The 115,343-nt window shown below is 34.4% G+C and carries 104 protein-coding genes (2 of these 104 running past the window's edge); 60 read left to right on the forward strand and 44 right to left on the reverse strand.

Annotated elements, in window-relative coordinates:
- From ACEN2F_RS08065 to ACEN2F_RS08110, 10 genes are all read left to right on the forward strand, one after another.
- Positions 1–1,021 carry the 3' portion of a homogentisate 1,2-dioxygenase gene (locus ACEN2F_RS08065; protein ID WP_441737742.1) on the forward strand. The gene continues 137 nt to the left of window position 1, outside the view, so the window shows 1,021 of its 1,158 coding nt (coding positions 138–1,158); its start codon lies beyond the left edge, outside the window; the stop codon is at positions 1,019–1,021.
- Positions 1,022–1,237: 216 nt separating this feature from the next.
- Positions 1,238–2,398: a 4-hydroxyphenylpyruvate dioxygenase gene (gene hppD, locus ACEN2F_RS08070; RefSeq protein WP_441737744.1), complete on the forward strand. Its 1,161-nt coding sequence runs from the start codon at positions 1,238–1,240 to the stop codon at positions 2,396–2,398.
- A 292-nt stretch (positions 2,399–2,690) separates the two neighbouring features.
- Entirely contained in the window at positions 2,691–3,461 is a 771-nt protein-coding gene (locus tag ACEN2F_RS08075; RefSeq protein WP_441737746.1) for a DUF3108 domain-containing protein, read from the forward strand.
- The gene (locus tag ACEN2F_RS08080; protein ID WP_441737748.1) at positions 3,461–4,396 is read left to right on the forward strand and encodes a tryptophan 2,3-dioxygenase family protein; all 936 of its coding nucleotides are present in this window, start codon (positions 3,461–3,463) and stop codon (positions 4,394–4,396) included. Before ACEN2F_RS08075 ends, ACEN2F_RS08080 begins: the two co-directional genes overlap by 1 nt.
- Before the next feature lie 19 nt (positions 4,397–4,415).
- Positions 4,416–5,636, forward strand: a complete 1,221-nt coding sequence (locus ACEN2F_RS08085; protein ID WP_441737749.1) for a peptidoglycan DD-metalloendopeptidase family protein — start codon at positions 4,416–4,418, stop codon at positions 5,634–5,636.
- 173 nt (positions 5,637–5,809) lie between these two features.
- Positions 5,810–7,453 carry a glucose-6-phosphate isomerase gene (gene pgi / locus ACEN2F_RS08090; protein WP_441737751.1) on the forward strand — a complete coding sequence of 548 codons (1,644 nt, stop codon included), beginning with the start codon at positions 5,810–5,812 and terminating at the stop codon, positions 7,451–7,453.
- A 362-nt stretch (positions 7,454–7,815) separates the two neighbouring features.
- Entirely contained in the window at positions 7,816–10,587 is a 2,772-nt protein-coding gene (locus ACEN2F_RS08095; RefSeq protein ID WP_441737753.1) for a TonB-dependent receptor, read from the forward strand.
- 266 nt (positions 10,588–10,853) lie between these two features.
- Positions 10,854–14,174 (forward strand): carboxypeptidase regulatory-like domain-containing protein, encoded by a 3,321-nt coding sequence (locus tag ACEN2F_RS08100; protein ID WP_441737755.1) that lies wholly within the window; start codon positions 10,854–10,856, stop codon positions 14,172–14,174.
- Positions 14,175–14,270: 96 nt separating this feature from the next.
- Complete coding sequence (locus ACEN2F_RS08105) at positions 14,271–14,705, forward strand: hypothetical protein (protein ID WP_441737757.1); 435 nt, start codon at positions 14,271–14,273, stop codon at positions 14,703–14,705.
- An 81-nt stretch (positions 14,706–14,786) separates the two neighbouring features.
- Positions 14,787–15,269, forward strand: coding sequence for a septal ring lytic transglycosylase RlpA family protein (locus ACEN2F_RS08110; protein ID WP_441737759.1), 483 nt, complete (start codon positions 14,787–14,789; stop codon positions 15,267–15,269).
- Between the two features lies 1 nt (position 15,270).
- Here ACEN2F_RS08110 and ACEN2F_RS08115 read toward each other — a convergent pair whose 3' ends face one another.
- Complete coding sequence (locus ACEN2F_RS08115; protein ID WP_441737761.1) at positions 15,271–15,738, reverse strand: CYTH domain-containing protein; 468 nt, start codon at positions 15,736–15,738, stop codon at positions 15,271–15,273.
- Between the two features lie 334 nt (positions 15,739–16,072).
- On the opposite strand from ACEN2F_RS08115, the gene ACEN2F_RS08120 reads away from it, so the two are divergent.
- From ACEN2F_RS08120 to ACEN2F_RS08130, 3 genes are all read left to right on the forward strand, one after another.
- On the forward strand, positions 16,073–18,214 hold the full coding sequence (locus tag ACEN2F_RS08120) for a recombinase (RefSeq protein WP_441737762.1): 2,142 nt from the start codon (positions 16,073–16,075) through the stop codon (positions 18,212–18,214).
- A 407-nt stretch (positions 18,215–18,621) separates the two neighbouring features.
- Positions 18,622–19,695, forward strand: coding sequence for a DNA polymerase IV (gene dinB, locus ACEN2F_RS08125; RefSeq protein WP_441737764.1), 1,074 nt, complete (start codon positions 18,622–18,624; stop codon positions 19,693–19,695).
- Between the two features lie 94 nt (positions 19,696–19,789).
- Entirely contained in the window at positions 19,790–20,305 is a 516-nt protein-coding gene (locus ACEN2F_RS08130) for a PAS domain-containing protein (RefSeq protein ID WP_441737766.1), read from the forward strand.
- 55 nt (positions 20,306–20,360) lie between these two features.
- Here ACEN2F_RS08130 and ACEN2F_RS08135 read toward each other — a convergent pair whose 3' ends face one another.
- The 6 genes from ACEN2F_RS08135 to ACEN2F_RS08160 form a co-directional block, all read right to left on the reverse strand.
- Positions 20,361–21,134, reverse strand: a complete 774-nt coding sequence (locus ACEN2F_RS08135; RefSeq protein WP_441737768.1) for a Bax inhibitor-1/YccA family protein — start codon at positions 21,132–21,134, stop codon at positions 20,361–20,363.
- Between the two features lie 158 nt (positions 21,135–21,292).
- Entirely contained in the window at positions 21,293–22,723 is a 1,431-nt protein-coding gene (pyk, locus tag ACEN2F_RS08140) for a pyruvate kinase (protein WP_441737769.1), read from the reverse strand.
- Positions 22,724–22,727: 4 nt separating this feature from the next.
- Positions 22,728–23,216 (reverse strand): IPExxxVDY family protein, encoded by a 489-nt coding sequence (locus tag ACEN2F_RS08145; protein ID WP_441737771.1) that lies wholly within the window; start codon positions 23,214–23,216, stop codon positions 22,728–22,730.
- A 113-nt stretch (positions 23,217–23,329) separates the two neighbouring features.
- Positions 23,330–24,070 (reverse strand): ribonuclease III family protein, encoded by a 741-nt coding sequence (locus ACEN2F_RS08150; RefSeq protein ID WP_441737773.1) that lies wholly within the window; start codon positions 24,068–24,070, stop codon positions 23,330–23,332.
- A 6-nt stretch (positions 24,071–24,076) separates the two neighbouring features.
- The gene (fabF, locus tag ACEN2F_RS08155; RefSeq protein WP_441737775.1) at positions 24,077–25,330 is read right to left on the reverse strand and encodes a beta-ketoacyl-ACP synthase II; all 1,254 of its coding nucleotides are present in this window, start codon (positions 25,328–25,330) and stop codon (positions 24,077–24,079) included.
- 179 nt (positions 25,331–25,509) lie between these two features.
- The gene (locus tag ACEN2F_RS08160) at positions 25,510–25,746 is read right to left on the reverse strand and encodes an acyl carrier protein (RefSeq protein WP_007137004.1); all 237 of its coding nucleotides are present in this window, start codon (positions 25,744–25,746) and stop codon (positions 25,510–25,512) included.
- 176 nt (positions 25,747–25,922) lie between these two features.
- Here ACEN2F_RS08160 and purN point away from each other — a divergent pair, with 176 nt between their 5' ends.
- From purN to ACEN2F_RS08180, 4 genes are all read left to right on the forward strand, one after another.
- A complete protein-coding gene (gene purN, locus ACEN2F_RS08165) occupies positions 25,923–26,492 on the forward strand; it encodes a phosphoribosylglycinamide formyltransferase (RefSeq protein WP_441737777.1) in 570 nt (189 codons plus the stop codon).
- 9 nt (positions 26,493–26,501) lie between these two features.
- Positions 26,502–26,981, forward strand: coding sequence for a ribonuclease HI (rnhA, locus tag ACEN2F_RS08170; protein WP_441737779.1), 480 nt, complete (start codon positions 26,502–26,504; stop codon positions 26,979–26,981).
- A gap of 95 nt (positions 26,982–27,076) precedes the next feature.
- The gene (locus tag ACEN2F_RS08175) at positions 27,077–28,000 is read left to right on the forward strand and encodes a PfkB family carbohydrate kinase (protein WP_441737781.1); all 924 of its coding nucleotides are present in this window, start codon (positions 27,077–27,079) and stop codon (positions 27,998–28,000) included.
- Between the two features lie 132 nt (positions 28,001–28,132).
- On the forward strand, positions 28,133–30,031 hold the full coding sequence (locus ACEN2F_RS08180; RefSeq protein ID WP_441737783.1) for an amidophosphoribosyltransferase: 1,899 nt from the start codon (positions 28,133–28,135) through the stop codon (positions 30,029–30,031).
- Positions 30,032–30,379: 348 nt separating this feature from the next.
- On the opposite strand, the gene ACEN2F_RS08185 is transcribed toward ACEN2F_RS08180, so the two are convergent.
- Together ACEN2F_RS08185 and ACEN2F_RS08190 are read right to left on the reverse strand one after the other, a co-directional pair.
- Complete coding sequence (locus tag ACEN2F_RS08185; RefSeq protein ID WP_441737784.1) at positions 30,380–30,988, reverse strand: superoxide dismutase; 609 nt, start codon at positions 30,986–30,988, stop codon at positions 30,380–30,382.
- Positions 30,989–31,317: 329 nt separating this feature from the next.
- Positions 31,318–32,001, reverse strand: a complete 684-nt coding sequence (locus ACEN2F_RS08190) for a ComF family protein (protein WP_441737786.1) — start codon at positions 31,999–32,001, stop codon at positions 31,318–31,320.
- Positions 32,002–32,098: 97 nt separating this feature from the next.
- On the opposite strand from ACEN2F_RS08190, the gene ACEN2F_RS08195 reads away from it, so the two are divergent.
- Positions 32,099–33,643, forward strand: a complete 1,545-nt coding sequence (locus tag ACEN2F_RS08195; RefSeq protein ID WP_441737788.1) for a glycine--tRNA ligase — start codon at positions 32,099–32,101, stop codon at positions 33,641–33,643.
- A gap of 68 nt (positions 33,644–33,711) precedes the next feature.
- On the opposite strand, the gene ACEN2F_RS08200 is transcribed toward ACEN2F_RS08195, so the two are convergent.
- Positions 33,712–34,248, reverse strand: coding sequence for a DUF3575 domain-containing protein (locus ACEN2F_RS08200; RefSeq protein WP_441737790.1), 537 nt, complete (start codon positions 34,246–34,248; stop codon positions 33,712–33,714).
- Between the two features lie 485 nt (positions 34,249–34,733).
- Between ACEN2F_RS08200 and ACEN2F_RS08205 the strand changes: the two genes are divergently transcribed.
- The 4 genes from ACEN2F_RS08205 (at position 34,734) to ACEN2F_RS08220 (ending at position 38,760) form a co-directional block, all read left to right on the forward strand.
- Entirely contained in the window at positions 34,734–35,546 is an 813-nt protein-coding gene (locus ACEN2F_RS08205) for a LytR/AlgR family response regulator transcription factor (protein ID WP_441737792.1), read from the forward strand.
- Between the two features lie 172 nt (positions 35,547–35,718).
- On the forward strand, positions 35,719–35,904 hold the full coding sequence (locus ACEN2F_RS08210) for a hypothetical protein (protein WP_441737793.1): 186 nt from the start codon (positions 35,719–35,721) through the stop codon (positions 35,902–35,904).
- 109 nt (positions 35,905–36,013) lie between these two features.
- On the forward strand, positions 36,014–38,038 hold the full coding sequence (locus ACEN2F_RS08215; RefSeq protein WP_441737795.1) for a tetratricopeptide repeat-containing sensor histidine kinase: 2,025 nt from the start codon (positions 36,014–36,016) through the stop codon (positions 38,036–38,038).
- 26 nt (positions 38,039–38,064) lie between these two features.
- Entirely contained in the window at positions 38,065–38,760 is a 696-nt protein-coding gene (locus ACEN2F_RS08220) for a response regulator (RefSeq protein ID WP_441737797.1), read from the forward strand.
- 55 nt (positions 38,761–38,815) lie between these two features.
- Here the strand turns inward: ACEN2F_RS08220 and thiL are convergent, their stop codons facing one another.
- Positions 38,816–39,862 (reverse strand): thiamine-phosphate kinase, encoded by a 1,047-nt coding sequence (gene thiL / locus ACEN2F_RS08225; RefSeq protein ID WP_441737799.1) that lies wholly within the window; start codon positions 39,860–39,862, stop codon positions 38,816–38,818.
- 106 nt (positions 39,863–39,968) lie between these two features.
- Here thiL and ACEN2F_RS08230 point away from each other — a divergent pair, with 106 nt between their 5' ends.
- On the forward strand, positions 39,969–40,901 hold the full coding sequence (locus ACEN2F_RS08230; RefSeq protein WP_441737801.1) for a 1-phosphofructokinase family hexose kinase: 933 nt from the start codon (positions 39,969–39,971) through the stop codon (positions 40,899–40,901).
- Between the two features lie 19 nt (positions 40,902–40,920).
- On the opposite strand, the gene ACEN2F_RS08235 is transcribed toward ACEN2F_RS08230, so the two are convergent.
- The 3 genes from ACEN2F_RS08235 to lepA all read right to left on the reverse strand — a co-directional run bounded on the left by ACEN2F_RS08235 (position 40,921) and on the right by lepA (position 43,358).
- Complete coding sequence (locus ACEN2F_RS08235) at positions 40,921–41,157, reverse strand: type II toxin-antitoxin system RelE/ParE family toxin (RefSeq protein WP_441737802.1); 237 nt, start codon at positions 41,155–41,157, stop codon at positions 40,921–40,923.
- A 73-nt stretch (positions 41,158–41,230) separates the two neighbouring features.
- Positions 41,231–41,452: a hypothetical protein gene (locus tag ACEN2F_RS08240; RefSeq protein WP_441737804.1), complete on the reverse strand. Its 222-nt coding sequence runs from the start codon at positions 41,450–41,452 to the stop codon at positions 41,231–41,233.
- Between the two features lie 109 nt (positions 41,453–41,561).
- Complete coding sequence (gene lepA, locus ACEN2F_RS08245; RefSeq protein WP_441737806.1) at positions 41,562–43,358, reverse strand: translation elongation factor 4; 1,797 nt, start codon at positions 43,356–43,358, stop codon at positions 41,562–41,564.
- A gap of 280 nt (positions 43,359–43,638) precedes the next feature.
- Here lepA and dusB point away from each other — a divergent pair, with 280 nt between their 5' ends.
- Positions 43,639–44,631 (forward strand): tRNA dihydrouridine synthase DusB, encoded by a 993-nt coding sequence (gene dusB, locus ACEN2F_RS08250; RefSeq protein WP_441737808.1) that lies wholly within the window; start codon positions 43,639–43,641, stop codon positions 44,629–44,631.
- A gap of 89 nt (positions 44,632–44,720) precedes the next feature.
- On the opposite strand, the gene ACEN2F_RS08255 is transcribed toward dusB, so the two are convergent.
- Entirely contained in the window at positions 44,721–45,920 is a 1,200-nt protein-coding gene (locus ACEN2F_RS08255; RefSeq protein WP_441737810.1) for an ABC transporter permease, read from the reverse strand.
- Between the two features lie 3 nt (positions 45,921–45,923).
- Entirely contained in the window at positions 45,924–46,316 is a 393-nt protein-coding gene (gene rbfA / locus ACEN2F_RS08260) for a 30S ribosome-binding factor RbfA (RefSeq protein WP_126452046.1), read from the reverse strand.
- Between the two features lie 607 nt (positions 46,317–46,923).
- On the opposite strand from rbfA, the gene ACEN2F_RS08265 reads away from it, so the two are divergent.
- The 3 genes from ACEN2F_RS08265 (at position 46,924) to ACEN2F_RS08275 (ending at position 51,646) form a co-directional block, all read left to right on the forward strand.
- A complete protein-coding gene (locus tag ACEN2F_RS08265) occupies positions 46,924–49,761 on the forward strand; it encodes a carboxypeptidase-like regulatory domain-containing protein (protein ID WP_441737812.1) in 2,838 nt (945 codons plus the stop codon).
- 10 nt (positions 49,762–49,771) lie between these two features.
- Positions 49,772–51,124: a DUF5689 domain-containing protein gene (locus ACEN2F_RS08270; RefSeq protein WP_441737814.1), complete on the forward strand. Its 1,353-nt coding sequence runs from the start codon at positions 49,772–49,774 to the stop codon at positions 51,122–51,124.
- Between the two features lie 63 nt (positions 51,125–51,187).
- Entirely contained in the window at positions 51,188–51,646 is a 459-nt protein-coding gene (locus tag ACEN2F_RS08275) for an FKBP-type peptidyl-prolyl cis-trans isomerase (RefSeq protein ID WP_441737815.1), read from the forward strand.
- Between the two features lie 58 nt (positions 51,647–51,704).
- Here the strand turns inward: ACEN2F_RS08275 and ACEN2F_RS08280 are convergent, their stop codons facing one another.
- Both ACEN2F_RS08280 and ACEN2F_RS08285 read right to left on the reverse strand, forming a co-directional pair.
- Positions 51,705–53,822 carry a glycoside hydrolase family 97 protein gene (locus ACEN2F_RS08280; RefSeq protein WP_441737817.1) on the reverse strand — a complete coding sequence of 706 codons (2,118 nt, stop codon included), beginning with the start codon at positions 53,820–53,822 and terminating at the stop codon, positions 51,705–51,707.
- 314 nt (positions 53,823–54,136) lie between these two features.
- The gene (locus ACEN2F_RS08285; protein WP_441737819.1) at positions 54,137–55,783 is read right to left on the reverse strand and encodes a DUF6377 domain-containing protein; all 1,647 of its coding nucleotides are present in this window, start codon (positions 55,781–55,783) and stop codon (positions 54,137–54,139) included.
- Between the two features lie 240 nt (positions 55,784–56,023).
- Between ACEN2F_RS08285 and hflX the strand changes: the two genes are divergently transcribed.
- The 7 genes from hflX to ACEN2F_RS08320 all read left to right on the forward strand — a co-directional run bounded on the left by hflX (position 56,024) and on the right by ACEN2F_RS08320 (position 61,864).
- A complete protein-coding gene (gene hflX / locus ACEN2F_RS08290) occupies positions 56,024–57,274 on the forward strand; it encodes a GTPase HflX (RefSeq protein ID WP_441737821.1) in 1,251 nt (416 codons plus the stop codon).
- 327 nt (positions 57,275–57,601) lie between these two features.
- Positions 57,602–58,321: an SLATT domain-containing protein gene (locus tag ACEN2F_RS08295; protein ID WP_441737823.1), complete on the forward strand. Its 720-nt coding sequence runs from the start codon at positions 57,602–57,604 to the stop codon at positions 58,319–58,321.
- A 170-nt stretch (positions 58,322–58,491) separates the two neighbouring features.
- Positions 58,492–59,535, forward strand: a complete 1,044-nt coding sequence (locus ACEN2F_RS08300) for a hypothetical protein (RefSeq protein WP_441737825.1) — start codon at positions 58,492–58,494, stop codon at positions 59,533–59,535.
- Between the two features lie 178 nt (positions 59,536–59,713).
- A complete protein-coding gene (locus tag ACEN2F_RS08305; protein WP_441737827.1) occupies positions 59,714–60,052 on the forward strand; it encodes a hypothetical protein in 339 nt (112 codons plus the stop codon).
- Positions 60,053–60,060: 8 nt separating this feature from the next.
- Entirely contained in the window at positions 60,061–61,080 is a 1,020-nt protein-coding gene (locus ACEN2F_RS08310; protein ID WP_441737829.1) for a hypothetical protein, read from the forward strand.
- A 144-nt stretch (positions 61,081–61,224) separates the two neighbouring features.
- Positions 61,225–61,560 carry a type II toxin-antitoxin system RelE/ParE family toxin gene (locus ACEN2F_RS08315; RefSeq protein ID WP_441737830.1) on the forward strand — a complete coding sequence of 112 codons (336 nt, stop codon included), beginning with the start codon at positions 61,225–61,227 and terminating at the stop codon, positions 61,558–61,560.
- Between the two features lie 4 nt (positions 61,561–61,564).
- Entirely contained in the window at positions 61,565–61,864 is a 300-nt protein-coding gene (locus ACEN2F_RS08320; protein WP_441737832.1) for a helix-turn-helix domain-containing protein, read from the forward strand.
- Positions 61,865–62,032: 168 nt separating this feature from the next.
- Here the strand turns inward: ACEN2F_RS08320 and ACEN2F_RS08325 are convergent, their stop codons facing one another.
- From ACEN2F_RS08325 to ACEN2F_RS08355, 7 genes are all read right to left on the reverse strand, one after another.
- Positions 62,033–62,881, reverse strand: a complete 849-nt coding sequence (locus ACEN2F_RS08325) for a DUF3078 domain-containing protein (protein ID WP_441737833.1) — start codon at positions 62,879–62,881, stop codon at positions 62,033–62,035.
- A gap of 48 nt (positions 62,882–62,929) precedes the next feature.
- Positions 62,930–63,445, reverse strand: coding sequence for a DUF2480 family protein (locus ACEN2F_RS08330; RefSeq protein WP_441737835.1), 516 nt, complete (start codon positions 63,443–63,445; stop codon positions 62,930–62,932).
- A gap of 9 nt (positions 63,446–63,454) precedes the next feature.
- Positions 63,455–65,287, reverse strand: coding sequence for an ABC transporter ATP-binding protein (locus ACEN2F_RS08335; protein ID WP_441737837.1), 1,833 nt, complete (start codon positions 65,285–65,287; stop codon positions 63,455–63,457).
- A 1-nt stretch (position 65,288) separates the two neighbouring features.
- Positions 65,289–65,612, reverse strand: a complete 324-nt coding sequence (locus tag ACEN2F_RS08340) for an SUF system Fe-S cluster assembly protein (protein ID WP_126455787.1) — start codon at positions 65,610–65,612, stop codon at positions 65,289–65,291.
- Between the two features lie 134 nt (positions 65,613–65,746).
- Positions 65,747–66,166 carry a SufE family protein gene (locus tag ACEN2F_RS08345; RefSeq protein WP_441737840.1) on the reverse strand — a complete coding sequence of 140 codons (420 nt, stop codon included), beginning with the start codon at positions 66,164–66,166 and terminating at the stop codon, positions 65,747–65,749.
- 23 nt (positions 66,167–66,189) lie between these two features.
- Positions 66,190–66,621: a hypothetical protein gene (locus ACEN2F_RS08350; protein ID WP_441737842.1), complete on the reverse strand. Its 432-nt coding sequence runs from the start codon at positions 66,619–66,621 to the stop codon at positions 66,190–66,192.
- Between the two features lie 20 nt (positions 66,622–66,641).
- Positions 66,642–67,856, reverse strand: a complete 1,215-nt coding sequence (locus ACEN2F_RS08355; RefSeq protein WP_441737843.1) for an aminotransferase class V-fold PLP-dependent enzyme — start codon at positions 67,854–67,856, stop codon at positions 66,642–66,644.
- A gap of 237 nt (positions 67,857–68,093) precedes the next feature.
- Here ACEN2F_RS08355 and ACEN2F_RS08360 point away from each other — a divergent pair, with 237 nt between their 5' ends.
- Positions 68,094–69,440: a serine hydrolase domain-containing protein gene (locus tag ACEN2F_RS08360; RefSeq protein WP_441737845.1), complete on the forward strand. Its 1,347-nt coding sequence runs from the start codon at positions 68,094–68,096 to the stop codon at positions 69,438–69,440.
- Between the two features lie 263 nt (positions 69,441–69,703).
- Here ACEN2F_RS08360 and sufD read toward each other — a convergent pair whose 3' ends face one another.
- From sufD to ACEN2F_RS08390, 6 genes are all read right to left on the reverse strand, one after another.
- Entirely contained in the window at positions 69,704–71,020 is a 1,317-nt protein-coding gene (gene sufD, locus ACEN2F_RS08365; protein WP_441737847.1) for a Fe-S cluster assembly protein SufD, read from the reverse strand.
- Positions 71,021–71,101: 81 nt separating this feature from the next.
- Positions 71,102–71,854, reverse strand: coding sequence for a Fe-S cluster assembly ATPase SufC (gene sufC, locus ACEN2F_RS08370; protein ID WP_441737849.1), 753 nt, complete (start codon positions 71,852–71,854; stop codon positions 71,102–71,104).
- 11 nt (positions 71,855–71,865) lie between these two features.
- Entirely contained in the window at positions 71,866–72,138 is a 273-nt protein-coding gene (locus ACEN2F_RS08375) for a Txe/YoeB family addiction module toxin (RefSeq protein WP_441737851.1), read from the reverse strand.
- A complete protein-coding gene (locus ACEN2F_RS08380) occupies positions 72,129–72,332 on the reverse strand; it encodes a DUF2683 family protein (RefSeq protein ID WP_441737853.1) in 204 nt (67 codons plus the stop codon). The genes ACEN2F_RS08375 and ACEN2F_RS08380 overlap by 10 nt, the downstream gene beginning before the upstream one ends.
- A gap of 19 nt (positions 72,333–72,351) precedes the next feature.
- Entirely contained in the window at positions 72,352–73,800 is a 1,449-nt protein-coding gene (gene sufB / locus ACEN2F_RS08385; RefSeq protein ID WP_441737855.1) for a Fe-S cluster assembly protein SufB, read from the reverse strand.
- Positions 73,801–73,863: 63 nt separating this feature from the next.
- On the reverse strand, positions 73,864–74,193 hold the full coding sequence (locus tag ACEN2F_RS08390; RefSeq protein WP_441737857.1) for a HesB/IscA family protein: 330 nt from the start codon (positions 74,191–74,193) through the stop codon (positions 73,864–73,866).
- Between the two features lie 167 nt (positions 74,194–74,360).
- On the opposite strand from ACEN2F_RS08390, the gene ACEN2F_RS08395 reads away from it, so the two are divergent.
- The 3 genes from ACEN2F_RS08395 to ACEN2F_RS08405 all read left to right on the forward strand — a co-directional run bounded on the left by ACEN2F_RS08395 (position 74,361) and on the right by ACEN2F_RS08405 (position 78,861).
- A complete protein-coding gene (locus ACEN2F_RS08395) occupies positions 74,361–75,221 on the forward strand; it encodes an MBL fold metallo-hydrolase (RefSeq protein WP_441738023.1) in 861 nt (286 codons plus the stop codon).
- Positions 75,222–75,295: 74 nt separating this feature from the next.
- Positions 75,296–76,924: a S8 family peptidase gene (locus ACEN2F_RS08400; protein WP_441737859.1), complete on the forward strand. Its 1,629-nt coding sequence runs from the start codon at positions 75,296–75,298 to the stop codon at positions 76,922–76,924.
- A 62-nt stretch (positions 76,925–76,986) separates the two neighbouring features.
- Positions 76,987–78,861 (forward strand): M1 family metallopeptidase, encoded by a 1,875-nt coding sequence (locus ACEN2F_RS08405; protein ID WP_441737861.1) that lies wholly within the window; start codon positions 76,987–76,989, stop codon positions 78,859–78,861.
- A gap of 73 nt (positions 78,862–78,934) precedes the next feature.
- Here ACEN2F_RS08405 and ACEN2F_RS08410 read toward each other — a convergent pair whose 3' ends face one another.
- Positions 78,935–79,873, reverse strand: coding sequence for an L-threonine 3-dehydrogenase (locus tag ACEN2F_RS08410; protein ID WP_441737863.1), 939 nt, complete (start codon positions 79,871–79,873; stop codon positions 78,935–78,937).
- Between the two features lie 224 nt (positions 79,874–80,097).
- Here ACEN2F_RS08410 and ACEN2F_RS08415 point away from each other — a divergent pair, with 224 nt between their 5' ends.
- The 4 genes from ACEN2F_RS08415 to ACEN2F_RS08430 all read left to right on the forward strand — a co-directional run bounded on the left by ACEN2F_RS08415 (position 80,098) and on the right by ACEN2F_RS08430 (position 84,749).
- On the forward strand, positions 80,098–80,703 hold the full coding sequence (locus ACEN2F_RS08415; protein WP_441737865.1) for a hypothetical protein: 606 nt from the start codon (positions 80,098–80,100) through the stop codon (positions 80,701–80,703).
- Positions 80,696–84,064 (forward strand): transcription-repair coupling factor, encoded by a 3,369-nt coding sequence (mfd, locus tag ACEN2F_RS08420; RefSeq protein WP_441737867.1) that lies wholly within the window; start codon positions 80,696–80,698, stop codon positions 84,062–84,064. Before ACEN2F_RS08415 ends, mfd begins: the two co-directional genes overlap by 8 nt.
- A gap of 176 nt (positions 84,065–84,240) precedes the next feature.
- Positions 84,241–84,465, forward strand: coding sequence for a hypothetical protein (locus ACEN2F_RS08425; RefSeq protein WP_441737869.1), 225 nt, complete (start codon positions 84,241–84,243; stop codon positions 84,463–84,465).
- Positions 84,456–84,749, forward strand: coding sequence for a type II toxin-antitoxin system RelE/ParE family toxin (locus tag ACEN2F_RS08430; protein WP_441737871.1), 294 nt, complete (start codon positions 84,456–84,458; stop codon positions 84,747–84,749). The genes ACEN2F_RS08425 and ACEN2F_RS08430 overlap by 10 nt, the downstream gene beginning before the upstream one ends.
- Positions 84,750–84,758: 9 nt before the next feature.
- Here the strand turns inward: ACEN2F_RS08430 and ACEN2F_RS08435 are convergent, their stop codons facing one another.
- The 3 genes from ACEN2F_RS08435 to ACEN2F_RS08445 form a co-directional block, all read right to left on the reverse strand.
- Positions 84,759–85,415 carry an aspartate kinase gene (locus tag ACEN2F_RS08435; RefSeq protein WP_441737873.1) on the reverse strand — a complete coding sequence of 219 codons (657 nt, stop codon included), beginning with the start codon at positions 85,413–85,415 and terminating at the stop codon, positions 84,759–84,761.
- A gap of 106 nt (positions 85,416–85,521) precedes the next feature.
- Positions 85,522–85,881, reverse strand: a complete 360-nt coding sequence (locus ACEN2F_RS08440; protein ID WP_441737875.1) for a YraN family protein — start codon at positions 85,879–85,881, stop codon at positions 85,522–85,524.
- A 145-nt stretch (positions 85,882–86,026) separates the two neighbouring features.
- Positions 86,027–87,028 carry a S66 peptidase family protein gene (locus ACEN2F_RS08445; protein WP_441737876.1) on the reverse strand — a complete coding sequence of 334 codons (1,002 nt, stop codon included), beginning with the start codon at positions 87,026–87,028 and terminating at the stop codon, positions 86,027–86,029.
- A 162-nt stretch (positions 87,029–87,190) separates the two neighbouring features.
- On the opposite strand from ACEN2F_RS08445, the gene ACEN2F_RS08450 reads away from it, so the two are divergent.
- From ACEN2F_RS08450 to amaB, 3 genes are all read left to right on the forward strand, one after another.
- On the forward strand, positions 87,191–88,300 hold the full coding sequence (locus tag ACEN2F_RS08450; protein WP_441737878.1) for an endonuclease/exonuclease/phosphatase family protein: 1,110 nt from the start codon (positions 87,191–87,193) through the stop codon (positions 88,298–88,300).
- Positions 88,301–88,340: 40 nt separating this feature from the next.
- Complete coding sequence (locus ACEN2F_RS08455; protein WP_441737880.1) at positions 88,341–88,880, forward strand: 3-hydroxyanthranilate 3,4-dioxygenase; 540 nt, start codon at positions 88,341–88,343, stop codon at positions 88,878–88,880.
- Positions 88,881–89,082: 202 nt separating this feature from the next.
- A complete protein-coding gene (gene amaB, locus ACEN2F_RS08460; RefSeq protein ID WP_441737882.1) occupies positions 89,083–90,630 on the forward strand; it encodes an L-piperidine-6-carboxylate dehydrogenase in 1,548 nt (515 codons plus the stop codon).
- A gap of 93 nt (positions 90,631–90,723) precedes the next feature.
- Here the strand turns inward: amaB and ACEN2F_RS08465 are convergent, their stop codons facing one another.
- Both ACEN2F_RS08465 and ACEN2F_RS08470 read right to left on the reverse strand, forming a co-directional pair.
- The gene (locus ACEN2F_RS08465) at positions 90,724–91,221 is read right to left on the reverse strand and encodes a DUF6646 family protein (protein ID WP_441737884.1); all 498 of its coding nucleotides are present in this window, start codon (positions 91,219–91,221) and stop codon (positions 90,724–90,726) included.
- A gap of 43 nt (positions 91,222–91,264) precedes the next feature.
- Positions 91,265–91,990: a metallophosphoesterase family protein gene (locus ACEN2F_RS08470; protein WP_441737886.1), complete on the reverse strand. Its 726-nt coding sequence runs from the start codon at positions 91,988–91,990 to the stop codon at positions 91,265–91,267.
- 410 nt (positions 91,991–92,400) lie between these two features.
- On the opposite strand from ACEN2F_RS08470, the gene ACEN2F_RS08475 reads away from it, so the two are divergent.
- The 4 genes from ACEN2F_RS08475 to ACEN2F_RS08490 all read left to right on the forward strand — a co-directional run bounded on the left by ACEN2F_RS08475 (position 92,401) and on the right by ACEN2F_RS08490 (position 97,052).
- Positions 92,401–93,054, forward strand: coding sequence for a response regulator (locus tag ACEN2F_RS08475; protein ID WP_441737888.1), 654 nt, complete (start codon positions 92,401–92,403; stop codon positions 93,052–93,054).
- A 327-nt stretch (positions 93,055–93,381) separates the two neighbouring features.
- Positions 93,382–93,585, forward strand: coding sequence for a hypothetical protein (locus tag ACEN2F_RS08480; RefSeq protein WP_441737890.1), 204 nt, complete (start codon positions 93,382–93,384; stop codon positions 93,583–93,585).
- Between the two features lie 58 nt (positions 93,586–93,643).
- Positions 93,644–94,420 carry a GLPGLI family protein gene (locus ACEN2F_RS08485; RefSeq protein ID WP_441737892.1) on the forward strand — a complete coding sequence of 259 codons (777 nt, stop codon included), beginning with the start codon at positions 93,644–93,646 and terminating at the stop codon, positions 94,418–94,420.
- Entirely contained in the window at positions 94,413–97,052 is a 2,640-nt protein-coding gene (locus tag ACEN2F_RS08490; RefSeq protein WP_441737894.1) for a hypothetical protein, read from the forward strand. Before ACEN2F_RS08485 ends, ACEN2F_RS08490 begins: the two co-directional genes overlap by 8 nt.
- A 143-nt stretch (positions 97,053–97,195) precedes the next feature.
- Here ACEN2F_RS08490 and ACEN2F_RS08495 read toward each other — a convergent pair whose 3' ends face one another.
- From ACEN2F_RS08495 to ACEN2F_RS08505, 3 genes are all read right to left on the reverse strand, one after another.
- Complete coding sequence (locus ACEN2F_RS08495) at positions 97,196–98,335, reverse strand: ATP-binding protein (RefSeq protein WP_441737896.1); 1,140 nt, start codon at positions 98,333–98,335, stop codon at positions 97,196–97,198.
- 249 nt (positions 98,336–98,584) lie between these two features.
- Entirely contained in the window at positions 98,585–99,337 is a 753-nt protein-coding gene (locus ACEN2F_RS08500) for an SDR family NAD(P)-dependent oxidoreductase (protein WP_441737898.1), read from the reverse strand.
- 47 nt (positions 99,338–99,384) lie between these two features.
- Positions 99,385–100,257 carry an aldo/keto reductase gene (locus ACEN2F_RS08505; RefSeq protein WP_441737900.1) on the reverse strand — a complete coding sequence of 291 codons (873 nt, stop codon included), beginning with the start codon at positions 100,255–100,257 and terminating at the stop codon, positions 99,385–99,387.
- Between the two features lie 212 nt (positions 100,258–100,469).
- On the opposite strand from ACEN2F_RS08505, the gene ACEN2F_RS08510 reads away from it, so the two are divergent.
- The 8 genes from ACEN2F_RS08510 (at position 100,470) to ACEN2F_RS08545 (ending at position 109,742) form a co-directional block, all read left to right on the forward strand.
- Positions 100,470–101,474, forward strand: a complete 1,005-nt coding sequence (locus tag ACEN2F_RS08510) for an AAA family ATPase (protein WP_441737902.1) — start codon at positions 100,470–100,472, stop codon at positions 101,472–101,474.
- Positions 101,475–101,547: 73 nt separating this feature from the next.
- Positions 101,548–102,411, forward strand: a complete 864-nt coding sequence (locus tag ACEN2F_RS08515) for a DUF58 domain-containing protein (RefSeq protein ID WP_441737904.1) — start codon at positions 101,548–101,550, stop codon at positions 102,409–102,411.
- 56 nt (positions 102,412–102,467) lie between these two features.
- Entirely contained in the window at positions 102,468–104,099 is a 1,632-nt protein-coding gene (locus ACEN2F_RS08520) for a hypothetical protein (RefSeq protein WP_441737906.1), read from the forward strand.
- Entirely contained in the window at positions 104,099–105,100 is a 1,002-nt protein-coding gene (locus ACEN2F_RS08525; protein ID WP_441737908.1) for a vWA domain-containing protein, read from the forward strand. The genes ACEN2F_RS08520 and ACEN2F_RS08525 overlap by 1 nt, the downstream gene beginning before the upstream one ends.
- 126 nt (positions 105,101–105,226) lie before the next feature.
- Positions 105,227–106,261, forward strand: coding sequence for a VWA domain-containing protein (locus ACEN2F_RS08530; protein WP_441737910.1), 1,035 nt, complete (start codon positions 105,227–105,229; stop codon positions 106,259–106,261).
- A gap of 83 nt (positions 106,262–106,344) precedes the next feature.
- Entirely contained in the window at positions 106,345–107,055 is a 711-nt protein-coding gene (locus tag ACEN2F_RS08535; protein WP_441737911.1) for a tetratricopeptide repeat protein, read from the forward strand.
- A 20-nt stretch (positions 107,056–107,075) separates the two neighbouring features.
- Positions 107,076–108,818, forward strand: coding sequence for a BatD family protein (locus ACEN2F_RS08540; RefSeq protein ID WP_441737913.1), 1,743 nt, complete (start codon positions 107,076–107,078; stop codon positions 108,816–108,818).
- 180 nt (positions 108,819–108,998) lie between these two features.
- The gene (locus tag ACEN2F_RS08545) at positions 108,999–109,742 is read left to right on the forward strand and encodes a tetratricopeptide repeat protein (protein WP_441737915.1); all 744 of its coding nucleotides are present in this window, start codon (positions 108,999–109,001) and stop codon (positions 109,740–109,742) included.
- Between the two features lie 54 nt (positions 109,743–109,796).
- Here the strand turns inward: ACEN2F_RS08545 and ACEN2F_RS08550 are convergent, their stop codons facing one another.
- On the reverse strand, positions 109,797–110,300 hold the full coding sequence (locus tag ACEN2F_RS08550) for a CvpA family protein (protein ID WP_441737917.1): 504 nt from the start codon (positions 110,298–110,300) through the stop codon (positions 109,797–109,799).
- Between the two features lie 143 nt (positions 110,301–110,443).
- Between ACEN2F_RS08550 and ACEN2F_RS08555 the strand changes: the two genes are divergently transcribed.
- From ACEN2F_RS08555 to ACEN2F_RS08565, 3 genes are all read left to right on the forward strand, one after another.
- Positions 110,444–110,800, forward strand: coding sequence for a hypothetical protein (locus ACEN2F_RS08555; protein WP_441737919.1), 357 nt, complete (start codon positions 110,444–110,446; stop codon positions 110,798–110,800).
- A 110-nt stretch (positions 110,801–110,910) separates the two neighbouring features.
- Positions 110,911–111,930 (forward strand): phenylalanine--tRNA ligase subunit alpha, encoded by a 1,020-nt coding sequence (gene pheS, locus ACEN2F_RS08560; RefSeq protein ID WP_441737921.1) that lies wholly within the window; start codon positions 110,911–110,913, stop codon positions 111,928–111,930.
- 213 nt (positions 111,931–112,143) lie between these two features.
- A complete protein-coding gene (locus tag ACEN2F_RS08565; protein ID WP_441737923.1) occupies positions 112,144–112,551 on the forward strand; it encodes a hypothetical protein in 408 nt (135 codons plus the stop codon).
- Between the two features lie 228 nt (positions 112,552–112,779).
- Here ACEN2F_RS08565 and ACEN2F_RS08570 read toward each other — a convergent pair whose 3' ends face one another.
- The 3 genes from ACEN2F_RS08570 to ACEN2F_RS08580 all read right to left on the reverse strand — a co-directional run.
- The gene (locus tag ACEN2F_RS08570; protein WP_441737925.1) at positions 112,780–112,995 is read right to left on the reverse strand and encodes a hypothetical protein; all 216 of its coding nucleotides are present in this window, start codon (positions 112,993–112,995) and stop codon (positions 112,780–112,782) included.
- Between the two features lie 37 nt (positions 112,996–113,032).
- Positions 113,033–114,028, reverse strand: a complete 996-nt coding sequence (locus ACEN2F_RS08575) for an NAD(P)H-dependent glycerol-3-phosphate dehydrogenase (RefSeq protein ID WP_441737927.1) — start codon at positions 114,026–114,028, stop codon at positions 113,033–113,035.
- Between the two features lie 311 nt (positions 114,029–114,339).
- Positions 114,340–115,343: the 3' portion of an iron-containing alcohol dehydrogenase gene (locus tag ACEN2F_RS08580; protein WP_441737929.1), read on the reverse strand. The gene runs 160 nt beyond the window's last position; 1,004 of the gene's 1,164 nt are visible here — the last part of the coding sequence; its start codon lies off the right edge, out of view; its stop codon occupies positions 114,340–114,342.

Below are 115,343 nucleotides of genomic sequence, written 5' to 3' on the forward strand. Positions count from 1 at the left end.
TCACAGACCAACACAAGTCAAAGAAATTCTAAAATCTTATTCGGTTGAACCAAAAATTGCCATTGGAAAAAACATCAAATCATTACTGTTAAAAGGTTTTGAGTTAAAACCCGAAGACGATTTTCTGGACAGCCGCAAAGCCATGTTGGTCAATAAAGATTGTACAATAGGATTAGCCGCGCCAAGACAATCATTACGCAACTATTTTTATAAAAATGCCGATGCGGATGAAATGATTTTCATTCACAAAGGGAAAGGAAAATTGCGCACCATGATGGGAAATATTCCTTTCGAATATGGCGATTACTTGATTATTCCCCGCGGAATGATTTACCAAATTGATTTTGAAACATCAGAAAACAGACTTTTCTACGTCGAATCATTTGCGCCTTTTTACACGCCAAAACGCTATAAAAACGAATCAGGTCAGCATTTAGAACACTCGCCTTTTTGCGAACGCGACTTTATTTTGCCAAACGAGTTAGAAACGCACGATGAAAAAGGTGATTTCCTAATTAAAATCAAGAAAGAAGGAATGATGCATGAAGTTGTTTATGCCACGCATCCCTTTGATGTTGTGGGTTGGGACGGTTATAATTTTCCGTACGGATTCAGCATTCACAATTTTGAACCCATAACGGGTCGCGTACATCAGCCGCCACCAGTTCATCAAACTTTTGAAACTTCAACTTTTGTCGTTTGTTCGTTCGTTCCAAGGTTGTACGATTACCACCCAAAAGCAATTCCAGCGCCCTATAATCATAGCAATATTGATAGTGATGAGGTTTTGTATTATGTAGATGGCGATTTCATGAGCCGCAATAATATCGAGCAAGGTCATATTACATTGCACCCAAAAGGTATTCCACACGGACCTGCGCCGGGAGCTATGGAACGCAGTATAGGTCATACAGAAACCCACGAATTAGCGGTTATGGTAGATACCTTTCGCCCGCTAATGGTAACCGAAGAAGCAATGGGATTAGATGACGGTCAGTATTATAAATCGTGGGTTGATTAACGTTTATTGTATTTAGATAATAATAAGGAGCTATTTCCTGCTGTACACTTTATCTTTTCCTGGCTAAAGAAGCCAGAAAAAGGATGTCGTTTCCATCAGGGCTAGGGCTTTATAATAAACAACAACATAATTTTAAATTAATAAATCTGTGTATGTCAGTTTTATCCGCGTCATCCGCGTTCCAAAATTAGATTTACCGAATAAAAAATAAATACCATGTCAAAAGAAGTAAAATCAGTAGAATACGGTCTAGAAAAAATATTTGAAGGAGCACAAGATTTCCTTCCTTTATTGGGGACTGATTATGTAGAATTCTACGTAGGAAACGCAAAACAATCCGCACATTATTATAAAACTGCTTTTGGTTATCAGTCATTAGCGTATGCCGGACTAGAAACTGGCGTGAGAGACAGAACATCGTATGTGCTGAAACAAGATAAGATTCGCATCGTATTGACTACGCCGTTAACACAAGATTCTCCTATACACGACCATTTAAAAAAACACGGAGATGGTGTGAAAGTTGCGGCACTGTGGGTAGAAGATGCCACAAGCGCTTACGAAGAAACCATGAAACGTGGTGCGCGTTCATTTATGGAGCCTACAGTAGAAAAAGACGAATTTGGAGAAGTGATTCGGTCTGGAATATACACCTACGGGGAAACGGTTCATATTTTTGTAGAACGTAAAAATTACACTGGTGTTTTCCTTCCAGGCTATAAAGAATGGAAATCTGATTATAATCCGGAGCCAACGGGATTAAAATACATAGACCACATGGTGGGAAATGTGGGTTGGAACGAAATGAATACTTGGGTTAAGTTCTATGAAGAAGTAATGGGATTTGTAAATTTCCTTTCTTTTGATGACAAACAAATCAATACAGAATATTCAGCGTTGATGAGTAAAGTGATGTCAAATGGAAACGGAAGAATCAAATTTCCGATTAACGAACCTGCTAAAGGAAAGAAAAAATCACAAATTGAAGAATATTTAGATTTTTATGGCGGACCCGGAATTCAGCACATCGCAATTGCAACAGATGATATTATCAAAACGGTTTCGCAATTGAAAGCACGGGGAATCGAATTTTTGTCTGCTCCACCGCATACGTATTATGAGGCTATTCCAGAGCGATTAGGCGATCACATGAAAATGATGAAAGAAGATCTAAACGAAATTGAGAAATTAGCCATCATGGTCGATGCTGACGAAGAAGGATATTTATTGCAAATTTTTACAAAACCAGTACAAGACAGACCAACCTTATTTTTTGAGATTATACAAAGAATGGGTGCCAAAGGTTTTGGTGCAGGTAACTTTAAAGCCCTATTTGAGTCAATTGAGCGAGAACAGCAATTGCGAGGAACGTTATAAAAATATATTATTTTTATACATAATTAAAAAATAAGCCGTAAGTTGCCCCTTATTTTGCAGATGTTGTGTTAAACTTTTTTTTTAACAAAAACAACTGGATTTGTTAACTACCTTTGCACACGCAAAAAGGGTAGGGGTGGTTTCCTACCTGATTTCATATAAATTTCATAGTTTATAGTTTTTTGGTTAGTTAATAGCATAAAAACTCAGTCATTATTTGACTGAGTTTTTTTGTTTTGATATATTTGGAACAAAATTTGCTCCAGCAGTCAATAAATTGACAAATAAAGTAATGAAAAAACTAATCTTATTCTTTGTATTGATAGTAACAGTTGGCTTTGATTCTCCTCAGGAAGATGCTTACGGCGCAGGCGAATGGTTTAAATTCAGAATTCATTACGGAATTGTGAATGCAGGTTATGCAACGCTGGAGGTTAAAGAAGCTACAGTTAACAGTAAAAAAGCTTTTCATGTTGTTGGGAAAGGATATACAACTGGAATGTCTCGTTTTTTCTTCAAAGTAGATGACTTATATGAAAGTTACATCGATAAAGAAACTGGAAATCCATACCAATTTGTTCGCAAAATCGATGAAGGTGGCTACACTAAAAATCAAGAAGGGTTTTTTAACCAGGCGACAAATAGAGTTGTAGTAAAAGATTACAAACATAAAACTGAAAAAATACTTTATATTCCAAAAAATACGCAAGATATTTTATCTGCATTTTATTATTTAAGAAACTATCCTAGTATTGATGAACTAAAAATTGGGGAATCAGTGGCAATTGACATGTTTTTTGATGATGAAACTACTAAATTCAAGCTAAAGTTTATTGGGAGAGAAAATATAACCACTAAATTTGGCGTTGTTCCTGCAATGATTTTTAGACCTTTGGTACAATCAGGACGTGTTTTTAAAGAGCAAGAAAGTCTTACGGTCTGGATTTCTGATGATGACAATAAAGTACCGCTCAGAATAAAAGCAAGTCTGGCAGTAGGATCAATTAAGGCAGATATAGAAGGATATAGAGGATTGAAAAATCCTTTTAAAACTAAAAAATAATGAGCACAAAAGATAATTCAGAAGCTATTTTAAAAGAAATTGCGCTTAAATATGAAGCGATAAATCAAAAAACGGAAACGCAGCTGGAAGGATTATTGTGGTCAAAACCAATTACCTATTGGGATTATATACAAACGGATGCTTTATTGAATCTTCAAATTCAAAGAACGACGCTTCCGGATGAAATGGTTTTTATCATGTACCATCAGGTTAATGAATTGATATTTAAAATGATACTTTGGGAGATAAAGCAAATTTCCTATTGTGAGAAGATCAACACGGTTTTTTTTACCGAAAGATTAATGCGAATCAGCCGTTATTTTGATATGTTAACCACGTCTTTTGATATTATGGGAAACGGAATGGAAGTGGAACAGTATATGAAATTCAGAAATACGCTTACACCAGCCAGCGGTTTTCAAAGTGCGCAGTACCGCTTTATAGAATTTTCATCAACAGACCTAATAAATCTGATTGATCATCGTTATAGAAATACGATAGACCGGAACACCACCTACGAGTTTGCATTAGAGCATTTGTATTGGCAGGCCGCTGGAAAAGAATATCAAACCGGTAAAAAATCATTTTTGCTAGAAGAGTTTGAAAAAAAATACAAGAAAGAATTTTTAGTATTCATGGAGGAATACAACACCATTAATATTTGGCAGAAATTTAAGCAATTACCGCCAATAGATCAAAAAAATCCAGAATTGATTCAGGCGATGCGTCATTATGATCATACGGTGAATATTACTTGGGTAATGCAACATCTGAATACAGCCAAAAAATATATAGATCAAAGTGGTAAAGGAGATGGCGAAGCTACAGGTGGAAGTGATTGGAAAAAATACATGCACCCAAAATACCAAAGAAGGATTTTCTTTCCGGAATTATGGAGTAGCCATGAATTAGAAAATTGGGGAGTAGAAATATAGATTGAAAAAAAAACAAGGTTTGAAACAAATATTTATTATCATTATTGCGCTGTTTACTTTAGGATCATGTAAAAAAAAGGAGGAAATAGCACCAGAAAAAGTAGTGAAACTTATTACCAAAAAGAGTGAATTTGGGTTCGTTCTTGCTGATTTTAATATCGTCAATGATACTATCGAGAGAGGAGATACTTTTGGAACTATCATTCAAAACCAGAATCTTGCTGGGCGAAAAGTGTATGAAATTGTTGCTCAAGTACGAGATTCTTTTGATGTAAGGGGCATTAGAACAAACAAGCCCTTTACGTTGTTAAGATCAAAAGATAAAAAACATAAATTAGAGTATTTTATCTATCAACCGGATAATTTGAGTTATTACGTAATTGATATGCGGGATACAATCGTTTCGGTTTATAAAAAGACCAAACCCCTAACGATCAAACGGCGAAGTATTGGAGGTGTTTTGAAAGAATCCCTGTCTGCAACTCTAGGGAATGCCAAAATAGAAGGTGCATTGGCAAGCAAAATAGCAAAAATTTATGCATATTCCATTGATTTTATGAAGCTCAAAAAAGGAGATCGTTTTGCGATAACTTTTACGGAGCGTTTTATAAATGATTCTGTTTATGACGGAGTCGAAGAGCTGGAAGCCTCCTTTTTTGAATACGGAGGCAAAATTATTTACGCTTTTCCTTTTGCTCAAAACCCTGATTCAGATAGAGTGGAATATTATGATGAAAATGGAAAAACGCTTAAAAATTTCTTCCTTAAATCCCCAATAAAATTCAGTAGAATATCCTCTCGATTTTCATCCAGTCGTTTTCATCCCGTGCAACACCGCTGGAAAGCACACAAAGGAACGGATTATGCTGCACCACGCGGAACTCCCATCACCGTCACCGCAGCAGGTGTCGTAGTGCAAAGTGGTTTTACTGCCGGAAATGGAAATTATGTAAAAGTAAAACATAACGGAACCTACTCTACGCAATACCTGCACATGTCAAAAATTTTGGTTAGACGAGGACAGCGGGTCAGTCAAGGGCAAGTCATTGGCTTGGTGGGAAGCACTGGGTTGGCAACAGGGCCACATGTGTGTTATCGATTTTGGAAAAACGGCAGACAAGTAGATGCATTGAGGCTTAAATTACCAAGCGGCGAACCTATGAATGGCAGCAATAAAAGTCGTTTTTTGACACAAATAACACCTTTGAAATTTGAACTAGATAGTGTGGCTAATTTGTAAATCACAGTTGTAAAATCAGCACAATTTTTTTTTTTAGAAACGAGTTGCTTACTATTAATCCCAATAAAGACCCGTGTCTTGTTATATCACTATAGGATAATATAATGCAAAACCATTTTTCATTAAAACTAATTTAAGTATTTTTGTCTAAAATTTATTAAAAATACTTATACATGTCTTTAAATACTATAAACCCTACTGAAACGATTGCTTGGAAAAAACTGGAAGCACATTATATCCAAATGCAAAAATCATCTTTGCAAGAATTATTTCAATTAGATGGGGACAGAACAGATAAATTTAATCTAAAATGGAATGATTTTTTAATAGATTATTCTAAAAATAATATCAATCAGGAAACGATGCAACTGCTGTTAGAGCTGGCCGATGAGGTTGGACTAAAAACAGCGATTTCAAATTATTTTGATGGATCAATAATTAATCAAACTGAAAATAGAGCCGTACTTCATACTGCGTTGCGCGCCAAAGAATCGGCAGTCGTTACCGTTGACGGTGTTAATGTAATTCCGGAGGTTTATGAAGTAAAACATAAAATCAAAATATTTACAGATGAAGTCACTTCAGGAGAAAGAACTGGTTTTACTGGCAAACCGTTCACTGATGTTGTCAATATAGGCATTGGAGGATCGGATCTTGGGCCTGCAATGGCTGTAGAGGCTTTACAATTTTATAAAAATCATTTAAATGTTCATTTTGTTTCTAATGTTGATGGCGATCATGTAACTGAAATCATTAAAAAACTGAATCCGGAAACTACTCTTTTTGTGATTGTTTCAAAAACATTTACGACACAGGAAACACTTACCAATTCTGAAACCATCAGAAAATGGTTCTTACAAACCGCAACTCAAGAGGATGTAGCGAAACATTTTGTGGCGGTTTCCAGTAATGTTCAAAAAGTTACAGAGTTTGGGATCAATCCAGACAATATTTTTCCAATGTGGGATTGGGTTGGCGGAAGATTCTCTTTGTGGAGCGCCGTTGGACTTACTATAAGTTTAGCCGTAGGATATGATAATTTTGAAGGCTTTTTGAAAGGTGCCAATGAAATGGATGAGCATTTCAAAACTGCTGATTTTGACAAAAACATGCCTGTGACGTTAGCGTTATTAAGCATTTGGTACAATAATTTTTTTGGTGCCGAAAGTGAAGCGTTGATTCCGTACACGCAATATTTACATAAATTAGCGCCCTACCTGCAGCAAGGAACAATGGAAAGCAATGGTAAAAGTGTAGGTCGAGATGGTAATCCAGTCGATTATCAAACCGGTACGATCATTTGGGGAGAGCCGGGAACCAATGCACAACATGCTTTTTTCCAGTTAATACACCAAGGAACAAAATTGATTCCTGTCGATTTTATTGGATTTGTAAAGCCTTTGCATGGAAACAACGATCATCATGATAAATTGATGTCTAACTTTTTTGCACAAACCGAAGCATTAATGCACGGTAAATCTAAAGAACAAGTACAAGCAGAATTTGATAAACAAGGAATTCCTGCTGATAAAGCTAAATTTTTGTTGCCTTTTAAAGTTTTTACTGGCAACAAGCCAACAAATACTATTTTAATTCAAAAGCTGAGTCCCGAAACGCTGGGATCTTTGATTGCTTTGTACGAGCATAAGATTTTTGTGCAAGGAGTTATATGGAATATCTTTAGTTTTGATCAATGGGGAGTTGAGCTGGGAAAACAATTAGCGAGCACTATTCTAGAAGAAATAGACACAAAAACGGTTAAATCTCACGACAGTTCTACGACATTTTTATTGGATCATTTTTTGAAAAATAAATAGCGAGCAATAGACCACTAATTTTGATGTTTTTGACCTAACATCAATTTTTAGTGCATTATTCTTAAACATAAAAAGCCCTGATTTTTTTAAAATCAGGGCTTTTTATGTTTAAGTAGCTTTACGATAGTGTTTTTATTGAAAATATTGCTATTCCTAAATAGTATTTATAACTGGTAATTATCTAAGAATTATGTAACAAAAAGTAGGTTTAAGTAAAGTGTTGTTTTTTATTGTATTAATAAAAAAGGGATAAATTTTTTGGACTAAAATGACTGCAAAGTAGAAGTTTCATCCTTAACGTTGTGTTAACTTATTAGAGTTAAAATGTTATATTTTTGCCAAAATTAATAAACTAAATAACAATGAAGGCAATGAAAAATTGGTTACTCACTGGGTTAATGTTTTTTGTAGTTTCAGCAGTTTTTTCTCAAGGAAAAATAAATGGAACTATAACTGATGGTAAAAGTTCTCTGCCGGGAGCGAATGTTGCTATCAAAGGCATTAAAATGGGATCGTCAACAGATTTGAACGGTAAATTTTCTTTAGAAAGTACAGTAAGCACTGGTGAATTGATTATTTCTTTTGTGGGATTCGATGAAAAAATAGTTAAATTTTCAGTTTCACAAGGAGGAACAACTAATTTAGGAACGATAGTTTTAAACGAAAATTCAAATGAATTAAGCGAAATTATTGTTAGAAGCAGTGTTATTGATATTGCTAAAGACAGAAAGACTCCGGTTGCTGTTTCAACAATCAAAGCGTCTGAGATTCAGGAAAAATTAGGGTCTCAGGAATTTCCTGAAATTTTAGTAAATACTCCTTCGGTTTATGTTACAAAACAAGGGGGTGGTTTTGGAGATTCAAGAATTAATATTCGTGGTTTTGATCAAAGAAACATTGCGGTTATGATCAACGGAATGCCAGTGAATGATATGGAAAATAGTGGTGTTTATTGGAGTAACTGGGCTGGTTTATCTGATGTGACATCTGCAATGCAGGTTCAAAGAGGTTTAGGATCGTCTAAGTTGGCAATTTCATCCGTAGGAGGAACTATCAATATTGTTACAAGAACTTCTGATTTGAAAGAAGGTGGTGCCGTTGCTACAACTTTTGGTAATGCAAATTATTTAAAAACACAAGCATCTTATTCTACAGGTAAAATGGCAAATGGATTATCTGCTTCATTTTTATTGAGTCAAACTCGTGGAGATGGTTATGCAGATGGAACTGAGTTTCAAGGGTACAATTACTTCATAGCTTTAGGTTATGAGTTTAATAAGAAACATGATATTCAATTCACTTTTACAGGGGCTCCTCAATGGCATAATCAAAGAAGTTTTGCAAACCCATTGTCAGAATACATTAAATATGGTAATCCAACAGCAAACGAGCCTAATATAAAATATAACTCTAATTGGGGATATTTAAATGGTCAGGAATTTTCTTGGACAAGAAACTTTTACAGTAAGCCGGTAGCATCATTTAATTATGATTTTAAAATCAGCGAAAAAACAAAACTATCTTCTGTATTTTACGGATCATGGGGTCGAGGTGGAGGTACTGGTAACATTGGTAAAAATCCTTTTTCATATAAAACCAAAGACGGTTTAGTGCCTTTTGATGATTTTTATGCTTACAACACAGGAACATATTCTTTTGCAAATGGAAGTAGTGTAACTAATTTAGGAACACCTCTTGCACCTAGTACAGCTGCGGGACACGTTGGAGAGTATGTTACAAACAGATCTGCAGGTTTTACAAGAAGAGCATCAATTAATTCTCATGACTGGTATGGTGCTGTTATTAACTTGAACCAAAAACTAACAAATGAATTAACACTTGATTTTGGTGTTGATGCAAGAACTTATACAGGGTATCACTTTAGAAATATAAATAATAGATTGGGTGCCGATGTGTATTATGATAATACAAATATAAACAACAAACCAGACGGTAGATATTTGTATGAAACGTACGCTGCTTCACCAAGTGCAAATCCATTTACGGACATAAAAGATCAAGAGAAAATCGAGTACAATAACAATGGATTAGTTAGATGGTATGGTGCTTTTACTCAATTAGAGTATTCTACTGAGAAAGTATCTGCATTTTTTCAAGGAGCAGTTTCTCAACAAGGCTTTAAAAGAGAAGATACTTTTGTATACCTAGAATCAGATCCATTATACAGTACAGATTATGAAAATATTTTAGGTGGAAACGTAAAAGGGGGAGTGAATTACAATATTGATGAAAATCATAATGTATTTGTAAACTCAGGATATTACTCAAAACAACCATTTTTTAATGCTGTTTATCCAAATAATAAATCTACTGTTAATGAAAATTTGATCAATGAGAAAGTGTTGGGCTTAGAGGCAGGATACGGTTTCCGTTCCTCTGTTTTCAATGCTAGTTTAAATGTGTATTATACTTCGTGGAAAGATAGATATCAAAGATCTACTGATGCAAGTATAGATAATTTTGGTGGTTATTTTGATTTTTCTGGAATTACTCAAATACACTCAGGTATTGAATTAGAAATGAGCGCTAAGCCATTACCTAAATTAAGTTTAAACGGTATGGTTTCTTTAGGAGATTGGAATTACGAAGGCGATGTAACTAGTAATAGATTTGATGCTAACAATCAGCAAATTGGTACTGGTAGCACATTGTATTTAGATAATGTAAAAGTAGGAGATGCTGCTCAGTTTACGGCTAGTTTAGGTGCTAAATATGAAGTAGTAGAAAGAGTTACGGTTGATGCAAATTATAGAGTTGCTGACAAATTATATGCGTCAATCGACCCTGCAAGATTTTCGGCACAAGATAACAAAGGATCTTTAGAATTACCTTCTTACGGATTGATGGATGCTGGTTTCTCATACAAAATGCTTGTTGGTAGAAATAAAAGTAATTCAGTAATTTTCAGATTGAATGTAAATAATGTGCTAGACGAAGTTTACATTTCTGAATCAAGTACTAATATTTTTGCAGATGATAACGTAAGCTCAACTAATCCAGCATTGGGGACTTATGCGTCAAACAATAGAACCTATAATGGTGTTGCAACTGCAAATCAAGTTTACTTCGGATTTGGAAGAACTTGGAATTTTAGTTTGCGTTACAACTTCTAATAAACTTTAGAAGATTATACAGCCCTCATTTCAATTTGAAATGAGGGTTTTTTTATGCTTAAAAAGCAAAGATTTAGCTTCAGGAAAATATCGAAATTTGAGTTTAAAAAAATGAACACTATCATTTGCAGTCAAAAAGCAAAAAAAAATGTTTAAGAAAAAAAATATTTAGGCCAACCGCAATATTCTTAACGATTCGTTAACTTATTAGAGTTAAAATGTTATATTTTTGCCAAAATTTTTTAACTAAACAAAAAAAAACAAAAATGAAAAGAATTATTTTTATTTTGATTATTTTTTTATCAGTTGTAGGTCATTCGCAGGTCACTAGTTCTGCTATGTCTGGTACTGTTAAATCAAATGCTGGAGAGACTCTTCCGGGAGCTTCAGTTGAGGTGGTTCACACACCTACAGGAACAAAATATTTCTCAACTACAAGTGCCAACGGAGGCTATGCAGTTCAGGGTATTAGACCAGGTGGTCCTTACACTGTAAGAGTGACTTATGTGGGTTACAAAACAACCGAAATTACGGAAATTAATGCTCCTTTAGGGAATAATTTAACTGTAAATATTGTTGTAGAAGAAGAATCAAATGCATTGAATGAAGTAATTGTTACTACAAAATCGAAAGGTAATTTTAATAAAGGAAGAACCGGAGCATCGCAACAATTTTCTAATAGAGAAATTACAGCAGTACCAGTAACAGGAGCACGTTCTATAAATGCAATTACAAAATACAATGCTAACGCAGGTAGTAATGGTACTTTTGGAGGTCAGGACTCAAGATTGAACAACTTTACTATTGATGGATCTGTATTTAACAATGGTTTTGGTTTAGGTAGCGACTCACAAGCGGGAGGAAGAACTGGTTCTACAGCGATTTCTTTAGATGCTATCGAGCAATTACAAGTAAATATTGCTCCTTACGACGTTCGTCAATCTGGATTTTTAGGATCAGGAATAAACGCAGTTACTAAAAGTGGAACAAACGAAATTGAAGGATCAGTTTACAATTCGTTTAGAAGCAACAAAAAAGACTTCATAGGGAGTAAAGCAGGAGATAGAACTGTAGTTCCAGGAAAATTTGAAGAAAAAATTTGGGGCGCTAGAATTGGAGCACCAATCATTAAAGATAAATTATTCTTTTTTGGTAATTTTGAAACCATAGAAAATATAAGCCCGGCTACTACTTGGACATCTACAGATTCACCACAAGCAAGCGCTCAGGTTTCAGCACCTACTTTTACTGAGATGCAAACACTTTCTAATTTTTTACAAGACAAGTTTAATTACACAACTGGACCTTGGGAAAATTATGATTCAGAAAGAATTTCTAAAAAATTCCTAGCAAGACTAGATTGGAATATCAATGACAATCATCAATTGACAGCTCGTTATGTATTTCATGATTCAAGTTCTGATGAGTTAACTTCAAACTCAAATTCATTAGGTTTTGGAAACAGAAGAACAAGTCCTCTTGCAATGTCTTTCAAAAACAGTGGATACGTTATTCAAGATAATACTAGATCAGTAGTTTTAGAATTGAACAGTAAATTAAGTAATTCTTGGTACAATAATTTCATAGCTGGTTATGATAAGCAAATCGAAGACAGAGCTTTGCAAGGTGGAGGTTTGTTTCCAACAATCGATATAAAGAACGGTTCAAACACTTATATTTCAGCTGGTTTAGATCCATTTACACAGGGTAATAAACTTTCTTATTCTACTTTACACTTTACTAATAATTTGACAAAAACTACAGGAATACATTCCTTATTATTTGGTGCTAATTTCGAGTATTTTAAATCAAGCAACTTGTTTTTCTCTGGGTCAAACGGTGTTTATATTTTTGATTCACTAACTGATTTTTACGCAGCGGCTAATCAATCTGCAAACACTGGTGGAATTCCATCAACAACTGCACTTCCTGCACGTTTCCAATTCAGATATTCTGCATTGCCGGGTGCACAAGAGCCATTGCAAATATTTAAATCAAATAAATTAGATTTGTATACGCAAGATGAAATGAAATTGAGTGACCGATTCAAATTAACAGTTGGATTACGTGCATCAGCTGTTTGGTTTGCTGATACAGCGCTTGAAAACCCTGCTGTTACTGCTTTAACTTTTGGACAAGGACAAAAATTCAATACTGGCGAAATGCCGGAAACTCAGTATTTATTTGAGCCAAGAGTTGGTTTTAACTTAGACTTAAATGGCGATGCAAGTACATTACTTCGTGGAGGTAGTGGTATTTTTACAGGTAGAGCACCTTCAGTTTATTTATCTAATGCTATTGGAAATAATGGTGTACTTACAGGTTTTGTAGATGTAAGTGGAGCAACATTAGCTGCAGGTGGATATGGTTTTACACCAAATCCTAATGATTATTTCATCCCTGAAACGCCAACACTTCCTACTACATTTGAATTGGCTTTCACAGATAAAAAATTCAAATTTCCACAAGTTTGGAAAACTAACATAGCGGTTGATCAAAAACTTCCTTTTGGTTTTGTAGCTACTGTAGAAGGTATTTTTCAAAGAAATATTAATGCAATCCATTATTACAATGCTAATTTTGAAGCGCCAGTTGGAACTTTCAGTGGCCCTGATAACAGACCAAGATACGCTCGTTCAAATGCAGGTGTTCGTGTAAATGATAATGTTTCAAGTGCAGTTGTTTTAACAAATACTGACAAAGGAACTTTCTACTCTACAACTTTTAAATTAGAGTATCCTTACAAAAAAGGTCTTTGGGGATCTTTTGCCTACACGCATTCAACTGCAAATGATTTATTATCTCCTGGTTCGATTGCTTCTGGTTCATGGACAGGCGCTAGATCTGTAAATGGTAATAATGATTTGCCATTAGCATTGTCTAATAACAATACACCACACAGATTGGTGGGTATTCTAGGATATAAAATTGAATATGGTAAAAATGTAGGAGCAGCGACTTCTATTAACTTAGGATACATTGGAGAACAATCTGGGCCATTTTCTTATGCTTACGGTGGTGATATGAATGGTGATTTAGTTAATGGAAATGATTTAATTTATGTCCCAATGAAAGCATCGGATATTCAATTTTCGAATATAATAGCTTCGGACTTTAATTCTTCTATAAGAGGAACTGCAGCAGGGGACGTAATAGTTTATACACCAGCACAGCAAGTTAGTGCTTATGACCAGTACATTGAGCAAGATAAATATCTTTCTTCAAGAAGAGGGCAATATGCTGAAAGAAATGGTGGAGTTTTACCTATGTTGCATAGATTGGATTTATCTGCAACCCAAGATTTTTATATCACAATAGCTGGTAAAAAGAACAACTTCCAATTTAGAGCTGATATCTTAAACTTTACTAATTTCATTAATAAAGATTGGGGTGTTACACAAAGAGTTACAAATGCGAACGTTTTAAATTATAATATAACGACTGCAAATGTTCCTTTTTATAAATTAGCAACTCAAGTAGAAGCTAATGGAACAAGAGTTTTAATTAAAGATACTTTCCAGAAAAATGCGTCAACATTTGATGTTTGGCAAGCGCAATTTACACTTAGATATATTTTTGGTAAATAAGAGTTATTTAAGTATTTGAATTTTTAGAACCACGTTGAAAAACGTGGTTTTTTTATGCCTTTTTTTCTTATATTTGTTAAAACAAAAATATTTTTTATGTACGATTTTATTCAAAAATTCCATTCAGGCTGGGCTTATCTGGCGCTTTTAGTATTAGTGGTTGCCGTTGTTAATTCCTTGATTGGGATGTTTTCTAAAAAAGAATTTACTGCCAAAGACAGAAAAATTGCTCTCTTTGCATTAATCGGAATTCACACACAATTATTAGTGGGTATCATTTTATACTTTGTGTCTCCTAATGGATTAAATATGATAAAAGCCGTTGGAATGGGCGGGTTAACGACAGAAAGCAGATTATTAGCTTTAGAGCATCCTTTGATCAATATAATAGCAATAGTTTTGATTACAATAGGTTGGTCAAAACATAAAAAATTAATCACAAGTGAATCTAAATTTAAGACATTTTCTATTTATTATGGTTTAGGTTTAGTGCTTATTTTGAGCCGAATCCCATGGAAATTATGGTTTTAAAAAACCTTTTAAGCTCTAGAAATAGAGCTTTTTTTATCTAGGTATGGTTTTTGTAAAATAGATTTAACTAAAAAAACATAAATGAAAAAATCAATAACATTCTTTTTTTTGTTGGCAATAATCACCTTTGCCAGCAGCCAAAGTTCTACCACCGAAAGACAAAAAGCAAGTACACAAAAAGATACCATCAAAAAAAGTCGAGCAGCAATCGAGCTGGAAGATAAAAAACTAGATTCTTTGATCTCTTCTTTAGATAAATTTAAAATTTACAAGAAAGCCGCTCACGCATCCTATTACGCAGATAAATTTAATGGCAGACGTACTACTAGCGGAACCAAATTTGACAACAATAAATATACCGCGGCACACAAAAAATTGCCCTTTGGAACCAAAGTAAAAGTGACCAATGAAAAAAATGGCAAGTCCGTAATTGTAGAAATTACTGATAGAGGTCCATTTGTCAAATCAAGAGAAATTGACCTTTCTAAACGGGCATTTATGGATATTGCAGCTAATAAAAATAGCGGCGGGTTGCAGGTAACAATAGCGGTATTGAGTAATTAGATTACCAATTTCTAAAAGGATTATTGCTCAAGTAGGAATTGTAATAACGAGTATCACCCGTAACTTCTTTGTCCAACCAATTTGGTTTTTCAAAAGATTCGTTTTCTGACTGCAGCTCAACCTCAGCCACAATAAGTCCTTGGTTTTCACCATGAAATTCGTCTACTTCAAAGATGTGATTCGCTATTTTTATTTCAAAACGCGTTTTGTCAATTACTCCTTTTTCACACAAAAGTAATAATTGTTGCGCATCAGCTACGGGAATTTCTTTTTCCCATTCAAAACGGGACGTCCCACTGTCATTAGAAATTCCCTTTACAGTCAAAAAGCCCTTGTCTCCTTTGATCCGCACCCGCACTGCACGCTCTGGGGCTGAGTTCAAGTATCCTTGCGCAATGTGATTTTGTGTAAAGGCAAATGCCTTAAACGAGTCATCTTTGACTAAAAACTTTCTTTCTATTTCTATCATTTCAATCGGAATTTAATTAGTTTTTGGAGCCATTTCCAGCTATGCATTACAATTTCTCAATCATAAAACTTTTTTTCAATGTAAAAAAAGGAGCTTCTTAGGTCGCTCTTTTTTTACAAGAAAAAATAGTTTTTTTCATTCGAAGATTTCCATTTCTATCTGGGCTATTCCCAGCAAACAAAGGTATTGATTAATTTACTTTTTTTGGTTTCAATGACTTGGTCAAAATTGGATCTTCTTTAATTGTAAATACGCTTTAGTATTTTCAGATTGTTGGAATAATAGATAAAAATCTTGGATTAATGTCGTAAGCTAAAACGACAATTTTAACTTTATGGTAACGAAAATTCATCGGTCTGTTCGTATTTTTACAGCAAAACAGACAAAGTTGATTAAACCATTTTTTAAAAATAAATACAAGCCAACCCCAATTGGAGTACTTACGGAATTCTTTGGTGAAGCAGAATCTTGGCGGGACGTGGAAGACAAATTAGAGCCGTTGATTGAATTGATTCGGTTGATTCGTCCTGCACAAACAAAAAAAGCAACAACAGTCGATTTACAGCGCATTATTACTTTCTTGAAGGAAAATTATGCGTGTAAGAAACAATTCTCCATTTATCTGAAAGAAATTTTAAAAGACGTCAAATTTAATAAAATCCTATCAGATGCGGCAATTTTGCAAGATGTGGATTTTTTGTTTGAGGTCAAAAAAAGAATTTTCGCTAAGTTTTTACCTTATCAACCCCAAAAAGACACTTTAGAATACATTCTTAATCAGGTTTTTTATCTAGCAAATGACGGAATTTGGGTTAGAAAGATTCCACAAGAGCAATTGGAGGAATTATACAAACTCTTAAAGTTCAAGTCTATTTATGACAGTGTGGCTCCTTACTCGGTTTTATCTGAAGTTTTAGTATCCATGCACTTAATTACACAACGCATCAGCGGACGCGCGATGGAAACAGATGTGATCAAAATGGTACCTGAATTTGATGATTTTGAAAGTCCTTTTTCAGCTTTTGAAAAGGAACTATTTCAAATGGAAGATTATGTCAGGAGTTCCGAAAAGCATTTTATCACTCCCGATAATTTGTCCTATTCACAGCTGATGGTATTGCACAAGCAATGTGAGGAATTTGTAGATAGAGCTTTTCACAACAGTTCTAAGTACGGGATTTCACTGCGGGTAAATCAGAACTTACTTAAAATCAGACAGCAATTAGAGCGACTTAAATTTTTAATCCCGTTGCTTATCGTTGGAAAGGAAAGCGATAAAAAAAACAATGGAATTATTTTAGCGCTTCGTTTGATAAAGTTCAATTGCTACAAGAACAATGTTAGGAAATTCATTGCCGAAAGTACACAGTTGATTTCGTATGAAATAACACAGCACACGGCTAAAACGGGAGAGCAATACATCACAGAAAGCCGTAAAGAATATTTTAAAATGTTCCGTACTGCATTAGGAGGTGGCCTAATTGTGGGCATATTGTGTATTATTAAGGTTTTGCTTTCTAAGGCAGACACCAGTTTTTTTGGGCATGCTTTTTTGTATAGTATGAATTATGCCTTTGGATTTATCGCTATTTATCTTTTGGGATTTACTTTGGCTACAAAGCAACCGGCAATGACTGCTGCGGCTTTGATAAAAGCTTTACAAAAAGGGGTTGTCAAACAAGGAAAAGAAGCAGAGAAATATGAAGCTTTTGCTATTCTTTTTGCTCGAGTGTTCCGGTCCCAGTTTATTGCTTTTGTGGGGAATGTGATTATGGCTTTTCCGGTATCATTACTTGGAATTTGGCTAATTGATTACGCATTTCAGTATAATATTGCGGCAACTAAATGGGAGACGTTGCTTATTGATATTAGTCCAATTCATTCACCAGCTATTTTTCATGCGGCAATTGCTGGAGTTTTTCTGTTTTTATCTGGGATTATTTCAGGAAGCGTTGCCAACAGAGATAAGCACAATCAGGTTTTTTTCCGGATAACGGAACATCCTATTCTAAAAAGAAGTTTAGGAAAAACGCGTACTTTAAAGTTAGCGCAACTGTATGAAAAAAAAGGAGCTGGAATTATTTCTAATTTTTGGTTTGGTGTTTTTATGGGTAGTACCGCTTCAGTAGGTTTGTTTTTGGGCTTGAATCTTGATATTAGGCATATTACTTTTGCTAGTGGGAATCTTGCCTTAGGCTTATATGGAGCAAATTATCAAGTGAGTGAATCAATGCTTTTTTGGGGTATTTTTGGGATTGGAGTGATTGGTGTAGTGAATTTTATAGTTAGTTTTAGTCTTTCGTTGGGATTGGCGCTCCGCTCTCGGGCCATTTCACTATTTGAATTGCGATTCATAGCTGCTTCAATCTGGAATCATTTTAAACATAGACCCATTAGTTTCTTTTTTCCAACAGAAAATAAAAAGAAGTCAGATGTTATTGTCAATTATTTGACATCAGAAGGCAAAGGCGAATGAAAATAGATGATTTTTAGAAAGAAATTAAGCGTGGTGTTTGACTTGTACTAAACGATTAGTTGTGCAGTACTTAATAGAAAATGGTAATGCAATCAGGATTTGTTCCTAGAGACTCGTGTAGGTTTGTTGGATTTTAGTGCTGCAATATATAATCTACAACTAGTTGTATGATTTGTTTTATCTGCAAGATTTACTCTTGTTGTTAGTATAAATAGAAATATGGTACTTGTAAATCAAAATTATAAATTTGATTATAGCGTGCTAGTCGTAGCAAATACCTCTAAACAATTTATGTTGTAAATTTGCCAATCGCAAGGTAAATTGCGTTTGAAGATTTTTTTCTAAATTCTTTCGATGTTCAAGAAAAATAGATATTAATTCTGATTTAAATAATTTCGCTGGACAAAATGATTCCAAACAGAAAAATTATACATGTGGATATGGATGCATTCTACGCTTCGGTTGAGCAAATGGATAATCCATTATTGCGCGGGAAACCCATTGCGGTAGGAGGTTCAGAAAACCGTGGTGTGGTAGCAGCAGCTAGTTATGAGGCCAGAAAATTTGGAGTGAAGAGCGCAAGCAGCGGTGTTATGGCTAAAAAAAATTGTCCCGAACTTATTTTTGTTAAACCACGATTCGAACGGTACAAAGAAATCTCGAGTAAAATCCAAAAAATTTTTTATGAATACACAGATTTGGTTGAGCCATTGTCCTTAGATGAAGCCTATTTAGATGTGACAATTAACAAGAAAGGGAATCCCAGCGCTACTTTATTAGCACAAGAAATAAGACAACGTATTTACAATGAAGTGGGCTTGACGGCCTCAGCAGGCATTTCCGTCAATAAGTTTGTCGCTAAAATTGCCAGTGATTATAACAAACCCAACGGTCAAAAAACAGTTAATCCAGAAGATGTTACTTCGTTTATGGAAGAATTAGCCATTCGGAAATTTCATGGAGTAGGCAAAGTTACTACCGAGAAAATGTACCAACTAGGTATTTTTACAGGAAAGGATTTAAAAAGTAAATCGGTAGATTTTCTAGAGCGACATTTTGGAAAGTCAGGGATTTTTTATTTTAATGTGGTCCGCGGAGTTCATAATAGTGAAGTAAAATCGAATCGAATATCTAAATCAGTAGCTGCAGAACATACTTTTGATACTAACCTTTCCTCAGAAATTTTTATGATGGAACAACTGGATCTCATTGCTGATATTTTAGAAAGAAGATTAAAGAAAAAGAACGTGGCTGGAAAAACAATCACCTTAAAAATTAAGTATAGCGATTTCACACAACAAACCAGAAGCAAAACATTGCCTTATTTTATTTCTGGTAAAGGAATGATTCTAGAGGTTGTAAAAGAGTTGTTGTATCAGGAGCGTATGAAAAATTCTGTTCGTTTGCTCGGTATTTCCTTAAATAATTTAAATACAGAGGAGAGAAAATTTGTCGTTGTACAATTAAAATTTGATTTTTAAAAAAGGGAATCAAGTTCAACAATGGTTAAAGTTAGATAATTTTTATTATTTCGGTGTAAATAAAATTACATTTGATCCTTTAAATTAATTTAGTATGAAGGATCTTAGAGAATATGAAGAGGCTATTGCAATGTATAACAAGAGATTAACGATCAAGACTGTTCCTGTGTACTCATGGGATTTTCATGATGAATTTTTGATTTCAGTCAAGAATTTTTTCTTGGATTTGAACAGACTGAATACAATTGCTCTACAAAATAAGTGGATTCATAATAATTGGGATTTAAAAAGTAGCCTTAAAGAAGAAGTGATAATCGTTACTGATAGCAATTTGAAAATTGTTTTTGCCTCCCATAATATCAAAAAGATGAATGGGTATGAAGAAGCAGAGGTGTTGGGAAAAAGTCCAAAGATGTTTCAGGGTAAGGTTACTAATCTGAGTACGTCAAGTGAAATTCGTAATGCGATAATTGGTCAGGAGGCTTTTGAAAAAACAGTATTGAATTATAAAAAAAATGGCGATGTTTACGTTTGTCTGATCAAAGGATTTCCTGTTTTTAACAGCAAAGGTCAGTTAAGTCATTATATCGCTTTCGAGAAAGCAGCCTAAAAAAAGAAAACCTTTCCAATTTGGAAAGGTTTTCTCTTATAAAAAACGATTGAATTTAGTTTTTACTATTTAATTTTGAAAGTAACCTTAAAAATTCGATATACAACCACACTAAAGTAATCATTAGTCCCATGGCGCCATACCATTCCATGAATTTTGGCATTTTTTGTGCTACGCCTTTTTCGATTCGATCAAAATCTAAAAATAAATTTAAAGCAGCAATTACAATCACAAAAATACTAATTCCGATACTCATTAGTGAGTTCCCATAATGTACGGGAACAAAACTGGTAAACATCGAAAACACCCATGAGAGAACATAATAGGTGGCGATTGCTAATGTTGCTGCCACAACAACGGATTTGAATTGTTCTGTTACTTTTACAATTTTATATTTATACAATCCCAAGCAAACTATAAAAGTTACAAAAGTTGCTCCAACTGCTTGTATAACAATTCCAGGATACTTAGCTTCGAAAATTGCTGAGATACCACCAATAAACAGTCCTTCAAACAAGGCGTAACCAGGTGCTAGAAAGGGAGCGTATTGTGGTTTGAAAGCTGCTATCACAACTAGAATAAGTCCAATTACTGCACCTCCAATTGTCAAAGCAATTGGATTCATCCCATTAAAAGCCAACCACCAAACTACGATAGCTGAAGCCAAAAGAAGTAAAAATAAAATTAAACTTTTATTAATGGTTCCTGACAAAGTCATGTCTTGGTTGTAATCTATTATGGTAGCTTGATGTACTTCGTCCTTTTTAGAAACTGCCGTTGTCGAAAATGTTTTATTGTTTAGAAATGGATTTTTAGAATTTAAACTCATAATTCATCGGGTGATTTGTTTTCCAAATATAAATTTTATTTGGCAAAAATTGTTCAAGTAGACTGTTATTTTTTAATTTGATCCGTTGTAATATTAAAAAATCCGTCTTATTTCGTTTAGTAACGAAACAAGACGGATCACTAGAAAAGTAGTTTTAACTATTCTATTTCAGAAACTCTCAAGGTATTTACCATTCCTTTTTCCTTTATTGGCATTGCTGCTAAGTTGATAACAAAATCACCTTTTTGTACAAAACCTTTTTGTTTTACAATTTCGTTTATGTCTGTCACGGTATCATCTGTACTTACGTCCTTAGTGTACATAAAAGATTTTACTCCCCACAATAGGTTAAGTTGCGTTAGGATTCTTTTGTTTGAGGTAAATACTAGAATATGTGCATTTGGTCTCCAAGCAGAAATCTGGAAAGCAGTATATCCACTATTTGTTAATGTACAGATTGCTTTTGCTTTAATTACATTAGCCATCGTTGCTGCGTGGTGACAAATTGTTTTAGTTATAAAACGTTTTGTTTTTATCTGTGGTGTGTTTTGTGGTACATGAATGAGCGGTGAATCTTCAACCGCTTCGATGATTTGAGTCATTTTTTGAATTACCTGAACCGGGTAATTTCCAGTTGCTGTTTCTCCAGAAAGCATTACAGCATCTGCGCCATCCATAACAGAGTTCGCAACATCATTAACTTCAGCACGAGTTGGTGTAAGTGAAGTGATCATTGTTTCCATCATTTGTGTAGCAACGATAACAGGTATACGAGCTGTTTTAGCACGTCTAATCAATTCTTTTTGAACTAGTGGTACTTCATGAGCTGGAAGTTCTACGCCTAAATCCCCACGAGCAACCATCAATCCGTCACAATAAGCAACAATTTTGTCAATATTTTCTAATGCTTCAGGCATTTCAATTTTAGCAATAATTGGTATTTTATGATCAGAGTGTTTGGCAATTAATTCTTGTAATTCTTGTAAATCTTGAGGTGTTTTTACAAAAGATAATGCCATCCAATCCACGTTTTGACCAATAGCAAATATGGCATCAGCAATATCTTTTTCAGTCATTGCTGGTAAAGATATTTTTGTATTTGGTAAGTTTACCCCTTTCTTAGATTTCAATTCGCCACCTTGAATGACTCTTGCAATTACTTCTGATTTTTTATCGGTTTCAACGATTTCGAAGATCAGTTTACCGTCATCAAGTAAAATTCTCTCTCCAGGATTTACATCATTTGGAAAGTTTTGATATTTCATAAAAACTTTCTTCGCAGTTCCAAGAATATCTTCGGCAGTAGTAAATGTTATTAAATCTCCATCGTGAACTACTACACCCTCTTCCATAACTCCTACTCGAAGTTTTGGACCTTGTAAATCACCAAGGATTGCTGTTGTATAACCAAACTCTTCGTTTAATCCTCGGATAAGGCTTATTTTTTCTTTTACATCATTGTAGTCAGCATGTGAGAAGTTTACTCGGAACACATTTACACCAGCTTCAATCATGTCTTTTATGATCTCTCTTGTACTGCATGCAGGCCCAAGTGTGGCTACAATTTTAGTTTTTTTGTTTGTAAGCATTGTATTAAAAAATTAAATTGTTTTTAGATTTTATTTTGTTTGTATCTACTATATAAACAGCCGATATACTGTTTATGGTATTTAATAGTAGTTGTATTTTAGATCCGTTTACGGTATCGTTATTGTTTTCTATTTTTAAAAAGTAATCTACTTTTTTGAATTCGGGAAGTAAAAAAACTTTTACTGAAACCTCCATGTGTATGTTTGAAAATAGATTTTGGTTATTTATTTTGTTATATTGAATAACCTCATTTTTATTTTGAATCAAATTCCAAGACAAGCCACTTTCGATATCGTCATAATAAAATCGAGAAAAACTTGTTTCTCCTTCTTTGATATTAATTTGAATTTCATTTTTACTTTTACTCAAATTTATGGGCAAGATTTGATTAATAAAAAACGCCAATCGATAGTCTTCCAAGGAAGTATGAATCGCAAAAAGGTAGTAATCTATTTCGTCAAATTCGCCAAGATCAAGCTTGTGATTCGCCATTTTGTGAAAAAATATCCTGTAAATATAGTATTTCTATTGAAGTATCTACCGTTCGAGATGCGATGTTTTTGTTAATTTATAAACGAAAACGATATAGTTTTGTGCATTTTAATTTATTTTCTATTCATTTTTTCTTGAAATACAAAATAAGCGCGTTGGGATGCTTTTTCTTCTGCTTTCTTTTTTGAGGTTGCTCTGGCTTTAGCAATCACTTTATCGTCGATGCTCAATTTCACACCAAAAAGACGTTGGCCATCAATAGCATTGTCTTCAAAAATATCATAATGAAATATTTTTTTCTCTTTTTGACACCATTCTATAATCAGACTTTTGTAGCTGATTACTTTACCTTCGAGTCTTGCAATATCTACATAAGGAACGACAACTCTTTTTTGAATAAATTTTTCGCAGTATACGTAGCCTCGGTCTAAGTAAATTGCTCCTACTAATGATTCGAATATATTTCCATGAATATTTTCGCCAAAATGCTGTAATGGCACTTTGCTTTTGATGTGTTGTACTAAATTTAAATCTTTGCCTAATTCGTTCAAATGTTCTCTGCTGACAATTTTTGAACGCATTTTTGTTAGATAACCTTCATCTCCTGCGGGTGCCTTATCAAATAAATGAGCTGCAATAACTGAGCTTAGCATAGCATCACCTAAAAATTCTAACCGTTCGTAATTGATGGGGTTTCCTAAAGCGTCTAACCGATTGGAAGAACGGTGGGTAAATGCTTTTTTGTAGAGATCAAGATTTAAAGGGGCAAATCCTAAAATTTTCTCGATAGAATCAAAAAAAATCCCGTCTTCTGGAGAACGGGATCTTGAAAATATTTTTCTAATTATACGCATTTATAATTAGATTTCTAATTTTTTTACTAATACACAGGCATTGTGACCTCCAAAACCAAATGTATTGCTCATCACCACATTCATTTCTCTTTTTTGAGCTTTATTGAACGTAAAGTTGAGTTTAGCATCTATGTTCTCATCATCTGTAAAATGATTGATGGTTGGGGGAACCAGTCCGTGTTTTAAAGAAAGTATCGATGAAATTGTTTCCACTGCTCCAGCTGCACCAAGTAAATGGCCAGTCATGGATTTAGTTGAATTTAAATTCATCGTGTAAGCGTGTTCACCAAAAACATGTAAAATTGCTTTTGATTCGGCCATGTCCCCAAGCGGCGTTGATGTACCGTGCATATTTACACCGTCAACATCGCTAGCTTGTAATCCAGCGTCTCTTAAACAGTTTAGCATCACGTTTTTAGCGCCTAGTCCTTCAGGATGCGGAGCTGTGATATGATAGGCATCAGCTGACATACCGCCACCACCTATTTCGCAATAAATTTTTGCTCCACGGGCAACTGCATGTTCGTATTCTTCAAGTACTAATGCTCCAGCTCCTTCACCTAAGATGAAACCATCTCGGTCTTTGTCCATTGGTCTTGAAGCAGTTTTTGGATCATCATTTCTTGTCGATAATGCATGCATGGCGTTAAAACCTCCCATGCCTGCTATAGTAACGGCAGCTTCTGAGCCTCCGGTTACCATTGCATCTGCGTGACCTAATCGAATATAGTTGAAAGCGTCAATAATAGCGTTTGTTGAGGAAGCGCAAGCAGATACCGTCGTGAAGTTTGGTCCTCTGAACCCATATTTTATAGAAATATGACCACCAGCAATATCGGAGATCATTTTTGGAATAAAGAAAGGATTAAATTTTGGTGTACCATCTCCAGCTGAAAAGTTTATCATTTCAATTTGAAATGTTTCTAATCCGCCAATTCCTGAACCCCAAATAACACCTACTCTGTCTTTATCTAATTTTTCATAATTGAAACCAGCATCAACAACGGCTTCATCAGAGGCAACCATTGCATATTGCGCGTAGCGATCCATTTTTCTGGCCTCTTTCCTGTCTAAGAAATCTTCCGCTTTAAAATTTTTCAATTCGCAAGCAAATTGAGTCTTAAATTTTGAGGCATCAAAATAAGTTATTGGCGCCGCTCCACTAACGCCGGTAATGAGCCCATTCCAATACTCTTCAATGTTATTTCCAATAGGTGTAAGAGCGCCTAAACCTGTAACAACAACTCGTCTTAATACCATAGATTCTTTATTTTTTGTTATCTTTAAACAAATAAAACCCATGCTATCTTCAGCGTATTATTCGTACAAAAGAGCCATGGGTATTACAGTAAATATATTTTTGATTGAAATTCAATCCCGAATTTAATTTAAAAAAATAATAACACCCGTTTACAATTCTGCAAACGGGTGTGTCTTTATTATTTTTTAGCTTCCTCGATGTAAGAGATTGCTTGACCTACAGTAGCGATGTTTTCTGCTTGATCGTCTGGAATTTGAATATCAAATTCTTTTTCGAATTCCATAATAAGCTCAACAGTGTCTAATGAGTCAGCTCCTAAATCATTAGTGAAGCTTGCTTCTGTTACAACTTCGTTTTCGTCAACACCTAATTTGTCTACGATAATCGCTTTTACTCTTGATGCAATGTCTGACATAATCTTTAATTTTAGAATTTAATTTGTTGGCAAAAATAAAAAACTTTATTTGAAAACAACTATTTAGTTAATAAATGTGTCATCTAAATTATGAAATTTATTTTAACAAAGGGATCACAATGTTATTTATTTTCATTTTTTATTCCTTTTTTTGCACAATTAAAAGAATTGAATTTATGAAAAAAATAGTAGTTTTTGCTTCTGGATCGGGTACTAATGCTGAAAATATCATAAAGTATTTTGCAAAATCCGAAGTTGCGACTGTTCAAGCAGTCTTTGCAAATAGTTCAATTGCCAAGGTGCTAGACAAGGCGAAAAATCATGGCGTATCAACAAATATTTTTAATAAAGAACAACTTATTGTAGGTGAAGTATTGCAAAAATTAAATTCAATTCAGCCTGATCTGATTGTTTTAGCAGGGTTTTTATTAAAATTACCCAAAAACATCATTGCCGCATATTCAAATAAGATCATAAACATTCATCCTGCATTGTTACCCAAGTACGGTGGTAAAGGAATGTATGGAATGAATATTCATAAAGCAATAGTTGAAAATAAAGAGAAAGAAACCGGAATTACCATTCATTTTGTAAATGAAAATTATGATGAAGGAACTATTATTTTTCAACAAAATATTGTTTTATCCGGTGATGAAAGTGCGGAAGAAGTGGCTCGTAAAATTCATGAATTAGAACAAAAACACTTTCCAGAAGTCATTGAAAAATTGTTAAATGCTAATCTCTAACTTTATATTTTGGAACACGACGTACACATATACACCGATGGTGCTGCCAAAGGGAATCCCGGAAATGGCGGTTACGGAGTAGTCATGGAATGGGTAGGAAAGCTCTATAAAAAGGAATTCTATGAAGGTTTTCGTCGAACGACCAATAATAGAATGGAATTGTTGGCCGTTATTGTGGGACTTGAAAAGTTAAAAAATCCAAATACAAGAGTGCTTGTCGTTTCAGATTCCAAGTACGTGGTCGATTCAGTGCAGAAAAAATGGGTTTTAGGCTGGGAAAAAAAGGGATTTGTTGATCGGAAAAATTCCGATTTATGGAAACGATTTTTAGTGGTGTATAGAAAACATAAAGTGGATTTCAAATGGATCAAGGGGCATAACAATCATGTCCAAAATGAAAGATGCGATGAATTAGCTGTTATGGCATCAATGCAAAAGCAACTTTCAATCGATGCTTTTTATGAAAAAGAAGAGGCAAAACTGTTGTAGTTCACAGATATAAATTGGCAAAACTTTACGCGGTAGACTCTTTGCAACTTTACAACTTATGAACTATCTTTGCACCTTAATTCGAAACGTATATAATGAATAAATTATTGATTGTTGGAACAGTAGCTTTCGACGCAATTGAAACTCCATTTGGAAAAACGGACAAAATTTTAGGTGGTGCAGCAACTTATATTGGTTTATCCGCTTCTTTTTTTAATGTACAATCAGCTATAGTTTCTGTAGTTGGTGATGATTTTCCACAAGAATATTTAGATTTATTGACTTCAAGAAACATTGATATTTCTGGTCTTGAAGTTGTAAATGGTGGGAAGACTTTCTTTTGGAGTGGTCGTTATCACAATGACTTGAATTCAAGAGATACGCTGGATACACAATTAAATGTTTTGGCTGATTTTCAACCAAAAGTACCGCAAGACTATAAAAATTCCGATATAGTAATGTTAGGAAACTTGCATCCTTTAGTACAAAGCAGTGTTTTGGATCAAATGGAAACACAACCTAAATTGACAGTATTGGATACTATGAATTTCTGGATGGATTGTGCTTTACCGGAATTATTGGATGTAATAAAACGTGTAGATGTAATCACCATTAATGATGAAGAAGCAAGACAACTTTCTGGAGAATATTCTTTAGTAAAAGCGGCTGCAAAAATCCAAACGATGGGACCTAAATACGTAGTTATTAAAAAAGGGGAGCATGGAGCGCTTATCTTTCATAATAAAGAAGTTTTCTTTGCACCTGCATTACCACTAGAAGAGGTTTTTGATCCAACTGGAGCAGGAGATACTTTTGCGGGAGGTTTTGCAGGATATTTAACTCAGAGTGAAAATATTTCTTTCGAAAATATGAAAAATGGAATTATTCATGGCTCTAATTTGGCTTCTTTTTGTGTGGAGAAATTTGGAACCAAAAGAATGGTTGATTTAGATAAAGAGGAGGTTGTGTCCAGATTACAACAATTCAAATCACTGACACAATTCGACATAGAATTATAATATATATTGAAACCTCGGAAACGGGGTTTTTTTGTTAAATAAAATTAGCAGGGAATTACCTCTGAATTATGCTTTTTTTTAAATCAGGTCAATTTATTTTTAGAATAACACAACAACACAAACAATTTTACAATGAGCGATGCTTTAAAACACGAGTGTGGTATAGCCTTAATTAGATTACTTAAACCGCTTGAATTTTACAAAGAAAAATACGGAACGGCATTCTACGGAATCCAAAAAATGTATCTTTTGATGGAAAAGCAGCACAATCGCGGACAAGATGGTGCTGGTTTTGCAAGTATAAAATTAGATGTAGAACCAGGAGAACGCTACATAAGTCGGGTTCGTTCCAATCATGCGCAGCCAATTCAGGATGTTTTTGCACAGATAAACGACAGGATTAATGAGGAAATGGCCGCTCACCCGGAATATGCTGATAATGTAGCTTTACAAAAACATAAAATCCCTTATTTAGGAGAATTGTTTTTGGGACACGTTCGCTATGGAACTTTTGGGAAAAACAGTATCGAGAGTGTTCATCCATTTTTACGTCAGAATAACTGGATGCACAGAAACCTTATTTTGGCTGGGAATTTTAACATGACAAATGTTAAAGAGCTTTTTCAAAGTTTGGTTGAACTGGGTCAACATCCAAAAGAAATGGCAGATACAGTTACTGTAATGGAGAAAATTGGACATTTTCTAGATGATGAAGTTACTGATTTGTATCATGAATGTAAAGTGAACGGTTTAACCAAAAGAGAAGCTTCACCAATAATTGCCGAGAAACTAGATGTTGCTAAGATTTTAGCCAGAGCTTCTAAAAACTTAGATGGTGGTTATGCTATGGCAGGACTTTTAGGTCATGGCGATTCATTTGTGTTTAGAGATCCTGCAGGAATTCGTCCCGCTTATTTTTATCAAGATGATGAGATTGTGGTTGTGGCTTCTGAAAGACCTGTAATCCAAACGGTTTTCAATGTTCCTTTCGAGAAAGTTCAGGAAATTGAGCCAGGAAACGCATTGATCATCAAGAAAAACGGAACTGTTTCTATGCAAGAAATTCTTCCACCAACGGTTAAAAAGGCGTGTTCTTTTGAACGAATTTATTTCTCCAGAGGGAGTGATGCCGAAATTTATCAGGAAAGAAAAACACTGGGGAGATTGATTCTTCCAGCGGTTTTAAAATCAATTGAGCAAGATACAGACAACACCGTTTTCTCTTATATTCCAAATACTGCTGAAACTTCATTTTACGGATTGGTAGAAGCAGCACAAGATTTTTTGAATCAAAGAAAGAATAATTACATCCTTCAAAATAGAAATACCCTGACAAAGGAATCGTTACAGGAATTGCTTTCTGTAAAAATACGTACTGAAAAAGTAGCTATTAAAGATGCAAAACTAAGAACCTTTATTACAGAAGATAGTAGTCGTGACGATTTAGTAGCCCACGTATATGATGTGACGTATGGTGTTATAAAACCAACGGATAACTTGGTTATTATTGATGATAGTATTGTTCGAGGGACTACTTTGAAAATGAGTATTATCAAAATGATGGATCGTTTGAATCCAAAACGAATTGTTGTCGTTTCATCGGCACCGCAAATTCGCTATCCGGATTGCTACGGAATTGATATGGCTAAATTGGAAGGTTTAGTAGCTTTCAAAGCAGCTTTAGAATTGCTTAAAGAAAGAAACTTGTATCATATTGTGGATGAAGTTTATGCTAAGTGTAAGGCACAAGAAAACTTCAAGGATAGTGAAGTGGTAAATTATGTAACGGCAATTTATGCACCTTTTCAACCACAAGAGGTTTCAGATAAAATTGCGCAAATGTTGAGTTCACCGGAGATAAAGGCCGAGGTAAAAATCATTTTCCAAACGGTAGAAGATTTGCATATTGCTTGTCCTAAAAATTTAGGAGATTGGTATTTCACAGGAGATTATCCAACTCCGGGAGGAAATCGTGTGGTAAACCGAGCATTTATGAACTTTTATGAAGGAAAAGACGCCCGAGCCTACTAGCAATAGAGGGTTGTGAGTTTTTAATCGGTTTTCTAAGTTGTTCATCTAATTTATTTGGTGGCAACGAAGAACTAGTATAAATTTGAATCACCATAAGATTAGTAGGTTAAGTTTATGGTAGATTTGGGGCAAAAAGGGTGGAAGAGATTCCACCTTTTTTATTGGAATAAAGTCAGATGAAAAGAGTAAAGAAGAAAGAGAATAGAAGAAAGACGAATAAGCCAAGAGTTTATTCGTCTTTTTTGGTATAAAAAATTTGTGAAAACTATTAGGCATAAAAAAATAGACAAATTAACTTTTAAGTTATTTCGTCTATTCTCTTTACTCTAGGTTTTTTTCGAAAAAAAACTATTTCTCTAAAGCATATCTTCTTGCAACTTCTTTCCAGTCAATCACATTAAAAAAAGCTTCGATATAATCTGGTCTTCTATTTTGATAATTCAAATAGTAAGCATGTTCCCAAACATCCATTCCTAAAATTGGAGTTCCACCACAACCTATGCTAGGCATTAATGGATTGTCTTGGTTAGGAGTTCCGCAAACCTCAACTTTTCCACCTTGATGAACACAAAGCCACGCCCATCCGGATCCAAATTGAGTTGCTCCAGCTTTGCTGAAACTTGCTTTAAATTCTTCAAAAGTTCCAAAAGCAGCTTCAATCGCCGTCAATAAATCTCCTGTTGGAAGTCCGCCACCGTTTGGTGTCATCACAGTCCAATACAAATTATGATTGTAAAAACCACCGCCATTGTTACGAACAGCTGTGTTTGTCATATCAAGATTAATCAAAATGTTTTCAATCGTCTTACCTTCCATATCTGTACCTGCAATTGCTGCGTTTAGATTGGTCGTGTAAGCATTGTGATGTTTTGAATGGTGTATTTCCATTGTTCTTGCATCAATATGTGGTTCTAATGCGTCGTACGCATAAGGTAATTGTGGTAATTCAAAAGCCATAATATGTTTGTTTAATAATTTATAAATATATTTATCCAAATTTAAACATTTAACTTTGGAAACGGAAATTCTATTTCGTTATAATTTCATTAAATTAATTGATAGTGTGCTCTTTGGGGTTGCAACAGACTTATTTTCAATAGCTATATACTTCGTGAGTTCGCTCGTTCGTGTCCTGCTTTTTCGCTTCAAATGAAATTAACTGAACTACTATGAGAATAAAAGTTAGGTGAAGTAATCTTATTATCCACCGAAAAGGGGTATAATATGGATTTCCACTTCCATCACGGCTAAACACGAAATTGTTAAAATTACTATTTTGTTTTAAATTACGATTGCGCCATAGCCATACATACAATACTGATTTTAGTACCAGGAATTTTTAGTAAAGCTCTAGAACAGGCCTCTAATGTTGCTCCGGTCGTAATTACATCATCAATTAAAAGAAAATGTTTGTTGTGGTCTTTTTCAGTAAAAACAACATCAAAAATAGTTTCAATTCCTTCTGTTCTTCCTAATAAGTTTTTCTTGGATTGTGTTTTGGAATACACATTCCGAATCAGCAGTGAATCATTATAGACAAAATCTAAATTAGAAGAAAGTGCTTTTCCAAAAGTGGCCACTTGGTTGTATCCCCTTTCCTTTAGTTTTCTTGGGTGTAACGGAACTGGAATAATTTCATCAATACATTCTAATACTTTGAGATTTTTTAAATCTTCAGCGTACCATTCGCCAAGAATTGCTCCTATTTCCTCATGTCCTTTATATTTTAAATTATGAATAAGTTCTTGGGCGATTCCCTTTTTATGAAAATAAAACAATGCCGAAGTATGCACGACAGGAATTCGTCCGTAAAACTTTTTGAAGGCATCATTCTCTGGATTCAAGTGATGATTCGTCAACGGAATATTGTGTCTGCACACTGTACAAATGACATTTTCATTGGTCACTAAAAAGGAGCCGCAGCCGGAACAGACTTTTGGAAAAAACAGATTTATAATGCTTTCAAACATGTAATCAAGGATTTATTTATAAAAATAGACAAAACAATGCTTCAATCTTTAACAATATCCTTTTTTTTAAGTTCCCTTTTCATATTTTTGCAGTACTATGGCAAAACAAGAAGATTTATTTAAGAGTGTAATTTCGCACGCAAAAGAATACGGATTCATTTTTCCGTCAAGCGAAATTTACGATGGTTTAAGTGCAGTCTATGATTATGCACAAAACGGAGTAGAGTTAAAAAAGAACATACGCGAATATTGGTGGAAAGCAATGGTTCAAATGAACGATAACATTGTAGGTCTTGATGCATCCATATTGATGCACCCAACTACTTGGAAAGCATCTGGTCACGTAGATGCATTCAACGACCCGCTGATTGACAACAGAGATTCAAAAAGAAGATATAGAGCCGATGTTTTGATTGAAGATTATGCTGAAAAACTCAACATAAAAGCACTTAAGGAAATCGAAAAGGCAAAAGTACGCTTTGGTGATGCCTTCAACGAACAGGAATTTGTCACTACAAATCCTCGTGTTATGGAGTACAAGTCCAAGGAAAGAGAAATTCTGGAACGATTGGGTCGTTCATTAGGAAATGAAGATTTAGAGGATGTAAAAGCATTAATCGATGAGTTGGAAATTGCTTGTCCAGAAACAGGTTCCAGAAACTGGACCGAAGTACGTCAGTTTAACTTGATGTTTGGAACAAAACTTGGGGCTTCTGCTGATACAGCAATGGATTTATATTTGCGTCCAGAAACAGCGCAAGGTATTTTTGTAAATTTCCTAAATGTTCAAAAATCAGGACGAATGAAAGTTCCTTTTGGAATTGCGCAAACCGGGAAAGCATTCAGAAATGAAATCGTTGCCAGACAATTTATTTTTCGCATGCGGGAATTTGAACAAATGGAAATGCAATTTTTTGTACGTCCAGGAGACGAAATGAAGCATTATGAATTCTGGAAAGACGCTCGTTTGAAATGGCATTTATCACTTGGTTTAGGAAGAGAAAATTATCGTTTTCACGATCACGAAAAATTAGCGCACTATGCTAATGCTGCCGCTGATATTGAGTTTAATTTTCCTTTTGGATTCAAAGAATTAGAAGGAATTCATTCGCGCACAGATTTCGATTTGAAAGCACATGAACAGTTTTCTGGTAGAAAATTACAATATTTTGATGCTGAATTAAATCAAAATTATGTTCCTTATGTAGTAGAAACTTCAGTGGGTCTAGACAGAATGTTCTTGGCCGTTTTTGCCACTTCCTTGAAAGAAGAAACCTTAGAAGATGGCTCTACAAGAACAGTGTTGAAATTACCTTCTGTTTTGGCTCCAACGAAAGCAGCCATTTTACCATTAGTAAAAAAAGATGGTTTACCAGAAATAGCACATAAAATAGTAGCTGATTTACGCTGGGATTTCAATGTGGCGTATGATGAAAAAGATGCGGTAGGAAGACGCTACAGAAGACAAGATGCACTGGGAACTCCGTTTTGTATTACGGTTGATCACCAAACTATTGAAGACCAAACGGTAACAATTCGGCATAGAGATACAATGAAACAAGACCGTGTGGCTATAGCCGATTTGAAGTCTATCATTGAGAATGAAGTTTCAATAAAAAACTGGTTGATGAAAATAGGGTAGTTTAGACATATTTAAACTAACATTATAAGATAGAGGCTTCTCGCATGAAAAGCCTCTATCTTATAATTTTAAAATCTGTAGCCAAACGATATTCCACCTCGACCAACGATCTCGTAATCAGTATCGGTACTATTGAATAAATTTCTTCCAACTCCAGCATTTATCTCAAAAACGAATCCTTTTTTAGTAACCCATTTAGAACCTAAACCAAAACCAAGCGCAAAATCAGTTCTGGTTTCGATACTTGAATTATCTGAAATGTATGGATCGTAGGAATTATTGTTATAAACATAGCTATCATAAGAATTCAACATTCCAAAACCTTCGGCAAAAAATCCTGCAGCTGGCTTTTTGCCAAAATAATAACGGTAGTAAGGTGTCAAACTAAAGTTTGGCTCAATATCCTCAATTATTGGAAAAAATAAAGAAACTCCAAAAGCAGATTCTTCATTTATTATGCGTTCAAAAGTACCTTCGAAACCGCCTGCGACTAAAAAGGCAACATTTAATTTAATTTCGTTTTTCTTGAAATCAGTAGGTTCTTTTTCTTGGCTGAAACCAAATAATGAGGAAGTTAAGCAAATTAAGACAAAAAGTTTTTTCATAAGATTGGTTTTTTTTGAATAAAAGTAAGATAATTTTTTAAAAAAAATATTTTTCGCACTTACTTTTGGGTAGGTAATTCACACAAAGTAATTATCAGTAGATATTGCTGCTCCTTAAATGATTAGTAATACAAATACCAAATCCCAGCTGGGGAATGCTTTTTGGTTAATAACAGGATGTTTTTAGCTATACTTGGAGATGTAAATTTATTTTCCAACTTGTTTTAGAAAAAGAATTGTGCTCTTAATCGGATATATCTGCATTTCATCTTAATGTATCAACATTTGCTAAGAACATATCAACAACACCAATGAAAAAAGGGCTAAATGCCTATTTTTAGAACATTAAACACAAAAATTATAATCATTTTTTGATGCCCTTGTGTAATTAGTCTTCGAAAGTAATCCTACTAAATTAATACGCTAAAGTATATTTTGCTTTGGAAATCGGATGTAATGCCTAACAATTCCAGGAAAAGCCATTGATGAATTATTCGTACATTATTATTGACGACAATCAAGAAAGTGTTTTGAAAACAAAAGGCATTGCTGATGGTTTTCCAGAACTTACTTTTGTGGCTTCCGCAAATAATTATACCGATGGACTTCATCTTGTTTTACAACATACCCCACAATTTATTTTTCTCGAAATTGACCCCGCTGATCTAACTAGTAATTTGTCGTTATCGCTTATCAATGAATTGCACAGGTATTTAAAAATTGTCCCTAAAATTATTGTTACCACTAATAAAAAAGAGTTAGCGTTTGAAGCAATACAACATGGTGTAACCGATTATTTATTGAAACCATTGCTTAGAATCGATTTAGTCAAATTAGTTTTAAAATTAAATAAATCTGAAGTCGACAGTGAAGCCAATAAGAATGAAGCCCCAAGCCTGGATGAAAAAATAACATTTCTACCACAAATTGAAACAGTACATCAAGGACATTCGTTGACTATATGTATTAAGTCTTACGGTGATTACCGGTACATCGATGCAAAAGACATCAGTTATTTACGCGCCGATAATAACTCAACAGACATCTATTTGAATAATGGTGAAATGATTACAGCTTTCAAAACATTAAAACATTTTGAAGAAGCGCTATCATATCCCTTTATCAGAATCCATAACAGTTATATTGTAAATAGGAACTATATTTCCAGAATTCACAGCGGAAACGCAGTTTGTTATATTAAAAACAGCAGTGTAAAACTACCTTTTTCTAAGTCTTACAAGGCAAAGATCGATCTAATTATCTCCGAATTTGCTAACGGAAATTATTTAGAAATCTAAAAATATCCATTCACCCAGATTTGGCGCCTATTCACTATCATTCGGGTAGGTTCTACCATAAAGACCTTTTTTTGTAGGATAAAAAGAAGTTGTCTGTGTAGTTTTACCAAAGAAATCAACGAAAATGGTTTTAAACAAGTAAAACAAAACAACAACATAAAACCCCCAAATTATGAAAAAAGCAATTTTAACAATCGGATTATTTTCTTTAGTAATGGTATTAACTTCTTTTACTTCAAATGAAGAAATTACTTCAACATCAAAAAACGATAAAGCAGAAGTTTTCACAATTGAAAATGTACAATTAAATCTTGTTGGGAATGGATCAACAAGTCAGGGGAATAAGAAAAACGACTAATAATATAGTAGTAAATATCTTGATTTAAGAAAGCTGTCAAACATTTGGCAGCTTTTTTTTATGCCAATACGTTTATTTTCTTATTTTTGATGGTAAAACAATTTTGCTATTGAAACATTCACTCTATACATTACTTTTTTTTATTTCTTTATTTTTTGGGTGTACTAAAAAAAATACTCAAAATGAAATTGATTTAAACTCTAATGACAGCCTTTCTTCCTATTTGTCTCTGGCAAATGATTTTGATCTACCATCTCAACAGCGAGAACAATACATACAAACTGCCTTTAAAATTATTAGTACTCAAGAAAATGATTCTTTACATCGTGTAAACCTCTTCAAGGTTGCAAATCGATATTATAACATAGAAAATTGGAAGGAGTATAAAAAAATGGTGCGATTAGTGCTCGAAAAATCTGCAATGCAGCAGGATGCTTTTAGTCTGGCAAAAGGGAACAATTATTTAGGAGATTATTATGATTCTCAGGGTATCCCGGATAGTTCATTTTTATACTATAACAAAGCAGAAAAAATCTATTTTGAGTTAAATGATAACTATAATCTAGCGAAAACTATAATAAAAAAAGCAAACCTGCAATTCAATCAGAGTGACTTGTTAGGTGCTGAAAAAGCGGTATCTAAAGCTTTAAAAATCATAAAGAGTAGTAATAAAAGCGATGTGTTATATGACGCTTATAATTTGTTAGGATTGATTTATAATGAACTGGAAGATTATAATACTGCAATGCGGTATCACAATAAAGCTTTAACCAGTATCGATGACGAGTTAATGGCCTCTTTTTATCAGCCCAAAGCAACTTCCTATAATAATATTGGTTACCTCCACCTTAAGAAACAAGACTATAAGCAGGCAAAAAAATATTTTCAAAAAGGATTAGATCAAAAAAATGTATTTCAGGACAAGCCTACATTGTATGCCATGTTATTGAATAATTTAGCGTATTCTAAATTTAAACTTTACGAAAAGGAAGGGTTGCCAGACTTGTTTTTTCAGTCATTAAAAATCAGAGATAGTTTACAACTTAGTGCGGGTGTCATAGCCAGTAAAATTAACTTATCCGAATATTTTATTTCAAAAAAGGATACTTTCCAAGCAAGTCTTTTTGCTAAACAAGCCCTTGAGTTAGCCCAAAAAACAAACAATTATCGAAATGTGCTAAATTCTCTAAAACAATTATCTATTATAGAGCCTAAAAACGCTGCGATTTATGGAAACGAATACATTCAAGTCAGCGAGAAACTACAAAAATCAGAACGTAAAATGGGTAATAAATTTACCCGTATTGAATACGAAACAGAGGAAATAAAAAACGAAAATACAGACTTAGTACAACAAAATAGGAATTTAGTTTATATTTTCAGTGGTTTGGCAATGCTTGGTTTGTTTTCCTTTGTCATTAGAACACAAAAAGCAAAAAATAGAGAATTGTTATTCAAGCAACAACAGCAAATGGCCAATGAAGAGATCTATAATTTATTGATTTCACAACAAAATACCATCGAAACCAATAGAATAAAGGAAAAGAAAAGAGTAGCACGCGAATTACACGACGGCGTTTTAGGTAGGATGTTTGGCGTACGAATTAACCTAGATAGCTTGAATAAAATTGATGGTGGAACAGCTGTAAGCAAAAGAAATGATTATTTAATAGAATTGAGAAACATTGAACAGGATATTCGGGAGATTTCTCATGATCTGAATAGAGAAAAATCAGAATTAATTAATAACTTCGTTGCCATAGTTGATAATTTATTCGAAGATCAAAAAAAGACTTATAAATCAAAATTTATTTCATGCATTGATTCGGGGATTAAATGGGAATTGATAAGTAACTCAATCAAAATTAATTTATATCGTATTTTGCAGGAGGCACTTCAAAACATAAATAAATATGCTAATGCAAATACCATTAAAATTGAGCTAAAAAAAGAAGAAGATCACTTGATATTAAAGATCACAGATGATGGGATTGGTTTTAACTTAAAAACAGCTAAGAAAGGAATTGGTCTCCAAAACATACTTTTTCGAGCTAAGGAATGCGATGGCGTATTTGACATAGAATCATCAAAAGGAACGGGGACAATTATAACAGTTACCGCTCCACTAAAATAAAAAACAAACATACAACTTATACAAAAATGGCGATTGATTCAGGTGAAACAGTAACTACAAAAAACAAGATATTAATAGTAGATGACCATCCTTTTATTATTGAAGGATATAAAAATGCAATTACAAGATATAATCCCGATCAATTTGAATTTTTTATAACTAAAGCTAAGGATTGCGAATCAGGGTACCATATTATCACTAATCCGGATACGGAGGCATTTGATATTGCTTTTTTGGATATAAGCATGCCACCGTATGAAGAAAAAAATATTTATTCCGGTGAGGATTTGGCAAAATTATTATCAGAATATATGCCAAACTGCAAAATCATCTTGCTGACCATGTACACGGAATTGTTAAAGATAAAAACCATTATCAAAACAATAAACCCCAATGGGTTGGTTATAAAAAACGATTTAACATTTGATGAATTAATTTTTGCCTTTGATAAAGTCATAAAAAATGAAAAATATTACAGTCAATCAGTTCTAAATATGTTGAATCAAGCCGAAGAAGGAATGATTGAAATTGATCAATTTGACAAACAAATTTTGTTTCATTTATCTAAAGGAACTAAATTACAGGATATTCCTCAGTACATTCCAATTTCACTGGGCGCAATAGAACAACGAAAATTAAATCTGAAAGAATTATTAAAAATTGAGCACGGAAGCGATAGTGATTTAGTTCGAGAGGCCAAAAGCAAAGGATTGCTTTTTTAAATAAACAAAAAACGACATCAAGTAGATGTCGTTTTTTGTTTATTTTAACTAAATGCTAGTTCGTCAAAGCGTCCCAGCCACGGGCTTTTAAAGCAATTTTTGTATTGGCCCGAGTAACTAAATGAATACCTTCACTTTGTTGTGTCATGTGACCAATGATCGTAAAATTTGGATTTGCTTTAATTTTTTCAAAGTCTTCCATGGCAATGGTGAAAAGCAACTCGTAATCTTCTCCTCCATTAATAGCAACTGTCGTACTATCAATATTAAATTCTTCACAAACGTTAATAAATGTTGGATCAATTGGTAATTTGTCTTCATATAAATTACAACCCACTTTTGACTGTTTGCACAAATGCATAATTTCTGATGACAATCCATCCGAAATATCAATCATTGAAGTTGGTTTTATTTCTAAAGCGTGCAATAAGGTACGAACATCTTTTCTGGCTTCGGGTTTTAATTGACGTTCAATTAAATACGTGTAAGCATCTAAATCCGGTTGTGAATTTGGATTCACCTGAAACACTTGCTTTTCACGTTCCAAAACTTGCAATCCCATATACGCAGCTCCAATATCGCCTGTAACCACTAATAAATCAGTTTCTTTTGCGCCATTTCTATATACAATTTCATTTTCATCAGCTTCGCCAATGGCAGTAATGCTAATAATTAACCCTGTTTGGGATGAAGTAGTGTCACCACCTATAACATCAACATTATATTCACGGGCGGCATGCGTAATTCCTGCAAACAATTCATCTAGTGCTTCCAGAGGAAAACGATTGGATACTGCAACAGAAACCGTGATTTGTGTTGGTTTTGCATTCATGGCACAAATATCTGATACATTGACCACAACTGCTTTGTAACCTAAATGTTTTAACGGCATGTAAGCCAAATCAAAATGGACGCCTTCAATCAATAAATCTGTAGAAACAACTACTTTTTTATCTTTGAAATCCAAAACGGCTGCATCATCGCCAATTCCTTTTAATGTTGAAGGTTGGTTGATTTCAAAGTTTTTTGTCAAATGGTCTATCAATCCAAATTCTCCTAATTGAGCTATGCTTGTTCGTTGTGGGTTTTTATCTTCGATCATTATTATAATTGTTTTAAGATGGCAAATATACAAAGAAATTTTCGCCTTGGATTAAAGCAATTTTCATGAATTTTATCCGATCTTTAGAGTACTTAAATCATACAAAATGAAGTCGTTTAATATCGTTACACTTACCGTGAATCCTGCTTTAGACAAAAGCACTCATTTTAAAGGCTTAGTCCCGGAACAGAAAATACGATGTGATGAACCTCGTTATGATGCGGGAGGTGGCGGAATCAATGTCTCTAAGGCAATCTCTCGTTTGGGGGGTACTTCTTTAGCTGTCTTTACTTCGGGTGGACCAATGGGTAAAATGCTGGAGGAATTAGTGGCTAAAGAATCGGTTGAATTTAAAGCAATTGAAGTGCAAACTTGGACCAGAGAAAGTTTTGTAGCCGTGGATGACAATACCAATTCTCAATACCGATTCGGATTTACAGGAGGAAAAATTTCCGAAGAAGAAAGCAATAAAATATTAGAAACTATAGTTGCTTTAAAACCAAAATTCTTAGTAGCCAGCGGCAGTTTGAATGAAGGCTTGTCTGATGATTTTTATTCAAAAATTGCAGAAATAGCAAAAAAATCAAATGCTAAATTAATTGTTGATACCTCAGGCGAAGCATTAAAAAAGGCATTAGAAGTTGGCGTTTATATGATTAAACCCAATGTTGGTGAACTCTCAAAATTAATAGGTGTAGAGCGATTGGAACTGGAAGAAGTAAACCAAGCCGCAAAACAAATCATAGCTAAAGGCGGCTCCGAAATCGTAGTTGTTTCTCTTGGTCCGCAAGGTGCTGTATTGGTTACAAAAGATTTGTTTGAATTTGTTCCTGCTCCTAATGTTGCTAAAAAAAGTACCGTTGGTGCGGGAGACAGCATGGTTGGCGGAATGGTTTGGGCGCTTTCGCAAAACAAAAGCCTTAAAGAAGTAATTCGTTGGGGCGTTGCATGTGGATCAGCGGCGACGATGAATGAAGGAACTCAATTGTTTAAATTTGAAGATGCTAAGCGATTGTTCGAATGGTTGAAGGATAAATAAAAAGTAATCGAGAATTAAATTATTTCTGAGTTTTTTTCCATATTTCAGGATTTCTAGAAGTGTGAAAAACTGCCAAAATTGTAATTATATTAAATGAATCATCAATTGTATAATGAATCAGAAAAGGAAATTTTTTTATTTTTCTACACCTAATCTCGTTATATTTTATGCTAAATAGATAAGGGTCTTTTTGTAAAGAATTGATTTGTTTTTTGGTTTCGGTTTTATAACGTAAGCCCAATTCTTTCAAATGCATTTCATACTATTCGAAAGCTTCTTGAATGTCATTGAATGCATCGATATCTATTTTTATTTGAAAACGCAAATCTTTAAAGTGATTGAGAAACTTCGTCCCAATCTAAAAGTCTTTCAGGATTTGTTTTAGTTTTTGCGATTCGGTCCAAAACGATTCGTTGGTGTTCAACAGGAATCTCAATATTCTCATTCCAAATAGCATCATTAACTTTCAAACGGTCTTTTGGAGAAAGTTGTTTTACAGCTTCAATTAACTGATTGACATTTAAATCGATATTTAATTTTACGGTTTCCATAAAACAAAGTTAGTCAAAAACAAATTGTAGCAAACAAAAAACCTGACAATTTTCATCGTCAGGTTTCTAATATATTTATTCCTAGTTCCCTCTTCGGGGGTTAGGGGATTTAATCATTCAATTTCAACACCGCCATAAACGCTTCTTGAGGAATTTCAACATTACCAACAAGTCTCATGCGTTTTTTACCTTTTTTCTGTTTTTCCAATAATTTACGTTTACGGGAAATATCGCCACCGTAACATTTTGCGGTAACGTCTTTACGCAACGCTTTTATTGTTTCACGTGAGATTACTTTCACCCCGATAGCTGCTTGAACAGGAATGTCAAATTGCTGACGCGGGATTAATTCTTTCAACTTCTCACACATTTTTTTACCAATCGAATACGCATTATCGGCATGCATCAAGGAGGATAATGCATCTACAATTGTAGCGTTCAATAAAATATCCACTTTCACTAAATTAGAAGTTCGCAACCCAATTGGCGTATAGTCAAACGAGGCATATCCTTTAGAAACTGTTTTCAAACGGTCGTAAAAATCAAATACAATCTCTGCCAAAGGCATATCAAAAGTCAATTCTACGCGTTCCGTAGTCAAATACGTTTGATTAGTAATCAACCCACGTTTTTCAATACACAAACTCATTACGTTTCCAACATAATCAGATTTGGTAATAATAGTTGCCTTAATAAAAGGTTCTTCAACATGGTCTAAACGAGATGGCTCCGGTAAGTCTGAAGGATTGTTTACTATAAGCGGTGTTGTAGGATCTTTTTTAGTATAAGCCAAATACGAAACGTTGGGAACCGTAGTAATAACCGTCATGTTGAACTCTCTCTCCAAACGCTCTTGGATAATTTCCATGTGTAACATTCCCAAGAATCCGCAACGGAAACCAAATCCCAATGCGGCTGAACTTTCCGGCAAAAACACCAATGAAGCATCATTCAACTGCAATTTTTCCATAGAGTTTCTCAACTCTTCATAATCTTCTGTATCTACGGGATAAATCCCCGCAAAAACCATTGGTTTCACATCTTCAAAACCCTTAATTATATTTGTTGTTGGCGTTTTCGCATCTGTCAATGTATCACCAACTTTTACTTCTTTTGCCTCTTTAATTCCGGAAATCAAATACCCAACGTCTCCCGCCGAAATAACTTGTTTTGGAACTTGATTTAATTTCAAAGTACCAATTTCATCTGCAAAATATTCGTTTCCAGTAGCCATGAATTTAATCTTTTGGCCTTTTTTAATCTGTCCGTTTTTTACACGAAAAATAACTTCGATTCCTCGAAACGGATTGTAGTGCGAGTCAAAAATCAACGCTTGTAGCGGCTCATCTACATTTCCTTTTGGAGGAGGAATTCTTTCGATAATAGCTGCCAAAATATTTTCGACACCCAGACCGGTTTTCCCCGACGCATGAATAATATCTTCCAGTTTGCAACCCAATAAGTCCACAATATCATCGCTCACCTCTTCAGGATTTGCACTGGGTAAATCTACTTTATTCAAAACCGGAATAATTTCCAAGTCATTTTCTAAAGCCAAATATAAATTCGAAATCGTTTGTGCCTGTATACTTTGCGCTGCGTCTACAATCAAAAGCGCACCTTCACAAGCCGCAATTGAACGAGAAACTTCGTACGAAAAATCCACGTGTCCCGGAGTGTCAATCAAGTTCAAGATATATTCCTGTCCTTTATACGTATATTCCATCTGAATCGCGTGACTCTTAATCGTAATCCCGCGTTCGCGCTCCAAGTCCATGTTATCCAGCAATTGCGCTTTTTCTTCACGAGCGGTAACGGTTTGTGTAGCGCCAAGTAATCGGTCAGCAAGGGTACTTTTCCCGTGGTCAATATGTGCAATAATGCAAAAATTCCGTATATGTTTCATTTTCTGTTGATATCAAATTTATTTTGGGCGTGACCACAAGGGTCGGGCTATTCGCTGCAAGTCCTCGCAAAGTTCCGCTTTCGCTACACTTTGCTGTGGGCTATTCGCTGCTATCCCTCACGCAATCGCCAAACCACGACAATTAATCTGCAAATATAAGCTAAATTCAACAGTTTCAAAGTCCCGAATATGTAAACTAACCGCTTTAATACGAAGTCTTTCTCCTTTCTTCTTTTCTCCTTTCAGCTAAATAGCGTAATTTTGCAAAAAATTAAGGACGATGATCAAGATTGGCAACATAATATTACCCGAATTCCCTTTACTTCTTGCACCAATGGAAGATGTGAGTGATCCGCCTTTCCGCCGATTGTGCAAAGCGCATGGTGCCGATATGATGTATTCAGAATTTATTTCTTCCGAAGGATTAATTCGTGACGCCATAAAAAGCCGAATGAAATTAGACATCTTCGATTACGAAAGACCCGTAGGAATCCAGATTTTTGGCGGTGACGAAGAAGCCATGGCCATGTCATCAAAAATTGTGTCTGCGGTAAACCCAGATATAATTGATATTAATTTTGGTTGCCCTGTCAAAAAAGTCGTTTGCAAAGGAGCCGGAGCCGGAGTTCTTAAAGATGTAGATTTAATGATTCGCCTGACAAAAGCCGTAATTGACAGCACACATTTGCCAGTTACCGTAAAAACCCGTTTGGGTTGGGATGACAACTCCATTAATATAGATGAAGTTGCTGAGCGTTTACAAGATATTGGCGTTGCTGCTTTGAGCATACATGCCAGAACCCGTGCCCAAATGTACAAAGGTCATTCCGATTGGTCGCACATTGCCCGAGTCAAAAATAATCCCAGAATTACAATGCCTATTTTCGGGAACGGCGATATCGATTCTCCGGAAAAAGCATTACAATATAAAAATGAATACGGTATCGACGGCATCATGATTGGTCGAGCTGCGATAGGGTATCCGTGGATTTTTGACGAAATCAAGCATTACTTCAAAACCGGAGAACATTTGGCAAAACCCACCGTTGTCGATAGAGTAGAAGCGGTTCGAAATCACCTCACTTGGGCAATGGAATGGAAAGGCGAAAGACTAGGGATTGTGGAAACGAGACCACATTATACCAATTATTTCAAAGGAATTCATTCTTTTAAACCTCACAAACAAAAATTAGTAACGCTGGATCATCCTGAAGAATTATTCGCTGCTTTGAATGAAATCGAAGAAACGTATGCAGGATACGAGGTTGTTTAACTAAATATTTTGAACACAAATTCCACTAATTTGGACAGATTATTTCGTGTAAATTGGTGCAATTCGTGTTTTATTTTAAATGAGAAATCTTATTCTAACAACTTTTTGCTCACGCGACTACTCGCAATCAGCGAAGCAATAAAGCCTAGCGAGACAATTGTTCCCATAACAATCAGTACATTTTCGAGAGAGAAAATCACAGGATATGCTAGTGTAGGTGTAATCATAATCAGTTGAAAATGTTCTTGAATCAGTACGATTATAATTCCTAAAACCAAGCCAATTATTCCACCAAAAACACTTAGTAAAGTGCCTTGAAGCAGGAATATTTTTTGTAAATCCTTGATTTCAGTTCCCAGATTAAAGAGGGTTTTTAGGTTTCCTTTTTTGTCTAAAATCATCATTATCAGTGCGCCAATCAAGTTGAAAAGTGCCACAACAATCACAAGCGTAAATATTAAGTATACCGCAATATTCTCCGTATTCAACATCTTATAAAGCGATTCGTTGAGTTGAGCCCTGTTTTTTACGGTAATTTTGTTATTAAAAATTGTTTGAAGTTGGTCTGTAACTGAACTTTCGTCAGCATCGGTTTTCGTCTTAATTTCAATTCCGGAAACCTGATTGGTTTTGTATTCCAATAATTCTTGCGCTAAACCTAAATCAGCAAAAACATATTTAGAATCTAAATCTTCACTGATGGCATAAATACCAACAGGAATCAAATCTGTTTTATTGAAGGCTTGTTCGGCATTTTCTATGGTGCCTTTACCGGGTTTTGGAACTAAAACCTCCAATTGACGATTAAAATCTAACAATCCCATCGAGAATTTTTGGGCAAGACCATACCCTACTACCACTTGATATGTGTCAGTTTCTAGCCATTGTCCATTAAAAAGTTTAGATTCGATAGCATTTACTTTGCCAAAATTAGCATCAACACCTTTGAGGTAAGTGACTTGTTGTTTGCCGTCAAAAGTGAATAAAACACGTTCTTCAATAATTTTAGTGTAGGAAGCTAGACCGGCAATTTTCTTGATTTGGCTTTCCTGATTTGGAGTAATCATAAAGGATTTCCCTAAAGTGCTGCTTATTTTTAAATCAGGGTCTATATCATTAGTAAACGAAAGACTAAAAACTTTCAACCCGCTAAAAACAGATAAAACCACAAACAAAGCCATGGCACCAACAATAATTCCCATGCTGGCAATCCTATTGATGATGTTTATAGCATTGTTTTTACTGTTGCTAAGAATGTAGCGTTTGGCTATATAAAGGGGAAAATTCAAATTTTATTGAAATCTGCGTTTGTCCAAAAGATCTCTGTTTTCAATTGGATTATCTCTATTTGCTAGCGCATTATCAATTTTTTCAATATAGTCTAAAGAGTCGTCAATGAAAAAAACCAAATTGGGAACTTTTCTTAATTGCAGACGAACACGTTGTGATAAATCATGTTTTATAGTTTTAGCGTTGGACTTCACCGCCTCTAAAATTTCTTTAGCTTTGTCCTGAGGAAAAACGCTTAAATGCACCGTTGCTACTGATAAATCTGTAGTTACAGTAACCTTGGATACCGAAATAATTAAGTTAGCCACTCCATTTTTTCTCACTTCACCTTGCAGAATATCAACCAAATCTTTTTGGATAACCCCACCTATTTTTTTCTGTCTATTTGTTTCCATAATGCAAAAATACTACTTTTAAGTTTTATCCAGAAGTTTCGAGACAAATTTTAAAAATAACCTAACAATTGATGTGTTTTTAGATGCTAATATGGAGCATGAAGAAGTACTTTCAATTTCACAGGTTTTCTATTTTATAAAAAACACACCTTTAGAGATAGCCAAAAAGCGGCAGTAAATAGATAAGATTGAAGAGTATTCACATTGAATAGAAGTGTTCAATTATAATTGCTACTTACAGAGTAGAAAATCAAATCATAGAAGCAGTAGTTTCTTCGTTAGTTCAAAAAAAAGGCATCCAATTTTTATTTTTAGGCTAAAATGCAATTATTTATTGAAAATCAATATGTTAGTCTTTTTTTTGTATATTTAACATTATAATTCTTTCCTAAGAATATTTTAATTTGACGCTGAATTTCAAATACCACTTTTTCAGCATTAAAGTGTATACCATTTTCCAAAATTCATTTTTAATTGTTTTTAAAGTTATTCCTTTTCGGAATACACTTTCTATGTTTTTAGTTCAACTGTTAAAATTCATTTTAACAGTTGAACTTTTATTGGATTTATATTTTTTTATTAAATGTAACCATCACCATTTGAATCTATGAATAAATTTTACGTTGCTTTCTTTTTTATCATTCAACTGGGATGCATTACGGCACAAAACAACACAGGATTTTTTGGAAAAATCGTGGACTCAAAAACTCAAAGTTCGTTAGGGTTTGTCGTCGTTAGTATCCAAAATACTACCTTGATGCAACTCACTAAAGAGGATGGTAATTTTAGTTTTGATTCCGTTCCCACAGGAAATATATTGCTTCTGGTACACAGTCAGGGCTTCAAAGATGGCTTATATCCCGTTGAAATTACCGAAGGACAAATGCTGGATTTAGGAACCATAACTTTAGAAGAAGATCAATCCACAGAACAACAAAACAGCATTATCACACTTATCGAAAGCGATTTTGGCGAGGACAACAGCAGTTCTGAAAGTACTTCCGGACTCTTGCAATCGTCCCGAGATGCTTTTTTGCAAGCCGCCGCTTTCAATTGGGGGCAAGCCCGTTTTAGAGTTCGTGGATTAGACAGCGAACATTCCACGATGATGATTAATGGTGTTTCAATGAACAAAATTTATGATGGAAGACCACAATGGGGTGAGTGGGGCGGATTGAATGACGCGCTCCGCAATCAGGAATTTACACTGGGAACAGCACCTTCAGATTATGCTTTTGGAGGGATTTTAGGAACACAGGAAATCAATACGAGGGCTTCTATTTACAGACCGGGTTCCCGAATCTCCTTTTCATCAACCAATACCAATTACAGTTGGCGCACGATGGCAACACATGCCTCTGGCATGAATTCCCGTGGTTGGGCTTTTGTAGTTTCGGCAGGAAAGCGCTGGGCGCAGGAAGGATATTTCGAAGGGACCAATTATGATGCGAATTCTTTTTTTATAAGTCTTGAAAAAAAATTAAGCGAGAAACATTCGTTGAATCTTACTGCACTGTACACGCCTAATTCTAGAGCCAAAAATTCACCAAACACTGCAGAAGTTACGCAATTGACAAACGTAAAATACAATTCGTATTGGGGTTTTCAGGACGGTAAAAAAAGAAATGCCCGGATCAAAACCATTGAAGAACCCACGATTATGCTGAATCATTATTTTAAAATCAATGATAAAACCAATTTGAATTCGAGTGTGACGTATCAATTTGGAACAATTGCCAACAGCAACATCGATTATCAAAATGCCAATAGTCCAGACCCAACGTATTACAGGAAAATACCCAGTTATTACAGTTCGCTTTATGCGCCGGACAACGGAGAATTTTCGGGAGCATTCACTCCGGATTATGAAAATGCAGAGAAAAGCAAAGCTGAATTTTTAGCAAATTCTCAAATTGATTGGACGGCATTGTACCAAGCCAATCAAAATCCAGTTTTGGATGCTAATGGAACAATTACGGGCTACGAACCTACAAAAAGCAAGTATGTTTTGTATGAAGATCAAGTTGAAGATGAAACGGCGGTGGCCACAACTAATTTGAGTGCGCAACTGTCAGAAAATATATTTTTGAATGCCGGAGCATCTTTCAAAAAACTAAAATCGCATAATTCACAAAAATTGTTGGACTTGCTTGGCGGTTCTTATTTTGAAGATATTGATGCTTTTTATAGCGGAAATCAATCGGAATCTGATTTGAATAATCCAGACCGACAAGTAGTCGTTAGCGATACATACGGATACAATTATAATTATTTTGCCAACACGGTAGAAGCATTTACACAATTCAAATTCACGTACAACAAAGTGGACTTTTATCTGGCGCAAAATTTTTCCAAATCGGAGTATCAACGGGAAGGTTTATACAAAAACGGAATTTATGAAACCAATTCATTCGGGAAAAGTAAAAAAGTTGCGTTTGAAAATTTTGGCTTCAAAGCCGGATTCAATTTGAAAATCTCCGGCAAACAGTTGGTGACTTTTAATGCGGCACATTTGACTAAAGCACCTTCTTTGAAAAATACGTTTGCAAATTCCCGATTGAATAATGCAATTGTAGACGGAATCGAAAGTGAGAACATCAGCAGTTTGGATGCGAGTTATGTCTATCGCTCTCCAAAACTGAAAGCCCGATTGACAGCTTATTATTCCCTGATTAAAAATGCGACTCAAATTTCCTTTTTTTATGCCGAAGGGATTTTTGATGATGGCTCCGGTTATTTAAACACCGATGCTTTTGTGAGTCAAACATTAACGCAATTAAACAAGAAGAATATGGGTGCCGAATTTAGTTTGGAATACCAATTAAGTCAAACTTTTAAAACCACTTTTTCGGCAGGTTTTGGAGAATATACGTATGATAGTAATCCGAAAGTGACGTTGACTAACGATGCCGAAGCAACTCCAGAAAACACCAGTCCGGTTTTTGATTTTGGAACGGCTTCCCTCAAAAATTACAAGCAAGCGGGAATGCCACAACGGGCGTATTCCTTGGGAATTGAGTATCGAGATCCAAAATATTGGTGGATTAGTGCCAATGTAAATTACCTCACCAACAGTTATATTGATATTTCACCCATTTCCAGAACCGAAATATTTTATAGAAATCCCGCAAGCGGTTTCAATTTTCCAGAAGCGACGGAGGAAAGAGCCGCGACACTTATAAAACAGGAAAAATTTGATCCAACCATGTTACTCAACCTTGTGGGTGGCAAATCATGGCGAATTTATGGAAAGAATGTTGGCGTTTTTGCCAGCATCAATAATGTACTCGATGTTACCTATAAAACGGGTGGTTACGAACAAGCCCGAAATGCCAATTTCAGACAAATTAATCAGGATGTTTCCAGCGGTACACCTTCTTTTGGGCCAAAATATTTCTACGGATACGGAAGAACGTATTTCGTGAACCTTTATATCAATCTTTAAATTAAAGTATATGAAATCAAAATTTTACAAATCGATTCTATTTTTACTGTTGACAATCACATTTGGCAGTTGCGTGACAGATGAGGTTGAGGCTCCAAAATTAGTTTGTACCCAACAGGATTTAAGTACAAATAAAACTGTCAGCGAAGTTTATGAGGTTGCAAATGCCATTGTAACGCAATACAAATACGATGATATTATCGAGGCGTATGTAGTTTCCAGCGATGAATCGGGGAATTTTTTCAAGTCGATTTCCTTTCAAACTTTGGCAACAGCCACAATACCAGCTATTGGATTTAGTGTTCCTGTGGATGCTACAAATTTGTATATTGATTACAGGTTGGGCAATAAAGTATACATCAAATTGAAAGATCAATACACGGATATTTCGTTTGGTAGCATGCGCATCGGAAGTATTTTTGTAAATTCTTACAATGAAGGCGGAGTAGGGCGGCTTTCGCAAAATGAGTATAAAAAGGTGCTGAGTGCATCGTGTACAAATGTAAAGGAGGAGGTTTTGGTTCGGTCGTTAACTATGTCTGAACTCCTGAATGATTCTAATTTAAATACGTTGGTCGAATTGTCCGATGTTCAGTTTTCAGCTTTGGCAGTTGGTCGCCATTACTTTGAAGAAACGAACAATGTGGGTGGTGCGACAAATTGGGGATTGGTTGATAAATTAGGGAATCAAGTTTATTTTAGAAGCAGTAGTTTTTCTGATTTTGCTACAAAAGTTGTTCCTGATGGAAGCGGAAAAGTAAGAGGAATTTTAACGAAATATGGAAGTGACTACCAGTTATTGCCCCGCTCCGAAAAAGATGTATTGATGACCGGAACAAGAGCAGTTCCTTTTTTCTCCCAAGATTTTGAAAAAGTTGTTGATAAGTCGAATTTAAGCCTCGCGGGATGGGCAAATATGGTTCAAAAAGGATCACTTTTCTGGAAAGGTACAGTATTTTCGGGAAACGGTTATGCTGAATTTAATATCTCCGGTACAAAAGTAGTTTCAAATATAGCTTGGTTGATTTCACCAAAAATTGACATGGATGTTCATACGAAAGAAGTACTGACTTTTAGAAGTGCTCAACATCATTTAGATGTTGATTCACCATTAAATTCTCTTGAAGTTTATGTTTCCACAAATTTTGACGGATTGAATTTTGCAACTGCGACTTGGGTTCCGTTGATTGTCAATTTACCCAAACAAGCCACGCCTTGGTATCAATTTGTAGGAAGTGGCGCCGTAGACTTATCTTCGTATAAAGGTAAAATCAATATCGCTTTTAAATATACCGGTTCTGGGAGAAATCTGGCTCTGGATGGTGCTTTTCAAGTAGATGATGTACAGGTTTTTGGGGATTAATGATTTTTATAAAAGGTTTTACTTGAATTGCTATATTTGCAGCCTTAACCTTTAAATTAAATTATGAAATCTACTTTATTAGCATTAGTTTCTTTATTATTTGTTTCTTGTTTATCGGATAATGAACCATCTAAACCTGTTGATTACACGGTTCAAAACGAAAAAGAAATCGTTGATTACATTGCCAAAAATAATTTAACAGCAACGAAAACCGATTCAGGATTGTATTATGTTATTAATGAAGCGGGAACTGGAGTTCAACCAACGGCATCATCTAATGTAACTGTTGCCTACAAAGGGTACTTTACGAATGGAAACATTTTTGATAAAAGCGATTCTGCTGGATTTTCATTTGGTTTAAACGAAGTGATAAAAGGATGGACAGAAGGTATTCCTTATTTTAAAGAAGGCGGAAACGGAGTTCTTTTAATTCCTTCTCATTTGGGTTACGGCAATGGTAGCGGACCAATTCCAGGAGGTGCTGTACTTATTTTTGATGTCAAACTAATTAAAGTAAATTAGTTCAAGACTATTATAAAAGCATAAAAGGCTGTCTATTTAGACAGCCTTTTATAGTTAGTTACTTTTTGATTTCAACGATGCTTATCGCATAACCTCCACCCGGAGCACTGAGTTGTGCGAGTTTCGATTTGTTGGTTACGGTCATTTTACGAATAGTATACGCTTGCGGATTAGTTTTATAATGTGCATCTTTTGCATCAGCATAAATCGTTGCCTCATACTTTTTTCCTTTTTCCAAGAAATCAAATTTGATTGTTGAGGTACGAGAAGTTTCTCCATTTACATTACCGATGAACCAATTGTTAGTCCCTTTTGCTTTACGCGCAACAGTAACATATTGACCCGGTTCTGCCTCAAGGTATTTACTGTCCGACCAATCTACAGCTACATCTTTTATAAACTGAAATGCATCTGGAAAGCGATCATAATTTTCTGGAGTATCAGCTGCCATTTGCAACGGGCTGTACATCGTTATATACAAAGCCAATTGATTTGCAAGTGTGCTATTTACATGGGAGTTGTTGTCCTTGTTCATTTTACTCAAATCCATTTCAAAAATTCCAGGCGTATAATCCATCGGTCCGCCCACTAAACGTGTAAAAGGCAACACCGTCACGTGATTTGGTTTAGAACCTCCAAAAGATTGATATTCGGTTCCTCTTGCCGCTTCGTTACCTATTAAGTTAGGATATGTTCTTGCAATTCCTGTTGGACGAACTGCCTCGTGCGCATTCACCATAATTTTATAATCAGCAGCTTTTTCTATTGCGAATTGATAATGGTTATTCATAAATTGGTTATAATGATTCCCACCGTTTTCAATGATAGAACCTACGTAACCACTTTTTACAGCATCGTATCCATTGTCTTTCATAAACTGATACGCTTTATCCATGTGACGCTCGTAGTTACGTACCGAACCCGAAGTTTCGTGGTGCATCATCATTTTAACACCTTTTGATTTGGCATATTCATGCAATCCTTTGACATCAAAATCCGGGTATGGCGTCAGAAAATCAAAAACATAATCTTTGGAGTGACCAAACCAGTCTTCCCAACCTTCATTCCAGCCTTCGACTAAAACGGCATCAAAACCGTGTTTCGCTGCAAAATCAATATATTTTTTCACATTGGCGTTATTAGCACCATGTTTTCCATTTGGTTTTGCTTTTGAAAAATCAGTTACGCCAAGTTGTACCGTAGGAAATTCATCCGTATACGCCCAAGAACTTTTTCCAGTAATCATTTCCCACCAAACACCTACGTATTTAACGGGTTTTATCCACGATGTATCTTCAATTTTATTAGGGTCGTTCAAGTTCAATGTCATTTTTGAAGCCAGAATTTCTCTAGCATCATCACTAGCAATTATGGTACGCCAAGGCGAATGATGTGGAGCCTGCATGTATCCTTTATCTCCTTTGGCATCTGGAGTCAACCAAGATTCGAAAACCATAGTTTTATCATCCAGATTCAAATGCATACAAGAATAATCGATTAATGCTGCTTCGTGTAAATTGATATACAATCCATCCGCTGTTTTTAGCATTAGTGAAGTTTGAACTCCTGTCAAAGAAAAAGAAGTTTGGGATACATTTGCCGTTTTTGCTTTTTCAGCCAATCCTCTGATTTCTGATAGTTTTGAGGTCGTATAATCGTATTCTTGGGTATCATAATCACCAGGAATCCAAAAAGCGGTATGATCGCCTGTCATGGCAAATTGTGTTCTTTCTTCTTTGATTACAAAATACGTAAGGTTTTTTTGCGAAGGAAATTCATAACGGAATCCTAGTCCATCGTCAAACAAACGGAAACGAATCACAATTTGTCTGTCGGTTTCTTTTTGATTTAAGGTTACTGCTAATTCGTTATAATGATTGCGAATGGAGGCTACTTCTCCCCAAACTGGTTTCCAGTTTTCATCAAAAGTTGTTGCTTTCGAGTCAACAACAGTGAAATCATTTAACAACGATTTTTTGTCGTTTTTTAACTCAAGACCCAATTTACTTGGCTTTACAACTGCTTTATTTTTGTAATTTAAACTGTAACTTGGAGTTCCGTCGTTTTGTAAGGAGAACTCCATTACAAATTTTCCATTTGGTGATTTTAACTGCTGCGATTTTGCAGGGCTAAAAAATGCGAGCCACATTAAGGCTGTGAAAAGAAATTGCTTCATTTTTTAAATAGAATTTGATAAATTAATTTTTCAGGTTTGGTAATAGATTGTGATCAACATGATTTTCACGAAATCGATTTATTTAAAAATCTATAGTTTTCCAAATTTCGAAAAGGTAAAAGTAAACGCTTTACACACTACATATTTTTGTCATCATAAAAAAGTAGATTGAGTTTCAATTTGAAAAACGCAAGATACTGAATAACTGTTTATTATGTGAATTTAGTATTTAAAAAAAGTGGTAGATTTATAATAAAAAAGTGGTCTTTGAGATTGTTTTAATCCCAAAGACCTTCTTGAAAAACAGCATTTTTCTATTTTAAATTGGTTCCAATCCGCATTACGTTAGCTTCAAAATCTTCTCGTGGACCCGCTGCTTTGTTTTTAAGTTGCGAACGGTAATTGTAAATTGTAGATACCGAATAGCGTAGGAAAGTTGAAATTTTTGCACTGTCTTTAATACCCAAACGAATCAGTGCAAAGATTCGCAGTTCTGTATTTAGCAGTTCGCCTTCTTTCAATTGTATGGCTTCTTCATCAATTAGCAAAGCGCTGAATTCTGGTATGAAATTAGGAAAGAGTTGTAGGAATGTCTTATCGAAATTCGTGAGAAATGCAGCAAGTTCATTTTCAACAAACTGTTTTGATTTTACGGCACTAATCAGGTCGTTCATTTTCCCCGTTGTTGCCATCACATTCAATTTTCGGCGGTATTCGTCTAATTTTACGATGTAGTCTGAACACTGATCCATGTAACGGCCAATGTATATTTCTTTCAAAAGATTGGCTTCGGTCAGCGTATAATTTGTCTCGTTTAACTTCTCATTAAAGGTGCTTAATTCTGTATTCAGTCCCGAAAGCTTGCTGTTGGCCAAACTTAAATCCTGCTTTGCTTTGGACAATTTTTTCATTTGCTTAAAAAGTAAAAAAAGCACCGCCAACAGGAACACGGATAATATACTCGCACTTATTAAAAACAGTACCAACTGAAATCGATTGGTTTCATTTTGTTTTTGATACGCTTCGTTGATAATGGGCAGCATCTTCGAAATTTCATAGGTTCGTAATCGCGCATTACAAAAAAGAGCATCTTCAAGCGAACGTTTTATGTATTTGTAAGCGCGGTCAATATCTCCGTTTTCATACATCAGAAAAGCCAACGAACGCAACGAAATGTATTCTTTTTTGGCCAACTTTAAATCGGAAATAGCCGAAATGGTCAACCATTTTTTCTCCTGATTAAAGTCTTTTTTTTGGCGATAGGCCTGCGAAATAATGTAGGCAATAACCGCTCGATCATCACTGTTGAGAGCAATTTTCGGGAAATAGTTCAGTAATAAAGCCAGTGTTTCCTTGTGTTTTCCGGCATCAAGAAGCGTACTGGATTTCGCCATAATATAGGCGCTTGATTGCGGTTTGTAATAGTTTAAAGAAGAATCACGGTACTTTTTTGTTAAAACAATATACTTCTCTTTTTCCTGAAGTGAAGCCGCATAATCAGACATATAGCCATAAACGACGCTATTTACGGTGAAATAGTAACCTTTTAATTCGGGTGAAGTAGTGATGTTGATTCGATTAAGAATATCCGTTGCCTCCTTGTACATTCCTAATGTTCCCATGATGGAAGCTAGATTTAATCTGGCATGATTTAGCTTTTCAATGTCAATTAGTTTTTCGGCAATTTGAAAACTCTTTCGAGCGTAAATCAACGCGGAATCTGATTGATACGATTTATATTCCGCGTACAACTTTCCGTAAACATCATATCTTTGAATATCGGACGAAGTAGAAAGCAGCAGTTCTTTGAGTTTGTTGATTTGAATCTCTTTTTTATCTGAATACAATTGGTAATCAGCAACTGTTTGATCCAATTCCTGCAATAATTGTTCAGAATTATTTTGGGCAAAAAGAAAAACGGGAAACAAGAATGCAATAAGTACAGTCAAAAAGCGATTCATTCAAATGGTATTAAATTGCTGTAAAAATAATTAAAAATCCAATGGAACTGCTAAAGTAAACAAGGCAAAACGGGTGAGATTTTCAAATTCGGCAAATTTGCTAATTTCTTTTGGTGCCTCTTTGGTCTAATATGTCGTTCGACCAAAATACTATCATTATTCACACGTTATGATTTTTTTATAAACCCAGAACTCAATAAGTCCCTTACAAATCATTAAATTTGTAACTTATTCAAAAATATGTTAGAAAAAGAAGTAATAAATTTCGAAAAAACGGCTATAGTTGGTATTGTGACTCAAAACCAAAGTGAAGAGAAACTAAACGAATATCTTGACGAATTGGAGTTTTTGACTTTTACCGCAGGAGGCCAAGTGGTGAAACGTTTTTCACAAAAAATGGAACGTCCTAATCCTAAGACTTTTGTAGGAACTGGAAAAATTGAAGAGATTCATCTTTTTGTAAAAGAAAATGATATATCGACTTTGGTATTTGATGATGAATTATCGCCTTCACAGCAAAAAAATATATCTAAAATCATAACAGAATGTAAAATTCTGGACAGAACGCACCTTATCCTGGATATTTTTGCGCAACGTGCCGAAACTTCGTATGCAAGAACGCAGGTAGAATTAGCACAATGTATCTACATGTTGCCTCGATTATCGGGACTGTGGACACACCTTGAACGTCAAAAAGGGGGAATTGGAATGCGTGGACCTGGAGAGACAGAGATTGAGACAGACAGACGTATTGTACGAGATAGAATCGCTTTATTGAAAGATAAAATCAAAGCAATCGACAAGCAAATGGGAACCCAAAGAGGCAATCGCGGTTCCATGGTACGCGTGGCTCTGGTTGGGTATACTAATGTGGGGAAATCGACTTTGATGAATGCCGTTGGGAAAAGTGACGTTTTTGTAGAGAACAAACTTTTTGCAACTTTGGACACCACCGTTCGAAAAGTAGTCATCAAAAACCTGCCTTTCTTGCTTTCGGATACCGTAGGATTTATCAGGAAATTGCCAACACAACTGGTTGATTCTTTCAAAAGTACGCTGGATGAGGTTCGTGAAGCGGATTTGTTATTGCATGTAGTTGATATTTCGCATCCGGAATTTGAAGATCATATTGCATCCGTAAATCAAACTTTATTGGACATCAAGGCAAATGACAAACCGGTTATTATGGTTTTCAACAAAATCGATGCTTACAAGCATTTGACTATTGATGAAGATGATTTAATGACCGAAAAAACGCCAAGACATTACACGCTGGAAGAATGGAAAGCGACTTGGATGAGTCGAGTAGGAGAGCAAAATGCGTTGTTTATTTCGGCTACCGAGAAAGAAAATTTCGAGGAATTCAGAGAACGCGTTTACGAAGCCGTAAGACAAATTCACATCACCCGTTTTCCGTACAATAAGTTTTTATATCCGGATTATAAAGACGCGGTGGAAAAAGAAGACACAGACGAAGAAGAAAACGAATAATTTTCTCGTAAACATAAAATACACAATCCCTTTTGACATTTTCAAGAGGGATTTTTTTTGGGCATGTCCAAGCTTTCTCTGCGTTGCAGCTGTGTCAGACTGTTCGCTGCAATCTTTTATTTCGCTGCGCTACATAAAAGGATTTTCGCTGCCATCCTTCATGCGGAGTAACGATAACGATAATTAACAAATAAAAAGTCCATTTGATGATTTGTAAGATAATTTTTAAAGTGTATATTTGAAAGTAATACGCTATGCAGTAGCGCCTAGATAAAAGTCAGTAATAATTATGAGAAAAAACGTATAATTCAATAGCTTAAGATGTAAATGATAGAATATTTTTGTAAAAAATGGAAAGCTATAAAAAGAGCAAATAATATACGTAAAATCAAAATTAAGAACAAAAATAAAATCCCGCCTTATCTTAAAAACAATAGTTTTGAAGAAGAATTAAATTATAAATTATGGTCAACTAAAGGTGCAAGATTTTCTGCAAGTCATAGAAATCATACCTTAAACAAATTATCTTCGAAATCAATTGGATATTTATCTGCATATCTTATAATTATTGGAGTCGTCAATTTGTACGATATCAATTTATTAGGTGTTGAAATATTTGATAATCAAGTTGGTTTCATTTCAACTGCTTTTTCTGTTTTAATCCTTCTCTTTAGTCAACTTGAAAGTTCTGAAAATTTTGCCTTAAAATCAGAACGACATCATAGTTGTTCATTAGATATTTCTGAACTCTACAATAGGGCAAGATTTACAAAAGACTTTACAACAAACCCTTTAACAAAACAAGGCGAACTTCTACAAATAAGTATTGAATATGATAGAATTCTAAAAAAATATGAAAATCATTTACCAATAGATTATATGAAATTTCAACTAACTAAACCAGACTATTTTGAATTAAGTTCTGCAAAGATAAAATGGATTCAGTTTAAATACTATGGCAAAGTTTATCTTGTTTACCACATATTGATATTTGGACCTTTATTGATACTAATTATAATAGCACTAAGTAAAAGTAACTATTGCTAATACACGCTAAATGCAATTTGGATTTTAGGCTTAATTGGAGTTGGTTTTGTATTTGACTGCAATGGCAAATCCGAATAATGGGCTTAATTTAATCCTAAACTGCTTTTAGATAGGGAACTTTTATAAAATTTTATAACAACCTATCGTTAAAAATTATAAATATTATTCTTTTGATTACTATGGATAAAATGTGTGTATTTTGTGGTAAAAAACCAGAAAAGAAAAATAAAGAGCATGTACTTCCTCAATGGCTATTAAAACTTACTGGCGATCCAAATAGAATTGTGACCTTTGGTCATGAAACTAACAGTGGTAAACCATTAGTATTTAATTGGAAAAATTTAACATGTCCATCATGCACGAAATGTAATGATAGGTATGCTGCCTTTGAAGCCGAAATTAGAACTTTAGTTGAAAAATTATTAAATAAAGAGGAACTAACAGGTAATGAATCAATTAAAATTTTAGACTGGTTAGATAAAGTTAGAATTGGCTTGTGGTTAAATTATTATTATTTGGAAAAAAATAAAGCATTAATAAATCCTAGACTATTTATTGATAATAGATTAGGTAAAAAAGATAGATTTTTACAAATACATTTTTTAGAATCTACAAAAAAATCAATAGGATTAAATGCTTTTGGAGTTGAAACTTTTGTATTTCAATCTAATCCATCTTGTTTTGGTTTGAGAATAAACAATATCTTATTAATAAATGGATCAAATGATTATTTAGTTTCTCAAAGTTGTGGGTTTCCATATCCTAAAAAAATGGAATTACAAGAAAATGGAATGACAATTATAGGTGATTGGGAATATAATAGAAATACACAAAAGGATATTGGCGATTTAAAATTAGACAAAGGAGTTTTAACTATTATGCAACCAATTCAAACTGACAATGAACACACCTTTAATTTTTTTAAGGATTCATATTTAAGAGAAAATTGTATAAATATAGAGAAGCAAAAAGGGACTTTATTTAGAATTGAAAATGATTTGGTACGATCTATAAATGATTTAAATAAAAAATTGAAATATGAGTCAGTGATCAATGAAAATACAAAATATATTGGAGAAATAATTTCCAAAGTCTATGAAGGACAAAACACCTTTTTAAAAAAACAATTAAAATCTACCAAAACAATTTATGCGAACTCTATTTTACTAAATGAAGTAAAATTTAATTTTTATAATGAATATCACAAAAAATGAAAATCCCACTAGCGCTCGTTTGTCCACATTCCCTGGTGCTCGTTTGCGACGAGTACCTACTTAAATTAAGAAACAAATTATAGCGTTTGCAACGCGGATCGCTAAAACCGGAGTTTCTTTAAAGGAGTATACTACTGTTTTATAGTAGAGTTTCTTAAAATCAATATTTTCATAAAACATGTCTGAGAATTACAAAGTTATCGATAGTACAGTGCCAACTTTTATTACGATAACAGTTGTAGATTGGGTTGATTTATTAGTAAGACCTAATTATTTTAGTATTTTAGACGAATCCTTAAATTATTGTATAAAGGAAAAAGGATTGAGTGTGCATGCTTATGTATATATGACTAGTCATATTCATTTAATTGTAACAGCATTTGATGGTGAATTACAAGGTGTTATTCGGGATTTTAAAAAATTCACATCTAAAAAACTGATAGAAGCGATTAAAGAATATCCTGAGAGCAGGCGAGAAACAAATTATAGCGTTTGCAACGCGGATGATACAACTTAAAACATTATATGAAAAATACGAGTATTACAATCTTATTATTTTTAGTTCAATTAAGTTTTGGACAGAATCTAAACATAATAAATAATCAAGCAATCCAATTTAGTCTAAAACAAAAAAAAGACACAATTGATTTTATATTGATTGACACAAAATTAGACGAAATAAAACCGATTTTTTTATTTTGTCAAGGTTCTTTACCATTGCCACTATTTGTAAAACCAGAAAAAGAAAAAATGTGGATGATTGGCGGTGGAATTACAAATTTTGACTTAAATGAGATTAAAAAAAAATATCATTTAATTGTAATTTCAATGCCAAAAACATCTGTAATTGTGAATGAAAAAAACTTAAATGAATCGTATTGCTATATTCCAAATCCTAAACAACCTGATGAATTTGATAAGGATTATGTGAAGTCTGATTATTTAGAAAATTATGAAAATAGAGCGAAAGCAGTTTTGAAATTCTTGCGAAAACAAAAATGGGTAGATAATTCTAAATTAATAGTTGCAGGACATTCACAGGGTTCAAAAGTTGCAACTTTAATAGCTTTAAATAATAAACAAGTCACAAGTTTAGGATTATTTGGTGCAAATCCATTCGGTAGAATTGACCAAAATATTCGAGATTACAGAAAAAGTGCAGAAAGTAAACAAATGACTTGGGAAGAAGCAGATAAACGTATCGAACAAACATATGAAATGTTTAAGGATTCTTACGATGAAGAAATATTAATAGAGAATCCAAATTTATTAGCATGGAAATCATTTTCAAGACCATTAATAAATGATTGGCTGAAGATTAAAATCCCAACCTATTTAGCTTATGGAACAAATGATATTGCTTCAGATTTATGTGATTTAGTTCCTTTATTTTACATTCAGAATTCAAAAACAAATTTGACTTATAAAAGATATTTAAATTTAGAACATAATTTTTTTGAAGTAAAAGAAAATGGAAGGGCAAATTATGAAAAAGAACATTGGAAAGAAGTAATGAACGAATTTATCAAATGGACATTAAAATAAACATCAGATGCTATGCTGAGCACCCGACTAGCGCTCGTTTGTCCAAGTTATCTGGTGATCTTCTGTGCTAAGTGCTAGTGGAGACACTCTAAAATAATTTATTTTTTATTTGTAAATTGTTAACTTTTAAGATAACTTTGTAACATGGTTAGAGATATTATATTTTACGAAAATCATTTTATTGAATTTTATCAAAAACAAGATGAAAAAGTAAAAGAAAAAATAAAATATGTTCTTGAACTGATAAAACAAGTTGAAAAAGTTCCAGAGAAATTTTTAAAACATCTTACCGGAACAAATGGACTTTATGAAATTAGAATTGAGTATCAGTCGAATATTTACAGAATATTTTGCTGTTTTGACAAAGGAAAATTGGTGGTGCTTTTTAATGGTTTTCAGAAGAAAACACAAAAAATACCAAAAAATGAATTGGACAAAGCATTGATTTTAATGAATGAGTATTTTCAACATAAAAACTAATAAAATGGAAAATTATAAAAATATAACCAATTTTGACCAACTTGTTGAAGTTGAACACGGAAAAATTGGAACTGAAAGTAGAAATAGCTACGAAGAAAAAACACAAATGTTCATCATCAGTGAAATGCTGAAAAATGCTAGGAAAGAAGCAAAAATTACTCAAGAACAATTAGCAGAAAAAACTGGAACTAAAAAAAGTTACATTTCAAGAATTGAGAATGGAAAAGGAAATATTCAGCTATCCACTTTAATCAGGATTTTTGAATTAGGATTAAACAAACGTATTGGCTTGACATTTTTATAAATAAAATCCTTATTAGTTTTCGTTTTTCAGCTTTGCGGCGAATCCTTATCTAAACGAAGACACAAATTATTGCGCTTGCTACTTAAGTAATTGAAATAGAATTATTTACAGAACAAAAAAAGACCTTTATAAATTTCTAAAGGTCTTTTTTTATAAAAATGTATTTTCTTAGAAACCGTAATTAACGCCTAATCCAAATACTTCTCTAACCTGAACGGCTTGAATCGAATTGTCATCATAAATGGCTTGTAAGGCTACGTTAGCCGACAAGTATTTGTTGATTTTCATGATGACATTCATTTGGTAATCAACATCAACGTTTTGAGGATTATCTAAATAATTGGAATATAAATTCAATCGGTTTTCTATAGATACATTCGTCATGATATTGAATTTATAGTATGCCGTAATACTGGCTCCAAACTCAAATCGAGTGGAGTCGCCTTGCAATACTCCAAACGAAGGACCAAATTCTGTAAAATGAGGGTGAACGATAATTAGTTTTGCTGTCGCAGGAGAAAAATTGACACTCAAATTATCACTCTTTTTCCACAGCATTCCTGGTCCCAACTGGAAATAAGCCGGAGAGAAAAAATGAGATATTTTATCATCATTTTTGTCTAATCCAGTGTCCATTTGAGTCTTGAAATTAAAAAACATCGAATAGTACCATTGCCCTTTGGCTTTCTTTCCCCAAAGAGAATTCAGTTCCAGACGATCGTCCGTTTTTGCAGTTTTTTCGTCTCCTTTTATTTTGGTTAAACCGTACGCTAAAATAAATTTGTTATCCCAAACGATATCTTCTTTTTTATAATTGAAGTCATAATTTAGTCCAAAATTCCCCGCAATATTCGAAGTTCCACCACCGAGCCATTGCTTATTGTAAGCCGATTGATTAAAAAGCAGTGAGATGTTTCCTTTTTTGGTCCAATACTTTATCGTGTCTGTTGCCGTTTCTTGTGCAGTAGCAGAAAGCATTGCAAAAAGAAACACTACAGAAAAAGCTATTTTTTTCATGTCTATGTATTTTAAATAGAATTTAAAGTATTCATCAACGTAAATATATTATCCTTTTTTAGGCGCTTTGTATAACGGAACGGCTGAGCATGCCTCGCCATACAAAATACTTCGGGCAAAAGGTTGCAAGTAATGCGCTGCTAATACGTAAGCCCGCATCGGAACCGGTTTTCTGGAGCATCCTTTTATAATAACAGGCTTATTTTCATAAACCGAATAATCAATTTTAGGCAACAATTCTTCATACAAAGAAACATCTAAATCTTCCAAAGTTCCATTGATGATTTTCTTGGCAAATGGCGCTAGTTGAATGGCCACCAAAATTGAAGCCCAAGCCGGAACAATAGCATCGGTGCTGCAATGAATCGCTACATATTGATCTTGGTATTGTGACCAATCGTGATTTTTCAATTCCTCTCTAAAGTCTTTTTCTTTCAATAAAAAACCTTCCAAAAGCCATTGCGAAATATCGATTTGCGCACGGATTCCTTTTGGATAATAATCTTCGAGATCGAAAACTTCCAAAACACTATTCGCAACTTTATTTATAATTTCATCTTCCATACCATTTTTTTATAGATAGCCTTCAGCCTGCAGTGTGAACAGTTGGGCATATAATTTTTTATTTTCCATTAACTCATTATGCGTTCCTGATTCTAAGATCTTACCTTCTTGTAAGACTAAAATACGGTCTGCCTGTCTCACAGTGCTAAATCTATGAGAGATTATTACACTGGTTTTATCTTTTATTAATCCTATAAATCGTTCAAAAACTTCGCTTTCAGCTTTGGCATCCAGTGCCGATGTGGGCTCGTCTAGAATCATAACCTCAGCGTTTTTCATGTAAGCCCTCGCCAATGCAATTTTTTGCCATTGTCCTCCGGATAGTTCCTGACCTTTTGCAAATCGTTTTCCTAGTTGTTGATCGTAGCCATACTTTAATTCAGAGACAACTTCGTTGGCCAAACTCAATTCAGCCGCTTTTTGTATTCGTTCGTAATCATTAATTTCATCAATTTTGCCGATGGCGATATTTTCTTTCACTGAAAATTCATACTTGAAAAAATCCTGAAAAAGGACTCCAAAATATTCCTGGTAATTAGCCTTATTATATCGATTTATATTTATGCCATCAAGCAAAATTTCACCCGATGTTGGCTCGTAAAACCGAAGCAGTAATTTAGTAAGTGTTGTTTTCCCAGCACCATTCTGCCCAACGAATGCTATTTTTTCTCCAGCTTTTATAACAAAACTAATGTCTTTTACTATTTGATTATCAGATTCCGGATAAGCAAAATAGACGTTTTTAAATTCAAATCCGGTTTTGATTTTTTCTGGCAACGGAACCTCCTTTTCATTTTTATATTCGGAAGGAATGTCAAGAAAATCAAAATAATCTTTCAGATATAAAGAGCTTTCGGATATCCGAGTAAATTTCGAAAAAAAATCTCGCAGACTACTCATTAAACGATTGAAACTCCCGGATAAAAAAGTTAATTCACCAAGTGTAATTCCGCCCGAAAGAACTCTGTAAATTATAAAAACATATGCTGCATAATAACTAATTGATCCTAAAACATTAAATAAAAACCCATAACTGGAACGTTTTACAACGAGCGATTTATTTAATTTAAAATAGCGCGTTGCAAGGGTTTCAAATCTTTCGACCAGAAAGCTAGTTAATCCAAAAAGCTTAATTTCCTTTGCCGTTTTATCATTAGCGCCAATAAATCTAAGGTAATCCAATTCCCTTCTTTCGGAAGTCCAGCTTCTAGCCAGCGAATATTGTTGTTGACTGAAACGTACTTCGTTAATAAAAGACGGAAAAATGCTTAAAATTAATAAGACAATTAAATAAGGTTCAAAATAAATCAATCCTATTACAAGCGAAAAGATAGAAATAGTAGTTTGCGCCTGACCTAAAACATTCGACATTAAATCGACACGACCTGCCGTTTGCGTTCTTGCTCGGTCAAGCTTGTCGTAAAATTCAGAATTTTCCAGCAGACTAATATCGATTTCATTAGTCTTTTTGATAATTTTAATCGAACTATTGATATTATACTGATCTCCAAGAATTCCATCGGTAAGTGAAATTGCCCGACCTACCAAATCAGATAACACGACGAGTATAAACTCTATTGCTACAGAATGCCAAAGCGCAGAATAATCCTTTTCGCCGTGTGTTGTAATTTGGATGATGGCATCAAAAATGAGTTTTCCAACCCATAAAATTGCAACGGGTAACAAAGCCGCAACGATTCTGCAAAAAGCTGATGTCAAGAATAACGTTTTGTTAGTACGCCAAATTTCTTTGAAAAAGCGGGGTATAAAAAAAAGCGAATCAAAAGAAGATTTTAGTCCAAATTTTTGATCGTTTAAAGATTTGGGTTGAGTCCGCGCCATTTTAAAGCATTCCCAATTCTAATTTTGCTTCCTCACTCATTAAATCTTTGCTCCAAGGCGGATCAAAAGTAATTTCTACTTCAGCGTCTTTTACATGTTCAATTGATTTTACTTTTTCTTCTACTTCTCTTGGTAAACTTTCTGCAACTGGGCAGTTAGGAGAGGTAAGCGTCATCAGGATTTTTACTTCATAATCGGTATTGACCATCACGTCATAAATCAGTCCTAATTCATATATATCTACAGGAATTTCAGGATCGTAAATAGTTTTTAATATTTTTACGATTGATTCTCCTAATTCAGTGGTGTCTATTTCTTGTGTCATTATTTTTAATTTAAAGTTTAAAGTTTAAAGTTGCAAAATGCACTTCAAAATTCGTTTATTAATATTCAAGAAATGCATCTTGAAAAATACTTCTTATATTTTATAAAATTACTTTTATGGTTTAAAAGCCTAAATCAATTCTGTGCATTGAACGCCAAAGCATACATTTTAATGTTTTTTATCATCGATACCAATCCGTTGGCGCGAGTTGGTGATAAATGTTCTTTCAAACCTATTTCGTCAATAAAACCCATGTCGGCTTCCAGAATATCCGATGCTTTTTGATTGGAAAAAGTACGAATTAATATAGCAATAATTCCTTTGGTCAAAATGGCATCACTATCAGCGGTGAAAACAATTTTATCGTCTGTTTGTTCTCCTTGCAACCATACTTTCGACTGGCAGCCTTTGATAATGTTATTTTCTGTTTTGAATTCTTCTTTGATTATAGGAAGTTTTTTTCCTAATTCGATGATGTATTCATAACGCTCCATCCAGTCGTCAAACATGGAGAACTCATCAACAATTTCTTCTTGTATCTCTTTAATTTTCATACTATTCTGAATTTATTTCAGTTTTATTCTTTAGCTAATGAAAGCATGGTATTTACGAACTTTTTTATTTCTTTTGGTGGAAAACCATGATCAAAACTATTTGTTTCATAGGTTTTATCTTTAAAGGTGATTTTAAAATTGGCAATAGCCGCACCGTCATAAAAACGTTTTTCGGTCGGTGCTTTTAATTTGGATAAACTATCCAATTCCATCTTTTTAAAACAATTCACTAATTCTTTCCAGTCAGTGTCTGATATTTTTGTTGGAGTCGGTTTGTCATTTCCGTCTCTGTCTTTTGAAACCGTCAGCACCTGGTTTTTTACCGTTATTTTTTGATAGAAACCTCTGGTATTTGCCGTATATTCAATGACAGCAGCTTCAATATCTTGCGCTCTGGCACTACTACAACCGTTGCCAATGAAAATAGTCAGGAATAGTAATGCTAGGATTTTCATGTGCTGATAATTTTAATATTTTAAGATAACATGCGTTGCGCTTTTTTAATAGCTTCAACCATAACGTCAATTTCTTCGTTGGTATTGTAAAAAGCAAATGAAGCCCGTATTGTTCCCGGAATTTCAAAGAAATCCATGATGGGCTGGGCGCAATGATGGCCTGTTCTTACGGCTATTCCTAATTTGTCAATTATAGTGCCAATGTCGTACGGATGAATGGCTTCAATGTTAAACGAAATTACGGAAGTTTTTTCTTTGGCCGTGCCATAAATCTTCAAGCCTTCAATTTCCAATAGTCGTTTGGTTCCGTATTCTAATAATTCTTTTTCTTGTTGTTGAATGTTGTCAAAACCAACTTCATTCATATAATCAACGGCAGTTCCCAGAACAATTCCTCCAGCAATATTTGGTGTTCCAGCTTCAAATTTATGAGGCAACTCCGCATAAGTTGTTTTCTCGAAAGTGACTTCCTTGATCATTTCGCCTCCACCTTGGTAAGGTGGTAATTTATTCAACCACGATTCTTTTCCGTACAAAATTCCAATACCTGTTGGACCACATATCTTATGTCCTGAAAAAACGTAAAAATCACAATCTAATTCCTGAACATTTGGTTTCAAATGCGGAACAGCTTGCGCTCCGTCAATCAAGATCGCTGCACCAACTTCATGCGCTTTGTCAATCATATATTTAATTGGATTGACAGTTCCAAGAGCATTCGAAATATGGTTTACAGTTACAATCTTAGTTTTATCCGAAAGTAATTTGTCATATTCGGACATGATCAACTCGCCATCAAGATTCATTGGAATCACACGCAAAGTCGCTCCGGTTTTCTCGCACAACATTTGCCAAGGCACAATATTACTGTGGTGCTCCATTGCCGAAACTAAAACTTCATCGCCTGGTTTTAAAATTGAAGCAAATCCGTTTGCAACTAAATTTATTCCATGCGTTGTTCCCGAAGTAAAGAGCACTTCATGAGCAAATTTTGCATTGATGTGATTTTGAAGTTTCCCGCGGGAAATCTCATAAGCATCAGTTGCTAACTGACTCAAAGTATGAACGCCTCTATGAATATTAGCGTTGACTTCCTGATAGTATTTTGAAATCGCATCAATCACAACTTGTGGTTTTTGCGAAGTGGCTCCATTGTCAAAATAAACCAATGGTTTTCCGTTTACTTTTTGAGAAAGAATAGGGAAATCAGCTCTAATTTTATTGATATCTAACATTTTATTGGCTTGTTTTTAATGTTTTTATTGGTCTAAAGGAACAATAATAGTCAACACTTTTTTAGACAGACTAATTTGAAATTAGCGAGTCATTATTTAGAATTTTTCTAAATACAAAAGTAGTGAAATTGGAATTAATTTTTGGCAAACACTTGTTAATAAAACTTGATTTTCTCAATTCGGTATCGGTTTATAAATGTGGTTCTTTTTTATTAAATTGCTTCAAATTAATTCTCTATGAAAAAATTCTTCAAGCTCATTGGTTTTGCCTCTTTTATTGGAATCTTTTATTTGGGGTTCACAACTTATCCAAAACTGGATTTAATTTCTGGCTTTTCAGCCAAAAGTATCGCCTCGGGTCATTTTATTGATAATCGTTCGCAGGAAATGATTGAGAAAGGCGACAATGATATCGATATGATTGATTTAGCCAAGAACCAAATTGAAGATGCCGGAAAGTTTGCCATCGCCTCGGTTTATGGTTTGAAAGAACGAAAAGCAATTTACCGTGAAGGTTTAGGAGCGACTTTAATCAACGGTGATTTTGATGTTTCAAAACCGTATTTGCTTCCCAAAAGAACAACAGCGAACAACAATTCGCCTTTTCCCTATGGAAATAAGGAACCTAAAGACACCATTTTTAGTAATGTTGATTATACAAAATTGAATGCGGCTGTCGCCAATGCTTTTGATGCAAAAGGGCAAATCAAAAAAAGAACACGTTCCCTCTTAGTGGTTTATAAAGATAAAATTATCGCCGAAAAGTATGATACGGGTTTCGATAAAAGCAGTAAAATATTGGGTTGGTCGATGACAAAAAGTATTACCAGCGCTATGTTTGGAATTTTGGAAAAAGAAAAAAAATATGATATTTATAAACCTGCTCCTATTGCAGAATGGAAAAGTGATGATCGAAAAATTATCACTACAAATGATTTATTGCACATGAATTCCGGTTTGGAATGGGAGGAGCAATACGATAAAATTTGTGATGCTACCGAAATGCTTTTTCAGGCCGAGGATATGACTCGCGTTCAATTAGAAAAACCGGCTGCTTTCAAACCTAATACGCATTGGAATTATTCTTCGGGAACCTCGAATTTGCTTTCCGGGATTTTGCGGAAGCAATTCAAAACGCATCAGGAGTATTTAGATTTTTGGTTTTCGGCTTTGATTGATAAAATTGGAATGAACTCGATGGTGATCGAAACGGATATGGCCGGAAATTATGTGGGTTCTTCCTATGGCTGGGCTACCACGCGTGATTGGTCAAAATTTGGGCTATTGTATTTGCACAAAGGCAATTGGAACGGCGAACAGATTTTTAACGAAAGTTGGGTAAAATATACCGCAACGCCTACGAATACGTCAGACGGAAGATATGGCGGTCACTTTTGGCTCAATGCCGGTGGACATTTCCCCGATGTTCCCCGCAATATGTATTACTGCAGCGGTTTTCAAGGTCAGATGGTGGCGATTATTCCGTCACTGGATTTAGTAATTGTACGAATGGGATTGAAGGAAAATCCTAATTTTGATTTTAATGGAATGTTGAAAGGGATAATTGAAAGTGTGAAGAAATAAGTTTTATGATAAAGAATAAATTTTTACAATCAGTTTTAATGATAATTGGAGGTTGGTTTTCAATAGGTTTAGGTTATTCTACGAATCTAGGGTACTCAATAATAAATACATTTTGTTTTTTGGGAGGTCTTGTATTGTTTTTTATAGGAATTATAATGTTTATTATTGCAGTGAGAGATTAAATAATTAACAGCAAAGGGCACAAAGTTTTGTAAAAACCTTGTGCCCTTTGCATTAATCTTTGTGAACCTTGTGCTTAAAAACTACAAATCAAATCCCATTTTAACACCTAACTTAGTGGCGATAATTTTGGCAATTCGTTGTCTGAGTTCTGGGATCTTAACGCTTTCGATAACTTTGTTTGAAAAGGCAAACATCAATAAGGCTTTAGCTTCTTTTTTAGGTATTCCGCGTTGTTGCATATAGAACATTGCAGTTTCGTCTAGTTGACCTATGGTGCAGCCGTGAGAGCATTTGACATCATCCGCAAAAATTTCCAATTGTGGTTTGGCGTTGATTGTTGCTTTGTCGCTTAGAAGTATATTGTTATTTTTTTGAAAAGCATTCGTTTTTTGAGCTTCTCTTTCTACGTAAATCTTTCCGTTAAAAACACCCGTTGAACGATCGGAATAGATTCCTTTGTAGTCTTGGTGACTCTCACAATTTGGTGTTGAATGTTGTACCAAAGTATAATGGTCTACATGTTGCTTATCCCCAATGATGGTGATCCCGTTCAGATAACTTACAATTCTTTCCCCAAAATGGTAGAAATTCAAGTTGTTTCGGGTTAGGTTTCCACCAAAACTAAAGGTGTTTACAGAGACACTACTTTCTTGTTTTTGAGAAACGTAGGTGTTATCAATAAGGTTGGCTTCTAGTGTGTCATTTTGAATTTTGTAATAATCAACAATAGCGCGTTTTTGAGCAAAAATCTCGGTAACAGAATTCGTTAACACTGGATTTTCGTTTAAACTTTGATGACGTTCAATAATTTGGGCATGAGAATTTTCTCCTACAATAATCAAATTTCTTGGTTGAACCATTAGCGCTGCTTCATTTCCTGTTGAGAAATACATAATCTCAATGGGTTTATCTGCTACCTTGCTTTTTGGTATATTGATGTACGCTCCTTCATTAGCGAAAGCGGTGTTTAATGAAGTTAGACTTTCGTCTTTGCTGGCAATTTGATTAAAATACGTGTCAATGATCATTTTGTATTTTGGTTTGGTCAATGCTGATGACATTAAACAAACATCAATCCCCTCGTGTGTGGTTGAAGATAAATTAGAGCTGAAAACACCGTCAATAAATACTACTTTATAGGTGTCTATTTCGTGTAAAAAATATTTTTTTACGTGGTTGAATTCAACTGCATTTTCCTGTTTTGAAAAAACGGTAAAGTCATTTTTTAGAATGGCGTTTAGCGATGTGTATTTCCAAGCTTCGTCTTTTTTAGTTGGGAAACCTTTATTTTCAAAGTTTTTTATGGCAGCAGTTCTTACGTCATGAAGTTCAGAGTGAACATCAATTCGTTCTTCGAAAGCCATAAAAGACGATAATAATTTTTCTTTTAATTCCATTTTTATATTGTTTAAAGTTTAAGGTTTAAAAGTTTAAAGTTATCTCGAGACAACGTTAGACTTTAAACTTCAAACAAATTTTTAAGCTTCTTGTTCTTGTTTAATCCAGTCATATCCTTTTTCTTCCAGTTCATGCGCTAGCTCTTTTCCACCGGATTTTACAATTTTTCCATTGTATAACACGTGAACGAAGTCAGGAACGATATAGTCTAATAATCTTTGGTAATGCGTAATCACTACGATTGCATTTTTGTCACTTTTTAGTTTGTTAACTCCATTGGCAACAATACGCAAGGCATCAATGTCAAGACCAGAATCAGTTTCATCAAGAATAGCCAATTTTGGTTCTAGCATTGCCATTTGGAAAATTTCGTTACGTTTTTTCTCTCCACCAGAAAATCCTTCGTTTAATGAACGAGACAAAAACTTACGATCAATTTCTAGTAATTCTGATTTCTCCCGAATTACTTTTAGCATCACGTTAGCAGGCATTTCTTCATGTCCGTTTGCTTTTCGTGTTTCGTTGATGGCTGTTCTCATGAAATTAGTGACTGAAACTCCTGGGATTTCTATTGGATATTGGAACGACAAGAACACTCCTTTGTGTGCTCTTTCTTCTGGCGCTAATTCAGAAAGATCTTCTCCGTCCAGAGTAATTTCGCCTTGAGTTACCTCGTAGTTTTCGTTTCCAGCAATGATCGAAGCCAATGTACTTTTTCCTGCACCATTTGGTCCCATTATTGCATGGATTTCTCCTGCTTTTACTTCAAGATTGATTCCTTTTAATATTTCTTTCCCCCCAATTGAGGCGTGTAAATTTTTTATACTTAACATATTGTCTTTGTTTATTCGTAATGACCTTTTAGTGATAAAATGTCTAATATTTCAATTGTATTTTCTTCGGTAACTTTATATATAATGCGATGTTCTTGATTTATTCTTCTTGACCATTTTCCAGAAAGCTGGTATTTCAATTGTTCTGGCTTTCCGATTCCTTCAAAAGGATGAAGTTGAATGTCTTCTATTAAATCTGTAATTTTACTTAAAATGTTTTTATTTCCAGATTTAATCCAAAAATCTAAATCTTTCCTAGCTTTAATGGTAAATACTATTTGCATAAAGCACGTATTTCTTCCATCGTCATTTTTATCCCTTTCCCGTCTTTTAGACTTTGTTCTGCTTCCAAAATTTCTTTTACAAACTCAGTGTTATATGGATTTTCGTCTTTTACAATTTCAAAGCCAAGCGATTTTGCCAATGATTTCAACAGAGGAAAATCTTTTTTCTTTACATTTTTTAAAATTATATCCATAATATTTAGATTTAAAAAATTACCCTACCGAACCTTCTAACGAAATTTCTAATAATTTTTGTGCTTCTACGGCGAATTCCATTGGTAATTTATTCAATACATCTTTACTGAAACCATTTACTATTAAGGCAATTGCTTTTTCAGTGGGGATTCCGCGTTGGTTGCAATAGAAAACTTGGTCTTCGCCAATTTTACTTGTCGTAGCCTCATGTTCTATTTGTGCCGATGGATTTTTACTTTCGATATAAGGAAAAGTGTGCGCACCACAATTGTCTCCCATTAATAAGGAATCACATTGCGAAAAGTTTCTGGCATTGTCCGCATTAGGTGAAATTCGAACTAAACCACGGTAACTGTTTTGTGATCTTCCTGCAGAAATTCCTTTAGAAATAATGGTTGATTTCGTGTTTTTACCTAAGTGGATCATTTTAGTTCCTGTATCGGCTTGTTGGAAATTGTTAGTCACCGCAATCGAATAAAATTCCCCTGTTGAATTGTCTCCTTTTAAAATAACAGAAGGATATTTCCAAGTTATAGCAGAACCAGTTTCTACCTGTGTCCATGAAATCTTTGCGTTTTTCTCACACAAACCTCTTTTGGTTACAAAATTAAAAACCCCACCTTTTCCCTCTTTATTTCCGGGATACCAGTTTTGTACTGTAGAATATTTAATTTCAGCATCGTCTAGAGCAATTAGTTCTACTACAGCAGCGTGTAATTGGTTTTCATCACGACTTGGGGCGGTACAGCCTTCTAAATAAGAAACATAGCTACCCTCATCAGCAATTAATAATGTTCTTTCAAATTGTCCGGTACCTCCTTGATTGATTCTGAAATATGTTGAAAGTTCCATTGGACAACGAACACCTTTTGGAATATAACAGAAAGATCCATCTGAGAATACTGCTGAATTTAAAGCCGCGTAAAAGTTGTCTTTTTGCGGTATGACGGTTCCTAAATATTTACGGACTAATTCTGGATGTTCTTTGATAGCTTCGGAAATACTCATAAAGATAATTCCTTTTTCACCTAATGTTTTCTTGAAAGTAGTAGCTACTGAAACAGAGTCTACTACGATATCCATGGCTACATTATTCATCATTTTTTGCTCATCAACGGAGATTCCTAACTTTTTGTACATTTCTAAAAGTTCTGGGTCTACGTCGTCTAATGTTTTATTAGGATCTACCGCTTTTGGAGCTGAATAATAGGAAATTGCCTGAAAATCAGGTTTGGTATAATGCACATTAGCCCATTCCGGCTCTGTCATTTGCTCCCAAGCACGAAAAGCCTCCAGACGCCAATCTGTCATCCATTGTGGCTCTCCTTTTTTGTTCGAAATCGCGCGAACGATATCTTCATTTAAACCAACTGGAAACGTTTCTGATTCCAATTCGGTGTAAAATCCATATGCGTATTCTTTATTTTCGAGTTCGATTTTTAATTCGTCTTCTGTATATTTTGACATAATTTTATTTTTTAAAATCATTAAGACATAATTGCCTTAATGGTTTAAGTCTTTTGTTACTGGTTATAGCGAAAATGATTCCCCACAACCACAAGTTCTATTGGCATTAGGATTATTGAAAATAAATCCCTTACCATTAATTCCTCCTGAGAATTCTAATATTGTTCCGGCTAAGTACAAAAATGATTTTTTTTCGACAGCGATAGTGATATTGTTGTCAACAAAAATTTTATCGTCTTCACCTTTTACTTTGTCAAATTTTAAATCATAGGACAATCCAGAACATCCGCCGCTTTTTACACCCACTCTTACGTAGTCGATGGTAGCGTCAAAACCATCATCTTTCATTAAATCGATGATTTTTTTTCTTGCTGTGTCAGAAACTTTTATCATAGCTTATATTGATTTTGTCTAAATTAACAACAAAGGTAATACATAAAAAACTTTTTTTTGTGTTTGATAACATTTTTATAACTAATGTAAAAATAGAAAAAAGCTATTTGAAAGCCTTAAAAGCATTTGAATTCCCTAACTTTGGATTCTCTCGTAAAATAAAAAACATGAAATTATATCCTATTGAAACCGGAAATTTTAAATTAGATGGTGGGGCAATGTTTGGTGTGGTTCCAAAAACAATTTGGAATAAAACCAATCCAGCTGATGAAAATAATCTGATTGATATTGCAGCACGCTGTTTACTAATTGAAGAAGGAAACCGATTAATTTTGATTGATACCGGAATGGGAAACAAGCAATCGGATAAATTTTTTGGCTATTATTCGCTTTGGGGAACACATTCGATGGACAAATCGCTAGCTAAATATGGTTTTCATCGGGATGATATCACCGATGTTTTTATGACCCATTTGCATTTTGATCATTGTGGTGGTAGTGTACAGTGGAACAAAGATAAAACAGGGTATGAACTAGCTTTCAAAAATGCTAAATACTGGTCAAATGAAAGTCATTGGGAATGGGCAACAAAGCCGAACCCAAGAGAAAAAGCATCTTTTTTATCGGAAAATATTTTGCCAATACAGGAAAGTGGGCAGTTGAATTTTATCCAAAGACCGGAAGGCGATTTTCTTTCAACATCAGAGTTAGGTTTTGGCATCTTCTTTGCTGATGGACACACCGAGAAGCAAATGATTCCACACATTCAATATAACGATAAAACTATTGTTTTTTGTGCTGATTTATTGGCAACAGCCGGGCATGTTCCAGTTCCTTATGTTATGGGTTATGATACAAGACCTTTGCTGACCATGCCTGAAAAAACAAAATTTCTTAATGCAGCAGCTGATAATAATTATTATTTATTATTAGAGCACGATGCGCACAACGAAATCATTACAGTGGAGAAAACAGAAAAAGGCGTTCGTTTGAAAGAGCGATTTTCGTGTGAGGAAGTCTTAACATAGTGTTAAGGATAGCTTCATTTGTAACAAAAAAAATTATTTTAGACAAATATTTAAAATTAATAAATACATTTTCAATGAATACCATTAAACCTATTTGTATATCTGCTTTTGCCTTTTTGGCACTAGCAGGATGTGGCGCTTCAAGACAAGTTTCAAACAATTCCAATTCTGGACTAGTTGCCATCAGCGCTCCTTTAAACATCACAAAAAAAGCACCAATTACTGAAAATGACCTGAAACGTTGGAGTCATTTAGATATTGTCACGGATACCATTCCGGGTATGAGTGTCGATAAAGCCTATGCTGAATTATTGAAAGGTAAAAAAGGTGTACCTGTAATTGTTGGAATTCTAGATTCAGGCGTAGATATTGAGCACGAAGATTTAAAATCAGTGCTTTGGACTAATACTAAAGAAATTCCTGGAAACGGAATTGATGATGACAATAACGGATATATTGATGACATTTACGGTTGGAATTTTCTGGGAGACATCACTAAAGAGAACTTGGAATACGAAAGAATCATCAAAGATAAAACCTTAGTTGATGATGCTACTTATCAAGCTGCAAAAGCATTGAATGACAAAAAAGTTGCCGAAGCTAGCTCTGGTAAAGCTCGTTTAGAACAAATGTTAGTAGCTATCAACGCTGGTGATGCGACTTTAGTAAAATATTTTGGAAAACCAGTGTACACAATCGAAGAGGTAAATGCAATTGTCACACAAGAACCGGAAACACAAAAAAGCAAAGCAGCAATGCAACAAATGCTTTCTTATGGATTGCCTGTAGCAGACTTAAAAACAGCAATTGAAAATGATCTTAGCGGTTTTATCGCCCTTATAAACGGAGACAATTTAAAAACAGATTACCGTAAAGTTGTAGGAGATAATCCAAATGACATCACGGATACTAAATATGGTAATAATAATGTGATGGGACCAGATAAGAACGAAATTCTTCATGGAACTCACGTTGCCGGTATTGTTGCTCAAAGCAGAAACAACGTTTTAGGTGGTGATGGTGTTGCTAATAACGTTCAAATCCTTACCGTTCGTGCAGTGCCAGATGGTGATGAGTATGATAAAGATATTGCACTTGGAATTCGTTATGCAGTTGATAATGGTGCCAAAGTAATCAACGGAAGTTTTGGAAAAAGTTTTTCGCCACACAAGCAATGGGTTTATGATGCTATAAAATATGCAGAAAAAAAAGACGTATTGATCGTTCACGCAGCCGGGAATGATGCAAAAGACATTGATTATGCAGAGAATTTTCCTAACGATTCTGAAGATAAAATAACGGAATTTGCAGATAATATGATTACAATTGGAGCTTTGAATTTTGAATACGGTAATAAAGTTGTGGCTCGTTTTTCTAATATTGGAAAAATTAATGTAGACGTTTTTGCACCCGGAGTAAAAATCTATGCTACAACTCCAAACGACACCTATAAGTATTTACAAGGGACTTCAATGGCTGCGCCCAATGTAGCCGGAGTGGCTGCTTTGATTCGTTCATATTACCCAAAACTATCCGCCCAACAAGTGAAACATATCTTGATGGATTCAGGAATTGCTATTTCAGCAGAGGTAATTGTTGGTGGAAAAGCAAATGATACGCGTTCTTTTACTACTCTGTCTAAATCAGGGAAAATAGTAAATGCTTACAATGCTTTACTGATGGCAGAAAAAATGTCTAAATAATTTATAAAAAACTCATTAAATGGAAGGACAAATTGTCCTTCCATTTTTATTTATACCTACCTATGAAAAAATTACTTTTATTTTCTTTTGTTGTTTTTGGCTTTGGGACTGTTTCTGCCCAAAACACTTCATATTGGCAACAGCACGTTGATTACAAAATGGATGTTTCCATGGATGTGAAAACATACCAATACAAGGGCAACCAGGAATTGGTTTATACCAATAATTCTTCGGATACGTTGAGGAAAGTGTATTATCATCTATTTAATAATGCTTTTCAGCCAGGAAGCGAGATGGATGCCAGAATACAAACCGTTAAAGATCCGGATGGCAGAATGGTCACCAAAATAAAAGTGGATGGCAAGGAAGTGAAGGAAAGCCGAATCAAAAATTTGAAACCAAATGAAATTGGTTATTTGCGAATTTCAAATTTCAAACAAGACGGAGCAATTGCTGCTGCAAAAGAGATTGGGACTATTCTTGAAGTTACTTTGGCTAAGCCAATTTTGCCAAACACTAAAACCACATTTACACTAGATTTTGAGGGTCAGGTTCCCATTCAGATTCGTCGTTCCGGAAGAAATAATGCCGAAGGTGTAGCATTATCCATGGCACAATGGTATCCAAAAATGGCTGAATTTGATTTTGAAGGTTGGCATGCAGATCCTTACATCGCCAGAGAATTTCATGGTGTTTGGGGAAATTTTGACGTAAATATTACAATTGATAAAAATTATGTTTTAGGAGGTACCGGTTATTTACAAAACAAAAACGAAATAGGTCACGGCTATCAAGACCAAGGTGTTGAAGTGTCTGTTCCAAAGAAAACAAAAATGTTGACTTGGCATTTTAATGCGCCAATGGTTCATGATTTTACATGGGCTGCTGATCCGGATTACATTCATGATGTAGTAAAAGGACCTAACGGTGTTGATTTGCATTTTTTGTATAAAAACAACCCAAAATACATTCAAAACTGGAAAAACCTGCAGCCAAAAACGGTCCAGTTAATGGAAATTTACAACAAAACGGTGGGAGATTATCCGTACAAACAATATTCTGTGATTCAGGGTGGCGATGGTGGAATGGAATATGCCATGTGTACGCTAATTTTGGGTCAAGGAAGTTTTGAAGGACTATTAGGAGTTACCGCTCATGAAATGGCCCACTCTTGGTTCCAGCATGTATTGGCTTCCAATGAATCAAAACACGGATGGATGGACGAAGGATTTACGTCTTTTCTGGAGGATTTTGGACTGAATGAAATTGCGGATAAAAAAGTAGAAAACCCATTTGCTGGAGCTTATGCTGGATATTTTTCTATGGCAAATTCAGGAAAAGAATTACCACAAGGAACGCATGCAGACCGTTTTGATGAAAACAGAGTTTACAGCATTACATCGTATAGTAAAGGCGAAATTTTCTTGACTCAATTGATGTATTTGATAGGAAAAGAAAATCTAATGAAGACGTTGAAGCGGTATTATGGTGATTTTAAATTCAAGCACCCTACGCCAAATGACATCAAAAGATCTGCCGAACGAGTTTCTGGAGCAAATCTGGATTGGTATTTGACAGATTGGACCCAAACCACCAATACGATTGATTATGGCATCAAGGGTTTAAAGGAAACAGCAGATAAAACAACGGTTACTCTAGAAAGAATCGGCAGAATGCCAATGCCTATTGATCTGTTAGTAGAATATACGGATGGAACAACAGAAAGTTTCTACATCCCGTTGCGTATGATGAGTTTCGAAAAAGAAAATCCAAATCCCGCCATAAAAAGAACGGTTTTGGGTGATTGGGCTTGGGCGTATCCAACCTTTGAATTTGATATTTCTAAATCAAAAGCTTCCATCGAGAAAATCACCATTGATCCAAGTGGATTAATGGCTGATTTGAAAAAGGAAAACAATACGTACGAGATAAAATAACTATTATTGAAACGTCATAAAAAAAGTCTAGTTTTCACAACTAGACTTTTTTTTGGCTTATATTTTAAGTAAACTATTTCAAATGCTCTAGCATATCCACCGTCATTGATTCCAAATCAAACTCATGTTTCCATCCCCAGTCCTTTCTGGCTTCAGCATCATCAATACTTGCTGGCCAGCTGTCAGCAATTTTTTGCCGGAAGTCTGGCTCATAAGTGATCGTAAATTCAGGAATGTGTTTCTTGATCTCGGCAGCAATCTCTGTTGGCGTAAAGCTCATGGCAGCTAGATTGTACGAAGAATGAATTTTTATTTGGTCTGCCGGCGCTTGCATAATTTGGATGGTCGCAGCAATGGCATCGTCCATGTACATCATTGGCATTTTAGTTTCTGAGGATAAAAAACATTCGTATGTTTTATCGGAAAGTGCTTTGTGAAAAATATCCACCGCATAATCTGTAGTTCCACCACCAGGAGGCGATGACCAGCTGATTAAACCCGGATAACGAATGCTTCTTACATCTACACCAAAGATATTATGGTAGTATTCGCACCATCTTTCGCCCGCCTGTTTACTGATTCCGTACACCGTTGAAGGTTCCATTATCGTATATTGCGGGGTATTTTCTTTGGGAGTTGTTGGTCCAAAAACCGCAATACTCGAAGGCCAGAATATTTTTTTTATTTTTCCGGCTTTCGCCAAATTCAAAACATGAAACAACGAATTCATGTTCAAGTCCCAAGCAAATGCAGGATTTTTTTCTGCTGTTGCTGATAATAATGCCGCCATCAAATACACTTCGTCAATTTGGTGTACTTCTACTAAATGTTCAATTTGGTTAAAATCTAAGGCATTTACCACTTCAAATGGTCCTGAATTTACGACATCAATATTTAACTTTCGGATATCCGAAGCGATAACATTTTCTGTTCCATATATCTTGCGCAGTTTTTGGGTAAGTTCCGTTCCTATTTGCCCACAAGCGCCAATAATCAATATTTTTGTACTCATTTTTGTCTGTTTTTGAAAACAAAGATAACGTTTTCGAAAATAACATAACTTTGACCAAAATGAGAAAAAAAATCTTAAAATAGATACTGAAAATAGGCTAAATATCTTAATTTTTGATATTATTAAACCTAAAAAAGAGTAAAATAATATTAGATTGTTATTCGGACACTGGAATTCATTATTGTAAATTTACTTTGTAACTTTGTGCTTTAATGAAATTAAAAATGAAATACAATATCGCCGTTTTTTTTTCGCTGATCTTTCTTTTCTTATCCTGTAAAAATGACAATGAAAAGCGCATTGCAGAAAATAAAAAAGAGATGCAAAAAAGAGAAGTAATTTTCAAAAACATAGAAGAAAGTTGGATTTTTTATGATACACCTGTAACGGAAGCTTCTGAAAAAAGCCTTGGATCTTGGAACCAATGGCGCGATTTTTTAACGGAATTAGCTTTAAAACCGAAAAAAACTATTGGCGCTTTTCAGCAAAAGTCAAAAGCACTTTCTAAAAAAGCAATGGCTTTAAATGATAATATTCCTTATGAGTATGCTAAGCCTCCGATAAAAAGTAGGATTTCAACATTGATTACAAAAGTACGATTGCTTGATTTATTCATTAATTTGGATGTTATTCCAGATAAAAAAGTGATAAAGTTAGTTTCAGAAATAAATTTACAATTAGTTTCTTTGCAAAGACAAATGGATAAAATCACCGAAAAAAATAAGATTCCTATCGAAGAAGGCGAATCTGAATTAATGAAAATGATGGATACCACAAGAGCCATTCCCAATACACCTTTAATCGACACAAATATTTCACGAGTTGAGTAAAACAGCCTTATATAATACCTACGATAATTCGCCAAAAACTCAGCAAATTGCTGCTCGTTTAGTAGAAAACAATCAAGTCAAAATGCATTTGCCAGGACTTTTGGGTTCTGCGCTTTCGTTTGTTGTTCGATCAATTTTCAAAAAATCGGAGCTTCCTTTCTTACTTATTTTAAACAATAAAGAAGAAGCTGCGTATTATTTGAATGACTTAGAACAAATGATTGGGGAACAAGATGTACTTTTTTATCCGGGTTCATTTCGTCGTCCGTACGAAATCGAAGATACCGATAATGCGAATGTTTTGCTTCGTGCCGAAGTATTGAACCGCATCAATTCCCGCAAAAAACCAGCCGTTATTGTCACTTATCCCGAAGCATTATCCGAGAAAGTGGTTACGAGAAAAGAATTAGATAGAAACACCTTGAAAGTTGCTGTTGGTGACAAGCTTTCGATTGATTTTATCAACGAAATTTTGTTCGAGTATGAGTTCAAAAGAGTAGACTTTATCACAGAGCCCGGAGAATTTTCAGTTCGTGGTGGTATTGTTGATGTGTTTTCGTTTTCGAATGATAATCCGTACCGAATTGAGTTTTTTGGAGATGAGGTAGAAAGCATTCGTACTTTTGATGTTGCGACGCAATTGTCAATCGTGACACAAAAAAAGATTACTATAATCCCAAATGTGGAGAACAAAGTTTTTCAGGAAAACCGAGAAAGTTTTTTGGATTATATTTCGGAGAAAACAGTAATTTTCATTCAGAATACCGAAGATTTTTTATTGCAATTGGACAAACAATTTGGCAAAGCCGAAGATGCTTTCGCAAAATTGTCGCAGGAAATAAAACGTTCGTCACCAGAACAATTGTTCCTGAATCAGGCAGAATTTATACAAAGAGCGTTGCATTTTTCGGTAGTGGAATTGAGTTCAAAAGCAATTTTTAGAACTAATAAAAAATTTGAATATTTCATTCAGCCGCAGCCATCGTTCAACAAACAATTTGATTTGTTGTTGAATAATCTTAATGAGAATCATTTTAATGGCTATAAAAATCATTTATTTTGTTCTAGTGACGCTCAAGTCAAGCGATTTCACGATATTTTTAAAACCCTGGATGAAGCAAATTCAGAAAACATACGCAAGCAATATCATACCGTTGTTTTGCCATTGTACCAAGGATTTATAGATGAGGAAAACCAAATTACTTGTTACACAGATCATCAGATTTTTGAACGTTATCATAAATTCAACATCAAAAATGGATATTCTAAAAAACAGAATATTACTTTAAAAGAACTTACAACACTTTCTGTTGGTGATTATGTAACGCACATTGATCATGGAATTGGTCGTTTTGGAGGTTTACAAAAAATACAAGTGGAAGGCAAAATACAAGAAGCGATAAAGCTTGTTTATGCCGATAATGATATTGTGTATGTGAGTATTCATTCACTGCACAAGATTTCAAAATACAACGGAAAAGACGGAACTCCACCCAAAATTTACAAATTGGGTTCGAATGCTTGGAAGATTTTAAAACAAAAAACCAAGGCGCGCGTCAAGCATATTGCATTCAATTTGATTCAATTGTATGCCAAAAGAAGATTAGAAAAAGGATTCCAGTTTGCACCTGACAGTTATTTACAAAACGAATTGGAAAGTTCTTTTATTTATGAAGATACTCCGGACCAAACCAAATCTACGGCTGAAGTAAAAGCTGATATGGAAAGTGATCGCCCAATGGATCGTTTGGTTTGTGGCGATGTGGGTTTTGGGAAAACCGAAGTCGCTATTCGTGCAGCTTTCAAAGCGGTAGACAATAGCAAACAAGTCGCAATCCTAGTTCCAACAACAATTTTAGCATACCAACATTATAGAACATTTACGGAACGATTAAAAGATATGCCAGTTTCAATTGGGTATTTAAACCGTTTTAGAACGGCCAAACAGAAAGCAGAAACCTTAAAATTATTAGCCGAAGGAAAACTTGATATTTTAATTGGAACACATCAATTAGTCAATAAAAATGTAGTTTTCAAAGACCTTGGATTATTGATTGTGGATGAGGAACAAAAATTTGGTGTCAACGTAAAAGACAAACTCAAAACGATTGCTGCAAATGTTGATACATTGACGTTAACGGCTACGCCAATCCCGCGAACCTTGCAATTTTCATTGATGGCAGCGCGCGATTTATCAGTGATTACGACACCTCCGCCCAATCGTTATCCTATTGAAACGAATGTAGTCGGCTTTAGCGAAGAGTTGATTCGGGATGCGATTTCGTATGAAATTCAGCGAAACGGACAGGTTTTCTTTATCAATAATCGAATAGAAAACATCAAGGAAGTTGCCGGAATGATTCAGCGTTTGGTGCCCAATGCTAAAGTTGGTATTGGACACGGCCAGATGGATGGGAAAAAATTGGAGGAATTAATGTTGGCTTTCATGAACGGAGAATTTGATGTTTTGGTCGCCACCACCATTATCGAAAGCGGATTAGATGTTCCTAATGCCAATACAATTTTTATCAATAATGCGAATAATTTTGGATTGTCTGATTTACATCAAATGCGGGGTCGAGTAGGACGTAGCAATAAGAAAGCATTTTGCTATTTTATATGTCCGCCGTATTCAGCGATGACGGATGATGCCCGAAAACGAATTCAGGCCTTGGAACAATTCAGCGAATTAGGAAGCGGTTTTAATATTGCGATGAAAGATTTAGAGATTCGTGGTGCCGGAGATTTATTAGGAGGAGAACAAAGTGGTTTTATCAACGAAATTGGTTTTGACACCTATCAAAAAATCATGAATGAAGCTCTTGATGAATTGAAAGAAAACGAATTCAAGGAGTTGTATCCGGAGGAAAATAATCTGGAAACTAAAGAATATGTCAAAGACCTGCAAATTGACACTGATTTCGAGTTATTATTTTCGGATGAATACATCAATAATGTTTCGGAGCGATTGAGTTTATATAGCGAGTTGGGCTTGGTAAAAAACGAAGAAGAATTGATCGTTTTTCAAAATAAATTGATTGACCGTTTTGGTCCAATGCCGCCACGTGCCAAAGCATTGATGAATAGTATTCGTATTAAGTGGATTGCAACCCGCGTAGGGATCGAGAAGTTAGTCATGAAACAAGGTAAGATGATTGGGTATTTTGTCTCTGATCAGCAATCTAAATATTACCAATCTAACCGTTTTCAGGCTGTTTTACAGTTTGTCCAGAAAAATAGCTCTATTTGTAAAATGAAAGAAAAACAAACGCCGGCAGGATTGCGCCTTTTGTTAACTTTTGACAATGTGAAAAATACTAGAACAGCTTTGGAATTGATGGAGATGTTGGGTGGCGAATAAGATATTTTTAAATTGGATTCTGATTTACACTTAATTCAATTTTTTTTATCAAAACGAAATAGATTTAAGATTATTTTTTTTTATTATTTGAAAATGAAATAGTTAGTTAAATTTCAGGATTTATTTTTTTAACACAATCAAAAAAGATAACTTTGTTACACTAAAATTTTTAAGTTATGAATTTAGCCGCCAGAAAATATAATTTTATTCAAGAGTTGACCACTATAGACGAAAGTTTATTGGAAAAACTTGAAATTATTTTAAAAACCAGTAAAAAAGATTGGTTTACTGATTTGAATTCAGATGAAAAACTTGAAATTGAAATCGGTTTAAAGCAAGCAGAAAATGACGAATTTATAAGTAACGAAACTGTAATGAATAGATTTTCTAAATGGCGTTAAAGATCAAGTGGACGCCACAAGCCGATAACGGTTTAGCAATTGTTATTGAATATTTAGAAGCAGAATGGACTTTTAGAGAAATTTTGCAATTGGAAGAAAATATTAACCAAGTTACCAATCAGATTAGTCTTTACCCTGACTTATATCCAAAATCTGAAACCTACAAAAATCTTCATAAAGCAATAGTAGATAAAAATAACTACTTGGTCTACCGAGTAAATTATAAAAAATCAAGTATTGAAATAATTAATTTTAGAGGAACTAAACAAAAACCGGAATATTAGAAAACTAATCTAATTCTTCAAATCCTTAATTACTTTAAAAGCTACATCTACTTGTTCCTCGCTCACTAAAATAGTAAATTCATTAGAAGTTGAAATTACTTCATTGATGATGATTCCTTCCCAAGCCAAACGCTGAAAAATAAAATAGTAAATCCCAGGAACAACAATGTTTTCTTTGGGTAATTTTACAGTAATCGAAGCTAGATTGTCGAGTTTTTGGATTAGTTTCTCATTAGCAAAATGCTTGTCAACTAAGTGATTGATACTGTTGCTAACCACAATGTTTGTTTCGTTCACTCCTCTGGATGAAGTGTAAAAAATATCCGGTAACGTATTGATATCTGTAATTAAATCAGCCTGTTTGTTCAATACGCTGTCTGATGCGGCAAAAGTATAATCCGTCAAAGAAGAGCGAACAGTGATTTCGCCAATGTTTTTAATGACTTTGTTGATCTTATGGTTTAACCTGAAATCCAGTTCTTCGGTAAGTCTTTTTAAAGCCATAACAACCGCGCCTTGTTTTACTTCCTTGCTAAATTCACTTTCTAATTCGGTCATTATATTTCGAGATAATGATGTCAAATTAATGATGCCTAATGATAAAGCATTCAACAAAAATGGCTTTGTTTTGATATAGTTTTCAACTATGGAAGAAACAGTTTTCATGATTTATTTTTTTTGTGTTGTAATTAGGCACGTAATCAGTGTGTAAATATAACGCAAATGTAAATAAAAAAACAATTTGTTACAAATATAACATTCAAAAGATGAATTAGAAATGATAAAAGGCATCGATAAGGTGCTCAATTACAAATGATTTACCTTCTTTATGGATTGCTATTATATCAAAACGAACTTCAATATCTAAATTTCTTTCGTTGACAAATGCATCAACTGCTTTTACAAGAAGCTGGATTTTTTTTGGTTTTACAAAATCTTGTGGCAAGCCAAATTCCAGAGAGGAACGGGTTTTGACCTCAACAACGGCAAGAGTGTTTCCTTTTTGAGCGAGAATATCTACTTCGGCTTTTTGGAAGATCCAATTAGTTTGTAAAATCGAATAGCCGTCTTTTCTTAGAAATTCGACCGCCATTTCTTCACCAAGTTTCCCTAGTTCGTTGTGTTCCGCCATTAAAAAAAGTTGTTTAAAGTTTTCAAACCTCTATAATTAATTCTTAAAATTCGAGAGGTTAATTTATGATCAAAATTTAGCATGATAACAATTGTTCTCGATCTGCTCCCGTTTAGTCTCTCCCTCCTTCGGAGGTAGGATTTCTTTATTCAAAAACCAGCGTACTGTTTTTTTCATTGACTTCGATCGTCACATTGTTTCCTAAAATTAACGCTCTATTATCTTGAATATGACCGGCAGGAAAATTATATAATATAGGAATATGATATGTTTTGGTTACATCCTCGATAATTTCGATAGCATTTTTTCCCCAAGGAATATCATTATCCTTCATTCTTGTCATAGAACCCACCACTATTCCTTTGATACTTTCCAGACAACCATTTCGCTTTAAATTCATCATCATGCGATCAATATGATACAAATATTCATCTAAATCTTCTATAAACAATATTTTATCTGAACAATCAATTGCGGATGGCGAACCCATTAAGCTGTATAAAATTGATAAATTTCCACCCACTAATTCTCCGGTGGCTTTTCCGGGTCTATTCATTATAAAAGGGTCAATTGTATAGGATAGTTCTTCACCAAAGAGCGCAATACGAATGGTTTCGATAGCTTGTGGAGTAGCTCTTGGAGCGGTTATTGGCATGATTCCGTGAATGGATTTGTAACCCATTGTATTCAAATGATTGTGTAAAACTGTTACATCACTGAATCCAACAATCCATTTCGGATTTTTTTTAAAGACAGTAAAATCTAGTAAATCGATCATTCTTACGGTTCCGTATCCACCTTTTACACACCAGATGGCTTTAATGTTTGGATTGTCCAGTTGTTGCTGAAAATCGGCTGCTCGCTGTTCGTCGGTTCCGGCTAATTGATTGTTGTCTAAGCCTATTGTGCTGCCAATGACAACCTCCAGTCCCCAACTGTGCAACAAATCAATAGCAGGTTTCAGGTTGTCATCTGTGTTTTTTCTGGCTGTTGCCAAAATAGCTACGGTATCTCCTTTTTGTAAACTAGGCGGTGTAATCATGTTATATTGGGCTTGACTGTTGAAAGATTGTAAAACAAAAATAAACAATAGAAATTGATATAAAATAGAATGACGTGGTGTAAAAGTAAATCGGTCTTTATTCATGCTTTATTGTTTTTCTTAAATAACTTTACTTGTAAAGGCTTTACAGTAAAAAACAAAGATAGACAATTAGAAAATAATCTTGAGTTCGCGCACAAATGACTATTTTTACAAATAACAGATTTATAAAGAAATCGTATCAACGACTGGAAATAAATGATATTTATGAGAATTTCGTACTGTATTCCGCTTTTACTTTTATTTTTTCCAATAGCAATATCTCATGCGCAACAAAAAAAGTATGTGATTCACACCGTTGCATTTTATAACTTTGAAAATCTTTTTGATACGATAAATGATCCTGATACTTTTGATGAAGAATGGACTCCAAAAGGGCTGCAGCGATGGACCTACGATAAATACAAAAAAAAGCTAGTTAACTTAGCCCGTATCTTATCGGAAATAGGTTCTGCTGAAAATACCGATTCGCCCACATTTATTGGTGGATGCGAAATAGAAAACCGAGGTGTTTTAGAAGATTTAGTCAAACAACCGAAATTGATCGACAAAGACTACGGAATCATCCATTTTGATTCGCCTGACAAAAGAGGAATTGATGTGGCGCTCTTGTATCAGAAAAAGAAATTTCAGCCCACGAGTTACAGCAATATTCCGTTGTACATTTACAAAGAAGGGACTCTTACGCATGAAAGTTCCAAAGCCAGTTCCGAAGAAAAAACAGATGATGAATTACAAATAAGTACTATAAATTATCGGGTTTACACTCGAGATCAGCTTTTGGTCACTGGATTTCTAGATGGCGAGGAAATTAATATTATCGTCAATCACTGGCCGTCCCGTTCTGGCGGCGAGAAAAAATCAAGTCCGTTTCGCGAAGCCGCAGGAGCATTAAACCGGAAAATAATTGATTCGCTACAGCGCGTAAATCCAAACGCAAAAGTGATTACTTTAGGCGATTTGAATGATGGACCGTATAACAAAAGTGTCAAAGTGGAGCTTGGCGCCAAAGCAAAAAAGACGGAGGTACTTCCGTTTGGGATTTATAATCCATTTGAAGAAATGGCTAAAAAAGGATTTGGAACCATCGCATTCCGAGATGCCTGGGATGTTTTTGACCAAATAATGGTTTCCGAAACCTTGCTGCAAACGGATTATTCGAGTTTTCGATATTGGAAAGCAGGAATTTACAACAAATCGTTTTTGATACAAACCAGCGGACAATATAAAGGATATCCGTTACGGCATTCCACGACCGAAATAGGATTTAGCGACCATTTTCCCGTTTATATTTATTTAATCAAGGAAAAAAAATAACAGTTCATAATTTCATAAATTTACATTTAAAATAAAAATCATGGCAATTGCAAAACCTTTTAACCTAAATAAATGGATTGACGAAAACCGTCATCTGCTCAAACCGCCCGTTGGCAACAAGAATTTATACACAGAATCCGGTGATTATATCGTTATGGTAGTTGCTGGTCCTAACGCCCGAAAAGACTATCATTATAACGAAACCGAAGAGTTATTTTACCAACTTGAAGGCTCCATAAAAGTGATTGTTCAAGATGAGGGCGAGCGAAAGGAAATGGAATTGCATCCTGGAGATATGTATCTTAATCCGGCTAAAACCCCCCATTCTCCAGTACGTTCCGAAGGTTCTATTGGACTTGTAATTGAACGAAAAAGAGCCGGACAAGGATTTACGGACGGCCTGCTTTGGTTTTGTGATTCTTGCAATCATAAACTGCACGAAGTCTATTTTGAACTGCATAATATCGAGAAAGATTTCTTGCCTCATTTTGAACATTTCTACAATTCGGAACACTTAAGAACTTGCGAAAAATGTGGCACTGTAATGGAAACGGATCCAAGATTTGTTGCCAGAAAATAATTTTTGGGAGCTAATTACTTCGTCAGTTCGTTTCGCTTGTGTCCGCTATCCGTTTTATCTTTTTTGGCTTAAAGAAAGCCGCAAAAGGATGCCGCTGCTATCGGGGCTGAAAAACATAAAATAAAAGTGGCAATGTTTACTATTTCACCTTAAATCAATATATTTGTAAAAAAATATAACAATTTTTAATAAAAAAGTTACAATGATAACAATAACAGATCAATTCGGAATAAAAGACGCCCTTAAGCAATTAGGGATTGAGGAGATAAATGAAGGAACATCAACTGGAGCAGCTAATTTTGCCAACGGAAAAATCATCGAAAGTTATTCGCCAGCAGATGGAACTTTAATTGGAAAAGTAAAAACGTCTTCTAAAGAGGATTATGAAAAAGCGATGCAAAAAGCTTCAGAAGCTTTCCTAGAATGGCGCATGGTTCCTGCTCCCAAAAGAGGCGATATCGTTCGTCAGATGGGGGATGAATTAAGAAAATTCAAAGAGCCTTTAGGAAAACTCGTTTCGTATGAAATGGGAAAAAGTCTTCAAGAAGGATATGGCGAAGTGCAGGAAATGATTGATATCTGTGATTTTGCAGTGGGATTATCCCGTCAGTTGTACGGATTAACCATGCATTCTGAACGGCCTATGCACAGAATGTATGAGCAATACCATCCAATAGGAACCGTGGGTATCATTTCAGCATTTAACTTTCCGGTAGCAGTTTGGAGTTGGAATGCAATGATTGCTTGGGTTTGTGGTGATGTTGCTATTTGGAAACCAAGTTCAAAAGTACCTTTATGCGGAATTGCTTGTCAAAATATTATCAAAACAGTTCTAAAAAGAAATAACGTTCCCGAAGGTGTTAGTTGTTTAGTAACAGGAAACGAATCCGGAGATCTAATCAATAATGACAAAAGAATTTCGTTGGTTTCTTTTACAGGGTCAACTAGAATCGGACGTCATGTATCAAAAACTGTTGCAGAACGTTTTGGAAAAACTATTCTTGAATTAGGGGGAAACAATGCAATTATCGTTTCGGAACATGCGGATATCAATATGGTATTAGTAGGAGCCGTTTTTGGAGCGGTAGGAACAGCAGGGCAGCGCTGTACATCAACCAGACGTTTAATCATTCACGAAAGTGTGTATGACAAAACCATCAGCGTGTTGAAAAACGCCTACGGTCAATTGCAAATAGGAAATCCATTGGATGAGAAGAATCATGTTGGGCCAGTTATCGATAAAGGCGCTGTTCAGGAATATTTGAATGCAATTGAAAGCGCTAAAAAAGAAGGTGGAAAAATCATCGTGGAAGGTGGTTTGGTTGAAGGCGAAGGATATGAAAGCGGTTGTTATGTAAGACCATGTATCATTGAAGCTGAAAATCATTTTGACATCGTACAAACAGAAACTTTTGCCCCTATTTTATATGTAATGAAATACGGTACAATTGAAGAAGCAATTGCATTACAAAACGGAGTTCCACAAGGACTTTCTTCTTCTATTTTTACCAATAGCATGAGAGAAATGGAATTGTTCCTTTCTCAATCTGGTTCTGATTGTGGAATTGCCAATGTAAATATTGGTACTTCCGGAGCAGAAATTGGTGGAGCTTTTGGTGGTGAAAAAGAAACTGGGGGTGGACGTGAATCGGGTTCTGACGCTTGGAAAGCCTACATGAGAAGACAAACCAATACGATTAATTACGGAGCACAATTGCCATTGGCACAAGGAATCAAATTTGATTTGTAGTTCTAGAATATAACAAACTAAAAAAGGCAATTTGAATATTTCAAATTGCCTTTTTTTATTAAAAATTCTTTGACAACATTAAGTATAATCGTTCTATAAATTGAAAGATGCACCGATGTTAAAGGTGAATTGATTGTTCAGTTTATCAAAACCTATTGGATTTGTTTTATAACTGGCAATTGGAATACCGGCTTCGGTGAAAACACCAAATCCTTCTGTAAAGAAATAACGGAATCCTAAATGTGCACCAAAATTCCGTAACCCTACATCTAATCCCGGATAAAGATCCATTTTTGGGTCTAATTCAAACACATTTCCCAAGTTTGCATTAAACCGTCCTTTAATGTCCACTCGGTCTCCAAAATCCGGTTTGTTCCCTAAATCATCTTTGGAAACAGATAGCAAATAAGAAGTTGCAAATCCAAATGACATATTTTCTCCAAGTCCAAAATCAGAAGATATACGAATTCCAGATCCTCCGTTTTGGATGATTGCCCCAACATCAAATTTTACATCCCCATCTCCTTTGAAAGCTTGTGCATTAGCCAGACCTACAGTCATTAACACTATTATTGTAATAATTTTTTTCATACTCTTAATTTTTTAAATGAGTGCAAAAGTAGTTCAATAAAATCTAATTTCTTCCTTTCTCGTCAAAATACAACTGATCTAAAGGTTCGCTTTGCCAGAATTCCTTAGTGTCAACATCCATAATAGTCAATGGCCCTTTGAAAGCTGCTCCAGTATCTACATTCCAAACATTTGCTTTTTGTACGGGAGTCGTTTCACTTATTCTAGTAACTGGAGTATGACCAATGTAAATTTCATCGTACAAGGTAAACCGTTTTGGATAAAACGGGTGATCGGATTTCATTGTTGTGTCTAATGCTAATGCGGTTTCCCACAGGGTTCTGTCCCAATAGAAAAGTCCCGGAAAATACTCAAAACTGACGCCGTTCATATTGGTAAAGCCAGCATGAACAAACAAACGTTGTTGCTCGTCAAGATGATAATTCTCTAAGGATTTTAGGAATTCAATGTGCTTTTGCTTGGTTTCTATGTTAACGGATTCGTAGGCCAAAACAGTCGCTTCTCCGCCATGTTTATACCACAACAGATTGTCTTTGCTTTCGTCAAGCCATTCCAGCAATAAATCATCGTGATTGCCACGAATACAAATGCAGTTTTGTTTGATTTTTAAATCAATTATAAAATCAAGTACCTGAGGGGATTGGCTCCAGCCGTCAACGTAATCTCCCAGAAAAATCAATGTATCATTTTTAGTAACTTTGGCTCTCTCCATAATTTGGTGCAATGCTCGCAAACCACCGTGGATATCGCCTATAACAAGTGTTCTCATTTAAGGGTTGTGTTCTTTTATTAGTTTAAAAGTAGCCATAAGTTTTAGCTATTTTTCAAGTGCTAAAATTAAGTAAAAGTGTGGTGAACGAAGCTTTTTTGGTTCATTTTTTTTAAAATAATTAAAGAATCTATATTTAAATAAAAAGTTGAAATATCACTGTTTTAGGTGATTGTTTTATTTAATTTTTCAGATTAGTTTTATAAAAAAAATTAAACCCTCTCAAAATGAGTGCACTTCTTGCGTTATCGATACTTTTGGCTAAACTGATCTGTCAAGTTTTAAAAGAATTGTTGGCCTTGATTTAGGACTGTGAATTTATGTAAGTAGAAAATAGATTTCATTGTAAATATCTTACACCCAAATTAAAACACAACAAAGGTTTTCAAATTTCAAGAAGCTAAAATTATATGTGTCTAAAAGTTTTATTAGTTGATGATCATGTTATGATTACAGATTGCTATAAAATGGTTTTAAAAGATTTAGAAATAAATTCAGAAATCACTTCGGTCAATTCTTTGAAGTGCGCATATAATTTCGTTTTTAAGCAAAATCTGGAAGTTATTGATTTGGCAGTGTTAGATTTGAGTATGCCAGAGTGTTTAGAAAATAATTTAAAAAACGGAGAAGATTTAGCAAAGTTATTACGAACGAAGCACCCTGAAATTAAAATTATTTTTATCTCAGGATATTTAAATAAGCTTACATTAAGCAGCATTATAAAAAATATAAATCCAGAAGGTTTAGTTGAAAAATCAGATCTTGATTATGACTCAATTCACGTTATTTTTAAGAAAATTGTCGAAGGAGAGGTTTATAAAAGTGAAAGAATAAACAAAACCATCAACGAGAACAGAATTAACAACATACATTTTAACATTTTGAATAGAGAAATTATTCTTCTGATTTCACAAGGTATAACTACTAAAAACCTTCCCAATTATATTCCTTTAACACTAAGTGCAATTCATAAAAGAAAATCGGCTATAAAGGAATTGCTGCATATTAATACTGGTAATGACGAGGATATCATTAGAGAATCTCGGAAAATAGGGATTATTTAAAAATTATAATTATTTGAGTAGAAAAACTTCTTTGATTATTTTAAAGAAGTGTTTTTATTAAACTTTAACAAGGAAGGTAGTAAAACTACCCTTACTGTATTTTTAATTTTTTTAAATTTGAATAATGATATAATCTTCTCATATGAATCCGATTATATTGTTGTTTGCAAAAAAAAGTTTAAAATTTGACTTGAAAATATTCAGTAGCTACGAATTGAGGGAGTTTGTCTTTTAATCCCAAAGAAAAATAAGAGAAGTAGGAAATGGTTTTTGTTTACCGAAATAAACAATAAAAATGATATTATTAACAATTAAATTTATTCAAATATGAAAAATTTATTTTTAGGGCTATGCTTATTAGCTGGTACCGTTTCTTTTGCAAATACAAGTGCAAGAACAAAAGTAATTACAAAACAAGCAAATGTCACAGTTGTAACAAAGTGCTACAGACAAGCAACAGATGCATTTGGGAACACTTATTATAAAGAGGTTACTTGTCCAAAAGTTGTTATCTTACAAGCAGTTGAATAATTAGTTATTTTCTAAAGCTGTCATTCTTATGACAGCTTTTGTTATTAAATAAAAAAAGATGAAAAAATACATATTTATATTCATTTCTTGTTATTGTTTTTCACAAAACAATAAAGTAACATATGAATTCATAAGAAAGATTAATGATTTAGAATTTAAAGCAAACGGGATTCTTAATATTAATAAAAATATTACAACCTTTAATTTATCTCAATATAAAAATTTATTAAATAACGGAGATAAATTAATTGATGTAAAAACAAATGATAGCACAACTGTTATTAGTTCTGGCAATATTTGCTTTGAGGATAAATTATATTATTATGATTTCAAAAAAGATAGTATAACTTCATTATTATATGATGTTAGTTGCAATAGTAAAGTATTAGTCAAAGATAAAATAGTCTATCCTAAATGGGATATTTTAGACGAGTACAAAGTTATTTCAGGATATAAATCGCAGAAAGCAACAGCATTTATAAATGATAGAACTTGGTCAGTGTTTTTCACTAATGAATTAAAAATTAGTTGTGGTCCATGGAGATTAATTGGATTGCCTGGAGTTGTTTTGGAAGCTTACGAAAACACAAACATTTATACGTTTAAATTAGCTAAAATTGAAAAAACGAATGAAATTCTTAATGAACCAAAATTAGATAAAAAATCAACATTTAATGAATTTGTTGAAAAGGCGGTAAAACAAAAACAAAATGAATTAACCTTTATGTTCTCACAGATGGGAGATGAAACGTCAGAACCTGTTGATTTAAAAGATTTTCCTTTATACGAAACTTTAGAATTTATTGAAAAAAGAGAAACAAAAAATAATGAATAAAATTTATATTATAATTGTTTTTCTTTTAATTACCTCTTATTCTTTTTCTCAAACCATAACAGGAACAGTTTTCGATACCAAAGGCAATCCTTTGGTATTGGCAAATGTGGTATTTAAAGAAGCTAATAATCCTGAAAGCGTCAAAGAATTTGTTTCTATAAGAAATGGAAAATATAACATTATTTTAAAAAAAAACTACGAGAAAATTTTAGTTGAAATAAATTCTGACGGCTATTTTACAGAAAAACAACTAATTGACAATCCCAATACAACCAAAACGTATGAGCTCAATTTTCAATTAGCAGAAGATATAACTGAACTTAAAGAAATTAAAATTATTACCGAAAAAAAAGCAATTATAGTTAAAGAAGACACTTTGAAATATAATGTTTCAAAATTCCGTGATGGTTCAGAACGAAAAATAGAAGATATTATAAAAAAATTACCCGGAATTTCGGTAAACGAAAAAACAGGCGAAATAAAATATAAAGGCAAATCAATAGAAGCCGTTACACTTGATGGGGACAATATGTTTGGGTATAATTACAGTTTGGGTACAAAGAATATAAATGTAGATATGGTTGAACAAGTTCAAGCCATTGATAATTTTTCTGAAAATTTACTATTGAAAGGTATTGAAAACGGCGATAAAGTTTCGCTAAATCTAAAATTAAAAAAAAGTAAAACAGATTATTCTGGCAATATTGATTTTGGATTAGGTGTCAATAGCGATAAAAAAAAAATGAACAACTCTATTGTAAATATCTTACAAATATCTAAAGGATATAAGGCTTTTGGAACATTTTCCTATAATAATGTAGGTGGAAATAATTCACCGTTTGATTATTTTTCAGGAACTCAAAACATTGAGCAATCCAGAAGTAAAAGTTTTGAAACTTACAGAGTTATTCCCGAAACATTATTTTCTAACATTATTGATAACACAAGAACAAATAATAACAATTTGTTTTTCTCAAATTACAATAGTCTTTTTAAAATCAGTAAACGTATTTCTGTAAAAACGAATTTTTATTATTTGCACGACAATATAAATTTTCAACAAGCCACAAACACAATTAACACAATCAATAGCGAAACATTTACAACATCTGATAATAACACATCAAACAAAAAACCAAACCTATATAGAGGAGATTTAGAAGTAAAATTTAATTCTTCAAAGAATTCACTTTTAGAATACAAAACTAAATTTAATCTCGAAGAAACTTTCACAAACATAACTATTTTAGCAAATCAGACTAATCAATTTTATAGTAATCTAAAATCAAAAAATCAATTTTTTAATCAAAATTTAATTTTCACAAAAAAAATATCTGACAAAAAAGTAATTCAAATCAATATCAATCAAGGATTTAATAATACCCCACAATTTTTAAGATTAAACTCAATAACTGAAACTAACAATCAAAACAGTAATTTCAAAAAGAATTATATTGATGGTGTTATTAATATTTTAGGAACCACAGAAAACTTTAAATATTCATTTTCAGTTGGAGCAAACTATGAAAAAACACCATTTACATCATTCAATAATTATCAAAATAATATATCATCATCAATAATTGATGAAAATAAAACAATCTATTTCAAAAAATCATTATATCATTTAGGTTCTGTTAATTACAATATAAACAGATGGATACTATCCCCATCCTATTCGATAAAATTTCTGAAACAATCATTACAAGACAACATCTTAAATCAAAAAGAAGATACAAATGATTTTATATTTGAACCAGCATTATTATTAAAATTTAAGATTAATAGTCTTTCATTTATATCAAGCAGATTAAGCAATTCTCAAAATCCAGTTGTGGATGAATTTATTTTTAGAAATTCCGTAATTACAAATAATCGTTTAAAAGTATCTAACAATCCAGATTTAGATTTACAAAAACCTACTCTTTTCAGTTTAAACTATAACAACAATAATGTATATAGGCAATTTCAATTTGAAGTAGGGTTTAGTTACCAAAAAAGCAAAGGAAATTTCTATTCTGATTACAACATAAATCAAACAGAAACCAATATAAAAAATATATTTTTATTGGAGAAAAATGATAATTATAATGCAGATGTCCTTTTGGCAAAATATTTACCAATTATAGCAACTACAATTAAATTGAAAACAAACTACAGCTATTCTAACTATTTTAACCTTGTAAACTCAACAAATTTAAGAGAAAATACAAGTAATATTATTTTAAATGAATTGTCAATAAGAACAGCTTTTAAAGCGAAAATTAATTTTGACAATAATTTTATTAATATTAAAAACACTAATAAAAATAGTGATTTAGAAAAAATAACAAACAATTCAATTATAAATACTTTTAAAATAAGATACAAACCAACAAAGAAAATATTTGCTGTTTTATCATCGGATTATTATCTTCCTGACACAAACAATAAAAACAATAATTACTTATTTTTAGATGCAAATATTACTTTTAAACCAAACAACAAACATTTAGAAATGAACTTAAGTGCAAAAAATTTACTAAATAAAAAAGTTTTTTCACAAATTCAAACAACAGATTTTTCAAAAAGCACTTTTCAAAATAATTTAATTTCCAGATATATATTTATCAATGTAACTTATGATTTGTAATCAAGTAAAACGTGCAAAAAACAACTTGCAAAGAGAAGTTTGGCAATAGGGGGAATTTTTCTTTTGCGATATCATAATGAAAGACTCTTTCGTATATTCAAGCCATATGAAACTTACTAAATTCGATAACATCGAACTTAAATTCACTGCACATCATATTTCATCTTTCTCAAAATCCGCAACGCTTCTTTGAACGATAAATACACTTGGGTGAAAGTTTTCAGCAATACTTTGGCGTCAATTAGTTTTTGTTTGGCATCTTCAAAACCGTTGAGGTAACAAATCATAAATGTTGAAGGTAGATTCTCTAAATCTTTGTGTTCTCTTTCTGTTAAAGAAAGCCCTTTTTGGAGTTTTTTCAGCAAAGCAATATTAGAATTATAAATGTGAAATAGCATTTTTTTGTTGAATTCTGGCGGCTCAAACAGCATTTCTCTTTCTATTTTATAATAGCCATTATCATGAAAATGAATCGTTTGTTTTTCTAAAGGATAATAACTCGTTTTATCATTCAAGCCCAAAGGAACATATTCAATAATGATAAAAGTATCTTCATTGAAAGTGATTTCGACCACATCCTGAGCCGAATAAAACAGCTTGATCTGCTCGTTGATTAATTCAATATCTACTCGCGATAAATAGGTTTTGTCTCGCGATTTTTTTGCAATTCCTGCCCAGCAAATCACAAATAATTCTTTGAACACTTTATACTTTGGTGACATATCCTTATGGCGAAAATTCATGAAATCAATCACGCCATCTAATGTGTATTCGATGCTGTTTCTGGAATTATTTTCAATGCCTATTACAGTTTCGGTGTTTTGGTAATTCTTTTCAATTTCACCCTCAACTGGCATTGTATTGCTGCCTCTGCGTATAAAAACACTGTTAGCAGGAACCGTGTGAATCCCTTTTTTGAAATGAGAAGTTTTGCTTTTTGGCTTAATTGTTACCAGTCCGATAACCTTATCTTTTGGCAAATTTGGGAAAGGTACGTTCTCATACTGAATTTTTGGAGGATTTTCTAGATAGGCATTTACTAAATTCTGAATTCGACTATCGTCAAAAAAGTCATCTCCCACAATTGTATTGTCTTGATCTTCAACACCTACTACAATGTATGAATTGTTCATGGGATTTGAATTAGAGAGTGCACAAATGTGTTTAAGAAACTTGGCCTTTCCTTCCCGTGTATGCAAATTCAACTGCCGTTTTTTATCATAAAAACTACTCTCATCATTGTGAGCAAGTAAATTTTTGATAAGAATACGTTTGTTGATCATTGGTATTGATTATTATTTATTTCTATTTTTTATTGTTGTTGAGGCTTAATTATTAATCCTATTTTTATGCTTTTCTATCAGAGCTTTTTAATAAACCACCGCTAATTCGCAGATTTTCTAATTAATATAAAAATCAGCGAATTAGCGGTTGATTTTTTTACCCGTTAAATTTCTTGTTTCTAATAGAATTGTGATTCGCCATATTTAAGGGGTTTATAAATAATGATGGAAATAAAAAATTAACAATAATCAATCTCTTTTTAAAATTGTAGCTGCCGCTTGTGCTGTTGGCAACACCATCAAATCGGCAATATTTACATGATACGGTCTTGAAACTACAAAATGAATAATATCAGCAATATCTTCTGGGTGTAATGGTTCAAAACCTTTGTACACATTGGCGGCTTTCTCTGTATCGCCTTTAAAACGTACTTCGCTAAATTCTGTTTCTACAGCACCGGGATGAATGGCACCCACGCGAATTCCATACGGATTCAAATCCATGCGCATGGCTTGGCTCAAGGCGTCTACAGCATGTTTGGAGGCGCAATAGACGTTTCCGTTTGGATATACTTCTTTTCCGGCAATAGAGCCAATATTGATAATATGACCTGATTTTCGTTCGATCATTTGCGGAATAATAGCTTTGGAAACATATAAAAGCCCTTTGACATTGATGTCAATCATGGCGTCCCAATCGTCTAAATCTCCGTTTTGAATGGGATCTAATCCATGCGCATTTCCGGCATTATTAATTAAAACATCAATTTTTGCAAAGGCTTCCGGGACGGAATTTATACTTTCAAAAACTGCTTTTTTATCTCGAACATCAAAGGATAAGGTATGCACTTCTGTAAATTCCGAAAGTTCTTTTTCAAGATCATTTAATCGGTCTTCACGGCGTCCGCAAAGAATAATTTTATAGTTATTTTTAGCTAATATTTGCGCTGTTGCTTTACCAATTCCGCTGGTGGCTCCAGTCACTAAGGCTGTTTTAGTCATGATTTTTTTCTGTTTTTAATTCTAAAGTTTCTGAACTGAACATTATTCTAAGCTACATCTTCTCCCATACTTGCGGTCCAAATGGCAAACCAATCTTCTTGGTCTAATTCTAATTCGACGGCTTTCATAAGCGATTGAATTCGCGCCACATTCACTGTTCCCGCTATAGGAATTACTTGCGCCGGATGTTTCAAAATCCAAGAAAGTAAAATAGAGTCTGATCCCAAATGGTATTTTGAAACCAAGGTTGCTAGTAACTTTTTTAATCGTCTGGTTTGTGGAATGTCTTCTCTGAAAACTGATCCCAGTGGATTCCAAGACATAGGACGAATGTTGTTCGCTTGCATATAATCAAAACTTCCATCAACCATAGGTTCAAAATTCGTTGCCGAAAATTGTACCTGATTGTATAAAACTTCTGTTTTCTGGCGAATCAATTCAGTTTGTGAGGAGGTAAAATTAGAAAGTCCAAAATCATTAATTTTACCATCTGATTTTAGTTTCAAAACTGCTTCGGCAATCTCGTCAGTATGCATCAAAGGACTTGGTCGATGCAATAAGAGAATGTCTAGATAATCCGTTTGTAGGTTTTTTAATGAGTTTTCTACAGACCAGATAATATATTCTTTTGAGTATTCGTAGTGTTTGATCGTGTTTCTTCGATTTTTGGTTACCATTTGGATCCCACATTTGGATATCAATTGCATTTTTTCTCTGGCAATTTTGCTCGAAGCAAAAGCTTTTCCAAAATCAACTTCGGTTGTATAATCCCCGTATATATCGGCATGATCAAAAGTGGTGATTTTATTTTCTAAACACACATTAATCATGCTCTCCATTTCTTTGGTATTGAGATTTTTATCCCAAATACCCCAATTCATTACGCCAGCTACAATGGGTGATAATTTAGTTTTATTCATGTTTTTTATTTATTATTAAAATAGGTAAATCTTCAAATTGAAAGTATATTTTTCAAAGTTCTTAAAAATATAAAAATTGTATCATAATTCGACCTTAAAATTAAGTCTTTTGTCGAAGTTTTAACCATTTTTTAACATCTTACTTCTAAAAAAAAATTCAATTTGCACCTTCAAAAGGACAGCACTAAATTCAAGGTTTTAAAAATAATAAAATGGAAGAAAACACAGCCGCTTTAGACATCAGAGCAATCAATGAAAAAATTGAAAGAGAAAGTGCTTTTATAGACCTTCTCACAATGGAAATGAACAAGGTTATTGTGGGTCAAAAGCACATGGTGGAGCGTTTATTAATTGGACTTTTAGGTCAGGGACATATTTTGTTAGAAGGTGTTCCCGGTTTAGCCAAAACATTAGCAATTAATACACTCTCACAAGCGGTGCATGGCTCTTTTAGCAGAATACAATTTACACCAGATTTATTGCCTGCTGATGTTGTGGGAACTATGATTTACAACATTAAAGCCAATGAATTTTCGATCAAAAAAGGGCCAATTTTTGCCAATTTTGTTTTGGCAGATGAGATAAATCGTGCACCCGCTAAAGTGCAATCAGCATTATTAGAAGCGATGCAGGAAAAACAGGTGACCATTGGTGACACTACTTTCAAACTAGACCGACCGTTCTTAGTATTAGCTACTCAAAATCCTATTGAACAAGAAGGAACGTATCAATTACCTGAAGCTCAGGTCGATCGTTTTATGTTGAAAACCGTTATTGATTACCCTAAAATGGAAGACGAGCGTTTGATCATTCGCCAAAATTTGAAAGGAAGTTATGAAAAAGTAAATCCTGTAGTTTCAGTAGAGCAAATTTTACGCGCGCAGGAAGCTGTTCGGGAGGTTTACATGGACGAAAAAATAGAAAAATATATTCTCGATATCATTTTTGCCACGAGGTATCCGGAAAAATATAAATTGGCTGATTTGAAACCATTAATCAGTTTTGGAGCATCGCCACGTGGAAGCATTAATCTGGCGACTGCCGCAAAATGTTACGCTTTCATCAAACGTCGTGGTTATGTAATTCCCGAAGATGTTCGGGCCGTAGTTCACGATGTATTGCGTCACAGAATTGGGATTACCTATGAGGCAGAAGCGGAAAATATTACTTCAGTTGATATTATTAACAAAATCGTAAACGAAATCGAAGTACCTTAAAAACAGTTTGCAGTAATCAGTATTCAGTTTGCAGTAACTGAACACGGAACACTAATCACTGAACACTGAACTTATGGATACAAAAGACCTCTTAAAAAAAGTACGAAAAATCGAAATTAAAACCCGAAGATTGAGCGATCATATCTTTTCGGGAGAATATCATACGTCGTTCAAAGGACGCGGAATGACGTTCAGTGAAGTGCGTCAGTACCAGTTTGGTGATGATATTCGTGCAATTGATTGGAATGTAACTGCTCGGTATAATGAGGCACACGTAAAAGTTTTTGAGGAAGAACGCGAATTGACCATGATGTTGATGGTTGATATTTCAGGTTCAGAAAGTTTTGGTTCAAAAAATCAATTCAAAAGAGATATTGTTACGGAAATTGCTGCAACGATGGCCTTTTCAGCAACTCAAAACAATGATAAAATAGGTTTGATATTGTTTACGGATGAAATCGAATTATATATTCCACCTAAAAAAGGAAGATCACACGTACTTCGAATTATTCGTGAATTAATAGAATTCCAGCCTAAAAGTCGAAAAACAGATCTTGCGCAAGCCTTAAAGTTTTTATCGGGAACTCAGAAAAAGAAGGCCATTGTATTTGTAATTTCTGATTTCATGGCAGAGGATTATGAGCATACATTGAAAATAGCGTCAAAGAAACACGATGTAACGGGTATTCGCGTGTATGATATTCGAGAAGAAAAAATGCCTGATTTAGGGATGGTATCGATGCTTGATGCGGAAACCGGAGCAATCGAATTAATAAATACCGGTTCGAAAGCAGTACGAATGAATTATGAAAAACAGTACCACAATAAAGTAAACTATTTTAAAGAAACATTCAGTAAATCAGGTTCAGGTGTTGTAAACACAAGAGTTGACGAAAGTTATGTAACGAAATTGCTGAGCTATTTTAAATCGAGATAAAACGAAACCTAGCCCTATCAGGGTTTTAAACCCTGACAGGGCTAACTAGATAAAAAATGAAAATTAGACTTTACCTACTACTATTGCTGCTTTCTACAGCTGTTTTTGCACAACAAAAACAGGTAGTCACAAGTATAGATACGATTAAAAATAAAATTGGTGCCGAATTTAAACTGTCTATAAAAACTACTGTTGATACTTCGTCGAAGGTTATTTTTCCAAACTTAAAAAATTTGGGGGCATTAGAGGTAATTCAATCGTATCCTATTGATACCGTTAAAATGGATGGCCGTTATGAATTGATCAAAAAATACGGCTTAACCCAATTTGATTCTGGTAGATATGTGGTTCCAAGTATTAAGATCTTCATTAATAGCAAGCCGTTTCTTACAGACTCGCTTTTAGTGGAAGTAGCCAATGTTCAAGTGGATACTTTGAAACAAAAAATGTTTGATATTAAGGACATAGCTCCGGCAAATAATTCGATTGGGGACTGGTGGAAATATTTGCTAATTGTTGCTTTGATTGTTGGTATAGGAGCGCTTGTTTATTGGTTTATTAAAAAACGGCAGGAAAAGAAATTAATTGCAGAAATTTATAAAACTCCAATCGAAAAAGCGACTAGTTTGCTGGATTCTTTGGAGAAAAAAGAACTTTGGCAAAAAGGAGAAGTCAAAGCGTATTACAGTGAGTTGACTGATATTGCCAGAAATTATATTGAAGAAGCAATAGAGATTCCAGCCATGGAAAGTACGACTTCGGAATTGATTCAAGGTCTTAGAGCAGCTTCTGTCAAAAAGAAAATGACCCTTTCGCAGGAGATTCTCGAAAATCTGGAGCGTGTTCTAAAACAAGCCGATTTGGTAAAATTTGCTAAATCAAAACCATTAGATTTTGAAATTACCGAAGACCGAAATAAAATTCAAAAGGCAATTTTAACGCTGGACAGCTCCATACCACTCGAGGTTCCTGAAGCAGAGGAAATATTGTTGAATGAAGTGCAAAGACAAAAACAAATTCAAATACAATTACGCAAACAAAGGAAAAAACGCATTGTGACAGCCGTAGTTTTAGTTGTGTTTTTATTGGCAGCGACCACCACCTTTTTTATCGTGACTAAAGGATTTGATTATGTGAAAGATAATATTATTGGTCATCCTACTAAAGAATTATTAGAAGGCGAATGGGTGAAAAGTGAATATGGAAATCCAGGAATTATTATAGAAACACCAAAAGTACTCAAGCGAACAGATCTGACAAAAACCCTCCCTAAAAACGGAATGGCATTGATCAAGGAGATGCAATCGTTTGTTTATGGTAGTGTTCTAGACCGTTTTTATGTGATGGTTTCCACGCTAAAATTCAAGGAAGAAACTCAAATTGATTTAGCTAAATCTATGGATGGTGCCTTACAGTCACTTGAAGCCCAAGGAGCGCAAAATATGATTGTAAAACAGGAAGATTTTGAAACCAAAGAGGGAATTAAAGGGTTGAAAGCTTATGGAACTTTTTCGCAAGTTGATGGCGATAGCATGAGCACGGCAAAAATGTATTATGAAGTAATCCTGTTCAGTCAAGGAGGCGGATTACAACAAATTATACTTTTTCATGAAGAAGGCGATACGTATGGAATTGAAATATCAGAACGAGTTTTGAGCTCGGTCGAATTAAAACAAGCAATTGAATAATGGATAAAATAACTTTTTTAAACCCAGAATTTTTTTGGCTGTTTCTACTGATTCCAGTTGTAATAGTCTGGCTGTTGTGGACAAAAAACGAACAAGTAGCAACATTAAAAATAAGTTCTATTGCAGGATTTAAAGGGGCGGATTCGTACTTGACAAAGTTAAAACCAATTTTGAATGTGTTCCGTGTTTTGGCATTGTGCTCCTTAATAGTAGCTATGGCAAGACCAAGAACTGTGGATGTCAGCAACAGAACAAAAACTACTAAAGGAATCGATATTGTCATGGCAGTTGACGTTTCTGGAAGTATGCTGGCCAAAGATTTGAAACCAAACCGAATGGAAGCGCTAAAAAGAGTAGCTGCTGATTTTGTTGAAGGGCGACCAAATGACAGGATTGGCCTTGTAGTATATGCCTCAGAGGCGTATACTAAAACACCTGTGACAAGTGATAAGGCAATAATTCTGGATGCCATCAACAGTATAAAATATGATAATGTTTTGCAGGATGGAACTGGAATTGGGATGGGATTAGCCACTGCCGTAAACCGTTTGAAAGATAGTAAAGCTAAGAGCAAAGTAATTATTCTTTTGACAGATGGCGTGAATAATGCTGGATTCATTGAACCAGAAACTGCTTCAGATATAGCCAAACAATACGGAATTAAAGTCTATACCGTAGGAATTGGGACTAACGGAATGGCCATGTTTCCCTATAAAATAGCGCCAAATGGACAGTTTTTATTCCAAATGATGAAAGTAGAAATCGACGAACAATTAATGAAAAGTATAGCCAGGAAAACAGATGGAAAATATTTTAGAGCCACAAGCAATAGCAAGCTTGCCGAAATTTATGCCTCTATCAATAAACTGGAAACTACAGAAATAGAGGAATTAAAATTTTACGATTATGATGAAAAATTCAGGCCTTTTATATGGCTTGCCGGTTTTTTATTGTTGGCGGAAGTAGGGTTAAGGAATACAGTTTTTAGAAGCTTTATATAAAATCCCCACCCCACCCTCCCCGAAGGGAAGGGAGTAGGAACTGGAATATTGGAATAAAATGACCAAGTTTAGAATTTTGACTTAGAGTGAAAATCTAAGATCAAATTCATAAATCTAAAATTAGAAATGGAATTAGACGAAAAAAAATATTTATACCTTCTTTTTATACTGCCTCTTTTGGTGCTGGTTTTTCTTGCTAATTTATATTGGAAAAGAAAAAAACAGCGCGAGTTTGGGGATTTAGAAATGGTAAAAAAGTTGAGTCCGGAAAGCTCTGTTTTTAAACCGGTCTTAAAAATAGGGGTATTGCTTTTAGCCTTTCTTGGACTGATTTTTGCCTTGGTAAACCCAAAGATTGGCACCAAGATGGAAACCGTGAAACGGGAAGGGATTGACATTGTTTTTGCGATGGATGTCTCCAAAAGTATGCTGGCCGAAGATGTAGCACCCAATCGATTAGATAAAAGCAAGCAAATTGTTTCGCAAATTATCAATCAGTTAGGAAGCGATAGAATAGGAATTGTGGCATACGCTGGAAGTGCTTTTCCTGTGTTGCCCATAACCACAGATTATGGGGTGGCTAAAATGTTTTTGCAAAGCATGAATACCGAAATGGTTTCTTCGCAGGGAACCTCGCTGGATGAAGCCATAAAATTATCATCAACCTATTTTGATAACAAAAGTAAAACCAGTAAATTATTAATACTGATTTCTGATGGAGAAGACCATTCTGAAGGAGCTGAAAGTGCTGCTGAAGAAGCCAATAAGCTAGGGATGAAGATTATTACAATAGGAATTGGAACCGAAAAAGGAGGCAGAATTCCATTAAAAAGAAACGGAATTGTAGAAAGTTTTCAAAGAGACAATAACAACGAAGTGGTGATTACTAAATTGAATAAAGCCAGTTTAGAGATTATTGCAAAAGCGACAAAGGGAGGTTATATAAACGGAAACAACACCAAAGAAGTACTCGATTATATCAAGAATGCTTTGGATAACATACAAAAAACTGAATTTGAAGCAACAGAAATGGCGGATTTTCAATCGCAATTTCAATGGTTTCTGGGATTTGCTTTTTTGCTCTTAGTTGTAGATGTTTTCCTATTGGAAAGAAAAACAAACTGGGTCAAGAAATTGAATTTATTTAACGAGAATAAATAATTATTTCTACAAGGTTTTACGGCCTTCTGGATATATAGATACAATAAATGAGAAGATTTAAAATTATCATAATTACTTTTTTAATGATCACGTTCTGTGGAAGGACCAGTTTGCATGCGCAGCAAAAAGACCGAATCTTACCGCAAGCAAATGCGGAATATGCGGATAATAAATTCGCAGAGGCAGAAGCTAATTATAGAATTTCAGATTCAAAATTTCCAAAGAATGCTGTTGCCCCTTTCAATCTTGGAAATAGTATTTACAAACAAAAGCAGTCTGGAGAGGCTAAATTTGCGTACGCCAAAGCGCTGAGAAACTCAAAAACAAGACCTCAAAAACACAGAGCCCTGCATAATTTGGGAAACGTATTTATGAATGAAAAAGATTATACTCAGGCGGTAGAAGCGTATAAAAATGCCTTGCGTAATGACCCAACCGATGAGGAAACCCGTTATAATTTTGCCTTGGCCAAAAAAATGCTAAAGGATAATCCGCCAAAGGATGACAAGAAAAAAGACGATAAGAAAGATAAAGACGAGAAAGAGGACAAAAAGGACGACAAGAAAGACAAAGAAGAGCAAGATAAAAAAGACGATAAAGGGGATCAGAATAAAGATAAAAAAGACTCCAAGCCTGATGATAACGGAGAGCCAAAACCAGCACCGGGAGGAATCTCTAAACAACGTCTGGAAAACTTGCTAGACGCTGTAAATAAAGAAGAAAAAAAGGTTCAGGATAAGGTGAATGCCCAGAAAGTAAAAGGAAAACCAGTCAAAACAGAGAAAGATTGGTAATTCAATTAGACAGTTTGAAAATGAAAAAATATATAGCAGCAATTGTTTTATTGGTGTGCAGCTCACTTAGTGCTCAGGTTCAATTTGAGGCCAAAGTCAGCAAAAGTACGTTGGGCTTAAATGAGAGGTTGCGTATTGATTTTATGATGAATGTAGATGGGGATAACTTTGTTAAGCCATCATTTGAAGGATTTAGAATTGTTGCTGGACCAAGCCAACAAGTGAGTCAGTCGTGGGTAAACGGCAGAAGTTCCTTTGAGAAAGTATATTCGTATATTCTTTTGCCAAATCAAAAAGGAACCTTGGTTATCAAGGCGGCGGCAATAGAATTTAATGGGCAAATTTACAAGACTGCACCGCTAAAGATAAATGTTACCGATGCTATACAACAGCAAAGTGATTCAAACGATTCGCAAGTAGCTGCAGATGAAAACTTATATCTTGTTGCCGATGTTTCAAAAACAAATCCGTACGTTAACGAACCCATTACCATAGTGTATAAATTGTATTTTGCTAATATTGGTATCTCGAATTTAGGAGAATTAACAAAGCCGAAATACAATGATTTTTGGAGTCAAAACATTGAAATAAAACAACTTGTTGCTGAAGAAGGGATGTTTAAAGGGCAAAACTACAGGTATATAGTGTTGAAAAAAGCCGTGCTGTATCCGCAAAAATCAGGAAAACTTAAAATAGAGCCTTTGTCATTAGCAGTTGACGTGCAGTTACCAACGAATCAAAGAGATATGTTTGGGCGAATGGTCCTGACAGAAACTACTAAACGTGTTTCGGCTGGAGCCAAAACTATCACAGTTAAACCATTACCCGAGGCTGGAAAACCAGAAGATTTTACAGGAGCAGTTGGAAGTTTCGACTTCAAAGTCACTCCTTCCAAGACAAGTTTGAAAAACGGAGAAAGTCTTAATCTTGTTGTAAGTGTAACTGGAAAAGGAAATCTCAAATTATTCAGTTTGTCAAAACCAGTTGTGCCTAATGCTTTAGAAATGTATGATGCCGTGCATAGCGAAGACATCAGCACACCACTTTCAGGTATGAGTGGTAATATGTCCGATAGCTATACTATAATTCCGCAATACCGAGGGAATTATCCAGTAAAACCAATGCAGTTTTCTTATTTTGATTTGCCTTCCGGTACCTACAAAACGCTACGTTCCTCACAAATTATGATCAATGTTCTTGATGGTCCGTCACCAGCTGATTCTTCTGCTACTGGTAATAAGAATAAAATCAATGATGTTGAGGCGTTTATGACAATCAAGTCAAAAACGAATCTTATTACCTTTGATAAAGAGGGATTCTTTGGATCGAATTTGTTTATTGGATTACTACTGCTACCTTTCTTATTAGTGCCAATAATTGTGTTACTCAAAAAGAAAAAAGAAGCTATGGATGGCGATATTTCTGGAAACAGAATACGAATGAATAATAAGCTGGCCAAGAAATATCTATCGGTGGCTAAGAAACAAATCAATAACAAAGAACTGTTTTACATTGCGCTCGAGAAAGCGATGCATAATTTCCTAAAAGCAAAATTAAACATTGAAACATCAGAAATGAGCAAGGATAATATTCAGGAATTATTATTGTCCCGTAATGCAAAACCAGAAATCGTAGACGATTTTATTGCGCTTACTGAAAACTGTGAAGTGGCTCGTTATGCGCTTTCGTCAAGTGTCACCATACAACTAGATTTTGATAAAGCGGTATTTATAATCTCTGAATTAGAAAAACAAATTGCTTAATCATAAACCGAATAAAGTTTAAATGATTACCAATGTTTTTAAGGTTATGGGAATGCAGATTAGGATTGCTAATTGATTTAAATGTAAAATTGCTAAAAGAAGGAATAAAACGAGTGATACAGGGAGCACATCAAATGGTGGTCTTTGCAAATTTCTTTTGACCTTCGTGTTTAAATTTTTATGAAAAAAATACTATACATACTACTACTTTCAACCCAGATTTTCTTTGCCCAAAACGGCTTTGAAAAAGGGAATGCCTACTATTCAAAAGAAAAGTACACTGAGGCCGTGGCAGCTTATAAAAGTGTTTTAAACGACAATAAGCAGTCCTCAGAATTGTATTTTAATTTGGGAAATGCTTATTATAAATTGAATCAGGTAGCACCTTCGATTTACTATTATGAAAAAGCGTTGGTACTGAATTCAAACGATAAGGAAAGCATAAACAACCTTAAATTTGCACAAAAAAGAACCATTGATGAGATTAAGGTAATCCCAAAAGTGGGTTTTGCAAAGTTGGTCCGTGATTTTACCGGAATTTACCATTATAATATTTGGGGATGGGTTTCTGTAGGACTGGCAACCTTTTTTTTATTGTTTTTTATTGGGTATTACTTTTCGCAAAAAACACTTTCTAAACGTATTTTCTTTTTTGGAATGTTTGTCGTAATTTTCTTGATGCTTATCGCGTTATCCGCTGCCCTTATTGAGAAAAGTCACTTTGACACTGAAAAACCAGCCATCGTTTTTGCCGAAATGGTGAATGTGAAAAGTGAACCCAGAAATGGAGGAAAACCTCTTTTTGTATTACACGAAGGAACTAAAGTCTATGTATTTGAAACGATTGGAAAATGGAAAAAAATACAACTTACAGATGGAGTTGAGGGGTGGATTGAAAGTAGTGCGATTAAGGAAGTGAAGTAATTATGTTTAGAGGTAATCTATAGTGTTCAGTATTTAATTTAGTCTGATTACTACTTACTTTTTCTTCAAGCTCCCATACCATTCCTGCAATGCAGGATACATGAATCTCGCCGTTTTTTGGATTGGATTTAAAAAAATAGAGTTATCCAGCGTTTCTTTTTTGGCTAAAAAATGAGTGTGGTTAATCTTATCGAAAACTGCAAAGACAATACCTAGTATCAAAACAGTCTTCAACACTCTGAAAAAACCGCCGCCCAAAGCATTCAACCATCCTAAAAAAGCAAAATCGGCAATTCCAGTCAACAACTTTCCTAACATTGTGACTGCAACAACCACAGCTATAAAAGTAAGGACAAAAGCGACCACTTGGATCGTATTGGGGTTCCATTTCACAAAGCCCACTAAAATATCTCGCATGTATGAGGAAAATTTTACTGCAATATAGATTCCGGCCAGTAGTGAAACTAATGACGCTAACTCTATAAAAAGTCCGTTTTGAAGGCCTTTGTAAAAAGCAAAAGCGAGCAATACTCCTAAAATGATATCCAGAAATCCCATAATAATTAATTTGCAACTATAAAGCAGCAAATATAAAAGAATTGTTCTTTACCATTGTCAGTTTTCAAGTTCTTATCTTTGCCAAAATAATTTTATGAGTAATGATTTCAAATTTCATAATTCATAATTCATAATTCATAAAAATGTCAAGAGACACGCAACTTAAAGAACGCTGGGAGCAGCTTGTTACTATACTTTCCAATCAATTCTCTCAAGGGGAGGATTTAGATCTGGACGCCATAATTTATCTAATTGGCGTGCAGGAACTCGGAAAAGTCCATACTGAATACAAGAAAGACGAAAAATTAAACCTGATGCATATCGCGATTTGTAGGCTTTTAGAGCCGTATGGTTTTTATGAATTCGAGTTTTTTGATGAAGACGGTTGGCCACACTACAAAGTAAAAGAGGAATTGCCACCATTAAGAGCAGGTGAACAATCCGTTTTGATGAAAGAAGCCATCGTGAATTATTTCCTGGAACGGGAAGTGATAGAATAGCTAATTTAAATCAACTTGGTTAGTTTTAAACGGAAGCAACAAACTTGAAACTTTAAACTTGAAACTTGGAACAAATTTCTTAAATTTGCACTCTCAATTATGGAAGGAAAATGATAGATAAGATAAAAGAATATATTGGCGAAGCAAATGCTTTTTCAACTCAAAACGCAGCAGAACTAGAAACGTTCCGAATCAAATTCTTAGGAAGCAAAGGGCTTTTGAAAGACCTTTTTGCGGAATTTAAAAACGTGCCTAACGATCAAAAAAAGGAATTTGGACAGGTAATCAACTTGCTTAAAACTTCTGCCGAAGAAAAAGTAAAAACCCTTCAGGAAGCTTTAGAAAGCAAAGAGGAAAGCAAAGGATTTTACGGAGATTTAACCCGTTCAGCGGAGCCGATGATTATTGGTTCCCGTCACCCTATTTCATTGGTAAAAAACCAAATTATAGATATCTTTTCTACCATTGGATTCAACGTTTCCGAAGGTCCAGAAATCGAAGATGACTGGCATAACTTTACCGCATTGAACCTTCCGGAATACCATCCGGCTCGCGATATGCAGGACACTTTTTTCATCCAGACTAATCCAGATATTTTGTTGCGCACGCACACCTCATCCGTACAAGTGCGTTACATGGAAGAAAATAAACCGCCAATTCGAACCATTTCTCCGGGAAGAGTTTTTCGTAATGAGGCCATTTCCTCGCGTTCACACTGTATTTTTCACCAAGTAGAAGGCTTGTATATTGATAAAGATGTTTCTTTTGCTGATTTGAAACAAACCCTTTTGTATTTTACCAAAGAGATGTTCGGAAAATCAAAAATACGTTTGCGCCCGTCTTATTTCCCTTTTACAGAGCCAAGCGCTGAGGTTGATATTTATTGGGGACTTAAAACAGAAACCGATTATAGAATTACCAAAGGAACCGGCTGGTTAGAAATCATGGGTTGCGGTATGGTAGATCCAAATGTTTTGAAAAATTGTGGCATTAATCCTGACGAATACAACGGTTTTGCTTTTGGAATGGGAATCGAAAGAATTGCCATGTTACTGTATCAAATAGGCGATATCCGCATGTTCTACGAAAATGACGTTCGTTTCCTAGAGCAATTTAAATCAAGCATTTAGTCATTGCGAGGAACGCGAAGCAATCTCATAACGATTTTGGATTTTTTGCTTTTAGGAGCTATTTCCAGCTGTACACTCTATCTTTTTCTGTCTAAAAAGCCAGAAAAAGGATGCCGTTTCCATCTGGGCTAGGGCATTTTCGTTTTTAATAAACGTAAGTTTAAAATAATAATTAATAGTGAATGAAGCAATTACTTCATTCTTTGTAATGACATGAAAAAAGACATCATCATCCCCGAAGTAGAAAACGTATTCCTAGCAGCAGTTCAGGAATGGAGCGACGATTTCATGGAAAAAGTTTGGTATGCGTATTTGATAAACGACAGTGATTTTCTAATAGAAAGTGTCATGATCGTTTCTAAAGCTTTTGGAACATTAGAGGGCGAAATGAAAAAAACATCTCTTTTACGTCACGCTTTTGTAGCAGTTCCGGCAGTTTCAGTAATGAAAATTGAAATGATTGAAAAAAGTGTTTTGGCACTCAACAATGAATTCATGTTGACTTTCTTTATTGGTGACAAACTGTACGATAAAAAATATATTTTCAAAGCACAATCCATCAACGAAGCAGCAGTAGAAGAGGTGCCAATTTTATTTGTTGATGGCGTTATCGTTAGATAAGTTAGCATTTTTGTCGCGTTTTATTTTTTTCTTCCAGCTCAGATATCCTAGTAAAAAGATTCCGACAATAATAAAATAAAGCGTGCGCAGAAAATTTCTTTTAGAGAAAAAAGCATCTTCAAACGAGTTTTCGAATAGGTCAATAACCAACAAGAGTAGGGAAAGAATAATTCCCCAAATCAATCCGTATTTAATCTGATATTTCCATCTTTCACTCATAAAAATGATTTAGCGGTTTTGTTGTTTAACTTTGGATTTCCAAGTAAAATAGCCTAACACAAATATTCCAACACTAATGTAAGCGGCTGCTCGAATATAAAAATTAGGCGTGGCAATTTGTGCTGATAAAGGGATTTCCTTAATGTCAAATAAAACATTGAAAACGGTCATAAATACACCCCAAATCCCGCCAGTTTTAATTTGATATTTCCATCTTTCGCTCATGAAGTGATGTGTTTTTGGTTGTTAATTTACATTTGAATTAATCTAGTTTGTCGGTCAGTTTCTTAAAAACTGTTTTTGCATCTTTTCCTTCGTATAAAACTTCATAAACAGCATCAATAATAGGTGTTTTTGCACCGTAGGCTTGGTTGAGTTTATAAGCGCTTTTAGTGGCGTAATAGCCTTCGGCGACCATGCTCATTTCCATCATTGCTGATTTTACGGTATAACCCTTCCCAATCATATTGCCAAACATTCTGTTTCTGGAGAAAACGGAATAGCCAGTAACCAGTAAATCACCTAAATAAGCCGAATCATTAATGTTTCGTTTCATTTTATGAACTTTCTTAATGAATTTTTTCATTTCACGAATCGCATTACTCATCAACACTGATTGAAAATTATCGCCGTAACCCAGTCCATGGGCCATACCTGCGGCAATGGCGTAAATGTTCTTTAGCATTGCAGCATATTCAGTTCCTATAATGTCATCTGTGATTTTAGTTTTAATGTAATTTCCAGCTAGAGTGTCAGCAACAACTTTTGCTTTATCAGCATCGCCACAGGCAATTGTCAAATAGGATAGACGCTCCATGGCAACTTCCTCTGCGTGACAAGGGCCACTAATAACGCCAATATTGTAGTATGGAATATCGTATTTTACATGAAAATGTTCCCCTACAATTAAACTTGTCTCAGGGACTATACCTTTTATGGCTGAAAAAATGATTTTATCTTTCAACGAAACAGTTAGTTTCTCTAATTCACCGTCTAAAAAAGCGGACGGAATAGCAAAAATAATATAATCAGCATACGCGACCGCTTCATTAATATCACTGGTCAATTGTAATTTCTGGGTATCAAACTCAACGGAACTCAGATAATTGGGGTTGTGCTTGTAAGTTTTTATGTATTCTATTGCAGCTTCGTTGCGCATGTACCAAGAAATTTCGGTTAGGTTTACGCACAACATTTTAGCGATAGCTGTTGCCCAGCTCCCACCACCAATTACTGCAAATTTTATATTTTCGGTCATTTTTTTATTGAATTTATTCAAAAGTACTTAAAAAACTATTAATCAAACCATAAAAACTAGTCTTAAGCCGTGCGTTCTTGGGGGTTTTTAATAGTATAGTACTAATTTATTGGTTTTAAAATAATATTTTTTATTTTTATTTGCAATATAAACATATAATTGTCGTTATTTTAGTGGTATAGTTGTTTTTTTAACAAAACAAACGAATTGAATTAGTTAGTTATATTTTTGAATTTTAAAAGGCGTTCCCATATAAAATGAGAACGCCTTTTTATTGTAAAATGCTTCAATTGGTAATCTGATTATTGGAATTAATAACTCATTTCCACAATTGTTTTTACTTTTTCTAATGTAATATTTTGCTTTTCTCCAAGTCCTAACCAACCTCTTTCTTTAAAACGATCTACTATAAAATCTGCCGTTTTATTAAAGTCTTTAGTATAATCAGATAATTTAGTTTCCATTCCCATAGTATGGAAAAATTCAACTGTTTTATTGATCGCTGCATCAGCAATTTCGTCATCAGTTCCAGTTAAATTAAAAATACGTTTTCCGTATTGTGCCAATTTCCCTTTTTTGGTTTCAAACATCACTCGGTATAAATTTGGACCTACAACTGCTAAAGTTCTGGCATGATCTATTCCGTACAAAGCGGTTAATTCATGGCCAATCATGTGCGTGGCCCAATCCGAAGGAACTCCTTTTTGGATTAACCCATTTAGAGCCATCGTACAGCTCCACATAAAGTTGGAAGCTAGCGAATAGTCTTTAGGGTTTTCTACTACATCAGGACCAACTTGTATCAAGGTTTGTAAAATACTTTCTGCAATTCTATCTTGTAAATATCCTTCATGTGGATACGTTAAATATTGTTCTAAAACGTGGGTGTAAGCATCTACAACTCCGTTTTGTAATTGTCTTTTTGGCAAAGATTGAATTACTGTTGGGTCGCAAATAGAGAATTTTGGAAACAAGGCGCTACCTCCAAAAGATAATTTTTCTTGCGTAGATTCAATAGTGACAACACCTCCGGAATTCATCTCACTTCCAGTTGCTGGCAAGGTCAAGATAGTTCCAAAAGGAATTATTTTAGAGACATCTTTTGTAAGTATGTTTTTCTGCAAAATTTCTAGTGGGTCTCCGTCATAATGAACGGCTGCCGAAATGAATTTTACTCCATCAATTACAGAACCTCCCCCTACTGCAAGGATAAAATCTACTTTTTGCTCCTTGATAATAGCAACTGCTTTCATTAATGTTTCAAAATGTGGATTGGGCTCAATTCCGGAAAATTCTACTATTTCAAAACCTTTTA

The organism is Flavobacterium sp. W20_MBD1_R3, from assembly GCF_052119725.1.
Classification (GTDB): domain Bacteria; phylum Bacteroidota; class Bacteroidia; order Flavobacteriales; family Flavobacteriaceae; genus Flavobacterium.

Coding starts and splice junctions, on each gene's coding strand:
- hppD (WP_441737744.1), top strand. CDS start 1,238: ATGTCAAAAGAAGTAAAATCAGTAGAATACGGTCTAGAAAAAATATTT.
- ACEN2F_RS08075 (WP_441737746.1), top strand. CDS start 2,691: ATGAAAAAACTAATCTTATTCTTTGTATTGATAGTAACAGTTGGCTTT.
- ACEN2F_RS08080 (WP_441737748.1), top strand. CDS start 3,461: ATGAGCACAAAAGATAATTCAGAAGCTATTTTAAAAGAAATTGCGCTT.
- pgi (WP_441737751.1), top strand. CDS start 5,810: ATGTCTTTAAATACTATAAACCCTACTGAAACGATTGCTTGGAAAAAA.
- ACEN2F_RS08095 (WP_441737753.1), top strand. CDS start 7,816: ATGAAGGCAATGAAAAATTGGTTACTCACTGGGTTAATGTTTTTTGTA.
- ACEN2F_RS08100 (WP_441737755.1), top strand. CDS start 10,854: ATGAAAAGAATTATTTTTATTTTGATTATTTTTTTATCAGTTGTAGGT.
- ACEN2F_RS08105 (WP_441737757.1), top strand. CDS start 14,271: ATGTACGATTTTATTCAAAAATTCCATTCAGGCTGGGCTTATCTGGCG.
- ACEN2F_RS08110 (WP_441737759.1), top strand. CDS start 14,787: ATGAAAAAATCAATAACATTCTTTTTTTTGTTGGCAATAATCACCTTT.
- ACEN2F_RS08115 (WP_441737761.1), bottom strand. CDS start 15,738: ATGATAGAAATAGAAAGAAAGTTTTTAGTCAAAGATGACTCGTTTAAG.
- ACEN2F_RS08120 (WP_441737762.1), top strand. CDS start 16,073: ATGGTAACGAAAATTCATCGGTCTGTTCGTATTTTTACAGCAAAACAG.
- dinB (WP_441737764.1), top strand. CDS start 18,622: ATGATTCCAAACAGAAAAATTATACATGTGGATATGGATGCATTCTAC.
- ACEN2F_RS08130 (WP_441737766.1), top strand. CDS start 19,790: ATGAAGGATCTTAGAGAATATGAAGAGGCTATTGCAATGTATAACAAG.
- ACEN2F_RS08135 (WP_441737768.1), bottom strand. CDS start 21,134: ATGAGTTTAAATTCTAAAAATCCATTTCTAAACAATAAAACATTTTCG.
- pyk (WP_441737769.1), bottom strand. CDS start 22,723: ATGCTTACAAACAAAAAAACTAAAATTGTAGCCACACTTGGGCCTGCA.
- ACEN2F_RS08145 (WP_441737771.1), bottom strand. CDS start 23,216: ATGGCGAATCACAAGCTTGATCTTGGCGAATTTGACGAAATAGATTAC.
- ACEN2F_RS08150 (WP_441737773.1), bottom strand. CDS start 24,070: ATGCGTATAATTAGAAAAATATTTTCAAGATCCCGTTCTCCAGAAGAC.
- fabF (WP_441737775.1), bottom strand. CDS start 25,330: ATGGTATTAAGACGAGTTGTTGTTACAGGTTTAGGCGCTCTTACACCT.
- ACEN2F_RS08160 (WP_007137004.1), bottom strand. CDS start 25,746: ATGTCAGACATTGCATCAAGAGTAAAAGCGATTATCGTAGACAAATTA.
- purN (WP_441737777.1), top strand. CDS start 25,923: ATGAAAAAAATAGTAGTTTTTGCTTCTGGATCGGGTACTAATGCTGAA.
- ACEN2F_RS08175 (WP_441737781.1), top strand. CDS start 27,077: ATGAATAAATTATTGATTGTTGGAACAGTAGCTTTCGACGCAATTGAA.
- ACEN2F_RS08180 (WP_441737783.1), top strand. CDS start 28,133: ATGAGCGATGCTTTAAAACACGAGTGTGGTATAGCCTTAATTAGATTA.
- ACEN2F_RS08185 (WP_441737784.1), bottom strand. CDS start 30,988: ATGGCTTTTGAATTACCACAATTACCTTATGCGTACGACGCATTAGAA.
- ACEN2F_RS08190 (WP_441737786.1), bottom strand. CDS start 32,001: ATGTTTGAAAGCATTATAAATCTGTTTTTTCCAAAAGTCTGTTCCGGC.
- ACEN2F_RS08195 (WP_441737788.1), top strand. CDS start 32,099: ATGGCAAAACAAGAAGATTTATTTAAGAGTGTAATTTCGCACGCAAAA.
- ACEN2F_RS08200 (WP_441737790.1), bottom strand. CDS start 34,248: ATGAAAAAACTTTTTGTCTTAATTTGCTTAACTTCCTCATTATTTGGT.
- ACEN2F_RS08205 (WP_441737792.1), top strand. CDS start 34,734: ATGAATTATTCGTACATTATTATTGACGACAATCAAGAAAGTGTTTTG.
- ACEN2F_RS08210 (WP_441737793.1), top strand. CDS start 35,719: ATGAAAAAAGCAATTTTAACAATCGGATTATTTTCTTTAGTAATGGTA.
- ACEN2F_RS08220 (WP_441737797.1), top strand. CDS start 38,065: ATGGCGATTGATTCAGGTGAAACAGTAACTACAAAAAACAAGATATTA.
- thiL (WP_441737799.1), bottom strand. CDS start 39,862: ATGATCGAAGATAAAAACCCACAACGAACAAGCATAGCTCAATTAGGA.
- ACEN2F_RS08230 (WP_441737801.1), top strand. CDS start 39,969: ATGAAGTCGTTTAATATCGTTACACTTACCGTGAATCCTGCTTTAGAC.
- ACEN2F_RS08235 (WP_441737802.1), bottom strand. CDS start 41,157: ATGCATTTGAAAGAATTGGGCTTACGTTATAAAACCGAAACCAAAAAA.
- ACEN2F_RS08240 (WP_441737804.1), bottom strand. CDS start 41,452: ATGGAAACCGTAAAATTAAATATCGATTTAAATGTCAATCAGTTAATT.
- lepA (WP_441737806.1), bottom strand. CDS start 43,358: ATGAAACATATACGGAATTTTTGCATTATTGCACATATTGACCACGGG.
- dusB (WP_441737808.1), top strand. CDS start 43,639: ATGATCAAGATTGGCAACATAATATTACCCGAATTCCCTTTACTTCTT.
- rbfA (WP_126452046.1), bottom strand. CDS start 46,316: ATGGAAACAAATAGACAGAAAAAAATAGGTGGGGTTATCCAAAAAGAT.
- ACEN2F_RS08265 (WP_441737812.1), top strand. CDS start 46,924: ATGAATAAATTTTACGTTGCTTTCTTTTTTATCATTCAACTGGGATGC.
- ACEN2F_RS08270 (WP_441737814.1), top strand. CDS start 49,772: ATGAAATCAAAATTTTACAAATCGATTCTATTTTTACTGTTGACAATC.
- ACEN2F_RS08275 (WP_441737815.1), top strand. CDS start 51,188: ATGAAATCTACTTTATTAGCATTAGTTTCTTTATTATTTGTTTCTTGT.
- ACEN2F_RS08280 (WP_441737817.1), bottom strand. CDS start 53,822: ATGAAGCAATTTCTTTTCACAGCCTTAATGTGGCTCGCATTTTTTAGC.
- ACEN2F_RS08285 (WP_441737819.1), bottom strand. CDS start 55,783: ATGAATCGCTTTTTGACTGTACTTATTGCATTCTTGTTTCCCGTTTTT.
- hflX (WP_441737821.1), top strand. CDS start 56,024: ATGTTAGAAAAAGAAGTAATAAATTTCGAAAAAACGGCTATAGTTGGT.
- ACEN2F_RS08295 (WP_441737823.1), top strand. CDS start 57,602: ATGATAGAATATTTTTGTAAAAAATGGAAAGCTATAAAAAGAGCAAAT.
- ACEN2F_RS08305 (WP_441737827.1), top strand. CDS start 59,714: ATGTCTGAGAATTACAAAGTTATCGATAGTACAGTGCCAACTTTTATT.
- ACEN2F_RS08310 (WP_441737829.1), top strand. CDS start 60,061: ATGAAAAATACGAGTATTACAATCTTATTATTTTTAGTTCAATTAAGT.
- ACEN2F_RS08315 (WP_441737830.1), top strand. CDS start 61,225: ATGGTTAGAGATATTATATTTTACGAAAATCATTTTATTGAATTTTAT.
- ACEN2F_RS08320 (WP_441737832.1), top strand. CDS start 61,565: ATGGAAAATTATAAAAATATAACCAATTTTGACCAACTTGTTGAAGTT.
- ACEN2F_RS08325 (WP_441737833.1), bottom strand. CDS start 62,881: ATGAAAAAAATAGCTTTTTCTGTAGTGTTTCTTTTTGCAATGCTTTCT.
- ACEN2F_RS08330 (WP_441737835.1), bottom strand. CDS start 63,445: ATGGAAGATGAAATTATAAATAAAGTTGCGAATAGTGTTTTGGAAGTT.
- ACEN2F_RS08335 (WP_441737837.1), bottom strand. CDS start 65,287: ATGGCGCGGACTCAACCCAAATCTTTAAACGATCAAAAATTTGGACTA.
- ACEN2F_RS08340 (WP_126455787.1), bottom strand. CDS start 65,612: ATGACACAAGAAATAGACACCACTGAATTAGGAGAATCAATCGTAAAA.
- ACEN2F_RS08345 (WP_441737840.1), bottom strand. CDS start 66,166: ATGAAAATTAAAGAGATACAAGAAGAAATTGTTGATGAGTTCTCCATG.
- ACEN2F_RS08350 (WP_441737842.1), bottom strand. CDS start 66,621: ATGAAAATCCTAGCATTACTATTCCTGACTATTTTCATTGGCAACGGT.
- ACEN2F_RS08355 (WP_441737843.1), bottom strand. CDS start 67,856: ATGTTAGATATCAATAAAATTAGAGCTGATTTCCCTATTCTTTCTCAA.
- ACEN2F_RS08360 (WP_441737845.1), top strand. CDS start 68,094: ATGAAAAAATTCTTCAAGCTCATTGGTTTTGCCTCTTTTATTGGAATC.
- sufD (WP_441737847.1), bottom strand. CDS start 71,020: ATGGAATTAAAAGAAAAATTATTATCGTCTTTTATGGCTTTCGAAGAA.
- sufC (WP_441737849.1), bottom strand. CDS start 71,854: ATGTTAAGTATAAAAAATTTACACGCCTCAATTGGGGGGAAAGAAATA.
- ACEN2F_RS08375 (WP_441737851.1), bottom strand. CDS start 72,138: ATGCAAATAGTATTTACCATTAAAGCTAGGAAAGATTTAGATTTTTGG.
- ACEN2F_RS08380 (WP_441737853.1), bottom strand. CDS start 72,332: ATGGATATAATTTTAAAAAATGTAAAGAAAAAAGATTTTCCTCTGTTG.
- sufB (WP_441737855.1), bottom strand. CDS start 73,800: ATGTCAAAATATACAGAAGACGAATTAAAAATCGAACTCGAAAATAAA.
- ACEN2F_RS08390 (WP_441737857.1), bottom strand. CDS start 74,193: ATGATAAAAGTTTCTGACACAGCAAGAAAAAAAATCATCGATTTAATG.
- ACEN2F_RS08395 (WP_441738023.1), top strand. CDS start 74,361: ATGAAATTATATCCTATTGAAACCGGAAATTTTAAATTAGATGGTGGG.
- ACEN2F_RS08400 (WP_441737859.1), top strand. CDS start 75,296: ATGAATACCATTAAACCTATTTGTATATCTGCTTTTGCCTTTTTGGCA.
- ACEN2F_RS08405 (WP_441737861.1), top strand. CDS start 76,987: ATGAAAAAATTACTTTTATTTTCTTTTGTTGTTTTTGGCTTTGGGACT.
- ACEN2F_RS08410 (WP_441737863.1), bottom strand. CDS start 79,873: ATGAGTACAAAAATATTGATTATTGGCGCTTGTGGGCAAATAGGAACG.
- ACEN2F_RS08415 (WP_441737865.1), top strand. CDS start 80,098: ATGAAATACAATATCGCCGTTTTTTTTTCGCTGATCTTTCTTTTCTTA.
- ACEN2F_RS08425 (WP_441737869.1), top strand. CDS start 84,241: ATGAATTTAGCCGCCAGAAAATATAATTTTATTCAAGAGTTGACCACT.
- ACEN2F_RS08430 (WP_441737871.1), top strand. CDS start 84,456: ATGGCGTTAAAGATCAAGTGGACGCCACAAGCCGATAACGGTTTAGCA.
- ACEN2F_RS08435 (WP_441737873.1), bottom strand. CDS start 85,415: ATGAAAACTGTTTCTTCCATAGTTGAAAACTATATCAAAACAAAGCCA.
- ACEN2F_RS08440 (WP_441737875.1), bottom strand. CDS start 85,881: ATGGCGGAACACAACGAACTAGGGAAACTTGGTGAAGAAATGGCGGTC.
- ACEN2F_RS08445 (WP_441737876.1), bottom strand. CDS start 87,028: ATGAATAAAGACCGATTTACTTTTACACCACGTCATTCTATTTTATAT.
- ACEN2F_RS08450 (WP_441737878.1), top strand. CDS start 87,191: ATGAGAATTTCGTACTGTATTCCGCTTTTACTTTTATTTTTTCCAATA.
- ACEN2F_RS08455 (WP_441737880.1), top strand. CDS start 88,341: ATGGCAATTGCAAAACCTTTTAACCTAAATAAATGGATTGACGAAAAC.
- amaB (WP_441737882.1), top strand. CDS start 89,083: ATGATAACAATAACAGATCAATTCGGAATAAAAGACGCCCTTAAGCAA.
- ACEN2F_RS08465 (WP_441737884.1), bottom strand. CDS start 91,221: ATGAAAAAAATTATTACAATAATAGTGTTAATGACTGTAGGTCTGGCT.
- ACEN2F_RS08470 (WP_441737886.1), bottom strand. CDS start 91,990: ATGAGAACACTTGTTATAGGCGATATCCACGGTGGTTTGCGAGCATTG.
- ACEN2F_RS08475 (WP_441737888.1), top strand. CDS start 92,401: ATGTGTCTAAAAGTTTTATTAGTTGATGATCATGTTATGATTACAGAT.
- ACEN2F_RS08480 (WP_441737890.1), top strand. CDS start 93,382: ATGAAAAATTTATTTTTAGGGCTATGCTTATTAGCTGGTACCGTTTCT.
- ACEN2F_RS08485 (WP_441737892.1), top strand. CDS start 93,644: ATGAAAAAATACATATTTATATTCATTTCTTGTTATTGTTTTTCACAA.
- ACEN2F_RS08490 (WP_441737894.1), top strand. CDS start 94,413: ATGAATAAAATTTATATTATAATTGTTTTTCTTTTAATTACCTCTTAT.
- ACEN2F_RS08495 (WP_441737896.1), bottom strand. CDS start 98,335: ATGATCAACAAACGTATTCTTATCAAAAATTTACTTGCTCACAATGAT.
- ACEN2F_RS08500 (WP_441737898.1), bottom strand. CDS start 99,337: ATGACTAAAACAGCCTTAGTGACTGGAGCCACCAGCGGAATTGGTAAA.
- ACEN2F_RS08505 (WP_441737900.1), bottom strand. CDS start 100,257: ATGAATAAAACTAAATTATCACCCATTGTAGCTGGCGTAATGAATTGG.
- ACEN2F_RS08510 (WP_441737902.1), top strand. CDS start 100,470: ATGGAAGAAAACACAGCCGCTTTAGACATCAGAGCAATCAATGAAAAA.
- ACEN2F_RS08515 (WP_441737904.1), top strand. CDS start 101,548: ATGGATACAAAAGACCTCTTAAAAAAAGTACGAAAAATCGAAATTAAA.
- ACEN2F_RS08520 (WP_441737906.1), top strand. CDS start 102,468: ATGAAAATTAGACTTTACCTACTACTATTGCTGCTTTCTACAGCTGTT.
- ACEN2F_RS08525 (WP_441737908.1), top strand. CDS start 104,099: ATGGATAAAATAACTTTTTTAAACCCAGAATTTTTTTGGCTGTTTCTA.
- ACEN2F_RS08530 (WP_441737910.1), top strand. CDS start 105,227: ATGGAATTAGACGAAAAAAAATATTTATACCTTCTTTTTATACTGCCT.
- ACEN2F_RS08535 (WP_441737911.1), top strand. CDS start 106,345: ATGATCACGTTCTGTGGAAGGACCAGTTTGCATGCGCAGCAAAAAGAC.
- ACEN2F_RS08540 (WP_441737913.1), top strand. CDS start 107,076: ATGAAAAAATATATAGCAGCAATTGTTTTATTGGTGTGCAGCTCACTT.
- ACEN2F_RS08545 (WP_441737915.1), top strand. CDS start 108,999: ATGAAAAAAATACTATACATACTACTACTTTCAACCCAGATTTTCTTT.
- ACEN2F_RS08550 (WP_441737917.1), bottom strand. CDS start 110,300: ATGGGATTTCTGGATATCATTTTAGGAGTATTGCTCGCTTTTGCTTTT.
- ACEN2F_RS08555 (WP_441737919.1), top strand. CDS start 110,444: ATGTCAAGAGACACGCAACTTAAAGAACGCTGGGAGCAGCTTGTTACT.
- pheS (WP_441737921.1), top strand. CDS start 110,911: ATGATAGATAAGATAAAAGAATATATTGGCGAAGCAAATGCTTTTTCA.
- ACEN2F_RS08565 (WP_441737923.1), top strand. CDS start 112,144: ATGAAAAAAGACATCATCATCCCCGAAGTAGAAAACGTATTCCTAGCA.
- ACEN2F_RS08570 (WP_441737925.1), bottom strand. CDS start 112,995: ATGAGCGAAAGATGGAAATATCAAATTAAAACTGGCGGGATTTGGGGT.
- ACEN2F_RS08575 (WP_441737927.1), bottom strand. CDS start 114,028: ATGACCGAAAATATAAAATTTGCAGTAATTGGTGGTGGGAGCTGGGCA.